At 73.3% G+C, this 115,343-nt stretch carries 64 protein-coding genes and 5 pseudogenes (2 of these 69 running past the window's edge); 24 read left to right on the forward strand and 45 right to left on the reverse strand.

Going from position 1 to position 115,343, the window contains the following annotated elements; all coding sequences use genetic code 11:
• The 3 genes and pseudogenes from Saso_RS37705 to Saso_RS37715 form a co-directional block, all read left to right on the forward strand.
• Positions 1-1,481 carry the 3' portion of a DHA2 family efflux MFS transporter permease subunit gene (locus tag Saso_RS37705; protein ID WP_189927280.1) on the forward strand. Its footprint begins 76 nt before the window's first position, so 1,481 of the gene's 1,557 nt are visible here — the last part of the coding sequence; the start codon falls outside the window, past its left edge; the stop codon is at positions 1,479-1,481.
• Between the two features lie 192 nt (positions 1,482-1,673).
• Positions 1,674-2,168: pseudogene (locus tag Saso_RS37710) on the forward strand (GNAT family N-acetyltransferase); the annotation flags it as partial.
• A gap of 15 nt (positions 2,169-2,183) precedes the next feature.
• Positions 2,184-2,915 carry a class I SAM-dependent methyltransferase gene (locus Saso_RS37715; protein ID WP_189927329.1) on the forward strand — a complete coding sequence of 244 codons (732 nt, stop codon included), beginning with the start codon at positions 2,184-2,186 and terminating at the stop codon, positions 2,913-2,915.
• Positions 2,916-2,981: 66 nt separating this feature from the next.
• Here Saso_RS37715 and Saso_RS37720 read toward each other — a convergent pair whose 3' ends face one another.
• From Saso_RS37720 to Saso_RS37745, 6 genes are all read right to left on the reverse strand, one after another.
• On the reverse strand, positions 2,982-4,310 hold the full coding sequence (locus Saso_RS37720; protein ID WP_268934809.1) for an AfsR/SARP family transcriptional regulator: 1,329 nt from the start codon (positions 4,308-4,310) through the stop codon (positions 2,982-2,984).
• Between the two features lie 303 nt (positions 4,311-4,613).
• Positions 4,614-6,203, reverse strand: a complete 1,590-nt coding sequence (locus tag Saso_RS37725) for a class I adenylate-forming enzyme family protein (RefSeq protein ID WP_189927282.1) — start codon at positions 6,201-6,203, stop codon at positions 4,614-4,616.
• A gap of 723 nt (positions 6,204-6,926) precedes the next feature.
• Positions 6,927-7,922 carry a class I SAM-dependent methyltransferase gene (locus Saso_RS37730; protein WP_189927283.1) on the reverse strand — a complete coding sequence of 332 codons (996 nt, stop codon included), beginning with the start codon at positions 7,920-7,922 and terminating at the stop codon, positions 6,927-6,929.
• Positions 7,919-9,076, reverse strand: a complete 1,158-nt coding sequence (locus Saso_RS37735) for a DegT/DnrJ/EryC1/StrS family aminotransferase (RefSeq protein ID WP_189927330.1) — start codon at positions 9,074-9,076, stop codon at positions 7,919-7,921. The genes Saso_RS37730 and Saso_RS37735 overlap by 4 nt, the downstream gene beginning before the upstream one ends.
• 15 nt (positions 9,077-9,091) lie before the next feature.
• On the reverse strand, positions 9,092-9,646 hold the full coding sequence (locus Saso_RS37740) for a cupin domain-containing protein (protein ID WP_189927284.1): 555 nt from the start codon (positions 9,644-9,646) through the stop codon (positions 9,092-9,094).
• Between the two features lie 70 nt (positions 9,647-9,716).
• Positions 9,717-10,784 (reverse strand): type III polyketide synthase, encoded by a 1,068-nt coding sequence (locus Saso_RS37745; RefSeq protein ID WP_189927285.1) that lies wholly within the window; start codon positions 10,782-10,784, stop codon positions 9,717-9,719.
• 449 nt (positions 10,785-11,233) lie between these two features.
• On the opposite strand from Saso_RS37745, the gene Saso_RS37750 reads away from it, so the two are divergent.
• Positions 11,234-12,553, forward strand: a complete 1,320-nt coding sequence (locus Saso_RS37750; RefSeq protein WP_189927286.1) for a multidrug effflux MFS transporter — start codon at positions 11,234-11,236, stop codon at positions 12,551-12,553.
• A gap of 723 nt (positions 12,554-13,276) precedes the next feature.
• Here the strand turns inward: Saso_RS37750 and Saso_RS37755 are convergent.
• The 4 genes from Saso_RS37755 to Saso_RS37770 form a co-directional block, all read right to left on the reverse strand.
• On the reverse strand, positions 13,277-13,636 hold the full coding sequence (locus tag Saso_RS37755; protein WP_189927287.1) for a DUF3099 domain-containing protein: 360 nt from the start codon (positions 13,634-13,636) through the stop codon (positions 13,277-13,279).
• 209 nt (positions 13,637-13,845) lie between these two features.
• Positions 13,846-15,657 carry a cytochrome bc1 complex cytochrome b subunit gene (gene qcrB / locus Saso_RS37760; protein ID WP_189927288.1) on the reverse strand — a complete coding sequence of 604 codons (1,812 nt, stop codon included), beginning with the start codon at positions 15,655-15,657 and terminating at the stop codon, positions 13,846-13,848.
• A 432-nt stretch (positions 15,658-16,089) separates the two neighbouring features.
• Positions 16,090-17,628 carry an FAD-dependent oxidoreductase gene (locus Saso_RS38875; protein ID WP_189927289.1) on the reverse strand — a complete coding sequence of 513 codons (1,539 nt, stop codon included), beginning with the start codon at positions 17,626-17,628 and terminating at the stop codon, positions 16,090-16,092.
• A 562-nt stretch (positions 17,629-18,190) separates the two neighbouring features.
• Positions 18,191-19,609 (reverse strand): nitrosuccinate lyase, encoded by a 1,419-nt coding sequence (locus tag Saso_RS37770; RefSeq protein ID WP_189927290.1) that lies wholly within the window; start codon positions 19,607-19,609, stop codon positions 18,191-18,193.
• A gap of 163 nt (positions 19,610-19,772) precedes the next feature.
• On the opposite strand from Saso_RS37770, the gene Saso_RS37775 reads away from it, so the two are divergent.
• Positions 19,773-21,047: an RNA-guided endonuclease InsQ/TnpB family protein gene (locus Saso_RS37775; protein ID WP_189927291.1), complete on the forward strand. Its 1,275-nt coding sequence runs from the start codon at positions 19,773-19,775 to the stop codon at positions 21,045-21,047.
• Here Saso_RS37775 and Saso_RS37780 read toward each other — a convergent pair.
• The gene (locus tag Saso_RS37780; protein WP_229901530.1) at positions 20,995-22,968 is read right to left on the reverse strand and encodes an FAD/NAD(P)-binding protein; all 1,974 of its coding nucleotides are present in this window, start codon (positions 22,966-22,968) and stop codon (positions 20,995-20,997) included. The two genes, Saso_RS37775 and Saso_RS37780, sit on opposite strands and share 53 nt — an antisense overlap.
• Positions 22,969-23,408: 440 nt before the next feature.
• Here Saso_RS37780 and Saso_RS37785 point away from each other — a divergent pair, with 440 nt between their 5' ends.
• The 9 genes from Saso_RS37785 (at position 23,409) to Saso_RS37825 (ending at position 32,017) form a co-directional block, all read left to right on the forward strand.
• Positions 23,409-24,089: a hypothetical protein gene (locus Saso_RS37785; protein WP_229901522.1), complete on the forward strand. Its 681-nt coding sequence runs from the start codon at positions 23,409-23,411 to the stop codon at positions 24,087-24,089.
• Complete coding sequence (locus Saso_RS37790; RefSeq protein WP_189927292.1) at positions 24,086-24,298, forward strand: hypothetical protein; 213 nt, start codon at positions 24,086-24,088, stop codon at positions 24,296-24,298. The genes Saso_RS37785 and Saso_RS37790 overlap by 4 nt, the downstream gene beginning before the upstream one ends.
• Positions 24,299-24,404: 106 nt before the next feature.
• Positions 24,405-25,412, forward strand: a complete 1,008-nt coding sequence (gene mvk, locus Saso_RS37795; RefSeq protein ID WP_229901523.1) for a mevalonate kinase — start codon at positions 24,405-24,407, stop codon at positions 25,410-25,412.
• Positions 25,402-26,457 carry a diphosphomevalonate decarboxylase gene (mvaD, locus tag Saso_RS37800; protein WP_189927294.1) on the forward strand — a complete coding sequence of 352 codons (1,056 nt, stop codon included), beginning with the start codon at positions 25,402-25,404 and terminating at the stop codon, positions 26,455-26,457. The genes mvk and mvaD overlap by 11 nt, the downstream gene beginning before the upstream one ends.
• On the forward strand, positions 26,454-27,551 hold the full coding sequence (locus Saso_RS37805; RefSeq protein WP_189927295.1) for a phosphomevalonate kinase: 1,098 nt from the start codon (positions 26,454-26,456) through the stop codon (positions 27,549-27,551). The genes mvaD and Saso_RS37805 overlap by 4 nt, the downstream gene beginning before the upstream one ends.
• Complete coding sequence (gene fni / locus Saso_RS37810) at positions 27,548-28,642, forward strand: type 2 isopentenyl-diphosphate Delta-isomerase (RefSeq protein ID WP_189927296.1); 1,095 nt, start codon at positions 27,548-27,550, stop codon at positions 28,640-28,642. The genes Saso_RS37805 and fni overlap by 4 nt, the downstream gene beginning before the upstream one ends.
• On the forward strand, positions 28,639-29,700 hold the full coding sequence (locus Saso_RS37815; RefSeq protein ID WP_189927297.1) for a hydroxymethylglutaryl-CoA reductase: 1,062 nt from the start codon (positions 28,639-28,641) through the stop codon (positions 29,698-29,700). The genes fni and Saso_RS37815 overlap by 4 nt, the downstream gene beginning before the upstream one ends.
• Before the next feature lie 3 nt (positions 29,701-29,703).
• On the forward strand, positions 29,704-30,873 hold the full coding sequence (locus Saso_RS37820; protein ID WP_189927298.1) for a hydroxymethylglutaryl-CoA synthase: 1,170 nt from the start codon (positions 29,704-29,706) through the stop codon (positions 30,871-30,873).
• A gap of 166 nt (positions 30,874-31,039) precedes the next feature.
• Entirely contained in the window at positions 31,040-32,017 is a 978-nt protein-coding gene (locus tag Saso_RS37825; RefSeq protein WP_189927333.1) for a 3-oxoacyl-ACP synthase III family protein, read from the forward strand.
• A 163-nt stretch (positions 32,018-32,180) separates the two neighbouring features.
• Here the strand turns inward: Saso_RS37825 and Saso_RS37830 are convergent, their stop codons facing one another.
• Positions 32,181-33,074, reverse strand: a complete 894-nt coding sequence (locus Saso_RS37830; RefSeq protein WP_189927299.1) for a helix-turn-helix transcriptional regulator — start codon at positions 33,072-33,074, stop codon at positions 32,181-32,183.
• Positions 33,075-33,284: 210 nt separating this feature from the next.
• Between Saso_RS37830 and Saso_RS37835 the strand changes: the two genes are divergently transcribed.
• Together Saso_RS37835 and Saso_RS37840 are read left to right on the forward strand one after the other, a co-directional pair.
• The gene (locus Saso_RS37835; RefSeq protein WP_189927300.1) at positions 33,285-34,301 is read left to right on the forward strand and encodes a zinc-dependent alcohol dehydrogenase family protein; all 1,017 of its coding nucleotides are present in this window, start codon (positions 33,285-33,287) and stop codon (positions 34,299-34,301) included.
• Between the two features lie 32 nt (positions 34,302-34,333).
• Positions 34,334-34,744, forward strand: coding sequence for a (R)-mandelonitrile lyase (locus tag Saso_RS37840; protein WP_189927301.1), 411 nt, complete (start codon positions 34,334-34,336; stop codon positions 34,742-34,744).
• Positions 34,745-34,803: 59 nt separating this feature from the next.
• On the opposite strand, the gene Saso_RS37845 is transcribed toward Saso_RS37840, so the two are convergent.
• From Saso_RS37845 to Saso_RS37900, 12 genes are all read right to left on the reverse strand, one after another.
• Positions 34,804-35,382 carry a suppressor of fused domain protein gene (locus tag Saso_RS37845; RefSeq protein ID WP_189927302.1) on the reverse strand — a complete coding sequence of 193 codons (579 nt, stop codon included), beginning with the start codon at positions 35,380-35,382 and terminating at the stop codon, positions 34,804-34,806.
• 56 nt (positions 35,383-35,438) lie between these two features.
• Complete coding sequence (locus Saso_RS37850; RefSeq protein ID WP_189927303.1) at positions 35,439-35,777, reverse strand: XRE family transcriptional regulator; 339 nt, start codon at positions 35,775-35,777, stop codon at positions 35,439-35,441.
• Positions 35,774-36,139, reverse strand: coding sequence for a type II toxin-antitoxin system RelE/ParE family toxin (locus tag Saso_RS37855; protein ID WP_189927334.1), 366 nt, complete (start codon positions 36,137-36,139; stop codon positions 35,774-35,776). Before Saso_RS37855 ends, Saso_RS37850 begins: the two co-directional genes overlap by 4 nt.
• A gap of 227 nt (positions 36,140-36,366) precedes the next feature.
• Positions 36,367-36,687: a DUF6059 family protein gene (locus Saso_RS37860; RefSeq protein WP_189927304.1), complete on the reverse strand. Its 321-nt coding sequence runs from the start codon at positions 36,685-36,687 to the stop codon at positions 36,367-36,369.
• A 251-nt stretch (positions 36,688-36,938) separates the two neighbouring features.
• Positions 36,939-38,375: an adenosylhomocysteinase gene (ahcY, locus tag Saso_RS37865; RefSeq protein WP_189927305.1), complete on the reverse strand. Its 1,437-nt coding sequence runs from the start codon at positions 38,373-38,375 to the stop codon at positions 36,939-36,941.
• The gene (metF, locus tag Saso_RS37870) at positions 38,353-39,258 is read right to left on the reverse strand and encodes a methylenetetrahydrofolate reductase [NAD(P)H] (RefSeq protein WP_189927306.1); all 906 of its coding nucleotides are present in this window, start codon (positions 39,256-39,258) and stop codon (positions 38,353-38,355) included. Before metF ends, ahcY begins: the two co-directional genes overlap by 23 nt.
• A complete protein-coding gene (gene metH / locus Saso_RS37875; protein ID WP_230426634.1) occupies positions 39,255-42,686 on the reverse strand; it encodes a methionine synthase in 3,432 nt (1,143 codons plus the stop codon). The genes metF and metH overlap by 4 nt, the downstream gene beginning before the upstream one ends.
• A gap of 74 nt (positions 42,687-42,760) precedes the next feature.
• Complete coding sequence (locus Saso_RS37880; protein WP_189928719.1) at positions 42,761-43,744, reverse strand: carbohydrate kinase family protein; 984 nt, start codon at positions 43,742-43,744, stop codon at positions 42,761-42,763.
• Between the two features lie 95 nt (positions 43,745-43,839).
• Positions 43,840-45,063 carry a methionine adenosyltransferase gene (gene metK, locus Saso_RS37885; protein ID WP_189928720.1) on the reverse strand — a complete coding sequence of 408 codons (1,224 nt, stop codon included), beginning with the start codon at positions 45,061-45,063 and terminating at the stop codon, positions 43,840-43,842.
• A gap of 452 nt (positions 45,064-45,515) precedes the next feature.
• Positions 45,516-49,616, reverse strand: a complete 4,101-nt coding sequence (locus tag Saso_RS37890) for a condensation domain-containing protein (RefSeq protein ID WP_189928721.1) — start codon at positions 49,614-49,616, stop codon at positions 45,516-45,518.
• 550 nt (positions 49,617-50,166) lie between these two features.
• Positions 50,167-51,120 carry an aromatase/cyclase gene (locus Saso_RS37895; protein ID WP_189928722.1) on the reverse strand — a complete coding sequence of 318 codons (954 nt, stop codon included), beginning with the start codon at positions 51,118-51,120 and terminating at the stop codon, positions 50,167-50,169.
• A 199-nt stretch (positions 51,121-51,319) separates the two neighbouring features.
• Complete coding sequence (locus Saso_RS37900) at positions 51,320-52,063, reverse strand: thioesterase II family protein (protein ID WP_189928723.1); 744 nt, start codon at positions 52,061-52,063, stop codon at positions 51,320-51,322.
• Positions 52,064-52,660: 597 nt separating this feature from the next.
• On the opposite strand from Saso_RS37900, the gene Saso_RS37905 reads away from it, so the two are divergent.
• Positions 52,661-54,952: a (Fe-S)-binding protein gene (locus tag Saso_RS37905; RefSeq protein WP_203833586.1), complete on the forward strand. Its 2,292-nt coding sequence runs from the start codon at positions 52,661-52,663 to the stop codon at positions 54,950-54,952.
• Positions 54,953-55,713: 761 nt separating this feature from the next.
• On the opposite strand, the gene Saso_RS37910 is transcribed toward Saso_RS37905, so the two are convergent.
• The 5 genes from Saso_RS37910 to Saso_RS37930 form a co-directional block, all read right to left on the reverse strand.
• Positions 55,714-56,535: an AfsR/SARP family transcriptional regulator gene (locus tag Saso_RS37910; protein WP_189928733.1), complete on the reverse strand. Its 822-nt coding sequence runs from the start codon at positions 56,533-56,535 to the stop codon at positions 55,714-55,716.
• A 1,395-nt stretch (positions 56,536-57,930) separates the two neighbouring features.
• Entirely contained in the window at positions 57,931-58,764 is an 834-nt protein-coding gene (locus Saso_RS37915) for an AfsR/SARP family transcriptional regulator (protein ID WP_189928734.1), read from the reverse strand.
• A gap of 277 nt (positions 58,765-59,041) precedes the next feature.
• Positions 59,042-59,755, reverse strand: a complete 714-nt coding sequence (locus Saso_RS37920) for a ScbR family autoregulator-binding transcription factor (RefSeq protein WP_189928735.1) — start codon at positions 59,753-59,755, stop codon at positions 59,042-59,044.
• Positions 59,756-59,829: 74 nt separating this feature from the next.
• On the reverse strand, positions 59,830-61,422 hold the full coding sequence (locus Saso_RS37925) for an acyl-CoA carboxylase subunit beta (protein ID WP_203833593.1): 1,593 nt from the start codon (positions 61,420-61,422) through the stop codon (positions 59,830-59,832).
• Positions 61,423-61,552: 130 nt separating this feature from the next.
• The gene (locus Saso_RS37930; RefSeq protein WP_189928741.1) at positions 61,553-61,744 is read right to left on the reverse strand and encodes an acyl-CoA carboxylase epsilon subunit; all 192 of its coding nucleotides are present in this window, start codon (positions 61,742-61,744) and stop codon (positions 61,553-61,555) included.
• A 2,717-nt stretch (positions 61,745-64,461) separates the two neighbouring features.
• On the opposite strand from Saso_RS37930, the gene Saso_RS38880 reads away from it, so the two are divergent.
• From Saso_RS38880 to Saso_RS37945, 3 genes are all read left to right on the forward strand, one after another.
• Positions 64,462-65,583 carry a ScbA/BarX family gamma-butyrolactone biosynthesis protein gene (locus Saso_RS38880; protein WP_203833587.1) on the forward strand — a complete coding sequence of 374 codons (1,122 nt, stop codon included), beginning with the start codon at positions 64,462-64,464 and terminating at the stop codon, positions 65,581-65,583.
• 813 nt (positions 65,584-66,396) lie between these two features.
• On the forward strand, positions 66,397-67,479 hold the full coding sequence (locus tag Saso_RS37940; RefSeq protein ID WP_229901608.1) for a ThiF family adenylyltransferase: 1,083 nt from the start codon (positions 66,397-66,399) through the stop codon (positions 67,477-67,479).
• Complete coding sequence (locus tag Saso_RS37945) at positions 67,476-68,090, forward strand: GNAT family N-acetyltransferase (RefSeq protein ID WP_189928469.1); 615 nt, start codon at positions 67,476-67,478, stop codon at positions 68,088-68,090. The genes Saso_RS37940 and Saso_RS37945 overlap by 4 nt, the downstream gene beginning before the upstream one ends.
• A gap of 207 nt (positions 68,091-68,297) precedes the next feature.
• On the opposite strand, the gene cdgB is transcribed toward Saso_RS37945, so the two are convergent.
• A complete protein-coding gene (cdgB, locus tag Saso_RS37950) occupies positions 68,298-69,830 on the reverse strand; it encodes a diguanylate cyclase CdgB (RefSeq protein ID WP_229901611.1) in 1,533 nt (510 codons plus the stop codon).
• A 1,739-nt stretch (positions 69,831-71,569) separates the two neighbouring features.
• Between cdgB and Saso_RS37955 the strand changes: the two genes are divergently transcribed.
• Complete coding sequence (locus Saso_RS37955; protein WP_189928467.1) at positions 71,570-71,770, forward strand: hypothetical protein; 201 nt, start codon at positions 71,570-71,572, stop codon at positions 71,768-71,770.
• Positions 71,771-72,074: 304 nt separating this feature from the next.
• Here Saso_RS37955 and Saso_RS39210 read toward each other — a convergent pair.
• The 3 genes and pseudogenes from Saso_RS39210 to Saso_RS37975 all read right to left on the reverse strand — a co-directional run bounded on the left by Saso_RS39210 (position 72,075) and on the right by Saso_RS37975 (position 75,402).
• A pseudogene (locus tag Saso_RS39210) lies at positions 72,075-72,616 on the reverse strand (DUF6368 family protein).
• Positions 72,617-72,843: 227 nt separating this feature from the next.
• Positions 72,844-73,521 (reverse strand): response regulator transcription factor, encoded by a 678-nt coding sequence (locus tag Saso_RS37970; RefSeq protein WP_189928461.1) that lies wholly within the window; start codon positions 73,519-73,521, stop codon positions 72,844-72,846.
• Between the two features lie 105 nt (positions 73,522-73,626).
• The gene (locus tag Saso_RS37975) at positions 73,627-75,402 is read right to left on the reverse strand and encodes a sensor histidine kinase (protein WP_229901607.1); all 1,776 of its coding nucleotides are present in this window, start codon (positions 75,400-75,402) and stop codon (positions 73,627-73,629) included.
• Between the two features lie 296 nt (positions 75,403-75,698).
• Between Saso_RS37975 and Saso_RS37980 the strand changes: the two genes are divergently transcribed.
• Entirely contained in the window at positions 75,699-76,403 is a 705-nt protein-coding gene (locus Saso_RS37980) for an LURP-one-related/scramblase family protein (RefSeq protein WP_189928457.1), read from the forward strand.
• A gap of 99 nt (positions 76,404-76,502) precedes the next feature.
• Positions 76,503-76,940 (forward strand): annotated as a pseudogene (locus Saso_RS38665) (transposase); the annotation flags it as partial.
• A gap of 304 nt (positions 76,941-77,244) precedes the next feature.
• Here Saso_RS38665 and Saso_RS37990 read toward each other — a convergent pair.
• Positions 77,245-77,535: an SCO0607 family lipoprotein gene (locus tag Saso_RS37990; protein ID WP_189928455.1), complete on the reverse strand. Its 291-nt coding sequence runs from the start codon at positions 77,533-77,535 to the stop codon at positions 77,245-77,247.
• Positions 77,536-77,837: 302 nt separating this feature from the next.
• Between Saso_RS37990 and Saso_RS37995 the strand changes: the two genes are divergently transcribed.
• On the forward strand, positions 77,838-78,662 hold the full coding sequence (locus Saso_RS37995) for a thioesterase II family protein (protein WP_189928453.1): 825 nt from the start codon (positions 77,838-77,840) through the stop codon (positions 78,660-78,662).
• A 104-nt stretch (positions 78,663-78,766) separates the two neighbouring features.
• Here Saso_RS37995 and ccrA read toward each other — a convergent pair whose 3' ends face one another.
• The 11 genes and pseudogenes from ccrA to Saso_RS38685 all read right to left on the reverse strand — a co-directional run.
• Complete coding sequence (ccrA, locus tag Saso_RS38000; protein WP_189928450.1) at positions 78,767-80,113, reverse strand: crotonyl-CoA carboxylase/reductase; 1,347 nt, start codon at positions 80,111-80,113, stop codon at positions 78,767-78,769.
• A 262-nt stretch (positions 80,114-80,375) separates the two neighbouring features.
• Positions 80,376-81,935: an MFS transporter gene (locus Saso_RS38005; protein ID WP_189928448.1), complete on the reverse strand. Its 1,560-nt coding sequence runs from the start codon at positions 81,933-81,935 to the stop codon at positions 80,376-80,378.
• Positions 81,932-82,468 carry a GbsR/MarR family transcriptional regulator gene (locus tag Saso_RS38010; protein ID WP_189928446.1) on the reverse strand — a complete coding sequence of 179 codons (537 nt, stop codon included), beginning with the start codon at positions 82,466-82,468 and terminating at the stop codon, positions 81,932-81,934. Before Saso_RS38010 ends, Saso_RS38005 begins: the two co-directional genes overlap by 4 nt.
• A 125-nt stretch (positions 82,469-82,593) precedes the next feature.
• Positions 82,594-84,012, reverse strand: a complete 1,419-nt coding sequence (locus tag Saso_RS38015; RefSeq protein WP_189928444.1) for an NAD(P)/FAD-dependent oxidoreductase — start codon at positions 84,010-84,012, stop codon at positions 82,594-82,596.
• Positions 84,013-84,062: 50 nt separating this feature from the next.
• Positions 84,063-84,845, reverse strand: a complete 783-nt coding sequence (locus Saso_RS38020; protein WP_189928442.1) for a thioesterase II family protein — start codon at positions 84,843-84,845, stop codon at positions 84,063-84,065.
• 150 nt (positions 84,846-84,995) lie between these two features.
• Positions 84,996-89,213 (reverse strand): annotated as a pseudogene (locus Saso_RS38670) (type I polyketide synthase); the annotation flags it as partial.
• 83 nt (positions 89,214-89,296) lie between these two features.
• Positions 89,297-95,908: a type I polyketide synthase gene (locus tag Saso_RS38030; RefSeq protein ID WP_189928438.1), complete on the reverse strand. Its 6,612-nt coding sequence runs from the start codon at positions 95,906-95,908 to the stop codon at positions 89,297-89,299.
• A gap of 61 nt (positions 95,909-95,969) precedes the next feature.
• Positions 95,970-101,591 (reverse strand): annotated as a pseudogene (locus Saso_RS38035) (type I polyketide synthase); the annotation flags it as partial.
• Positions 101,592-101,626: 35 nt separating this feature from the next.
• Positions 101,627-106,714: a type I polyketide synthase gene (locus Saso_RS38040; protein ID WP_372442556.1), complete on the reverse strand. Its 5,088-nt coding sequence runs from the start codon at positions 106,712-106,714 to the stop codon at positions 101,627-101,629.
• A 54-nt stretch (positions 106,715-106,768) separates the two neighbouring features.
• Entirely contained in the window at positions 106,769-112,357 is a 5,589-nt protein-coding gene (locus Saso_RS38045; RefSeq protein ID WP_189928432.1) for a type I polyketide synthase, read from the reverse strand.
• A gap of 53 nt (positions 112,358-112,410) precedes the next feature.
• On the reverse strand, positions 112,411-115,343 hold the 3' portion of the coding sequence (locus Saso_RS38685; protein ID WP_230426632.1) for a type I polyketide synthase. Its footprint extends 13,984 nt past the window's final position; the window shows 2,933 of its 16,917 coding nt (coding positions 13,985-16,917); its start codon lies off the right edge, out of view; its stop codon occupies positions 112,411-112,413.

Below are 115,343 nucleotides of genomic sequence, written 5' to 3' on the forward strand. Positions count from 1 at the left end.
CCGTACTCACCGCCGTGCAGTTCATGCTGATGCTGGACGTCACCGTGGTGAACATCGCGCTCCCCAACATCCAGTCCGACCTCGGGTTCTCCACCGAGGGCCTGGCCTGGGTGGTCAACGGCTACCTGCTGATGGCCGCCGGATTCCTGCTGCTGGGCGGACGCGTCGCCGACCTGCTCGGCCGCCGCAAGGTGTTCGTGGCGGGTGTCCTGCTCTTCGGCGTCTCCTCGATCATGTGCGGCGCCGCGAACACGCCCGGTCTGCTCGTGGCCGGACGGTTCCTCCAGGGCTTCGGTGAGGCGCTCGCGGCGCCGGCCGCGCTCGGCCTGATCGCCGTGCTGTTCACCGACGCCAAGGAGCGGGCCAAGGCCCTGGGGATCTGGGGCGGACTGGCCGCGCTCGGCGGGGCGGTCGGCTCGGTCGTCGGCGGTCTGGTGACCGACTTCATCGACTGGCGCTGGGTGTTCTACATCAACATCCCGATCGTGGTGCTGGCGCTGGTGGTCATTCCGCGTCTGATGCCGGAGAGCCGGATGGCCCGCCGCGAGGGCCAGCGTCTGGACCTGGTGGGGGCCCTGACCACCACCGCCGGTCTGGTGGGCGTCGTGTACGGCCTGCTCAAGGCGGCCGACCACTCGTGGGGCTCCTCGCAGGTGCTGCTGCCGCTGCTGGGCGGGGCCGCCGCACTGGTCTTCACGGCCGTGTGGGAGTCGCGGGTGCCCGAGCCGATGATCCCGCTGCGGTTCTTCAAGAACCGCACCCGGGTGACGAGCAACGCCGTGAGCATGATGTCGTTCGCGTCGTTCTACACCTACGCCTTCGTGGCCACCCTGTACCTCCAGCAGGTGCTGCACTACTCGCCGATGGAGACGGGCCTGGCCTACATCCCGCTCACCATCGCGACCGGTGTGGGCATGGGTGTGTCCACCGCGCTGATGCCCCGTATCGGCGTCAAGCCGATCGTGGTCATCGCCTTCTTCGGTTCCGCCCTGGGCCAGTTCATCGCCGCCAACGGCTTCTCCCCCGACGCCAGTTACGTCGGCGGGGTCATGCCCGGCCTGGTGGTGTTCGCGCTGTTCAACGGTATGGGCTTCCCCGTGCTGATCAACGGCGGCCTGCACGAGGTCACCGGGCAGGACGCGGGACTGGCCTCCGGTGTGCAGACGTCGATGCAGCAGATCGGCGCGGCCCTGGGCCTGGCCACCCTGGTGCCCATCGCCCTGCGCTACGTCAACGACCACGCGGGCGACGGCAACCCCGCCGCGGTCGCCTCCGACGGGTTCGCGCTGGCGCTGCACGTGGCCGCGGGCGTGCTGGCCGCCGCGGGTCTGATCGCCCTGTTCCTGCTCGGGAAGGTGAGCGCGGAGAAGCGTGACGCGCACGCCGAGGCCGCCGAGGTGCTGGCGGAGGCTCCCGCGCCCGTCCAGGCGCCCTCCCCCGCGCAGGCGCCCGCTCCGCAGGCCGCCGACGTCAAGGCATGACGGCCGGCGCCTGACCATACGTCACCGTGACGCAGCAACCCCCGCACTGGATGCTGGGGTTGCTGCGTCTTCGTCGTCGTTGCGCCGGCCGGGACGGCCCGCCCGCCCGGGGCGGTCGATCCCCGGGAGGGGGGGCCGGTGGCGGCGCGATATTCGGGTGGCCGCCGGGGGCCGTGCGGGTAGGGTCGGGCCATGCCCGAGCTGAAGCGGCTGGAGGCCGGCCACGCCCCGGCGGTCCTGGACTTCGAACTGGCCAACCGCGCCTGGTTCGCCGCCTCGGTCAGCGATCGCGGCGACGACTACTTCGACCGGTTCACCGACCGCTACGACGCCTTGCTGGCGGAGCAGGAGGCCGGCGTCTGCGCCTTCTACGTGCTGCTGGCCGAGGAGGACGGCTCGGTGCTCGGCCGGTTCAATCTGGTCGACCTCGTCGACGGCACCGCGCAACTCGGCTACCGGGTCGCGCAGCATGCCACCGGCCGCGGCGTGGCGACCGAGGCGGTCCGGCGGCTGTGCGCGCTGGCCGCCACCCGGCACGGGCTGCACACCCTGCGGGCGGCCGCCTCCCACGGCAACGCCGCCTCCGCGAGGGTGCTGGCCAAGGCCGGGTTCGTCCCGGCCGGCCCGGCCGACCCGGCCCACCTCGGCGGTAAGCAGGGCACCTGGTACCGGCGCGACCTCACCCTCCCGGGCTCGCCGAGCATCCCCGCCAACCGGCGGCTGTGGAACCGGATCAGCGGCGCCTACCAGCACGAGCACGACCCGCAGATCGGCGCCGCACCCCGGCTGTGGGGCATGTACTCCCTGCCCGACGCGCAGCTGCACGCCCTGGGCGACGTCACCGGCAAACGCGTCCTCGAACTCGGCTGCGGCGCCGGACAGTGGTCCCGGGCGCTCGCCGCCGAGGGCGCCAGGGTGGTCGGGCTCGACCTGTCCGAGGCCCAGCTCGCCGCGGCGGCCCGCGCGATGGGCACGGCCCGCTACCCGCTGGTGCAGGGCGCCGCCGAACAACTCCCCTTCGCCGCGGGCAGCTTCGATGTGGTGTTCTGCGACTTCGGCGGGCTCAGCTGGGCTCCCCCGCACCTGGCCGTCCCGCAGGCCGCACGCGTCCTGGTCCGCGGCGGGCGCCTGGTGTTCAACGTCGCCAGCCCCTGGTTCGAAGCCTGCTACGACGAAGCCGCCGCCCGCGTCACCCGGACGCTGCGGCAGGACTACTTCGGGCTCGACACCGTCGCCGAGGACGACGGCGCGAGCAGCTACCAGCTCACCTACGGCGGCTGGGTCAAGGTCCTGCGCGGCGCGGGTCTGGTCATCGACGACCTCATCGAGCCGCGGCCCGGCCCCACGGCACCCAACGGCTACAACGAGACCGACCCGCCCGACTGGGCACACCGCTGGCCGGCGGAACTGCTCTGGGTGACCCACAAACTCTGAGGCGGACGGAGCCGGGCCGAAGCCGGCCGGGAGCGGGCCCGGCCACGGAGGCGGGGGCGGGGGCGGCTACAGCTCGGCCGGCAGGGGGGCACGCAGCAGGTCGGTGCGCGGCAGGTCGGTGCGCGGCAGCAGGGTGTGGTGGGGCGGCTGGCGGCGGGCGGTGCGGTGCGGGGCGCGCTGGTCGGCCGCCGGCGCGGGCCGCCGGGCCGTCTTCAAGGACGCGGCCGGGTGCGCCCGCCAGTCCAGCGCCGGCGCGTGGTTGAGGATCTGTTCCTCCAGCCGCCGCAGCGCCGGGCGCGGATCGATGCCCAGCTCACGGGCCAGGTAACGCTGGTTGGCGCGCAGCACCGCGAGTGCGTCGGCCTGCCGGCCGGCCCGGTAGAGGGCCAGGCTCAGCAGCTCGCAGCCGTACTCACGCAGCGGGTGGTCCGGGACGAACGCCTCCAGCTCGGCGACCGCGATCTCGTGGGCGCCGGCCGCGAGCAGGGCGGCGCAGCGCCCCTCGGCCACCGACAGGCGCAGTTCCTCCAGCCGGGCCGCGTCCGGCCGTACCAGCGCGGTGTCGGCGACCTCGGCGTAGGCCGGTCCGCGCCACAGGGCCAGTGCCCCTTCGAACTCGCGCACCGCACCGGGCGCGTCGCCTCGGTCCAGTGCCTGCCAGCCGGCGACGGCATGTGCGCTGAAGCGGTGCACGTCGACCTCGACGGCCCGGCCGTCCAGGAGGTATCCGCGGGCGTGGGTGCGCAGCACCGTCGGCTGGGTGCGGGGCGCGCGGCCGGGTTCCAGCACGCGGCGCAGGTTGGCGACGTAGGCGTGGAGGGAGGAGACGGCCGCGGGCGGCGGGTGTCCGGTCCACAGTTCCTCGACGATGACGTCACAGGGCACCGGCCGGCCCGCGGTGCTGACCAGCAGGGCCAGCAGGGCGCGCTGTTTGGGCGCCCCCAGGTCGACGGGGCGGCCGCCGACGAGGGCCTCGATCGGGCCCAGTGCGCGGAAGGCGACGGCGGGGCGCGGGGCGGGCGTCTGCGGTGGCCGTCGGCGGGCGGGGCGGGTGTCGTGCGCCGGTGCGGGTGGCGGGGCCGGGTGGTCGCGCCCGGGGGGCTCGGCGGGCTCGGGGTGCTTGGGGTGCTTGGGGTGCTCGGCGCCGTCCGTGCCCCTGTCCGGGACGCCGTCCCCGATGCCGTCCCCGATGCCGTCCGGGAGGCCGGCTGCCGCGAGGTCGTGGCCGTCCGTCTCGGCGGCGTCGTCGTGGGAAAGCGTGCCGGTCACCCATCGGCGCAGTGCCCTGTTGGTGCGGCGAAGCTCTCGGACCTCGCGTTCCAGCTCCGCGATGCGCCACGCCTGCGCGGTCCTGGGACTCATCGCGGTATCGGTGTCCACCCTCTCGTCCCCCATCCGTGAACTCTCCGTTTCCACGGGCGCACTTGACCTGCCGGGAAGGCCGGACGGGCCCTTCCCCCGGTCAGTGTGCGCGACTCGGGGCGGTGACGGCCCGGGTGCCGAGCCGACGCCGAGCGGTCCTCCAGCCGCCCTCGAGGAGGGTGCGCCTGCACGGGTACGCGGCGCGGCAGGACGGGGCGGGGCGGCCATGCCTGGCCCGGCCCGCGTCCTGCCGGGCACACGCGGGGCCGGGCCGGCGCGTGGCGGCGCCGGCCCGGCAGGGGGACGAGGGCCCCCGGCATCAGCCGGGGGCCGGTGTCATGCCTGTTCCTGGAGCTGTTCCTCGAACCGGCGGGCCAGCGCGAGGCGTTGGACCTTGAGGGTGGCGGTCCTGGGCAGCTCGGCCTGCGGGATCTGTACGGGGTCGGCGAGCTGGGGGAACGCGGCGGCGACCGCCGCCCGCCAGCGGTTGAGGTCCAGGGGCTTGTCGTCGACGGTGCAGATCACCGGGACCGGCCGGGAGTCGGGTCCCTGCACCACGACGAGCTCGGTCAGTTCGTGCAGCCGGCCCAGCACGACGTCCTCGATCTCCAGGGAGCTCTTCACTCCGGGGATCATGTCGACCTCGCGGTCGAGCATGTGCAGGCAGCCGAACCGGGTGCGGTATCCGACGTCGCCGGTGCGCCACCACTGGCCGGTGCGGTTGGCGTCGTAGCGGTCCTGCTCGCCGAAGTAGGTCTTGGCGATGCCGTCCCAGGCGACCTCGATGTAGCCGGGGTTGGTCTCGGACGGGGTGTGGCCGTCGCGGCTGACCACGCGGATCCGGGCGGCGCCGCCCGGCATGGCCCAGCCGACGCAGCGGCCGTTGGCCTTGTGGGCGGAGTGGCGGAAGTAGGCGCGGCCGACGGCCGGGCCGACCTCGCTCTGGCCGTAGATCTGGAAGAACAGGGCGCCGCGCCGGTCGGAGGACTTCAGCAGTCTGCTCATCGTGGCGGGGTGGATGGCGTCGAAGGTGCTGCTGAAGACCTTCACCGACCCGAACGGCGAGCGCGGGTCCTGGGTGAGCTCCTCCCACTCCATCAGCGAGTTGGGCAGCGCCTCGACGAAGGCGGGCCGGTGCTTGACGAACTGCTCGGCGACCTCGGCGGGGCCGGTCTCGCGCATGAGCAGGACCGGGTACTCCTTCAGCAGGGCCAGGGACATCGCCGCGACCATCCGCGAGTGCACGAAGGGCACGTTGATCGCGACGGTCTCCTTCTTGCGCATCAGCGACAGCAGCCGCCACTGCGGGACGAGACGGATGCCCTGGGTGCGGGGGGTGTGCACGACGAGTTTGGGGATGCCGGTGGTGCCGGAGGTGTGGGTGATGACGGCGGCCTCGTCGATGGGCCGCACGACCGGCTTGACGCGGGGCGCGCCGGCGAGTCCGGTGAGCGCGACGGCGCCCGGCCGCTCGCCCGAGGAGGTGATGACCCGCCGGGTGAGGTCCTTGAGCGGCACGTCGGCCAGGACGTCGAGCTTGGCGCCGTCGCTGAGCAGGGTGGGCCGGCCGACCCGCTCCAGCAGGACGCCCACGGTGGTGGGGTCCAGGGCCGGTGAGAGGTTGACGACGATCCCGCCGATGCGGGACACGGCCGCGGCGAGCATCCAGTGGTCGGCGTTGGCCGTCTTGTAGATGACGACGTGCTCGTCGGGGCGGACACCGGCCGCCCACAGACGGGCCGCGAGGTCGTCGACGTGGTCGGCGTACTGGGCCACCGTCAGGCGCCGTCCCGCCTCGGGCAGGACGCCGAGGTCGTGGTCGAGGCTGATCGGGGTCGAGGGGTTGACGGCGGCCGCCATCTCCGGCAGCAGGCCGATGTGAAGACCGCGCTTCTGGATCGAACGGTAAGCCACGGAGCCCTTCATGGTGGCTTTCTCCTTTGTGGTGGGCGGTTGACATTTCGGGCGTCGACGACCCGGTGCGGGGCCGCCCGGCCCTGGGCGGGCCGGGCGGCGGGCGGCGGGTGTGGAGGGCGGGCGCGCCGGGGCGGCAGCCGCCCGACCGGCGCGGGCAGCCCGGCCTGCCCCCGCCCCCTCCCCCCTTTCCCCGGGCAAGGGGAGCGCCCCGGCCCGGCCCGGACCGGGGCGACGCTGCCCCTGACGTACACATCCCGCCCGACGGCACCGACCGGGCACGGATCGCCCGACCGGACCGCGGCCGGTTACCGGCGACCGAGGCCGCGGCCAGGACGCCGGTGCCCTGGCCACGGCCGGTGGCCACAGCTATCGAGGCCCGGTCGCGGTGTTCTGCGGCCGGTGCTGTCCCGCTGTCGTGCGGGAGACCGTCAGGTGGCCTCCCGCACGGTGCGGGCCCGCCAACGGGGGGCCTGTCGCGTGGTGCGGGGCCCGCCGGCAGGCCGTCTCACGTGCGGTTCGGGTCCTGCCGGCCGGTGGTCTGGCGTGTGGTGCGGGGCTGTGGGCGGGTGGGTCCGCGCGGCCCGGGCCCCTGGGGAGGGCGGGACGCGCGGGGTCCGTCCGGGCTCCGCACCGGCGGCACGCGGTCCGGCGGCACGGTTGCGGGGTGTGTCGTTGCGCCGCGGGCCGCCGTCGGGGGGCCGGAGCCCGGCCGACCGGCCTGCCGGGCGGCCGTCAGCGGGCGATGACCATCGTCGCCGGCGGTGCGTCGTGGAAGGTGACGTCCTCGAAGCCCGCCTTGATCAGCCAGTCGCGGTAGTCGGCGCGCCGCCAGGTGCCGCCCTCCTTGCTCTTGAGCAGCATCTCCAGGGCGAACAGCAGCGGGAACGCCGGGGCGCTGCGGTCGTCGTCGACGACGTAGTCGGCGACCACCAGGGCACCGCCGGGCTTGAGGGCCTTGCGCAGCCGGGTGAAGACCTCGATGTTGCTCTCGGCGTTCTCCTGGTGGGCGATGTGGGAATAGACGGCGATGTCGTACTCGCCGGTGCCGAAGTCGGTGGTGTGGAAGTCGCCGTTGAGGGTGGTGAACCGCTCCCCCACCCCTTGTTCGGCGACGAGGCGTCGGGCGATGGCGTTGATCGGCTCCCAGTCGAGCTGGACCGCGCGGGCGGCCGGGTTGGCCTTGAGCCAGATCGACGAGTAGATGCCCGAGCCGCCGCCGACGTCGAGGATGGTGATCTCGCCGGCGTCGGCGATGCCCAGTGCCTCGACCCCGGCGTCCGCGGCCGGGACCGACACCCCGGCGATGGCGGGGACGATGCCCTCCCAGTGCGGGTTGTCGGCCACCTCGGTCTCGCCGCCGGTGAGCGGCCCGCCGGTGCGTACGACCTCCGGCAGGTCGATGAGGCTGCCGGTGTGCTGGAGCTTGAGCTTGGCGAAGCCGGCCAGGGAGGCGGGCTTGCCCTCGACGAGGAAGGCGGAGGCCGCCGGGGTGTTGCGGTAGCGGCCGTCCTCCAGGGCGACCAGCTCCACGCTGACCAGGCCGTCCAGCAGGCTCTGGGCGCCCCGCTCGGAGATCTCGGCCAGGGCGGCTATCTCCTCGGCGGTGCCCGCCCCGTTCTCCAGATGGGTGAAGACGCGGTGGGTGGCCGCGGCGCCGATGACGCCGGTGTTCCAGTAGCCGTTGATCAGCCTCATCACACCGTCCGGCGCAGGCTGGTTGTTCGTCATGCCGCTCCCTTCAGGGTCCGGGTGGGCTGGGCGTGGGTGCGCAGCGCGCTGCGCAGGACCTCGCAGACCCGCTCGACCTGGCTCATGGTCAGCTCGGCGTGCATGGGTATGCCGAGGTTGCGCTGGAAGAGGTCCGCCGAGACCGGGCACACCTGCCGGGCGGCGAACGCGGGCTGCACGTGGCTGGCCCAGGTGCCGTGCAGGGTGCCGATGCCCTGGGCGCGCAGTTCGGTGGCGACCGCGCCGCGGTCGACGCTCGGGTCGAGGGTCACCAGGTAGGACTGCCAGGCGTGGGTACGGTCGGCGGGCACGTGCGGGACCGTCAGCAGGTCCTCGTCGGCGAGGAGTTCGGCGTAGCGGGCGGCGACGGCGCGCCGGCGCCCCATGAGTTCCTCGATGCGGCCGAGCTGGACCTGGAGGATCGCCGCGGCGATGTCGGAGAGTTTGAAGTTGTAGCCGATCTCGGTGAATTCGGGGATCGGCAGGCCGATGACCTGGCCCATGTCGAAGATGCTGCCGATGCCGAACGAGGACAGCTGGCGTGCCTTCGCGCCGATGGCGGGGTCGGTGGAGATGAGTGCGCCGCCCTCGCCGCTGGTGGCGCCCTTGCGTCCGTGGAAGGACAGGCAGGCCACCTCGGCCAGTGCGCCCGCCTCCCGGCCCTGGTAGGTCGCGCCGACCGCGCAGGCGGCGTCCTCGACGAGGAACAGCCCGTGGCGGTCGGCGATGGCCTGAAGGGGTGCGTAGTCCGCGGGCAGGCCGACGGTGTCGACGGCGATGATGCCGACGGTGCGGGAGGTGACGAGGTCCGCCACCGCGCGCGGGTCGATGGTGCCGGTGTCGGCGCGTACGTCGGCGAACACGGGTGTGGCGCCGACGTAGCGCACCGCGTGGGCGGGGGCGGGGAAGGTGTAGTCGGCGACGATGACCTCGTCGCCCGGCTGCACGCCGAACGCGAGCATCGCCAGGTGCAGGGCGGCGCCGCAGTTGCTCACCGCGACCGCGTCACCGGCCCCGTACCGTTGCTTCAGCTGGGCTTCGAGGGCCTTGCCCTTCGGTCCCTGGCCGGCCGGCCAGCCGGAGGCGAACACCTCGGCGACGGCCGCCAGTTCCTGCTCCCCCAGGCTGGCGAAGACGAGGGGGATCTTGTCGATGTCGCTCATCGTTGTTTACGCTCCGCGCGATTCGGAGGAGTGGGGATCGAGAAGGGCGGGCGGTTCGTAGCGCTGGGGCGTGATCTGGCTGACGTCGTAGCGCTTGCGCATCTCGTCGATGGCGACGGGATCGATCCCGCCGGCCGCCCAGATCTCCGCGATCTCCTCGAAGTACAGCTCGTGAACGGGTGACGGGTAGCACTGGAAGAGCATCCGCGCCGGTTTTTCGGAGGCGTTCCTGAAGGCGTGCGGAGTTCCGGGCGGCACGAACATGAAGGCACCCTCGGTGGCACGGACGGCCTTGTCCCCGTCGGGTGACTCCCATTCGTGCCAGTCCTGTGCGGTGCGCAGGGTCGGCTCGAAAGCCAGGAGCTGGAGCTCCCCTTCCAGTACGTAGAAGAACTCCTGCGCATCGCTGTGGACGTGCGCTCCGACATCGAATCCGGGGGGTACGACCACCTCGAATATCGATATGGAGGAGCCGTGGTCCTTGGTGGCCTTGAAGGTCACTTCCTGCGCTTTGCTGATCAGCTTTCGCCCCTGCCCGGGCGGGAGGATGAGGCCAGTCATGGAGTCAGCTTCCTTTGTCCGCACAGAGTTTCACTTGAGCGAGGGTGCGGTGCCGGGTGGGGTGGGGATGTCAGTCCAGTTCCCGGGGGCCGTCGGTGCTCCAGCGGCCGAGCGCCATCTCGGCGGTGATGCCGGGGCCGAAGCCGGCGATCAGGCCGGTGGCGTCCTGGAGGGGGGTGTCCTCCTCGAACAGCCGGCGGGCGGCGTCGAAGACGACGGCGCTGGCGATGTTGCCGTACTCGGTCAGCGTGGACCAGCTGTGGCGGAACACCGTGCGGTCGACCTCGAGGAACTTGGCGAGGTCGTCCAGGATGCGCGGGCCGCCGGCGTGGACGATGTAGAAGTCGAGGCTCCCGGCGTCCCAGCTGTGGTCCTTGGCGAACTCGCGCAGCACCGGCGCGAGCGGCTCCATCGTGCCGGGCACGCGGCGGTCCAGCTGGAAGTGGAAGCCGGTGTCCTTGACCGCGTAGGAGATCCAGTCCTCGGTGTGCGGGATGAGGTAGGAGGCGTTGCGCTCCAGCTCGATGCCGACCCCGCCGTTGCCGCGTACGACGGCGGCGGCGACGGCGTCGCCGAACAGTCCGTCGGAGAGCAGGGAGCCGATGTCGTCGGCCTCGGGCTGGTAGCACAGCGAGCACAGCTCGCAGGAGACGATCAGGACGTTGCTGCCGGGGTGGGCCAGGCAGAAGTCGTGGGCGCGGTTGACGGCCGCGCCGCCCGCCGCGCAGCCGAGCTGGGCGATGGGTATCTGGCGGGTGTCGAAGCGGAAGCCGAGCGTGTTGATCAGCCAGGCGGTCAGCGACGGCATGCTGAAGCCGGTGCACGACACGTAGATGATCGCGTCGATGTCACGGGCGGCGAGATCGGCGTTCTTGAGGGCCTCTTCGATGACCGGCGGCGTCAGCTTCCTCGACTCGGCCTCGTAGATGCGGTTGCGTTCGGTCAGGCCCGGGTGGCCCAGGGTCTGCTCGATGGGCTGGACGATGTGCCGCTTCAGCACTCCGGTGTTGCGGATGAGCCGGAGCGCCAGGGGAAGCTGCGGCTTTCCGGCGTGGGCTTTCGCGGCGAACTCGAGAGTCTCGTCGATCGTGATGACGTGTTCCGGCGCGCTCACCGCGGGCTTGCATAGCCTGGCCATATCTGGGCTCTACTTTCTCTAGAGTCTGCCTTCTGTACCTGACGAATCTGCGCACAGCTTCCGGAGAGGGCGCGGCACACGGAAAGAACACCGCGGCGCGCGGGGATTCGGAGCGAGAGGAAATCTGCGCCGCCCTGAGAAGGGCGCGGCCTCACCAGTACAGAACCGGTGTACACATGCTCAATCCCCTGCCTCAAAATGATTTCGGGCAGGGAAGGCGTGCGGAAATAGTGACACGGCCGAACTCTCCGCGCCAAGGCCGTTGTCGCGCGATCCGGGGCATCCCGAGGGAAACTCCAGCAGCGCACTGACGAGTCTCGACTCCGGCCGTCGGAGGGCAGGGCCGGCAGGCCCTCCCGCCTCGGGCGCCACCCGCGCGCTGCCCGTTCTGTAGCGGCCTGCTGCGAGCATCGGCCCTAGCCACACAACGACTTGGACGCGGAGGGCGCATGTCTCAGCAAGCCGAGGAAGCCACCGCCGGAGGCGAACGATTGCCAGGGGTGCGCTCCCCGGCGAAGGGCAGAGGGGACTCGGCCGGCACGGGTACGTCGGCGCGCCGGACCGGGCTCCTGGTCACCGTTCTGCTCGGCGCTCTGGCCGCGGTGCCGCCGATGTCGATGGACATGTACCTTCCGGCCCTGCCGGAGGTGACCCGCACCCTGGGCTCGACGGCCACGACCGTGCAGCTCACCCTCACCGCCTGCCTGGCGGGTATGGCGCTGGGGCAGCTGGTGGTGGGCCCGATGAGCGACCGGTGGGGGCGGCGCAGGCCGCTGCTGGCCGGGCTGCTCGCCTATGTCGTGGCGGCCGTGATGTGCGCCCTGGCCCCGAACGCCGAGGTGCTGATCGGCTTCCGCCTCCTTCAGGGGCTGGCGGGATCGGCCGGCATCGTCATCGCCCGGGCCGTGGTGCGCGACCTCTACGACGGCCTGGCCATGGCGCGGTTCTTCTCCACCCTGCTGCTGATCTCCAGCATCGCGCCGATCGTCGCGCCCGTCATCGGCGGCCAGGTCCTGCATGTCACCGACTGGCGGGGCATCTTCCTCATCCTCGCCGCGATCGGCGTCGCGCTCACCGTGCTGGTGTGGCGCCGGCTGCCGGAGACGCTGCCGCCCGAGCGGCGCCAGAGCGGCGGGGTGCGCGGCGCGCTGTGGGTCATGCGCGGGCTGTTCGCCGACCGGATCTTCACCGGCTACCTGATGACCAACGGCTTCACCTACGGGGCGCTGTTCTCCTACATCGCCGCCTCGCCGTTCGTGATCCAGGACATCTACGGGGCGTCCCCGCAGACGTTCTCGCTGCTGTTCGGCCTGAACTCGCTGGGGCTGATGGTCGTCGGCCAGATCAACGGCAAGGTCCTGGTCGGCCGGGTCCGCCTGGACAAGGCCCTCGGCTGCGGGCTGGCGGTGCTCGCCCTGGCCGGGGTGATGCTGGTGATGGTGACGGGGGGCGTCTTCGGCGAGGTCGGCACGGTGCCGCTCGCGGCCAGCCTGTTCGTCATGATCTCCGCGCTGGGTCTGATCCTGCCCAACACCAACGCCCTGACCCTGATGCGCACGCCGCACGCCGCGGGTTCCGCCTCCGCGCTGGTGGGCACCTCGTGCTTCGTCATGGGGGCGATCGCCTCCTCCCTCGTGAGCTTCGCGGGCAAGGAGACGGCGGTGCCGATGGCCATGATCCAGCTCGGCAGCGCGCTGGCCGCGATCGCCTCCTTCCTGGGAGTGTGCCGCCCGTGGCGGAACCCGGCGCCGGAGAAGACCGACCACTGAACACCCCTCTGTGCACGTCCCGCCCGCGCCCCACCCCCACCGGCGGTCACCCGGCTCGAACAGCCGGGTGACCGCCGTTCGTTGTGCGTGCGGCGCGCGCGGGCGCGCGGGCGCGCCTGTGGCGCGGTCAGGTGTACGTGGCCGGGGGCCGGTGCGTATGCGGCCGCGGGCCGGTCGGCCGGTCGGCTGGACGGTCGCGGCGAGGGCTGTCCGGGCCCCGCGGGGGTTCGGGCCGGGGTGCCCGTTCTCGGCGCGGTGCGGCGCGGGCCCATGTCCGGCGCCGCCGGTCCCGGTCGCTGGGGCCTCTGCCGGCGGGGCGGTCTCAGGTGATGAGCTCCGCCGCGTCGGCAACTCGCTTTTCTCGGCGACGAGTTCAGCGAGGCGGCCGCAGGAAGGGGCGTCACGCAGGCCGCGGCGTATGCGCGTGGGACCGCGGCACGTAGGCGCGGTACCGGCGGCGGGGCCGGGCCTGCCGGTGCGCACGGGGCGGCAACTCGCCCGACCGTCCGCCGAGTTCGGAGGGGGCGGAGACGGAGGAGCCCGTCGTGGCGGCGGGTTCCGGGGCGGCTCGCGCCGGGATGCCGTAGGCGCAGGTGTCCGTCCGGGCCGGTGTCCATGCGGGCCGGTGTCCGTCCGGGCCGGTGTCCGTCCGGGCCGGTGCGCGTGCGGCCGGTGTCCGCGCGGGAGTCGTGGCCGGGGCGTGCCGGGGGCGGCGGTGTCCGGTCAGGCGGCTGTGTTGCGCTCCGGCGGGAGGATCAGCGTGGGCTCCAGGGGCACGCGGGCGGCGGCGGGCTCCTCGTGGACCTCGACCAGGGCGATGCGGGGCCCGCGCTGCTGGCGCCAGCCCGCCTGGGCGGCGACCACGGCGACGTAGGGGATCACCACACCGCCGACGAGGGCGCAGACGGCGACGACGGGCCAGCGGCTCCAGGTGAGGGTCATCAGGACCACGCAGGCGCTGCGCACCAGCATGGCGGCGATGTAGCGGCGCTGGCGGCCGCGCAGGTCCTGGGACAGGCCGGTGCGCGCGCGGGTGATGGACTCGGTCCGGGGGCCGGCCCGGTGCCATGGGGTTCGGCTCACGGGGTCTCCTGAGCTCTTCCGGCGTCGGCGCCGGGAGGTGGGTCCCGGCCGGTCGGCCGGGCGGGTGTGCCGGGCTGTACGGCGCGGGGTGACCGGCCGCCTCGACGGCGGGTGCGACGACGGCGGGTGTGACGACGGCGGCGCGGGTGACCGTCCCCTGATCACCCGCGCCGCCGTGCCGGCCCTTCTACCGCGTCACGCCCGCGGGGTCAGTGCAGCTCCTGGTCCGGCTCCCGCTCCCCCACCGCGGCCGGCCGGCCGTTGTGCGGGTGCCCGTTGGAGGAGGCGTGCCCGTTGGAGGCGGCATGACCGTTGGACGAAGCGTGGCCGTTGGAGGAGGCGTGACCGTTGGAGGAGGCGTGGCCGTTGAGGGAGGCGGTCGCGCCGGGTGCGTGCGCGAGGTGCTCCAGGGCCTGCCGCAGCTCCTGCGGTGTCGGCTTGGCGACCTGCCCGCCGTACAGCCAGCGGCTGAGGCGGTGGCGCAGCATCTCCTTGCGGCTGCGCGGGTTGGGCACGCCGTCGTGCTGGGCCGCGGGGGCGGGCAGCACCTCGCGGATCTCCCGGTCCAGGAGGGTGAAGCCCTGCGCGGCGTCGAGGGGTGCGTGGACCTCGACGAACTCGCCGTGCGGCAGGCGCTTGATCTTGCCCGTCTCGCGGCCGTGCAGGAGCTTGTCCCTGTCGCGCAGTTGCAGGCCCAGGCAGATCCGCCGGGTGACGATGTACGTCACGGCCGGGACGAGGAAGATCCCGATCCGTACCGACCAGGTGATCTGGTTCAGGGACAGGTGGAAGCGTTCGGCCAGGACGTCGTTGGCGCCGCCGAAGAACAGCACGAGGTAGAGGGCCACGAAGGAGCAGGCGAACGCGGTGCGCGTGGGATGGTCGCGGGGCCGGTCCAGGAGGTGGTGTTCGCGTTTGTCGCCGGTGACCCAGGCTTCCAGGAACGGCCACAGGGCGATCACCATCATCATCACGGTGGGCAGGATGACCGCCGGGATGAGGACGCCGAGGTTGACGGTGTAGCCGCCCGGCACGGTGAACTCCCAGGCGGGCATGGCCCGCAGGGCGCCTTCGAGGAAGCCCATGTACCAGTCGGGCTGGGAGCCCTGGGAGATCTGGTCGGACCGGTAGGGGCCGTAGGTCCACACGGGGTTGATCTGGGCGATGCCGGCCAGCAGGGCGAGCAGGCCGAAGACGAGGAAGAAGAACCCGCCGGCCTTGGCCGTGTACACCGGCATCAGGGGCTGGCCCACGACGTTGTTCTCGGTGCGGCCGGGGCCTCTGAACTGGGTGTGCTTGTGGTAGAAGACGTAGATCAGGTGGATGCTGACCAGGGCCACCAGGATGCCCGGGATCAGCAGGATGTGGATGCTGTAGAACCGCGGGATGATCTGGTCGCTGGGGTACTCGCCGCCGAACAGGAACATCGTCAGGTAGGTGCCGACCACCGGGATGGCGAGGGTGACGCCCTCGGCGATGCGCAGGCCGGTGCCGGAGAGCAGGTCGTCGGGCAGTGAGTAGCCCACGAAGCCCTCGAGGGTGACCAGGACCAGCATCACGAAGCCGATGAGCCAGTTGACCTCGCGCGGCCTGCGGAACGATCCGGTGAGGAAGTGGCGCAGCGTGTGGATGCACAGCGCGCCGATCATGATCAGGGCCGACCAGTGGTGCAGCTGGCGGATGAGCAGGCCGCCGCGCACATCGAAGCTGATGTGGAGGGTGGAGGCGTAGGCCTGGGACATCGGGATGCCCTGGAGCGGTACGTGGGATCCCTGGTAGACGGTCTCGCTCATGCTCGGGTCGAAGAACATGGTGAGCCAGATGCCGGTGAGGATCAGCACGATGAAGCTGTAGAGCGCGATCTCGCCGAACATGAACGACCAGTGGTCGGGGAAGACCTTGCGGATCAGGAACCGGAAGTTGTAGATCCCCAGCCGCTCGTCCGCCCAGTCGGCGATGCGTTCGCCTTTGTGCACCGGGGTGCGCGCACTGTGCGACGCCCTCTCCTCGGTCGTGCTCATACCTGCGCGCCCTCCCCTCGCCGCTCGGCCGTCACAGGCACACCCGGTCCGGCCGGTGCGCGGTCGGTGAGGGGGGCGGCCTGCCGCGGCGCAAGCGGGCCCGTGCCCTTGAGCGGTTGAAACGCTATCCACGTGCCGCCGAACAGGACAACCGCGCTCAAGTCAGACTCAAGTCTGAACTCAAGTGTTTCTTGAGCGAGTTGATGGTCTGCGGGGGCCGCTGTCCGTCCGGTGGTGTGGTGCGGCCGGTGCCTGGTGTCGGTCAACTGGCCTTGTGGTACTGGGTGGTTGGTGTTGGGTGTCGGCCGTCTGTGGGTCAAGTGGGCTGTTCCGTTTGCTGGTTGCTCCACTCCCGTCATGCGGGGAGCGTAGGACAGCGTTTTTCGGCCCGCGACGGTGGACAACGCGCCAGGTGGCCCGAAAGCGTGGGGTTCACGGTCGGTTCCGGTCGCCGGCCGGGGCCGGGGCCGGCCAGTGCGCCGAGGAGCCGGCGGGCCGGGTGCGGCGCGAGACGGTGGCGACCCCGATGACGGGTGCGGCCGGTGCGGCGGGGCGGCGCCTGCGGGCGGCGTCCTGGCCGTGGGTGGCGCTGGGCGGCCATGCGGTGGGGGCCGGGTCGCGGCGGGGCCGCAGGGCGGCGCGCAGGGCGTGGGGCCGCAGGGCGGCGGCGGGCGGGGCGAGGGCCTGCTGCCATTGCAGCAGCAGGGTCGCCGCGTGCCGGTCGGTGGTCGCGGCCGCCGCGATCCGTGCCGCGTATCCGCCGGCCAGCCGGGCGCGCAGGGGGGCCGGCGTCTCGGGGGGCGCCGGTTGCGCGGTGGTGGCCGCGCGCCAGGCGGGTGCCAGGCGGTGGGCGAGGGCCCGGCGCAGGCGGTGGCTGATGCCGACGGCGGTGCCGTGGGCGGTGAGCAGGTGGTCCAGGACCAGGGCGCCGTGCACGGCGAGGGTCATGCCGTGGCCGTGCGCGGGGTCGAGGGCGACGAAGGCGTCGCCGACGACGAGGAACTGGTCGGGCCAGCGGCGCAGCTTCTCGTAGTGGCGCCAGCGGCTCGTCACCGGGCCGCAGCGGTAGACGGGGCCGAGCGGGGTGGCCGCGGCCAGCAGGTCGTGCAGCAGCGGGCTGCGCAGGGCGCCGGCGGCGCGCAGGAGTTCGGCGTGGTCGGCGGGCGGCGCTGTGCCGTCGGCGTTGCCGAGCGACACCGACCAGCGGCCGCCTTCGACGGGGTGGAGCAGGCCGGTGCGGGGGTCGCCGGGAGCGGCCATGAGCGTGAGGCTCTTCCAGTCGGCGACATGGCCGATGGGTGGCGCGTACAGGGCGGTGGCGTAGGCGGTGGGGGTGCCGGCGAGGGACTGGGCGGGTGGTTCGTAGCCGAGTTCGGTGAGCCACTGGGGTGCGCGTGAGGCGCGTCCGGAGGCGTCCACGACGAAGTCGGCGCGGATCAGGCGGCGGGGGGTGCGGCCGTCGGGTGCGGTGCGGTCGCGGCCGCGTGCCCACACGCCGGTGACGGTGTCCTGGGGGCCGGGTTCCAGGGCGACGACGTCGTGTTCGGTCAGGAAGGTCACCTTGGGGTCGGCGCGCAGCCGGTCGCGGATCGCCGCGTCGAGGAGGTCGCGGCCGGTGCTGAGCATCGACAGGTCGGTGTCGAAGCGGGGCAGCCAGCCGGCCGGGCCGAGGAGCAGGGTGTCCTGGGGGATGCGGACGTGGACCGCTCCGGCGCGCAGGAGTTCCTCGCCGATGCCGGGGAAGAGCTGTTCCAGGCCCTGCCGGGCGGCGGTCATGAGGCTGTGGGTGTGCCGGGCCTGGGGCAGGCCCCGGCGGCGGCCGGGCCCGCGGGGCAGCCGGTCGCGTTCGATGACGGTGACCCGGTCCATGAAGTGGGCCAGGGCGCGGGCCGCGGTGAGCCCGGCGATGCTCGAACCGATCACCACGGCGTGGCCGTGGCCCCCGCCGACAACACGTGCGTCCTGGTTCAACTCGGCCGCCTCCCCTGTGCGTTGTGGTTGCATCATGCGGTGCGGGGCGGTCGGCGCGGTCAGGCTCCAGTGCGTCTCCAGCGGCGTTCGAGGCGGACGCGAGGGGCGCTCGAGCGCCGGCGCGGGCCGGGCGGTCCGCCGCAGGCGGCCGGACCAGCACAGCCACCCCCGCCGGGCCCCCTCGCGAGCCCGCCGCCCCTCCCCCACCGCCGCCGGCCCTGCCCGGCGACGCCACGACGGCCCCGCTCCCCGCGCGGCGGCGGTCTCGCCCCGGCCCCGCGACGGCCTCGCCCGGGACGCCAAGTCGCGGCCTCGCCCGGCCCCGCCGACGCCTGCCGCCGCGTGCGGCCGACGGCGTGCCCCGGCCGCCGTGAACGGTCCGCCGCCGCACGGGAGACGGGCCCGGCTCGTCCGCTCCGGCCCCGTGCGGACGGCGTAGCCCGGCCGCCGCCGACAAGTGCGCCGCCGCGCGGGAGACGGGCCCCGGACGCGTCCGCCCCGGCGCCGGGGCCGCGTTTCTCCCCCGTACCCGGTGTGGCCCGGGGCGTTGTGTCTCGTGGGATCAGGGGGGCGGGGTGGCCAGGGCGCGGTCGGTGAGGGGGCCGGCGAGGCCGGTGTAGCCGGCCGGGTCGAGCAGGACGGCCGCTTCCTCCCGGCTCAGGACGCCCGCGAGCTGCGGGAGCTGGCCCAGGACGTCGGCCAGGGGCAGGCCGGTGCGGGAGGCGAGGAGCGAGGCCCGCGTCAGCAGTTCCTTGGCGGCCGTCTTGCCGATGCGTGGTGCCAGGACGGCCGAGACCCGCTCGGAGACGAGCTGTCCGCCGGTCGCCTGGAGGTTGGCGCGCATCCGTTCGGGGTGGACGGTGAGTCCCTGGGCGAGTTCGACGGCCGTGTGGGCCGCGCCGCCGGCGAGGCGCAGGCATTCGCGCAGTGGCTGCCATTCGGCGTGCCAGACGCCGGCCGAGCGTTCGTCCTCGGTGTGCAGGCCGTGCAGCAGCACGGTGGCCAGGGCGGGGACCTGGAGGGCGGCGGAGCGGATCAGGGTGGCGAGGACGGGGTTGCGTTTGTGGGGCATCGCCGAGGAGGCGCCCCGTCCGGCGGCCGCGGGCTCGGCCACCTCGCCGATCTCGGTGCGGGCCAGGACCAGGACGTCCGCGGCGATCTTGCCGAGGGCGCCGGTGGTGTGGGCGAGGGCGGCCGCCAGGTCGGCGACGGGGGTGCGCAGGGCGTGCCAGGGCAGTACCGGGGCCCTCAGGCCCGTCTCGTCGGCGAACGCGGTGCCCAGTTCGTGCAGGACGGTGGCGGGGTCGGCGTCCTGGCCGGCGTACTGGAGGTAGCCGGCCAGGGTGCCGGCCGCGCCGCCGAGCGCCACCGGCAGGCCGTCGGCGGCCCGTTCGAGGCGCTCGACGGCGTCCAGGACCAGGGCGCGCCAGCCGGCGGCCTTGAGGCCGAAGGTGGTGGGCACGGCGTGCAGGGCGAGGGTGCGGCCGGCCATGACGGTGTCGCGGTGGGCGGCGGCCAGGTGGGCCAGTGCCCCGGCGACGGTGCGCAGGTCGGCGGTGATCAGGTGCAGGGTGCGCCGGGCGACCAGCATGGCAGCGGTGTCGAAGACGTCCTGGCTGGTCGAGCCGCGGTGGACGTATTCGGCGGAGTGCGGGGAGCGTTCGGCGACGACCGCGGTGAGGGCCTTGACCAGGCCCACGACCGGGTTGGCGGTCTCGCGTGCGGCGAGCGCCAGTTCGCGCAGGTCGAGCAGGTCGGCGCGGGCGGCGGCGGTGATGTCGGCGGCCGCCCGGGCGGGCAGGGTGCCGCAGCGGGCCTGGGCGCGGGCCAGGGCCGCTTCGGCGTCGAGCATCGCCTGGAGCCAGGCGCCGTCGCCGACGGCGGCCTCGGCGGGGGTGCCCGCCCGGACCGGGGAGAGCAGTCCCGCATCCAGGTGGGCGGACAGGGTCTGCGCCGACGGGGATGTGTGCACAGAACTCATCGAGTTTTACCTTCGTGGATACCCTGGCCTACAGGCAGGGGAGGAATCGAAGCTCTCACGGAGCAGGGCAGAAGGACCTGGCTCGTCGTCAGGGCGGGATGGCGGGGGTGACCGTCCACCGGCCACCCCCAGGGCGCTCACGGAATCTGATCGACGGCGAGGCATGGCGCAGCAGGTCAAGCGGGCGTTCAAGTACCGCTTCTACCCCACGGACGAGCAGGCGCGTGAGCTGTTGCGCACGTTCGGCTGCGTCCGTCTCGTGTACAACAGGGCGCTCGAGGAACGCACTCGGGCCTGGCACGACGAGCAGCGTCATATTTCCTGTGCGCAGTCGTCGGCGGCGCTGACTCAGTGGAAGAAGACCGAGGAACTGTCCTACCTGGCGGAGGTGTCGTGCGTCCCGCTGCAGCAGGCGCTGCGCCATCTCCATTCGGCGTTCGGGAACTTCTTCGCCAAGCGCGCGAAATATCCTCGTCACAAGAGTCGGAAGAAGTCTCGTGCGTCGGCCGAGTACACCCGCAGCGCCTTCACTTGGCATGAGGGAAAACTGACTTTGGCCAAGACGGCCCAGCCTTTGGACATCCGCTGGTCGCGTCCGCTTCCCGAGCGCACGGAGCCGAGCACGGTGACCGTGTCCCGTGACGCGGCGGGACGCTGGTTCGTGTCCTTGCTGTGCGAAGACACGATCGAACCAGCCCTCGCCACCCCGGCGACGATCGGCCTGGACGCCGGGATCATCTCCCTGGTGACGCTGTCCACCGGGGAGAAGGTCACCAACCCCCGGTATGAGCGCCGTGACCGCGTCCGTCTGGTCCGCGCCCAGCGTGAGCTGTCGCGCAAAAAGAAAGGATCGGCGAACCGGGCGAAAGCCCGCCGCAAGGTCGCCCGCGTGCATGCGCGGATCGCCGACCGGCGCCGTGCCTTCCTGCACAAGCTGTCGACTCGGCTCGTCCGTGAGAACCAAACGGTCGTGATCGAGGACCTCACCGTCCGTAACCTGCTGAAGAACGGCAGGCTCGCCCGCGCCATCTCGGACGCGGCCTGGACGGATCTCCGCATGATGCTGGAGTACAAGTGCGCCTGGTACGGGCGCGAACTCGTCGTGGTCGACCGCTGGTTCCCCAGCAGCAAGCTGTGCGGAACCTGCAACACCGTCCGCGAGAAGCTGCCGCTGCATGTCCGTGAGTGGACGTGCGACTGCGGCACCGTGCATGACCGCGACCTGAGCGCGGCACGCAACATCCTGGCCGCTGGGCTGGCGGCGTCTGCCTGTGGAGATGGTGTAAGACCTCAACGGGAGTCCTCCCGGACGGGGCAGTCGTCGATGAAGCAGGAACCCCAGCGGGCAACCGCTGGAATCTCCCGTCTTCAGGTGGGAGAGGAAGTCAAGCGCTGGCCCTCTCGTTCACGGTGTGCGGTTGTGGTGCGGGGCGGGTGAGGGCGGGCAGGGCGAGGACGGCCGCGGCGATGGCGTCGGAGTCCTCCAGGGTGACCGAGCCGACGCCGGGTCGGATGCCGGCGGCGGTGACCCAGTGCACGGACTCGGTGGGCACCCCGTAGGCGAAGCGCCGCGGGTGGGGTACGCCGTGGGCGTCCAGGACGTGGTAGGGGCGTTCGGTCACGGCGAGGCCGCCGGTCTCGTGGTCCGCGGTGCGGGTGCCGTCGCGGCCGGGGATGCGGTAGGGGTGGCACTGGCCGGTGCGCAGCAGGTGGTTCATCAGGGGGTCCGCGGTGCGCCGCAGGTCGATCTCGGGCAGGCGGGCCTCGATGAGGACGGTGGCGCGTACCCGCACGTCGGGGATGGCGCCGGAGGTGGCGGTGAAGCAGGGGCCGTGGGGGTCGTGGGGGTCGGCGTCGACGTGCAGGGCGGGGCCGGTCACGTCGAGGATGCCGGCGTCGATGAGGGCGGCCATCTCCTCGATGCGTGAGGCGGGCGGTCCGATGGACAGGTAGGCGTTGAGCGGTGTGTACCAGCCGTCGAGGTGGTCGCGGTGGGACGCGGCGCTCAGGCCGGCGTGGTCGACGGCGAGCCGCAGTTCGTTGCGCAGGTCGCGCAGGACGTCCAGGGCGGCCTTGACGGGTCCGCTGACGTTGCCCTGGCGGGCCAGGCGGACGTCGTCGTCGAGGTGGGCGCGCAGCCAGCCGCGGAAGGCGGCCTGGTCGGGGAAGGTGCGGTTGCCGTAGGGGCGTGCGACGCGTTCCCAGTCCCAGCGTTCGGCGGCGGTGATGCGGCGGGCGTCGAGGAGGGCGTCCTCCTCGGGTCCGGGTTCGGCCTCCAGGTAGGCCTCCACGAACTCCTCGACGGTGTCGGGGTTTTCGTGGCGGGCGGTGAGCAGGGCCGCGTAGTAGACGCTGCACACCTCCTTGGACACCAGCGGCCACAGGTCGGCGGCGAAGTCGATGCCGGCGCTGTGGGGGGTGCGGGCGCGCAGGTCCGCGATGTAGCCGGTGGTGAGCAGGCGCGGGTGGTAGCGGCCGTGGGCGCCCTTCTCGTTCTCGCCGCGTGCCTGGTAGGGCACGCCGCGGCGGGAGCCGGCGTGCAGGCGCGGTTCGCGGCCGGAGGGCCGGTAGCGCAGCCGGCCGTCGGTGCGGGTGAAGACGCCGCCCCTGCCGTGGGTGAACAGGGCGAGGTAGTCGAAGAAGTTCAGTCCCAGGCCGCGCAGCAGGACGTGTTCGCCGGGGCGGATGCCCGACAGGTCGGCGTCGGCGGGGTTGGCGGGCGGCAGGTAGGTCAGCCCGTGCTGTGCGGCGTAGCGGGTGAGTTCCTGTTCGGGGCCGGAGAGCCGGGCGGGGACGTGTCCTTGGGCCAGGACGACCGCGGAAAGGCCGCTCAGGCGGGTGCCGTCGTCCAGGACGACGCTCTGGGTGCCGGGCAGGGTGTCGTCGTCGTGGACGGCGACGGCGCGCCGGGGGTGGGTGTGCACCGTGACGTGTGCGGCGGTGCGGGCCACGACCCGCTGGAACGCCCAGGTCAGGTAGCAGCCGTACAGGGCGCGGGTGGGGTAGGTGTCGGGGCCGAGGCGGCGTGCTTCGGCGAGGATCTCCTCGTCGTAGCCGGGGTCGGCTTCGAGGGTGTGGGAGTCCAGGGCCTTGGCCCACTGGTACAGGCTGGGTCCTTCGTCCAGCGGGCCGTCGATGCGGACGCTGGCGTCGGTGTAGACCGTGACCTGGCAGGACACGGTGTTCATCAGCAGGTGCCGGGACTGCGTGGGGCGCCATACCCGTCCCGAGCCCGGCGGGTCCGGGTCGACGACGTGCACGGTGACGGTGTCCCAGCGCGGTGACTTGCGTTCTTGTGCGCTGAGCCGTTCGAGTACGGACAGGCCGCGCGGTCCGGCGCCGACGAGGCAGACCTCCAGGTGTGCCGTCGTGTGGCCTGCGGTGGTGGGCGGGGCGGATCCGCGGGGGTGCGGATCGCCGAAGGGCAGGGGGTCGTACAGGTCGTGCTCGACGGCCGCCGTCACCAGCGGCCCTGCGGTGAGTGCGACGCTCACTGAGCGTTCGCCTCCATGGGTACCGTCCACAGCGCCTCCTTCCTGCGAGAACCGTCGGGGCAGGCGCTCAACCCCTGCTCGGTCCCGGATGGAAGCAGGCTCGAGAGGCGGAAGAAGGCGTGGTCCGGGCGGTGCGGCAGGTGCCGGCGGGTGTGCGGGCCGGTATCTCCGTCGGGGCGCGAACGGGACTGTATCGAGGCTCCAGCATCCGTCGGTACGTTCGTGGAAAAGCGTCACCGAGCAGTGGTTTGTGGCCCGTTGTGCACATTTCCTGACTCGGCTGCTGCGAGCGACGGGGAACGCGTATGGAATTCATGAAGGTCGCGGAGGGCGAGCCGCCTCATGAAGGAGACTCGATGAAGGCCGACTTGTGCGTCAGAAATCACTCCCCTGAAGTCATCTCCGCCACCGGGAACGTCCTTTGTGTTTCTTGCGTGCGGCAGGTGGAACGTCATCTGCGTACGCTTCCGGGTCTGCACCGGGAAAGCCTGCACCAGGTGTCGCCGACGGCGCGCGGGACCAATCCCACCCGCGTTTCGGGAAGTCGCAGGCGGGATCATCTGAACATCTCGGTGATCGACGCCCGTTCGCGTGTGCTGGCCGTGCTCGAATCGTGGTCGGACGTCGTCGCGGAGAAGGCGGGCGTGGCCGTGCCGGGGCGTTCCGTGCCGGAGCTGGCGCGGTTCCTGGCGCAGCATCTGCAGTGGTTCGCGTCGGTGCCCCCGGGCGCCGACTTCGCGGACGAGCTGGAGAGTCTGGTCGCCGAGGTGCGCGGCACGATCGACCCCGGTCCCGGCGGGGCGGGTGCTCTGGTGCGTGCGTGTGTGGTGGACGGCTGCGGCGGGACGATCAGCGTGTCGCCGGGCAGCGGCGGCGCGGTGGGGGCCAGCAGCATCGGATGTTCTTCGGGGCATTCCTGGGAGATGCCCGAATGGCTCGAACTGAGGCAGCTCATGGAGCGGCAGCGAAAGGGTGTCCGGGCATGACGAAGCCGCCACGTCACCGGCTGGTCCCCACGAATGTCGCGGCGCTCGCCGTGGGGGTGTCCGAGGCGACGATCCGCAAGTGGGTCAGCCGCGGGAAGATCACCCGTTACGGTGCGCCGAACTGCCGCTCGGAGTTCGACATCGACGAACTCACGCAGATCGCCGTGCAGCGCCGTTCCCGCCCCGTGCGGGAGGGGCCGGCGGCCTGAACCGGGACATGGGCCCGGGAATTCTGGCCGGGTGGCCCGTCATTTTTTCGAGAATTTTCCGGATGTTGCGATCTCGATGCAGAAAAGACAAGGGGAGCTGAGTGCGTTGACTCTACCGACCTCAGTGGAGGGGGTGGCGCAGGACCGGGGGGCCCACTCGGTCGGCATCGGCCGCGCCCATGCCAAGGCCATCCTGCTGGGAGAGCACGCGGTGGTGTACGGGGCGCCCGCGCTGGCCCTGCCGATCCCGCAGCTGACGGCGACGGCGAGTGCCGGATGGTCTTCGCGCGGCCGGGACGCGCAGGGCGAGTTGTCGTTCACCATGACCGGTTCCGCCTCCCGGACGGTGGTGACGCAGGCCTCCGAGGGTCTGCGCCGGCTGACCGCCGCGTTCAAGGCGCGGATGGGCATCACCGGCGGCCCGCATCTCGACGTGATCCTCGACGGGGCCGTCCCGCCCGGGCGGGGGCTGGGCTCCAGTGCCGCGAACTCGCGGGCGATCATCTTGGCGCTGGCCGATCTCTTCGGCCGTGAACTGAGCGAGAGCGCCGCCTTCGAGCTGGTGCAGACGGCCGAGAACGTCACCCACGGCCGGGCCAGCGGCGTCGACGCCATGACGGTCGGCGCGTCGGCGCCGCTGCTGTTCCGCCAGGGCAGGGCCCGGCCGCTGGGCATCGGCTGCGAGGCGCTGTTCATCATCGCCGACAGCGGCACGGCCGGCAGCACCAAGGAGGCCGTCGAACGCCTGCGCCACAGTTTCGAGCGGGAGGCCGGGGCGCGCGAGCGGTTCCTGGGCCGGGCCACGGAGCTGGTCGGACGCTCCCGCCTCGCGCTGGCCGACGGCGAGGCGGAAGAGGTCGGCTCGCAGCTGACGCACTATCACGAGCTGCTGCGCGCGGCCGGTCTGAGCACCGCCCGGATCGACGCGATGGTGGCGGCCGCGCTGGCGGCGGGCAGCCTCGGCGCCAAGATCACCGGCGGTGGTCTGGGCGGCTGTGTCCTGGCCCTGACCCGGCCCGAACAGGCACGCCAGGTCACCGCGCAGCTCCACGAGGCGGGCGCCGTGCAGACCTGGGTCGTCCCGCTGAGGAGGCAGAGCGGCCATGCGCACTGAACCCACCGCGCCGGCGCAAGAGCGCCGGGAGCAGCAGGCCCAGGCGGCCACCGCGCTCGCGCACCCGAACATCGCGCTGATCAAGTACTGGGGCAAGAGCGACGAGCGGCTGTTCCTGCCGCGCACCGACAGCCTGTCGATGACGCTGGACATCTTCCCCACCACCACCCGTGTGGCGCTGGCGCCCGGGGCGGGGCACGACAGCGTCACCTTCAACGGCGCCCCCGCCCCGGCGGAGGCCCACCGGCGGATCGTTGCGTTCCTGGAGCTGGTGCGGGAGAGGGCCGCGCGCGAGGTGCGGGCCGTCGTCGACACCGTCAACACCGTGCCCACCGGGGCGGGTCTGGCGTCCTCGGCCAGCGGGTTCGCCGCGCTGGCCGTCGCCGCGGCCGCCGCGTACGGGCTGGACCTGGACGCCACCGCGCTGTCGCGGCTGGCCCGGCGCGGTTCGGGGTCGGCCTCGCGGTCGGTGTTCGGCGGGTTCGCCGTCTGGCACGCCGGGCTGCGCGGCGGGACGCCCGCGCAGGCGGACCTGAGCTCGTACGCCGAGGCGGTGCACGCCTCGGCGCGGCTGGACCCGGCGCTGGTCGTCGCCGTCGTCGACGCGGGTGCCAAGACCGTCTCCAGCCGTGAGGCCATGCGCCGCACCGTGGCGACGTCACCGCTGTACGAGCCGTGGGCGCGCTCCAGCGCGGCCGACCTGGCCGACATGCGTACCGCCCTGGACGCCGGGGACCTGGACGCGGTCGGTGAGATCGCCGAACGCAACGCGCTCGGCATGCACGCCACCATGCTGGCGGCCCGCCCCGCGGTGCGGTACATGTCGCCGGCCTCGCTGCGGGTCCTGGACGCGGTGCTGCAACTGCGCCGCGACGGCACGGCCGCCTACGTCACCATGGACGCCGGGCCCAACGTCAAGGTGCTGTGCCGCAGCAAGGACGCCGACCGGGTGGCCGCCGCCGTGCGCGACGCCGCTCCTGGCCGGCCCGTGCACATCGCCCGGCCCGGCCCGGGTGCCCGTCTGCTGCCCGGGGAGCGGCCGTGACCTGGCCCCGCACGGCCGTGCGGCGCGCCCCGGGCAAGCTGTTCGTCGCGGGCGAGTACGCGGTGGTCGACCCCGGCAACACGGCCGTCCTGGTCGCCGTCGACCGCTACATCACCGTCACCGCCCGCGCCGCCTCCCCCGCGTCCGCCACCGGCGTCGTCGTCACCTCCGACCTCGCCGCGCCGCTGCGCCGCACCTGGCACGACGGGCGGCTGACCGAGGACGGCGAGACGCCCTCCCCCGTGCTGTCCGCGATCGAGACGGTGGGCGCGCTGCTGGCCGAACACGGTCTGCCGCTGCCCGCTCTGGACCTGTCGATCACCAGCACCCTGCACACCGGCGGCACCAAGTACGGGCTGGGCTCCAGCGGCGCGGTCACGGTGGCCACGGTGAACGCCGTGGCCACCGCCTGCGGCCTGGAGCTGAGCGAGCAGGACCTCTTCCGGCTGTCCCTGCTGGCCTCGGCCCGTATCGACGTCAAGGGCTCCGGCGGTGACCTGGCCGCCAGCACCTTCGGCGGCTGGATCGCCTACCGCTGTCCCGACCGTGCCGCCGCCCTGGACCTGGCCCGCACCCGAGGTGTCGAAGCGGCACTGCGCACCCCCTGGCCGCACCTCGCGGTGCGCCGGCTGCCCCCGCCCGCCGGCCTGCGCCTGGAGGTCGGCTGGACCGGCCGGCCGGCCTCCACCCCCGCCCTGGTCGCCGGTCTGCACCGGCGGTCCTGGCGGGGCAGCGCCTCGCACCGCGCGTTCGTGCGCACCAGCGCCCACATCGTGCAGGCCTGCATCGACGCCCTGGAGACCGGCGACGGCCCCGGCCTGCTGCACCAGATCCGCCGCGCCCGCACCGAACTGGAGCGCCTGGACGGCGAAGTGGGCCTGGGCATCTTCACCCCCGCGCTGCGGGCCCTGTGCGACGCCGCCGACGACCAGGGCGGCGCCGCCAAACCCTCGGGGGCCGGAGGCGGCGACTGCGGCATCGCGCTGCTGGACGCCCTCGCCCGGCACGACCTGGCACACGTACGGAAACGGTGGGCCGCGGCCGGGGTGCTTGCGCTGCCGGTCGCTCCCGCCCTGGAAGGGATTCCCACATGAGTAGCGCTCAGCGCAAGGACGACCACGTCCGGCTCGCCATGGAGCAGCAGCACGCGCACAGCGGACGCAACCAGTTCGACGAGGTGTCCTTCGTCCACCACGCCCTGGCCGGCATCGACCGGCCGCAGGTGTCGCTGGCCACCGCCTTCGCCGGCATCACCTGGCAGGCGCCGCTCTACATCAACGCGATGACCGGCGGCAGCGTCAAGACCGGCGCCATCAACCGTGATCTGGCCGTCGCCGCCCGCGAGACGGGGGTGGCCATCGCCTCGGGCTCCATGCACGCCTACTTCAAGGACCCCTCCTGCGCGGGCACCTTCCGGGTGCTGCGCGAGGAGAACCCCGGCGGGTTCGTCATGGCCAACGTCAACGCCACCGCCCGCGTCGAGGACGTACGGCGCGCCATCGACCTGATCGAGGCGGACGCCCTTCAGATCCACCTCAACACCGCGCAGGAGACGCCCATGCCGGAGGGCGACCGCTCCTTCGGCTCGTGGGCGGCGCAGATCGAGGCGATCGCGGCCGCCGTCGACGTCCCCGTCATCGTCAAGGAGGTCGGCAACGGGCTGAGCCGGCAGACGGTCCTGGCGCTGCCCGGCCTGGGCGTGCGGGCGGCCGACGTCAGCGGCCGCGGCGGCACGGACTTCGCCCGCATCGAGAACGGCCGCCGTGACCGGGCCGACTACGCCTACCTGCACGACTGGGGGCAGTCCACGGCCGCCTGTCTGCTGGACGCCCAGGACAGCGGCCTGCCGCTGCTGGCCTCCGGCGGCGTGCGCCACCCCCTGGACGTGGCCCGCGCGCTGGCCCTGGGCGCCCACGCGGTCGGCTCCTCCGGGGGGTTCCTGCGCACCCTCCTCGACGGCGGCGTGGATGCCCTGGTCGCCCAGCTGACGTCCTGGCTGGACCAGCTGGCGGCTCTTCAGACCATGCTCGGCGCACCCACCCCGGCCGACCTCACCCGCTGCGACGTGCTGATCCACGGCGCGCTGCGCGACTTCTGCGCCGACCGGGGCGTCGACACCCGCCGGCTCGCCCAGCGCTCCAGCTCCATCGACGCCCTCCACGAGATGACGGGAAGCACCCGATGACTGACACACACGCGATCGCCAGCGTCCCGATGCGGTGGGTGGGCCCCCTGCGTATCACGGGCAACGTCGCCGACACCGAGATCCATGTGCCGCTGGCCACCTACGAGTCACCGCTGTGGCCCTCGGTGGGCCGCGGCGCGAAGGTCTCCCGCCTCGCCGAGAAGGGCATCGTGGCCACCCTCGTCGACGAGCGGATGACCCGCTCGGTCCTCGTCGAGGCCACCGACGCGGCGACCGCGCTGGCCGCCGCCCGCACGGTCGAGGCCCGTATCGACGAACTGCGCGAGGTGGTGCGCGGTTGCAGCCGCTTCGCCCAGCTGATCGGCATCCGCCACGAGATCACCGCCAACCTGCTGTTCCTGCGCTTCGAGTTCTCCACCGGCGACGCCTCCGGGCACAACATGGCCACCCTCGCCTCCGACGCGCTGCTGGCGCACCTGCTCCAGACCGTGGAGGGCATCAGCTACGGATCGATCTCGGCGAACTACTGCACCGACAAGAAGGCCACCGCCATCAACGGCATCCTGGGCCGCGGCAAGAACGTCGTCACCGAACTGCTCGTGCCGCGCGAGGTGGTGGCCTCCGTCCTGCACACCACCGCCGCCAAGATCGTCGAGCTGAACATCCGCAAGAACCTCCTCGGCACGCTGCTGGCCGGCGGGATCCGCTCCGCCAACGCCCACTACGCCAACATGCTGCTCGCCTTCTACCTGGCCACCGGGCAGGACGCGGCCAACATCGTCGAAGGCTCCCAGGGCGTCGTCATGGCCGAGGACCGCGACGGCGACCTGTACTTCTCCTGCACCCTGCCGAACCTGATCGTGGGCAGCGTCGGCAACGGCAAGGGCCTGGCCTTCGTGGAGACGAACCTGACCCGGCTCGGCTGCCGCGAGGACCGCGCGCCCGGCGAGAACGCCCGCCGCCTGGCCGTCCTGGCCGCCGCCACCGTGCTGTGCGGGGAGCTGTCGCTGCTCGCGGCGCAGACCAACCCCGGTGAGCTCATGCGTGCGCACGTCCAACTCGAACGCGACAACACGACCGCAAAGGCTGGTGTATGAGACATGTCCCTCTCCATCGGGATCCACGATCTGTCCCTCGCGACGGGCGAGTTCGTCCTGGAGCACACGACGCTCGCCGCGCACAACGGCACCGAGATCGGCAAGTACCACGTGGGCATCGGCCAGGAGTCGATGAGTGTGCCCGCCGCCGACGAGGACATCGTCACCATGGGTGCGGCGGCCGCCGCGCCGATCATCGCCCGGCACGGCACGGACCGCATCCGCACGGTCGTCTTCGCCACCGAGTCCTCCATCGACCAGGCCAAGTCGGCGGGCGTGTACGTGCATTCGCTGCTGGGGCTGTCGTCGGCGACGCGGGTCGTCGAGCTCAAGCAGGCCTGCTACGGGGCGACGGCCGGCCTGCAGTTCGCCATCGGCCTGGTGCAGCGCGACCCCGCCCAGCAGGTCCTGGTCATCGCCAGCGACGTCTCCAAGTACGACCTGGACAGCCCCGGTGAGGCCACCCAGGGTGCGGCGGCGGTGGCCATGCTGGTCAGCGTCGACCCCGCGCTGGTGCGCATCGAGGACCCCTCGGGCCTGTTCACCGCCGACGTGATGGACTTCTGGCGGCCCAACTACCGCGACACCGCCCTGGTCGACGGGCAGGAGTCCATCGGCGCCTACCTCCAGGCCGCGGAAGGCACCTGGAAGGACTACAGCGAGCAGGGCGGCCGCCCGCTCGGGGAGTTCGCCGCGTTCTGCTATCACCAGCCGTTCACGAAGATGGCCTACAAGGCCCACCGGCACCTGCTGAACTACTGCGGCTACGACACCGACCCCGGCGACATCGCCCGCGCGCTCGGGCAGACCACCGCCTACAACACCGTCATCGGCAACAGCTACACCGCCTCGGTGTACCTGGGTCTGGCCGCGCTGCTGGACCAGGCCGACGACCTCAGCGGGCGGCCGGTGGCGTTCCTCAGCTACGGCTCGGGAAGCGTCGCGGAGTTCTTCGCCGGGACGGTCGTGGCCGGCTACCGCGAGCACCTGCGCACCGGCGCCAACCAGGAGGCGATCAGCCGGCGCACCCCGCTGGACTACGCCGGCTACCGCGAGCTGCACGAGTTCAAGTTCCCCGCCGACGGCGGCGACCACGCCACCCCGCAGCAGACCACCGGCCCGTTCCGGCTGGCCGGGATCAGCGGCCACAAGCGCCTCTACCAGCGGCGCTAGCAACCGCCCGGGCCCGCACCGGCAGGCGGGCACCCCCTGCTCCTTCGTTGCACGCGGGGGGGTGTCCGCCTGCCGGGCGGCCCTGTTCGAGACGAGCCATCCAAGACCAGGTGAAGAGGAGGGCAGCCGCATGGACGACGTGACGATCCTCGGTACGGGCAGCCCGATGAAAGACGTCAGGATCCTCGGTACGGGCGCCTGTGTGCCCGACCGGATCGTCTCCAACGACGAGGTGGGGGCGCCGGCCGGGGTCGACGACGCGTGGATCACCCGCAAGACCTCGATCCGTGAACGGCGCTGGGCCGCCCCGGAGCAGGCCACGTCCGACCTGGCCACGGCCGCGGCGCGGGCGGCGATGCAGGCGGCCGGCATCACCGCCGAGCAGCTGTCGGTGATCGCGGTCGCCACCTCCACCCCCGACCGGCCCCAGCCGCCGACGGCGGCCTACGTCCAGCGCAACCTCGGCGCGTCGGGCACCGCGGCCTTCGACGTCAACGCGGTGTGCTCGGGCACGGTGTTCGCGCTGTCCGCGGTCGGCAGCATCGTCCTGCGGCGCGGCGGCTACGCCCTGGTCATCGGCGCGGACGTGTACTCGCGGATCCTCGACCCGGCCGACCGCAAGACGGTCATCCTGTTCGGTGACGGCGCCGGCGCGATGGTGCTGGGCCCCACCGGCCGGGGCCCGCTGGTGCGCCATGTCGCCCTGCACTCCTTCGGCGCGCTGTCGGACCTGATCCAGGTGCCCGCGGGCGGCAGCCGGCTGCCGCTGGACCACGACGGGCTGGACGCCGGGTTGCAGTACTTCGCGATGGACGGGCGCGAGGTGCGCCGGTTCGTGGTGGAGGAACTGCCGCAGCTGGTCAAGGGGTTCCTGCACGAGGCCGGTGTCGAGTCCCAGGACATCAGCCACTTCGTCCCGCACCAGGCCAACGGCGTGATGCTCGACGAGGTGTTCGCGGACCTGTCGCTGCCGCGGGCCACCATGCACCGCACGGTCACGCACTACGGCAACACCGGCGCCGCCTCCATCCCCATCACCTTGGACGCGGCCGTGCGCCAGGGCGCCTTCCGCCCCGGCGAGCTGATCCTGCTGGCCGGCTTCGGCGGCGGCATGGCCGCGAGCTTCGCCCTCATCGAATGGTGAACCCCTGACACCCCCACGGCACCGAGCTCCTCCCCCGCCCGCACCGGCCGACACCGGCACCCGCACGCCCCGCCGCCCGCCACCGGTGAGCCCCTCAGCCCCGGCCGAGGGGCTCGGACCCGTTCCCGGACCCGCAGGGCGATCAGCGCGGCGACCAGGAGCGTCACTCACCCGACTGGGGGGCAGGGGCGGGGGCGGGGGTCCGGGGGGTGGCGGTCCAGGAGGCGAGCAGGCGCAGGCCCTCGTCGGAGGGCGAGGCGGGTTCGGCGGTGTAGACGGTGAGGGTGAGTCCGGGCTCGGCGGTCATCTCCAGGCCCTCGTAGGCGAGGGTGAGGTCGCCGACGGCCGCGTGGTGGAAGTTCTTGGTGCCGGTGCCGTGGCGGCGGACGTTGTGCGCGCCCCAGCGGGTGCGGAAGTCGTCGCTGCGGGTGGACAGTTCACCGACCAGGTCGTGCAGGTCCTTGTCGTGGGGGTTGCGGCCGGCCTCGGTGCGCAGGATGGCGACGGCCATGTCGGCGGCCAGGTCCCAGTCGGGGTAGAAGCGGCGCGAGGCGGGGTCGAGGAACTGGAAGCGGGCCAGGTTGGCCTGGTTGGCGGGCGTGGCGTAGACGTCGTCGTAGAAGGCGCGGGCGAGCCGGTTGGTGGCGAGGATGTCCATGCGGCCGTTGCGGACGAAGGCCGGGCCGGCGGTGACGGCGTCCAGCACCCATTGCAGGCTGCGGTGGGCACTCCAGGTGCGGGCGGTGCGCCGGCGGGGCCGGGTGAGGGCGTCGGAGCCGTCGGCGGCCTGCGCGAGGTTCATCAGGTGGGCGCGTTCGGCGTCGTCGAGCCGCAGGGCGCGGGCGACGGCTTCGAGGACGGCCGGGGAGGCCCCGGCGAGGTTTCCGCGCTCGAGCTTGGCGTAGTACTCCACGCTCATGTCGGCGAGCGCGGCGACCTCGCTGCGGCGCAGACCGGGCACCCGCCGGCGGGTGCCGGCCGGCAGCCCCGCCCGCTCGGGGCTGATCTTCGCGCGCCGCGAGGTCAGGAACTCGCGGACCTCTGCCTGGTTGTCCATGCCTTCGACGGTACGTCCTGCCCGCCGCCCCAGGGATGTACTGCCGGTACACCCCTTGACGGTGCCTCGCTGCGGGCGCCGGGTGGGGGTTGTCTGGAAGGCACGGTGCTCCTCGCCCGGCCGTCACGGCGGGCGCGCACCCGGCCCCCCGCACCCGGCGACGGCCCCGGACCCCCGGTGTCCCGCCCCGGCACGAGAAGGAACCCGACCATGCGCGGCGCAGTGATCCACGCCCCCGGCGACATCCGCTTCGAGACCCTGGACGACCCGAAGATCCTCCACCCCACCGACGCGGTCATCCGTACGGCCGTGACCTGTGTGTGCGGCTCGGACCTGTGGCCCTACCGCGGTGCCGAGCCGGTCGGCGGCCCGCACCCGATGGGCCACGAGTACGTCGGCTTCGTGGAGGAGGTGGGCTCCGCGGTCACCTCGCTCACGCCGGGCCAGTTCGTCGTCGGCTCCTTCGCCACCTCCGACAACACCTGTGCGAACTGCCGAAACGGCTTCCAGTCGAACTGCCTGCACCGCGAGTTCATGTCGACCTGCCAGGCCGAGTACGTGCGCATCCCGCACGCCCAGGGCACCCTGGTCGCCACCGAGGAGGTACCGGAGCGGGAGATGTGGCCGGCTCTGCTGGCCGTGTCCGACGTGATGGGCACCGGCTGGTGGGCCGCCGACGCCGCCGAGGTCGGGCCCGGCTCGACCGCCGTGGTCGTCGGAGACGGCGCGGTCGGCCTGTGCGCGGTGATCGCCGCGAAGGAGAAGGGCGCCGAGCGGATCATCGTCATGTCACGGCACGAATCCCGCCAGAGGCTCGCCCGCGCGTTCGGCGCCACGGACATCGTCGCCGAGCGCGGCGAGGAGGGCATCGAGCGGATCAAGGAACTGACCGGCGGGATCGGCGCGGGCTCCGTCCTCGAGTGCGTCGGCACCGCCGAGGCCATGCGGCAGGCGCTGCACTCGGCGCGGCCCGGCGGCAGCGTCGGCTTCGTCGGCGTCCCCCACGACGTCGCCGTCGACGGGCAGGAGCTGTTCTTCTCCCACGTCGGCCTGCGCGGCGGCCCCGCCCCCGTCCGCCGCTACCTGCCCGACCTGATCGACCGCGTCCTGACCCGCCGCATCGACCCCGGCCGGGTCTTCGACCTCACCTTGCCCCTGGAGCAGGTCGCCGAGGGCTACCGGGCGATGGACGAGCGCCGCGCCGTCAAGGCCCTCCTCACCCCCTGACCCGCCCGCCCCGCGTCCGAAGGAGCACAACCGTGCAGATCACCCGCAGTTCGATCGACACCGTCAAGGGCCCGGCCGACTGGTTCACCGGCGACGTCTACATCGACGCCGTCGCCGCGGCTCCCGCCCCCTCCCGGGTCACCGCCGCCCTGGTGCACTTCATGCCCGGCGCGCGCACCCACTGGCACCGCCACCCGCTGGGCCAGAGCGTCTTCGTCACCGAGGGCGTCGGGCTGTGCCAGCGCCGCGGCGGACCGGTGGAGGTCATCCGGCCCGGCGACCGCGTCCTGTTCGAGGCCGGCGAGGAGCACTGGCACGGCGCCGCCCCGAACCGGCTGATGGTCCACGTGGCCATCAACGAGGGCGACCACGACCACGCCGTCGTGCACTGGCTGGACCCCGTCACCGACGAGGAGTACCACGCCGCCCCGGCCACCGCCTGAACCGAGACCCCCGCCCGGGGGGCCGCGGGCGGCGTGCCGCGACGGCGCGGGACGCCAGCTCAGGCGGCCGACGCCCTGAACGGATCGAGGGGGTTGATCTCCGCCTCGTCGAAGAGCCGCTCCAACGCCTCGTGCCCGTGACGCCTGCGGAACTCGGTCTCGGCCGTCGTCACGGGCAGCGCCCACAGGATGCGGGCGTGGCCCCCGGCAACGGGGCAGTGTTCGAGGCCCGGTCCGTGGAGGTAGGGCAGGCTGATCAGCACGTGATCGCAGGCCGACCCCGGCACCCACGGTGCGCCGATCGGCATGCTGTGCTCCAGGCCGAGCCGATGTCCTGCGCAGTGGTAGGCGGCGAGCATCGCCATGAGCTCGATGAACCGCTGGTCGCGGACGTGAGCGGTCATGACGAACTCGAGTCCGTGACCGTCCTTCTCCCCCGCCGCCCAGCATCCGGCGCTCACATAGGCCCAGCCTTCGCTGCGGGGGCCGGGGCCCACGACAAGAACCCTCAGCGAGGGCATCACCGCGCGCCGCTGCGGCCCGAGGTCGTGCTCGACGCTCTCCACGCGGTGTCCGTGGAAGAACGCCCGGACGTGGGACTCGACAGCCTCCACGGCCGCCACCGTCGTATCGCTCACCACGCGATCGTCCCAGAGCACGGCCGGCGGGCCTTCACCGTTCGCGGGCGATCAGGTCAGCCGAGGACGTAGGTCTCGTCACCGAAGTCCGCGACGATCTTCAGCTTGCCGCCGAGCGCCTTGACGTAGGCGGCGAGGGTGTCGACCTCGCTGCGTTCCAGTTGGCCCTTCTCGATGCGGGAGACGCGGGCCTGGGTGACGCCCATGGCTTCGGCAACCTGGACCTGTGTGGTGTGCTGCCGTTTCCGCAGCTCGGCGAGGCGGTGCACACGGGAGGCCAGGATCATCGCCTGGGCTCCTTGCCGAATCTGATCCTTTTCGGCATCGGTGAAGGCGAAGTCCTCGGCCAGGTCCGCCCAGGAGACGGCCTGCGGGTCCTTGAGGTGATCTGTCATCGTGCCCCGTCCTCTCCACCGATTCGCTTCAGATGTTCCGCGTATGCCTGCTCCGCCTGAGGCACCGCGACCCGGTACCAGCCGGACCAGTTGCCCGCCTTGTCACCACCGACCAGGATCACGGCCTGGCGGTCCGGGTCGAACACGAAAAGCAACCGTACTTCCGTTGCACCTGCCGAACCGGGGCGGAGTTCCTTGAGGTTCGACAGCGCCGAGCCCTTGATCGTGTCGACCAGAGGCCGGCCCAGCGCGGGACCTTCCTCCTGAAGGGCGGTGACAGCCTGGCTGACCTGGATCAGGGTGTCGCGGTCAGTGCGGCGCAGGGCGTGAAGCCACGAAAGAGCCGGCTCAACGACGACGATCTTCCAGGCCGCGAACGCCCCTCATCTGCAATTATTACGTCAGCAGCATACACCACTGATGGCATACCGGGAGGGGCCACGGGCGCGCTGGTGACCTCGGCAATACGAGCCGGCCTCCCGCGCTGCCGCGATCTGGCACGCGAAATCCCTCCCTGGTGAGCAAACTCGTGTGGCCCCACCCGGGGGGGGCGAGCGGGGCCGGGCCCCTCCCCCGGGTGGGGCCGGGGTCAGCCGGCGTCGCGGGTGGGGGTGTAGGCCGGCCACAGTTCGCGGGCGAGGAGTTCTTCCTGGGGGGACAGCGGGGCATCGCCGCGCAGCCGCTCGGGGTGGGCGGGCGGCGGGCCTCCGACGCCCGGCGGCAGGACCCGGAAGCGGGCCTGGGTGTAGCGCACCAGGCGCCTGGTGGAGCGTGAGGGGGCCGGGGCGGTGTCGATGGCCTGGAGTGCCTGGGGGCCGACGTAGACGGCTCCCAGGGTCGCCAGGGCGCGCCCCGCACTTCGCAGCCAGCGCTCGATCAGCCGCAGGCCGCCACGCAGTACCCGAATCATGTCTGCACCTCCACAGCTCAGGTCGTCGTCGCTACAGAGACTGACAAGGTTCACTCGTGGACCGGTCGAGCAGGCATGGCGCACGCCCGTGCTGTTTTCGCCCCCGGCCGGCCGGCGGGCGGGCAGGCACGGCGCCCGTGCGGGGGGCAACATGGCGAGGCGCGCTGCAACAGGTGTGCAGCGCGCCGGAGGTGGTGCCGTTACGGCCGCAGGCCGCAGGCCCGGGGTCTTCGCGGGGGGGGCGGGCGGGGTCAGTAGCGGTAGTGGTCGGGCTTGTAGGGGCCGTCGGCGGCGACGCCGATGTAGGCGGCCTGCTCGGGGCGCAGGCGGGTGAGCTTGACGCCGAGGGCGTCCAGGTGGAGGCGGGCGACCTTCTCGTCGAGGTGCTTGGGCAGGGTGTAGACGCCCGTGGGGTATTCGGTGGGCTTGGTGAACAGCTCGATCTGGGCGAGGGTCTGGTCGGCGAAGGAGTTGGACATCACGAACGAGGGGTGGCCGGTGGCGTTGCCGAGGTTGAGCAGGCGGCCCTCGGAGAGCACGATGAGGACCTTGCCGTCGGGGAACGTCCAGGTGTGGACCTGCGGCTTGACCTCGTCCTTGACGATGCCGGGGGTGCGGGCCAGGCCGGCCATGTCGATCTCGTTGTCGAAGTGGCCGATGTTGCCGATGATGGCCTGGTGCTTCATCCGCGCCATGTCCGAGGCCAGGATGATGTCCTTGTTGCCGGTGGTGGTGATGAAGAGGTCGGCGGTCTCGACGACCTCGTCCAAGGTGGTGACCTGGTAGCCGTCCATCGCCGCCTGGAGCGCGCAGATCGGGTCGATCTCGGTGACGATGACGCGGGCGCCCTGGCCGCGCAGCGACTCCGCGCAGCCCTTGCCGACGTCGCCGTAGCCGAAGACGACGGCGGTCTTGCCGCCGATGAGGACGTCGGTGGCGCGGTTGATGCCGTCGATGAGGGAGTGCCGGCAGCCGTACTTGTTGTCGAACTTCGACTTGGTCACCGCGTCGTTGACGTTGATCGCGGGGAACAGCAGGACGCCGTCGCGCTGCATCTCGTAGAGGCGGTGCACGCCGGTGGTGGTCTCCTCGGTGACGCCGCGGATCTCGGCGGCGAGCCGGGTCCAGTCCAGGGGGCTGTTCTCCAGCAGGGCCCGCACCACGGCCAGTTCCTCGTTGTCGGCGGCCGGGAGCTGCCCGCTCTTGGCGTATTCGACGCCCTTGTGGACCAGGAGGGTGGCGTCGCCGCCGTCGTCGAGGATCATGTTCGGGCCGCTGTGGCCGGGCCAGGTCAGGGCCTGCTCGGTGCACCACCAGTATTCCTCGAGGGTCTCGCCCTTCCAGGCGAAGACGGGGATGCCGCTGGGGTGTTCGGGGGTGCCGTTCGGGCCGACGGCGACGGCGGCGGCCGCGTGGTCCTGGGTGGAGAAGATGTTGCAGGACACCCAGCGGACCTCGGCGCCCAGGGCGGTGAGGGTCTCGATGAGGACGGCCGTCTGGACGGTCATGTGCAGGGAGCCGGTGATGCGGGCGCCGGCCAGGGGCCGGGCCTGGGCGTACTCCTCGCGGATCGACATGAGGCCGGGCATCTCGTGCTCGGCGAGGGTGATCTCCTTGCGGCCGAAGGCGGCCAGGGAGAGGTCGGCGACCTTGAAGTCCGTGAAGTCAGCGCTGGGCTGCGAGGGCATGCTGGGCACTCCTTGAGTTCGTCACGTTGCGGTGGATTTCGAGCGTCGCCGTGGAGCGGTTGAGCGTGATGTAGTGCAGTCCGGGGGCGCCTTCGGCGAGGAGCCGGCACGCCATGGCGGTGGCGTGCTCGACACCGATGCGGTGCCCGTCGGCGGGGTTGTCGCGTGCGGCGTCGAGGCGGTGGGCGAGGTCCTCGGGGAAGGCGGCGCCGCTGAGCTGGGCGAACCGGGCGATCTGGCGGACGTCGGTGGCGGGCATGATCTCCGGGATGATCGGGGTGTCGCAGCCCGCGGCGGTGACCCGGTCGCGCAGCCGCAGGTAGTCCTCGACGCGGAAGAACATCTGGGTGACGGCGTAGTCGGCGCCGGCGCGGCACTTGGCGACGAAGTGGCGGATCTCGCTGTCCCAGTCGGCGGAGCGCGGGTGGCGTTCGGGGAAGGCGGCCACCCCGACGCCGAACTGGCCCGACTCCTTGACCAGGCGCACCAGTTCGTCGGCGTGGGTGAGGCCGTCGGGGTGGGGGATCCAGGGGGCGTTGGGGTCGCCGGGCGGGTCGCCGCGCAGGGCGAGGACGTCGCGGACGCCGGCGTCGGCGTACTGGCCGATGATGTGGCGCAGTTCGGCGACCGAGTGGCCGACGGCGGTGAGGTGGGCGACGGGCCGCAGGGTGGTCTCGGTGGCGATCCGCTTGGTGACCTCGACGGTGCGCTCGCGGGAGGAGCCGCCGGCCCCGTAGGTGACGGAGACGAAGGAGGGGGCCAGCGCTTCGATGCGGCGGATCGCCTCCCACAGGGTCCGTGCCCCCTGGGGGGTCCTGGGCGGGAAGAACTCGAAGGAGAACGTGGGCGTGCCCTGGTCGAGGAGGTCGCGCACGGTGGTCATGGCCGGCCTCCGGCGTTGAAGTAGCCCGCTTCGGGGTGGTGCAGGACGATCGCGTCGGTCGACTGCTCGGGGTGCAGCTGGAACTCCTCGGACAGGTGGACGCCGATGCGTTCGGGCCGCAGCAGGGCGGCGATCTTGGCGCGGTCCTCCAGGTCGGGGCAGGCGGGGTAGCCGAGCGAGTAGCGGCAGCCCTGGTACTCGGTGCGCAGCATCGCCTGAAGGGCCTCGGGGTCGCCGCCGGCGATGCCGAGTTCGGCGCGCACGCGGGCGTGCCAGTACTCGGCGAGCGCTTCGGCGAGCTGCACGGACAGGCCGTGCAGTTCGAGGTAGTCGCGGTAGGAGTCGGCGGCGAAGAGCTTGGCTGTCTCCTCGCCGATGCGGGAGCCGACGGTGACGACCTGGAGGCCGACGACGTCGGTCTGCCCGGACTCCTCGGGGCGGAAGAAGTCGGCCAGGCACAGCCGGCGGCCGCGCTGCTGGCGGGGGAAGGTGAAGCGGGTCAGTTCGCTGCCGTTGTCGTCCAGCAGGATCAGGTCCTCGTCCTTGGAGACGCAGCGGAAGTAGCCGTGGACGACGGCGGCTTCGAGGAGGTTGTCGGTCTGGAGCCGGTCCAGCAGCCCGCGCAGCCGGGGCCGGCCCTCGGTCTCGACGAGGTCGGCGTAGGTGGGGCCGTCGCCGCTGCGGGTCTGTTTCAGTCCCCACTGGCCCTTGAAGAGGGCGTCCTCGTCGAGCCAGGAGGCGTATTCCTTGAGCGGGATGCCCTTGACGATGCGGGTGCCCCAGAACGGCGGGGCCGGGACCGGGTTGTCGGTGGCGACGTCGGAGCGGCCGCGCTCGGTGCTCCCGGCGGGGGCGGGGGTGGGGGTGGGGGTGGGGGTGGTTCTGACGCGGCGCTGCTTGAGTTCGGGCAGCTTCGCGCCGGGCACGCCGCGTTTGACGGCGATGAGGGCGTCCATGAGGCGCAGGCCCTCGAAGGCGTCGCGGGCGTAGCGGACCTCGCCGTCGTAGATCTCGTGCAGGTCCTGTTCGACGTAGGCGCGGGTGAGAGCGGCGCCGCCGAGGATGACGGGGTAACGGGCGGCGAGGTCGCGGGAGTTGAGCTCCTGGAGGTTCTCTTTCATGATCACGGTGGATTTGACGAGGAGTCCGGACATGCCGATGACGTCGGCCCGGTGTTCCTCGGCGGCTTCCAGGATCGCGGAGACCGGCTGCTTGATGCCGAGGTTGACGACGTTGTAGCCGTTGTTGGACAGGATGATGTCGACGAGGTTCTTGCCGATGTCGTGGACGTCGCCGCGCACGGTGGCCAGCACGATGGTGCCCTTGCCCTCGGCGTCCGACTTCTCCATGTGCGGTTCGAGGTAGGCGACCGCGCTCTTCATGACCTCGGCGGACTGGAGGACGAACGGCAGCTGCATCTGCCCGGAGCCGAACAGCTCGCCGACGACCTTCATGCCGTCCAGGAGGGTGTCGTTGACGATGTCCAGGGCCGGGCGGCTCCGGAGGGCCTGCGCGAGGTCCTGTTCGAGGCCGTTCTTCTCGCCGTCGATGATGCGCCGCTTGAGCCGCTCCTCCAGCGGCAGCGCGGCCAGTTCCTCGGCCTTGCCCGCCTTCAGGGACTTCGTGGTCGCGCCCTCGAAGAGCGCCATCAGCTTCTGGAGCGGGTCGTAGCCCTCGCGGCGGCGGTCGTAAACGAGGTCCAGGGCGGTGGCGACCTCCTCCTCGCTGAAACGGGCGATCGGCAGGATCTTCGAGGCGTGCACGATCGCCGAGTCCAGGCCGGCCTTGACGCACTCGTCCAGGAACACCGAGTTCAGCAGGATCCGCGCGGCCGGGTTCAGACCGAAGGAGATGTTCGACAGGCCCAGGGTGGTCTGCACGTCGGGCCGGCGGCGCTTGAGCTCGCGGATCGCCTCGATCGTGGCGATGCCGTCCCCCCGGGACTCCTCCTGGCCGGTGCAGATCGTGAACGTCAGACAGTCGATGAGGATGTCGGACTCGAGGATGCCCCAGTTGCCCGTCAGGTCGTCGATGAGGCGCTCGGCGATGGCCACCTTCGCCTCGACCGTGCGCGCCTGGCCCTCCTCGTCGATCGTCAGCGCGATCAGTGCGGCGCCGTGCTCCCGGGCGAGGCGGGTCACCTGCGCGAAGCGGGAGTCGGGGCCGTCGCCGTCCTCGTAGTTGACGGAGTTGATGACGGCGCGCCCGCCGAGCTTTTCCAGGCCCGCGCGCAGTACGTCGACCTCGGTGGAGTCCAGCACGATCGGCAAGGTGGAGGCGGTCGCGAAGCGTGCGGCCAGTTCCTGCATGTCGGCGACGCCGTCGCGGCCCACGTAGTCGACGCACAGGTCGAGCATGTGGGCGCCTTCGCGGATCTGGTCGCGGGCCATCTCCACGCAGTCGTCCCAGCGGCCCTCCAGCATGGCCTCGCGGAACTTCTTCGACCCGTTGGCGTTGGTGCGCTCACCGATCGCCATGTAGGCGGTGTCCTGGCGGAACGCCACGCTCTGGTAGAGCGAGGCGGCTGCGGGTTCGGGGTGCGGCCGGCGGGCGGGCGGGGTCAGGCCGCGTACCCGGTCGGCGACCTGGCGCAGGTGTTCGGGGGTCGTCCCGCAGCAGCCGCCGACCAGGGACAGGCCGTAGTCGCGGACGAAGTTCTCCTGGGCGTCGGCCAGTTCCGGTGCGCCCAGCGGGTAGTGGGCGCCGTCCTTGCCCAGGACCGGCAGGCCGGCGTTGGGCATGCAGGACAGCTGGATCCGGGCGTGGCGGGCGAGGTAGCGCAGGTGCTCGCTCATCTCGGCGGGGCCGGTGGCGCAGTTCAGGCCGATCATGTCGATGCCGAGGGGTTCCAGGGCGGTCAGCGCGGCGCCGATCTCGGAGCCGAGCAGCATGGTGCCGGTCGTCTCGACGGTGACCGACACGATGAGCGGCAGGTCGTGGCCGAGTGCGTCCAGGGCGCGGCGGGCGCCCAGTACGGAGGCCTTGGTCTGGAGCAGGTCCTGGGTGGTCTCCACGATCAGGGCGTCGGCGCCGCCGGCGATGAGGCCTTCGGCGTTTTGCTGGTAGGCGTCGCGCAGGACGGTGAAGGGGGCGTGGCCCAGGGTGGGCAGTTTGGTGCCGGGGCCGATCGAGCCGAGGACCCAGCGGGTGCGGCCGTCGCGGGCGGCGAAGGCGTCGGCGCTCTCGCGGGCGATGCGGGCGCCGGCCTCGGACAGTTCGTGGACGCGGTGGGCGATGTCGTACTCGCCCAGGGCGGCGTGGTTGGCGCCGAAGGTGTTGGTCTCGACGCAGTCGACGCCCGCGGCGAAGTACTCCTCGTGCACCGAGCGCACGATGTCGGGGCGGGTGACGTTGAGGATCTCGTTGCAGCCCTCCAGCTGCTCGAAGTCCTCGAGTGTGGGCTCCTGGGCCTGGAGCATGGTGCCCATCGCGCCGTCGGCGACCACCACACGGGTGGCGAAGGCCTCGCGCAGGGCGGCGGTGCGGGCCCGGGCATCGGCGCTCACGGCCGGCCTCCCAGGAGGGGGGCGAGCGGTGCGAGGGCCGCGGCGCCGTAGGTCTGCTCGACGAGGGCGGCCAGCGCGGCCGGGTCGGTGTCGTAGGACTGCGAGCCCACCGCGGCCAGGGCCGTCGCGGCCAGCGCGTTGCCCAGCCGGGCCGCGGCTTGCAGGGGTGCCCCGTGGCTGACGGCGGCCAGGAATCCGGCGCGGAAGGCGTCACCGGCGCCGGTCGGGTCGGCGGGCGCGGCGGCGGTCACGGCGGGCACGACGAGCGGGCGCTGCCCGTGCCGTTCGAGCCGTACGCCGCGGGCGCCCAGGGTGGTGATCCAGGTGCCGGTGGAGGCGAGGACCTCCTCGTGGCTGCGGCCGGTGCGCTCCTCGAGCAGCGCGGCCTCGTACTCGTTGGTGAACAGCCAGGTGGCGCCCCGGGTCAGCGCGCGGGCCTGCTCGCCGTCCAGGCGGGCCAGCTGCTGGGAGGGGTCGGCGGCGAAGGCGGTGCCGGCGGCGCGGCAGGCGGCGGTGTGGCGCAGCATCGCCGGCGGGTCGTCGGGTGAGACCAGGACCAGGCCGGGGGGTTCGGGGCCGGTGAGCAGGGGGGCCAGGTCGATGTCGCGGGCCCGGGCCATCGCGCCGGCGTAGAACGCGGCGATCTGGTTGGCGTCCTGGTCGCTGACGCACAGGAACCGGGCCGTCTGCAGCTCGGGGCACACGCGCACGCCCGCGGTGTCCACGCCGTGTTCCTTCAGCCACACCTCGTACTCGGCGAAGTCCGCGCCGACCGCGCCCACCAGGAGCGGGGAGAGGCCGAAGCCGCCGAGTCCGTAGGCGACGTTGGCGGCGACGCCGCCGCGGCGTATCTCGAGACGGTCGACGAGGAAGGAGAGCGAGAGGTGGGCGAGCTGTCCGGGCAGCAGCTGGTCGGCGAACCGTCCGGGGAAGACCATCAGATGGTCGGTGGCTATGGATCCTGTCACCGCGATGCGCACGGGAACTCCTTGGGTGGCTTCGGTCGCTGGTCACCGGTGGTGCGGCGCCGGCCGCGACCGCCGCGGGCCCGGCCGTGGGAGGAAGGGGGGCGAGGTCACAGACCCGCGGCTGCCCTGAGCTGCTGGGCGCGGTCGGTGCGCTCCCAGGTGAAGTCGGGCAGCTCGCGGCCGAAGTGGCCGTAGGCGGCCGTCTGGGCGTAGATGGGGCGCAGCAGGGCCAGGTCGCGGATGATGGCGGCCGGGCGCAGGTCGAAGACCTCGGTGACGGCCCTTTGGATGGTGCGGACGTCGACGGTGTGGGTGTTGAAGGTCTCCACGAACAGTCCGACCGGTTCGGCCTTGCCGATCGCGTAGGCGACCTGGACCTCGCACCGGGAGGCCAGGCCGGCCGCGACGACGTTCTTGGCCACCCAGCGCATCGCGTAGGCGGCCGAACGGTCCACCTTGGAGGGGTCCTTGCCGGAGAAGGCGCCGCCGCCGTGGCGGGCCATGCCTCCGTAGGTGTCGATGATGATCTTGCGTCCGGTCAGGCCGGCGTCGCCCATCGGGCCGCCGATCTCGAAGCGTCCGGTGGGGTTGACCAGCAGGCGGTAGCCGGCCGTCTCCAGTTTGATGCCCTCCTCGGCGAGGCGGCCCAGGACGTGTTCGACGACCTCTTCGCGGATGTCGGGCGTGAGGAGGTTGTCCAGGTCGATGTCGGCGGCGTGCTGGGTGGAGACGACCACGGTGTCCAGACGGACCGCGGTCTCGCCGTCGTACTCGATGGTGACCTGGGTCTTGCCGTCGGGGCGCAGGTAGGGGACGGTGCCGTCCTTGCGGACCTGGGTCAGGCGGCGGGAGAGCCGGTGGGCCAGCTCGATCGGCAGCGGCATCAGGTTGGGTGTCTCGTCGGTGGCGTAGCCGAACATCAGGCCCTGGTCGCCGGCGCCCTGGCGCTCCAGTGCGTCTTCCTGCTCCCCCGGGGTGCTCTTGTGGACGCGGGATTCGTAGGCGGTGTCCACGCCCTGGGCGATGTCGGGCGACTGCGCGCCGATGGACACCGACACCCCGCAGGAGGCCCCGTCGAAGCCCTTGGCCGAGGAGTCGTAGCCGATGTCGAGGATGGCGTCGCGCACCAGCTGGGCGATCGGGGCGTAGGCGGAGGTGGTGACCTCGCCGGCGATGTGCACCTGGCCGGTGGTGATCAGGGTCTCCACCGCGACACGGGAGGCGGGGTCCTGCTCCAGCAGGGCGTCCAGGATGGTGTCGCTGATGCGGTCCGCGATCTTGTCGGGGTGTCCTTCGGTCACGGACTCCGAGGTGAACAGGCGACGGGACATGACTCTCCAGAAAGGTTGCGGCCCCCGCAGGAGGGCGTCCGGGACCGGGCGGGGGTCACCCGGGCCACAGCCACGATGGACGACGCCGGACGAGGAGCACTCGAAGGCCGACGGACCCCCGCAGGAGGCACTCCCTGCGGGGGCAGGACGGGTACGGCGCGGGGCGGGACGGTGCCGTACGGCGGGGGCAGTTGGACGGTGCCGTTCGGGTGGGCAGTTGGACGGAAGCCGGCGGAGTGGGGCAGGACAGGGCGGCGCGGGACCGGGGTTCGGGCGCGGGACCGGACGGGGCGGGGCGTCGGGCGGGTCTGGGGCGGGGCTGAGCGTCGGGACTGGACGGGTCGGGTCGGGGCGGGGCGTCGGGGCAGGGCCGGGCGCAGGGCTGGGTGTCGGGGCAGGGCGTCGGGCGCAGGGCGCGGTGGCGGGGTGGCGGGCCGCGGTGGGGCGGGGGGTCAGCCGTCCGGGCGGGTGGCGTCGGTGAGGGCGCGGGCCAGGGAGCGTTCGCGCTCGCCGGTGGACGCGCCGGCGAGCACCACGCGGGGCGGGCGGCCGCCGCCGGCCGCGATACGCCCGGCGATGTCGCAGGCCAGGACGCCCGCGCCGGAGAACCCGCCGAGCAGCAGGGGCCGGCCCGCGGTGTGGGCGCTCAGGGCGGGCCCGGCGTCCTCGGCGCCGGTGCCGGTGGTGAGGACCAGCAGTTCCTGGGGGCCGGGGTAGGTGTGCGGCAGCAGGTCGTAGCAGGCGGCGCTCGCGCCGGGCGGCGGGATCAGGCAGATGGTGCCGGCCTGTTCCTGCCGGGCCGGGCGCAAGGTGGTCAGGGCCCGGCCCCCGCCGCCCGCCCCGGCGGCGGTGTCGGTGTCGGTGTCGGTGTCGGTCATGCGCGGGACGGCTCTGCCCTGCAAGAGCTTGAGGACCTCGGCGATCGTGGTGGACTCGTCCGCCCACACGGGCAGTTCGCGCAGCAGCAGGGCGCTCTGCACCAGCAGTTCGCCGGCCGCCTCGTCGTCGAGGACGTCACGGTCGTGGACCCCGGTGAGGACCAGGCCGCCCGTGCTGTCGTGGTGGGCGAGCAGTCCGATGGGCAGGACCGAGCGGGCGGGCACGGTGCCGGAGAACTCCGCCCGGACGCCCTGGGCGGCGAGTTCGTCCTCCAGGCCCTCCACCGGGTGCGGGGCGTCCTCGAAGACGATGACGGTGTCGGCGGGGCCGGTGCGTGTCGTGCGCCGGTGCGGCAGGGTGCTCCAGCGGGCGGGCACCCATTCGTAGGCGGCCATGTCCAGGGCGTGGTCGCGCAGCCGGCGCATCAGGTCCGTCAGGGTTCGCGCCGGGTCCACCTCGACGGACACCGGCAGCGCGTTGCGCAGCGGTCCCAGCATGCGGGCCGCGCCGTCCAGCGCTATCCCCCGCCCCGAGACGCTCACCGCGAACCGCACCGGTGCCGCGGTGTCGGTGTCGGCGGCACGGTGGACGAGGATCGCCCAGACGGCCTGGAGCGCGCTGCTCTCGGCGATGCCCCAGCGGCCGGCCCAGCGGGCGAGGTGCAGGGTCTCGGCGGGGTCCAGGCGCAGCCGGGTGCGGCCCACACCCGCCGGCGCGGCGGTGGTGCGGGCGGGGCGGGCCGGGTCGGCGGCGGCACTGTCGGGGGGCATCGCGCGGGCCCAGAACTCCCGTACCGGCTCGAGGTCCTGGGCGGCGATCCAGGCGGTGTAGTCGCGCAGGTCGGGGCGGCGCTCGCCGCCGGGCAGCGTGCCGCCGGCGAGGTAGGCGCGGTAGAACTCGCGCAGCAGGATGTGCGCGCTCCAGGTGTCGAGCAGTGCCCGGTGGTAGGTCAGGACGATCCGGGTGGGCGGGGCGGGGGCGGGCGCGGCGCGTTCGCTCTCCAGCAGGGTCAGGCGCAGCGCTCCGGGGCAGCGCAGGTCGAAGCCGCGCAGCCGGTCGCGTTCCAGCAGCGGTGACCAGTCGTCGCCGCGGTGGATCCGGCGGGTGATGTCGGGGGTGACGCGGGCGTGCACCATCAGCTGGGGGTGGGGGCCGCCGGTGAAGGAGGTGCGCAGAACCGTTTCGCAGTCGAAGACCGACTGCCAGGCCGCGGTGAAGCGGTCGAGGTCGAGCGGGCCGTGCCACACCCAGACGAGCTGTTCGACGTGGTGGCCGGTGCCGGGGCGTGCGTCGCCGCCGGTGAACAGGGCCGCCTGCTGGGGGGTGGCGCCGAAGACGGACGGGATCGGCACGGTGAGGGCGGCGGCCAGCTCCGTCAGCAGGTCGTGCAGCAGCTCCGCGAGGGCGGCCGGTGAGGCGGCACCGGTGTCCTCGCCCTGCACATCGGCCTGTTCCAGGCCGATGTGCAGGGCGGTGCCGGTGAGCTGGATCCGCGCGGTGAGCTGGTGCGCCGGGCGGGCGGGGGCGCCGGCGGGGAGCCGGTGGACGCAGTCAGGCAGTGTCTCGTGGGGGCCGTGCAGGTCGAGTCGGGCCCGGGCGGGCGGCAGGGCGCGCAGGGTGTCGCGCAGCAGCGGGTCGGGGCTCCACTCGCGGCAGGCCCCGAATCCGGCGCCGCCCGCGGCCTGTCCCTCGGAGGCGGCCAGGGCGCCCGCGGCGGCGGCCAGCCGGCTGAGCGGGTCGAGGCCGGGCTGGAGGGTGAGGTGGACGGGGTGGACGTCGGTGAGCCGTCCGACGTGACGGCGCAGGCCCCGGTGGCCGGGGCGCGGATCGCTGCGGATGTCGAGGCTGACCTCGTCGGTGTCCTGCCAGGAGGCCAGGGCCAGGGCGAACACGCCGGTCAGGACCTGGTCCGCGGTCAGCGCGAGACGCTCGGCCAGGCCTTCGGTGATCCGCTCGGTGGTGTCCTGGTCCAGGGTGAACCCCACGACGGCCCCCCGCCCGGCACCGGTCGCGGCACCGGTCGCGGCACCGGTCGCGGGCACGGCACTGCTCCCGGGCTCGGCACTGCCGCCGGGCACGGGCTCGGCACTGGTTCCGGGCCCGGTCGCGGCCTTGTGCACGGCCCCGGTCTCTGCCTCGTGTCCGGCGCTGGTCGCGGCACCGGCACCAGCACCGGTTGCGGCCTCGTGCACGGCACCGGTCCCGGCCGAGGGCACGGTTCCGTCTCCGGCACCGGCACCGGCACCGGCACCGGCACCGGCCTCAGCTTCGTGCACGGCGCTGGATCCGGCCGCGGTACCGGTTCCCGCCGTGTGCACGGCACCGGTCCCGGCCGAGGGCAACGTTCCGTCTGCGGCACCGGCACTGGTCGCGGACCCGGCCTCGTGCACGGTGCCGTTGCCGGTCGCGGTGACGGTTTCGTCCGTGTCGCCGGTTCCTGCCGGGGTCACGGTTGCGGCCGCGGCTTCGGCCCTGCCCGGGGCAACAGGCCTGCCGCCGGCTCCGGTCGGGTCTGTCTCGGTCCTGGCCGCGGCTTCGGTCGCGGTCCTGTCCGGGTCAGGGGCGGCCGTCGTGTCCGCGGGCCCGGTCCCGTCCGCGGTCTCGGTCGCGGCCGGTGCGGTGTCGCCCGTGCGTGCCGGGGCGGCGGCCAGGTGGCCGGGCCGGGCGGCGGCGGCCCTGGAGCGGCGTTCGGCGACGGCGCTCCAGTGGCGTGCCTCGGCGGCATCGCCCGCCAGCTCCCGCAGGGCGGTGACCCAGTCGGCCAGGCCGTCCGGGGTGTGCTGCGGGGGCGCCGCGTCCGGGCGGGCCACCGCGCCCAGAGCGGCGGCCAGGTCGTCGAGCAGGATCGGCCAGGACGCGGCGTCCACGGCGAGTTCATGGGCGACCAGGGCGAGACGGTCGGCCCGCGGCCCCGTGCGGTCTGCGGGACGGCGGTCACGGGCGAGCAGGGCGCGCAGCTGGACGCCCCGGTGGGCATCGACCGTGCGGCCGAGGGAGGCGACCGCTGCGGCGAAGCCCGCCTCGTCGCTGAACTCCCCCTCCACCAACGGCTCCAGCCCGCCCCCGCTCCCGGCCTCTCCCCCGGCTCCGGCTCCGGCTGCGGGCGCGGCGGCGGTGCCTGCGGGTACGGCGGTGTCCGCCGTTGCGGTGGCCGCGACCGTGCCGGGGGTCGTGCCGGTGCCGGGGGTCGTGCCGGTGCCGGTGAGGCGGTCGCCGGCGGTGTCCGGGCGGGCGCGCAGCTGGGGGTGGGCGGCCAGCACCGCGCGCAGGGCCTGGCGCACGTCGGCGCTCTCCAGCGCGGCCGCCGTCTCGATGAACACCGCCTCGTAGCGGGCTGCCCCGGCCGGTGCGAGGGCGGCGCACTGGGCGGGGGTGAGCGCGCGGTCGGCGGCGGGCGGTTCGGTGAGCAGGTCGGCGATGCGGCCCGCCCACGCGGCGGCCGTGCCCTGTGCCGCGGCGAAGCGGACCGTGTGGTGGTCGGGTCCGTGCCGCAGCAGCCGGTGCCTCGGCCTGGCCCCGTCCGGCTCGCCGGCGGTGAGTTCGTCAAGGGCGTGGTCCAGGGCGGCGGGGTCGAGCGGCCCGCGCAGCTCGAGGTCCCAGGCAGCCGCGTACGGGGCGGGCCCGGGGTCGACGACCACGGAGATCGCCTCGCGCGAGGAGCGGGAAACAGTCATGCGTGTCCGGGGACGTGCGGTCCGCTGGGGCCGGCGTGTTCCCCTCTCCTTCCTCTGGGCGCTGGACGGGCTGAGTGTCGGCGCGGGCCCGTTCCCCGGCGGGGGGGGCGGGCGCCGTACCGGACGGGCGGGCGGCTTGCCGGGCCCTTGCGCTACGGGGCGGGCGGCGCCGCCCGCCCGGCGCGGTGCCGGCGGGCGGCGGGGCCGCCGGCCGGGCGCGGACGCGCGCGGCGTGCGGGACGCGAGGGGCGCGAAGGGCGGGCGGGGGCCCTGTCGCAGCGGTTGTCGTGCATGACGCCTCCTGGTCCGCCGGTGTCCACAACGCTCGGGTTGGCCACGCTAGATGCACTGTGCACCCGGCGTCCGATTTCCCGAGCGGGTGTGCAGCGGTGCCCGAGCGGTGCCCGAGTCCACGCGGTCCGGCCCCCGCCCGCCGCGGGCCGGAACCTGCTGCGCAGGGGGCCGGTGCCAAGGCGAGGGGCTGCCGGGGCGTGCGGCGGGTACGGGGCCGCCCGCCGGGGCGGTGCGGGGGCGGGGGCCCGGGGGGGGGTCAGAGCATGCGTACGGCGCTTTCGGCGTGCCGTTTGGCGTGGGCGAGCAGGGCCCGGCTGTCGCGGCCGAGTTCCTCGCGCACATACCGGCGGGCCTGTGCGAGGTCGGCGTGCTCGCCCAGCACGGCGGCGATGTTCTCCTCGCGCAGCACGACGCTGTGCTGGGCGGTGACGGTCGTGCCGGAGGCGTCGGAGACGACGGACCATTCGCCGGTGTGGGCCTCCAGCAGGGTGTGCGGGGCGGTCTGCTTGTGGACGATGCGTCCGGCGTGGGGGAAGCAGATGCGTACCGCGTCGGTGGTGTGCGCGCCGTACTCGGTCAGGGTGCGGGTGGTCAGGCGCTGCACGCCCGGGGTGTCCTCGGTGAGGTCGACGCCGGTGACGTGCGGGACCAGGTCGGGCCAGTCCGCGGCCCGGTAGAGGAAGTCGTAGACCAGTTCGGCCGGGCCGTTGACGCGCAGGGTGTCCTCGAAGGACATCACCAGGTCGTCCAGGCGTGTCCAGCGTTCGGCGAAGCTCTTCAGTTCGGCGAGCTGGACGCGGCTGTTGGCGTCGGTGGCGCGCTGTGCCCAGGCCCGGTCCTCGGGCAGGTCGCCGGTGACGCTGAAGTCGTAGGCCAGCTCCAGGCGGCTGCTGTGCGCGCCCGTGGAGCGGACGTCGAGGATGCCGCCCATGGAGGTCAGCGGGGCGGCGGGCAGTTCCTGGCGGAACTCGATGCGGCGCTCCACCGGGTCCAGGTGGCGCCATGAGGTCCATGCCTTGAGCTGGCCGTCCATGAGGAACCACATCCGCAGCCGCTCGCGTTCGCCGTCGAACTCCAGGCGTTCCACGTGGACGCTCGGGGAGAAATACAGCGGCAGTCTCGCCGCGTCGGCGAACACGGCGTAGACCACGCCGGCGGGCGCGGCCACGTGCATCGTGCGCGTCTGCCTGTCGACACGCTCACCAGACATCGGAACACCTCTCCTCACATTGCGCCGGCGGGGCGCGGACAAAACGCATGCGGTGCGGACGGCTCTCAACGGCGGCCACCCGGGCCCGGGGCGGCTCGTCCCGGGGCGGCTCGTCCCGGGGTGGCGGGGTCCGGGGCGGGCGCCGCGTCCGTACCGGGCGGGGGCGGTTCCGTACCGGGCGGGGGCGGGTCCTGGCGGATCAGCCGACGGGTGCGGGTTGTCTCACCAGGCGGGCGGCGACCCGGCAGGCCCGGCCCAGCAGCCGGGGCAGTTCCCGGCCGCCGCGTACGTGGAAGGGGCGGCCGGGAAGCGTGCGTGTGCGCACGGGCCCCTGGGTCCACTGCCGCCGGCCGTCGGCGAGGGCGGGCGGCTCGGGCGGGCTGCCGGCGGCGGTGACGACGAGCAGCGCGGTGGCGGGCGCTCCTGCGGGAGCGGGCCTGCGGGCCGCCTCCTGGAGGGACTGGGCGAGTTCGAGGTCGGCGCGCAGCAGCGGCAGCACGGCCCGCAGGAGGATCCCCTCGTCGCTGGCGGGCGGCACGGCGCCTTCGGCGCTCAGGACGTGCAGCAGTTCGGCGTCCGTGGCGGCGGCCACGTCGGGCAGTTCACGGGGTACGCGCGGGGGCGGGCAGGCGCCGACGGCCAGGAGCGCGGGGCCGGGCAGGGCGGCCTCGTGCAGGGCGCGGGTGACGGCGAGGGCGGCCAGGGCGCCCAGGCCGTGCCCGTACAGGACGTAGGGGCCGGGCTGCGGGCCGGTGAACAGGGGCAGCACGTCGGCGAGGAGGGCCTCGTGGGCGCTCGTGCCCGGGCGCCGGCCGGCGCCGGGCAGGGCGACCGGCACCACCTCCACCCCTGGTCCGGTGTGCGCCGTCCAGTGTCCGAAGGCCGGCACGCTCCCCGCGGAGTGCGCGAAACAGTGCAGGCGCACTGGCTGTTCGTCCGACATGGCACCCTCCTCTCCCTGCGCCCCTCGTCGCACGGGGTGGGATCACAGCGTGGCCGTACCGCCTCAAGTTCCGCTGGAGAGCCGCCTGATACCCGCCGGGCCCGGGGAATACGGTCCCGGCACCGAGGTGTGCGCGCACGGGATGCGGGCACGACGCCGAGACGAGACGAGACGAGACGAGACGAGACGAGACGGGGCGAGGCGGGGCGAGGCGGGGCGGGGCGGGGCAACCGGCGCGGGTGCCCCGGCCTTTCGGGACGGGACTGCGCGGGGGCCGTGTCGGGGCGGGGGCGTGCGGGACGAGGGCCGTGCGGGGGCCGGGACTTGAGGACCGGTGGAGTCCGGGTGGAGCCTGCCGGTGCGGGCGACCGCCCGCACCGGCAGGCCTCATACGGCCGCCTGTACCCAACTGGGCTTGCTGTACAGGCCGTTCGGGCGGGAGGCTGGGACCGGTGCGGGCCGCCGCGGCGGCGGGCGCGGTCGCGCAGGTCACCTGCCGCGCCGCTTCTTCGGGGAGCGGGAAGTGGGTAGTCTTCGGACCGACCCCGCATGTTACCGCCGAGTAGATTCACTCTCGCAGGTCCGAGGAGCCCGTTCATGCAACTCGCCGCGATCATCGTCTCGCTGGCTCTCATCACCGTCGGCAGTGCGCTGTTCGCCCGCGCCGTCGGCGGGCTCGTCCGCTACTTCAGGCTCGGCCAGCCGGTGCCGGCCGGAGTCCGGACGGACAACCCCTACGCGCGCAGTGTGACGGTGGCGAAGGAGTTCCTGGGCCACACGCGGATGAACCGGTGGGGCGTCGTCGGGGCGGCGCACTGGTTCGTGGCCATGGGCTTCTACACGCTGCTGGTGACGCTGGTCAACGCGACCGGCCAGCTGTTCGAGGCGGACTGGGTGCTGCCGGTGGTGGGGCACTGGCTGCCCTACGAGCTGTTCGTCGAGGTGATCGCCACGCTGACCGCGGCGGGGATCGCCGTCCTCATCGTGATCCGGCAGCTGAACCTGCCCTCGCGCGCGGGCCGCAAGTCGCGCTTCGCCGGCTCCAAGAGCGGCCAGGCGTACTTCATCGAGTCCGTCATCCTCACCATCGGCCTGGCCATCATGACGCTGCGGGCGCTGGAGGGCGCCCTCGCGGGGGTCGGGCACTGGGAGCCGGCGTACTTCTTCTCCTATCCCCTGCTCGCCGCCTTCTCCCGGCTCGACACCGCCACGCTGGAGAACCTGGTCTACCTCGTCGCGATGATCAAGATCAGCGTCTCGTTCATCTGGATGATCGTGATCTCGCTGAACACGAACATGGGCGTGGCCTGGCACCGATTCCTGGCGTTCCCGAACATCTGGTTCAAGCGCAACGCCGACGGTGCGACCGCGCTGGGCGCGCTGGCGCCGATGACGTCGGGCGGCAGGCCGATCGATTTCACCGATCCCGGTGACGACGACGTCTTCGGTGTCTCGCAGGTCGAGCAGTTCTCCTGGAAGGGCCTGCTGGACTTCTCCACCTGCACCGAGTGCGGACGCTGCCAGTCGCAGTGCCCCGCCTGGAACACCGGCAAGCCGCTCTCGCCGAAGCTGCTGATCATGTCGCTGCGCGACCACGCCCACGCCAAGGCCCCCTACCTCCTGGCCGGCGGCGGCAAGACCATGGAGGGCGAGGAGAAGGCCTCCGCCGAACAGCTCGCCTCCGTGCCCGCCGCCGCACTCACCGAGGCCGCACGCCCCCTGATCGGCACCGCCGAAGAACACGGGGTCATCGACCCGGACGTGCTGTGGTCGTGCACCACCTGCGGCGCCTGCGTCGAGCAGTGCCCCGTCGACATCGAGCACGTCGACCACATCGTCGACATGCGCCGCTACCAGGTCATGATCGAGTCGGCGTTCCCCTCCGAGGCCGGCACGATGCTCAAGAACCTGGAGAAGAAGGGCAACCCCTGGGGCCTGGCCAAGAAGCAGCGCCTGGAATGGCTCAAGGAGGTCGACTTCGACATCCCCGTCGTCGGCCGTGACATCGAGGACCTCACCGAGGTCGAGTACCTGTACTGGGTGGGCTGCGCCGGCTCCCTGGAGGACCGCGCCAAGAAGACCACCAAGGCCTTCGCCGAACTCCTGCACATCGCGGGCGTCCCGTTCGCGATCATGGGCGGCGACGAGAAGTGCACCGGCGACTCCGCCCGCCGCCTGGGCAACGAGCCCCTCTTCCAGGAACTCGGCATGGACAACGTCACCGCACTGAACACGGCCTTCGGCGAGGAACTCGACGAGGACGGCAAGGTGACCCCCGAGTCCGCCAGGCCGAAGTCGGCGAAGAAGATCGTCGCGACCTGCCCGCACTGCCTCAACACCCTCGCCAACGAATACCCCCAGCTCGGCGGCGACTACGAGGTCATCCACCACACCCAGCTGCTCCAGCACCTCATCGACGAAGGCAAACTCCTGCCCGTCACCCCGGTCGAGGGCCTCATCACCTACCACGACCCCTGCTACCTCGGCCGCCACAACAAGGTCTACACCCCGCCGCGCGAGATCATCGCCAGCGTCCCCGGCCTGCGCAACGAGGAGATGCACCGCCACAAGGAACGCGGCTTCTGCTGCGGCGCCGGCGGCGCCCGCATGTGGATGGAAGAACGCATCGGCAAGCGCATCAACAACGAACGCGTCGACGAAGCCCTCTCCCTCAACCCCGACATCGTCTCCACCGCCTGCCCGTTCTGCCTGGTCATGCTCACCGACTCCGTCAACGGCAAGAAGAACGACGGCACAGCCAAGGAATCCATCCAGGTCGTCGACGTCTCCCAGCTCCTGCTGGAATCCGTCAAGACACCCGCCGACGACGAACCCCCCGCCGGCACCACCCAGACCGAGAACGAGCCCGAACCCCAGCCCGTGAAGTAACCCGCCAGGGGTGTCTGCCGGCCGGCCCGCAGCCGGCAGACACCCCTCCCCCCACACACACGCCCGCCCCTCCCCCGCACCCGGTCCCGTGACAGCGCGCGCCGCCGCCGGGACACCGCACCGCTGCGGCGGCCCGGTGTCCCGGCGGCGGCGGCACATCCGCGCAGGCATACAGGCAGGCGTGGGCGGGCGGGAAGCGGAATCCGTGTGACACCTGCATACGCCGAGTTCAGGCCGAATTCCTTCACGGCAGCGATGAATTCTGGAATGCGGGATTCCCCGGCGCGGCGGCGGGGAAATCATTCAGGGGACGGACGGAACACGGTGTCCGTGCCGGGCGGGACGCACCGCCCGGATATCGCCCGCGGCCCGTGACAGGGGCGGCGAAATCACCGAAAGGCCCACAGGAACCGGATGGCATACGGAATTTTTTTCCGGGCCGGGCGCGGCGCGCCCCGGAACGCGGGCCCGGGCTCGGGCGGGTGCGGGCGGGCCCGTTGCGGGGCGGGGCGCCGGCCGGGGGCCGACGCGGCCGCGTCCCGCAGGCCGTGGGCCTGCGGGACGCGGTCGCGGTGGCACAAAAGGGGCGGCTCCTGTTTCACCGCGGGGATGGCGCGGCGGGGCCGGCCCGCTCGCGGGCACACCCCGGTGACGCCGCCGTCCGGCGCACCCGGACACCCGGCCGCGGCGCTGACGCGCCCGCGGGCCGGCGTTCTCGGCACAGCTCTTGAGTACGGATCGGGCCCCCGCTCCGGCCGGTCTCAGGCGGCATAGAGGTCGAAGGTGGAGGTGCGCCGCAGTCCGGCGGCGACGTCCAGCTGCGGGTCGACGGCCAGCATGGCCTGGTGCATGCGCTGCACCTGCGGTGAGGGTTCGACTCCCAGCTCCTCGATCAGGCGGATGCGCAGCTTGCGGAAGACGGCGAGGGCGGACGCCTGCCGTCCCGACCGGTACAGCGCGAGCATGGCCTGCGAGTGCAGTCCTTCGTGCTGGGGGTAGCGGGCCGTCAGCTCGGCCAGTTCCGCGATGAGTTCGGAGTGCCGGCCCAGCCGCAGGTCGGCGTCGATACGCCGCTCGACGGTGCCCAGTCTGCTCTCCTCCAGGCGCATGACCTCGATCCCCAGGACCGGGCCGAGCCGTACGTCGACCAGGGCGGGGCCGCGCCACAGGTCCAGCGCCTGGCGGAAACGGTCCGCCGAGGTCTCGTCGTCGCCGGCCTCGAAGGCCGCCCGCCCTTCGGTGACCATGCGCTCGTACTCGTGGACGTCGACGCTCTCGGGCGGTATCTGCAGCAGATAGCCGCCGTGCCGGGTGGCGAGCACCTCCTTGGCCGCGCCGGGCGCGTCGGGGCCCATCGCGGTGCCCAGCCGCCGGCGCAGCTGGAGGATGTAGGTCTGCAACGTGGTCAGTGCGCTCTGCGGCAGCTCGGTTCCCCAGATCTCCTCCATGAGCGTGGGGATCGGCATCACCCGTCCGGGATAGAGGGCGAGCAGGGAAAGAATCTGCCGCGGCTTACCGGCCGTCGGGACAATCGACCCCCCGTTGACCTCGGCACTCAACGGTCCCAGAACCTGAATCTTCACTGCTTTCCTCCGTACTCGTCGAGTTCCTCTCGTGGCTGAATTTCGTCGCCGTGTGCACACTAGCGGGATTCACGCCATACCCGGATTTCCTCGACCGGAGTTTGAGGCTGTTTCAACTGCCGCACGGCCCGTAAACCGATGTACTCGAGAACGGGTAAGAAGCGGCTGGAAAAGGCGGCGCCCGCACCGCGGAGCCCTTTTGCACGGCCCGCATTCCCCTCCCCGGGGAGCGCCGGCCGCCGAGTCACGGTGGGCTTTCCCGGGAACGGGGACCGGGGCGGTGCGGGCACCGGTGCGGCCGGGCCCTCCCGGGGGCGCGCCGGGCGGGGCGGCGCGGGCGCCGGTGCGGCCGGGCCCTCCCGGGGGCGCGCCGGGCGGGGTGGCGCGGGCGCCGGTGGCGGCACCCCCTTCCGGGAGAGCGCCGGGCAAGTGGTCCGGGAGCGGCACCGCGCCCCTCTCCCCCACGCCGCCGGGCCGGGCCGGGGTGGGATGGGTCGGGTCGGGGTGCGGGAGCCGGTGCGGCGGTGCGGCGGTGCCTTTCCCAGGGAGGGCACCGGGGGCCTGTCCGAGCGGGCGGCGGGGCGGACGGGGCGAGACCCTGCCCGGCAGCGGTACAGGGGCGGCGCGGAGCCGAAGGGCGGTGCGGAGCGGGGGCGTTGCAGAGCGGGGGCGTTGCGGAATGCCGGGGGCTGTGCGGGGCCGAAGGGCGGTGCGGAGCGGGGGCGTTGCAGAGCGGGGGCGTTGCGGAATGCCGGGGGCTGTGCGTCGCCGGGCTGGGTGATGCGGGGCCGGGGTTGCGGTGGGGGGGGCGGGCCGGGTGGTGGGGGCCGGGGTGTGGTGCGGGGGCGCTCGCGGGCTGCGGGTCCCGCACCGGCCCTCCGCTCCCCCGCCGCGCGGTGCCCGCGGGCCCGGGATCCGCTCGGCATCATGGCCGGGGTGTCTGCGGGGCTGGCGGTCCGCAGCCGTCCGCCCCGCACGCAGGGGGTCGGCGGGCAGGCGGCTGCGGACCGAGCTTGCCGACCGGGCCGAGGAGCCGGCCTCCGGCCTCTCACCCGACTTCCGGGCCACCGGGCCACCGGGCCAGCGTGGCCTCCCCCGTTCCTCCGGCCCCCGGCCCCCGGGCCCCCGGTCTCCGGTCCCTCTCCCGCGGGTCTCCGTGGCCTCGGGGTCTCCCCGGTTGTCCTGGTCGCGGTCTCGGCCGGCTCCCGGGCCCTCCCGGTGCCGCCCGGGCCCGGGGAGGCCGGAGGCCGGGGAGGCTCCTCCCGGGGATCCGGGGGGGGGCGGGAGGGCCGGGAGGCCGGGACCGGGGGCCGGAGCCCGGGGGTTCTCCGGGGACGGCCCGTGGTTCTCCGGGGGTGGGGTGGGGTGGCCGGGACCGGGGGTGGCCGGGGTGGGTCAACTGGTGGGTACGAGGCGGTCCTTGGCGGCGGCGGGGGGTGCCGCGACGGTCTCGGGGCCGGCGGTGAGGATGGAGCGCTGCATGCGCTGCAGCCCCGAGGACGGCTCGAGTCCCAGGTCGCGTACGAGGGTGGCGCGCAGCCGCTGATAGACCTCCAGTGCCTCGCCGCGCCGTCCCGAGCGGTACAGGGCGAGCATGAACTGACCGTGCAGGCTTTCGTGGGTGCGGTAGCGGTTGACCAGGACGGTGAGTTCGGCGAGGAGTTCGCGGTGGCGGCCCAGCCGCAGGTCGGCCTCGATGCGCTGGTCCAGGGCGCACAGCCGGTTCTCTTCCAGGCGCTTGATCTCCATCTCGAGCTGTTCGCCGCACTGCACGTCGGCGAAGGCGTTGCCGGTCCACAGGGCGAGTGCCTCGCGCAGCTGGCGTGCGGCGCCGGGGAAGTCGCCGGCGTCCATGGCCCGGTAGCCCGTGCCGGACAGCCGCTCGAAGGCGGCGACGTCGCTCTCGGTGCCGCCGCTGGCCAGGAGGTAGCCGCTGGGCATCGTGACCAGGACGTCCTTGGCGGTGCGGGGGGTGCCGCCTCGGGGCTCGTCCTTGTCCAGGGCGGCGGCGATGAGTTCGCGCAGCTGAAGGACGTAGGTCTGCAAGGTGGTGCGGGCGCTGCGCGGCGGGGTGGTGCCCCACAGTTCCTCGATGAGGGCGGAGGCGGACACCACCCGGTCGGCGTGCAGGGCCAGCAGTGCCAGCACCTGGCGGGGCTTGGGAGCCGTCGGTGTGATGGAGACCCCGTTCTCCTGTACGGCCAATGCGCCGAGTATCTCGATGTCCACTGGATCTCCCCTGTCCTTTGCCCGAGTGCTCCGGTCAATGCGTGGCCAACAGATGCCTGTCCGGCGCCCCACCAAGGCTAAGAACAGCACGGGCGGTCTGTCAATATCAAACCGCACATCCTGTATCTTTCCTGAGCGGGATTCCGGCACGTAAGGCTCTGAGCAGGCGCGATGCCCGGACCCGTACAGAAATCCCCCGGGACGCCCGGGCCGGGCTGGGCGTCCGGGCGACCACGGGGCGGGCAGGACGGACCCAGTTAACAGACCTATTGGTCGGTTACTGTGCGGGGCGGGTCTGCACGGGGGGCTCCTGGGCGGGGTGCGCGCGGGAGGGGTGCTCAAGGGCGGGGTGTTCGCGGGCGGGCGGGCCGGGCGGGGGCGGGGAGCCGGCGCACACCAGGGCCTCCAGGCCGGCCCGGCCGGCCAGGCGGGGCAGCAGCACCTCCCACAAGCGGGTGACGCTGGGCCGCGAGAGCCAGGAGACGTCGCCGCCGCCGAGGACCTCGAAGCCGGCGGTGGCGGCGACGACGACGCGGGCGCCGTCCGCCCAGGACACCCCGTGGGCCAGGGATCCGCTGTGCTCGGCGCGGCGGAAGCTGTCCTCGACCCAGTGCTGCCACTGGGTGCGCAGGGAGGACTCGCGGCGCCGGGCGGGCAGGGCGGCCAGTTCGAAGCCGGCGCGCAGCACGATGTCGTCGGCCAGGCGGCTCATCAGTTCGTGGGTGGCGTCCACCACGCACTGCAGGGAGTGGGCCTGGCCTTCCTGCGCGCGGTCGGTGATGCAGCGCACGGTGCGGGCGGCCTCGGCGGTGACGGCTTCGGCGAGGGCGTGCTTGCTGGCGAAGTGGAAGTGCAGTGCGCCGTTGCTGACGCCGGCGCGCCGGCTGATGGTGCTCAGTGACGCGGGGGTGAAGCCGTCCTCGGCGAACACCGCGGCAGCGGCCTGGATCAGCGCGTGCCGCGTGCGGGCTGCTCGCTCCTGTTTGACCATGTGCTCTTCTCCTGACCGCGGGAGCCCGCGGGGCCGGCACCGCACCGGCCCCGCGGGTCCCGCGCGACGTAGTGCTATTGCGGGGGGTTGCCGTGCTTGCGGGAGGGCAGGTCGGCGTGCTTGCTGCGGAGCATGGCCAGCGACTTGACGAGGACCTCGCGGGTCTGCGCGGGGTCGATGACGTCGTCGACCAGACCGCGTTCGGCCGCGTAGTAGGGGTGCATCAGCTCGGACTTGTACTCCTTGACCATCTTGTGCCGCATGGCCTCGGGGTCCTCGGCGGCGGCGATCTGGCGGCGGAAGATGACGTTGGCCGCGCCCTCGGCGCCCATCACGGCGATCTCGTTGGTGGGCCAGGCCAGCGTGAGGTCGGCGCCGATGGACTGGCTGTCCATGACGATGTAGGCGCCGCCGTAGGCCTTGCGCAGGATCAGCGAGATCCGCGGGACGGTGGCGTTGCAGTAGGCGTAGAGCAGTTTGGCGCCGTGGCGGATGATGCCGCCGTGCTCCTGGTCGACGCCGGGCAGGAAGCCGGGCACGTCCAGCAGGGTGAGGATCGGGATGTTGAAGGCGTCGCACATCTGCACGAAGCGGGCGGCCTTCTCCGAGGCGGCGATGTCCAGGACCCCGGCGAGGACCTGGGGCTGGTTGGCGACGACGGCGACGACCCGGCCGTCCAGGCGGGCCAGGGCGCAGATGATGTTGCGGGCCCAGCGCTCGTGGACCTCGAGGAACTCGCCGTCGTCGACGATCTCCTCGATGACCCTCCTCATGTCGTAGGGGCGGTTGCCGTCGGCGGGGACCAGGTCGAGCAGGACCTCGCCGCGCCGGCCGGCCGGGTCCGCGGTGGGCTGGGCGGGCGGTGCCTCGCGGTTGTTCTGCGGCAGCAGCGTCAGCAGGTAGCGCACCTCGGCCAGGCAGGTCTCCTCGTCGTCGTAGGCGAAGTGCGCCACGCCGGAGGTCTCGGCGTGCACGTCCGCGCCGCCCAGGCCGTTCTGGCTGATCTCCTCGCCGGTGACGGCCCTGACCACGTCGGGGCCGGTGATGAACATCTGCGAGGTGTCACGGACCATGAAGACGAAGTCGCTCAGGGCGGGACTGTAGGCGGCGCCGCCCGCGCACGGGCCGAGCATCACCGAGATCTGCGGGATGACGCCGGAGGCGCGGGTGTTGCGCTGGAAGATGCCGCCGTAGCCGGCGAGCGCGGAGACGCCCTCCTGGATACGGGCGCCGGCGCCGTCGTTGAGGGAGACCAGCGGAGCACCGGTGGCCAGGGCCATGTCCATGATCTTGTGGATCTTGGTGGCGTGGGCCTCGCCGAGCGCGCCGCCGAAGATGCGGAAGTCGTGGGCGTAGACGAAGACCGTGCGGCCCTCGACCGTGCCCCAGCCGGTGACGACCCCGTCGGTGTAGGGCTTCTTGACCTCCATGCCGAACCCGGTCGCGCGGTGCCGGCGCAGCTGCTCGACCTCCTGGAAGGAGCCGGGATCCAGGAGCAGTTCGATGCGCTCGCGGGCGGTCAGCTTGCCCTTGGCGTGCTGCGCGGCGGTGGCCCTCCCGCCGGGGCCGGCCAGTGCCTGCTCGCGGATGCTGTGCAGTTCCGCCACACGGCCGCGGATGTCGGTGGGCTCCAGTGCGCGTCCGGCCGGGGCCGGGGCAGTCGTCATCGCCATGTCAGGTGCCTTCCTGGGACAAGGCCGAGGAGGTCTGGCCCCGGGTCTGTAAGAAGCATCATAACAAACCGTCAATGCGGTTTTGGTTTCGGTCGGGCGGGGACCAGCACGCATCCCCGCCGTGTCAGCGCCAGCCGTCGGGGGCCGCGTAGACCTGAGGCATACGCCACCAGCTCATTTCGGCCGCCGCCGGTTCCCCGGCACACTCGGGCTGCGCGCCCGCCCGCAGCGCGAGCAGCACCGCCACCACCGCGGCCAGCTCCCGCTCGTCGGGCCGCCCCCGCTCCACCCTGATCAGGGATTGCGTTCTCCCCATCGCACCGTCCCCCTCTTCTCGGACCATGCAAGACACCGTCGGCCAGGACACTCAAGAACCGCTTTGAGATCACTCGAGACCCACAAGACCCCCACCCCACCCACCCCGACGACCTGCCACTTCACGAGCCGCACCCCCGAAGAGCCGGGGACCGGGAGGCCCGCTTTCGGGGGCTGTACGGGCCCGCACCCCGGCTGCACGGGCCCGCACCCCGGAGGGCTGCACCCTGAGGGCTGTACGGGCCTGCACCCCGGCTGCACGGACCCGCACCCCGGGGGGCTGCCCGGCGCGGGCTGCCCGGCGCGGGCTGCCCTCCGGGGCCGGGGCAGGACCGCGGGGGGAGTGCGCAGGCGGGCTGCCCTCCGGGGCCGGGGCAGGACCGCCGGGGGCGGCAGGCGGGCGGTGCAGCGGGGGCCGGTGCCCGGGCGGGGGGGGTTACGGGACGGCGGGGCCGTGAACGGCCCTAAGGGGCGGCGGAACGCCGGGAGGGGGGGTACAGCGGCGGCCGGGAGGGGCGGGGCCCGGCAGAATGCCGGGGCCGTGAAACGCCCTGAGGCGGCGGACGCCCGGGGGTGCGGCAGCACGCGGGGACGTGGAGGCCCTGGGGCGGTGCGCCGGGGGCAGGGGGCAGGGGGACGCCGGGAGGGGCAAAGTCCGGCAGGACGCCGGGGCCGGAGCGTCAAGGTGCGGGGCGGTGAAGTACGCCGGGGGCGGCAGGCAGCGCACCCAGCGGGCGGGGAGTGCGTGCCCCGCCCAGGCCTCGGGCGGGGAGTGCCCACACAGGGCGAGGAGGGCTCAAGTCCGCGGCCGCGCCCGCCGGCTTCGGGGGATACGGATACGGGACACGACCGTCTCGTGCGCGGCGGGGAGGGCACCGGCTTGCAGCGGGCGGGTGCCGGCCGGGGCGGCCGGGCCGGCGATCCCGGCCCCCGGGACGGTCCTGACGGCCGCCGGGACCGCTGGGCACATCGTGACGGCACCCCCGGCGCCGGCGCTTCGAGGACGCCGAACGGCAGGCGGCCCGGCGGCAGCCGTGAGCAAGCAAGAAGAGGAGCGGCCAGGTTCCCCGACATCGGCAACCAGCAGGGCGGCACGGTCGGCAACGTCACCGGGAACCAGAGCGTTCACCGGCGGCCAGCCGGCCGTCTTCACGGCGGGCAGGAGGCGTGCGGCTGGTCCGGGACCTGAGGGACGTCGCTCGAGCGCACGGCACTGCCAGCGGCGATCAAACCCGAGGCGCGGGCCGAACCGGACTCGCTGGAGGAGGAAGTCGCCCGGCCCGAGCCGGACCGGCAGACCGTGGCGGGCCGGCAGGCCGCGGCGGGCCGGCTCGGCCCGATCACCCGGCTGCCGTCCTCCGCAGGTGCACTGGCCACCGCCGGCGCCCACCCGACCGGCCCGCTCGGAGCACTCGCCGGCCGGCCCGGCACACCCGGCCGGCTCGATCCCGCACGCCATCACAGGCTGAACCGATCACAGACGGACAGCCGACCCCAGACCGACGGCAGGAGACAGACGGCAAGGACTGACACAGAAAGCCGGCGAACACGGCCCGGCCCCCGGACACCGGACGGGCACGGGCCACGCGGGCCCCCATCACCCGCCCCCGCAGGGATCCCGACGCCCCGATGAAGTCCGCCGCCGCTTCAGCGAGTCGCCCCAGCCCTCTACCCCCCCCTTCCCCGTCCCGCGCGCGTGCAACTGCACCCGCGCGGGACGGACACGGCGCAGTACCCGTGGCGCAACCAGCCGCTGCCCCCGGCAACGAGCGGGCACAAGGCCCTGGCACGGCCCGGCCGCACCAACGACCCCCTCACGACCACCCACCAGCCCCCCGGCCTCACAGGTACCCCCACCCGGCACCCGCCCAAGAGACAGACCCCACGCCGAAAGACCCGAGGCCGGACCCCGCCACGGGCCGGCCTCGGCAACAGAACCCGAAAACAAGATCCGCAGACGGGCCAGACCCGGCGACAGGACCCGGGAGCGCCCCCGGGACCCCGACAACCGCAGACGCCCTCGGCCAGGACCCGGGACCGGACCGGGACCGACGGTGCTGCGCCGGGCCAGGAGCCAGGAGACCGCGAGCGCCCGCCCGCCCCGGAGCGCCCCGGAGGCCCGGGAACACCCACCCGCCCCGCCGACCCGGAAGACCGCAAGCGCCCGCCCGCCCCGCGCCCTCCACAAAGGCCGAGCACGCCGACAGCCGGGCCGACCTGGGCCACGGCTGACGGACGGGCGAGCACCAGGCCGCCCACGAGCCGCCCCAGGCCCACCCCGGCCCGCCCCCGGCCCACACAACAGACCGCGCATGCGGTTCCCCCGGGACACGGGCCCTCCCCGCAGCGGCCCCGCCCGCACCCGCCGCAGGTCCGGGCCCCCGCAGCAGACACGCCACAGCCCGTTCCCTACGGGCATCCGATCACCCGCACCCCCACCACCCGCGCCCACATGGCTCAAAACATACGTTTCACCGGCGTGCGAGCACCTCTCGAGCAGCCCTCGTCCCGCGGTAAAGCCGGAGTTCAGCCCCTGTCCGGCGGGCCGGGAGGCGGACGGGGGCCGCGACGGGGAACAAGCCGTTCGCTCCACCGCGCGGCCGGAATGACGGGTACCGCTAGAAATTAAACCGGGTGGTATGTATCTTCGCAGGCCTGAGGGGCCCCACAGGGCCCGTTCCATCGACGTCACGCTTCATGCGGCTCAGGGGGAGAGACATGTCTGTGAGCACTTTCCACGTCGAACGACAGGCCACCGCCACCCGCACTCCGGGCAAGGACACCACGGCCCCGGCCTACCTCACCGTCCCGCACTTCCCGTCCCTGACCAGCACCGTCCCCAGAGAACTCGTCCACCGCGCCAGCATCGCCGAGGTGATGCTGACCGGCTGGCAACGCCAGGACGACACCCACTTCACCGTCAGCGCCCAACTCCCCCGCCGGCACGGCTTCTTCGAAACCGTCCAGGGCTGCCACGACCCCCTGCTCATCGCGGAAACCGTCCGCCAGACCGGACTCCTGCTCGCCCACACCGAGTTCGGCGTACCCTTCGGCCACCAGTTCCTCATGTGGAACCTCGCCGTCGACCTCCGACACGAACACCTCCTCGTCGGCGCCACCCCCGCCTCCCTGGACATCCACGTCACCTGCACCGACATCAAACGCCGCGGCACCCAGCTGTCCGGACTGCACCTCACCGCCGCCATCCACCGCGACGGCACCCCCGCCGCGACCGGCACCGCCGCCTTCACCTGCACCTCCCCAGCCGTCTACCGACGCCTGCGCGCCCACCGCCTCAACAACACCACCCCCGCACCCCTGCCCCTGACCAGCCCCACCGCACCCCAGACCGTCGGCCGCCACTCCCCCACCGACGTCGTCCTGTCCCCCCACAACCAGCCCGACACCTGGCAACTACGCATCGACACCCGCCACCCCGTCCTCTTCGACCACCCCCTCGACCACGTCCCCGGCATGGCCCTCATCGAAGCCGCCCGACAGGCCGCCACCGCCTACCTCGGCCACCCCTGCCTCCCCACCACCCTGCACAGCGAATTCACCCACTACGCCGAACTCCACACCCCCACCATCATCAAAACCCACCCCCAACCCCCCCACCCCCACGGCCACACCCGCCTGCTCATCACCGGCCACCAAAACAACACCCCCATCTTCACCACCACCATCACCACCCCCACCCACACACCCACCCACACACAGACACCAGCACCCGCCCCAGCACCCGCCCCGGCACACGCACCAGCCCCAGCACAGGCACAGGCACCCGCCCCGGCACAGGCACAGGCACAGGCACAGGCACACGCACCCATCCCAGCCTGACCACACCCCCACACACCACAACACCAACCCCCACACCCCAACCACCCGACCCCACCACACCACCCGCAGACCACCCCGGGGAAACCCGTCAAGCCAGTTCAGATGTCACCCGAGATGTCACCCGATTGTGCGGCAGACCCGCCCAAGTCCTGCTCGGTCAGGTCACCGACGCACATCACCATCCTCTCCAGCAGGCTCCCTGCTATAGCGCGCGCCGCATCCGCTCCGCCGTCCGCCGTCCAAGCCGTCGCCCACATCCACAATCTGGCACTCACATCATGACCAGAAGACTATGACCACGGGCCCTGACCTGCCCAAACACAGACCTGTGCAACACCCTCTAGCGGACGGTGACGGTCGCGGTGTAGGCGCTGGTTGTGCTGGCCGCGCTGGGGCCGCGCTTTCGACAGCCGGCTGAGCCGTCGGTTGCCTATTCTCGTGCCTCGCCGTGTGTGCGGGAAAAAGCGTGTTGCGAACTGGAGCTGACCTTCACCGGGCTCGCCCGGCAGTGGGAGGCCGAGGGCCGGGCTGTCCCGGCCGGGCGGATGAGGAGTGGACGATCCTCGCCAGCCGCTACCCCTGGCCTACGCGCTGATCGCGCGGTGCGCCACAGCCCCGCCAGAGGCCCTGTACTTTCAGGGGGGCGCATTCAGCTAGAAGATCAATTCGAGTGCGCCCCGGCGGGTGATCCCCCGAATTCGGTGATCTTGGATTGTTAGCGTCGCCGTTGTGTCTCAGTCGCTGTCCGCCGGCCCGGAGCCGGCCTCCTTCGTCCTTCCTTCGCCTCGCCAGGCCAGTGAATCGTTTCGTCCAGTGCTGCTGGACCCCTCCCGGCCTGCCGGTGCCCAGGCCCTGTCCATGCTGCGTGGCTCGCCCCTGGTACGCGAGGTCCACGACCGTATCGAGGACCAGGTCGCCGAACTCGTGGGGTGTCAGGCGCCCGGCGAGTCCTTCGGCCCGCAGGCCCTTGACCGGGCGGTCGCCAAGGTCGTGTCGGGCCGGCCCGACAGGTACGGCAGGTGGGCCTGGTACCCGTGGTCGGGGCGCCTGGTCCATGTGCTGCCCGAGGCCGAGTTCCGCCTGGTCCGCACCGACCGCAACCGCAACAAGATCACCCGCGGGCAGCAGCAGCGCCTGCTGCTGCGCCGCATCGGCGTCATCGGCCTGTCGGTGGGCAGCAGCGCCGCACTGACCTGCGCCATGGAAGGCGTCGGCGGTGCCTTCCGGCTGGCCGACTTCGACCACCTCGGCCTGTCGAACCTCAACAGGCTGCGCGCAGGCGTCCACGAACTGGGCCTGGAGAAGAGCGTGCTGTGCGCCCGGCGAATGTATGAGCTCGACCCCTACCTGGACATCGAGGTTCACCGGGGTGGGGTGAACGAGGAGAACGTCGGGGACTTCTTCGGTGACCAGGACAACGGCCTGGACCTGCTCGTTGAGGAGTGCGACACCCTGTGGGTGAAGGTCGCCGCCCGTGAGCACGCGCGCCGCCGGCGGGTCCCGGTCCTGATGGACACCAACGACCGGGGCGTGCTCGACATCGAGCGTTTCGACCTCGACGGGAACCGTCCGCTTTTCCACGGCCGCATCGGGACCACGACCGCCGCCGACGTGGTGGGCCTGAGCCGGGAAGAGACCATCCGCTTCCTGCTCACAATCGTCGACGGGCAGCGGCTGAGCCCCGCCATGAGCGACGCCCTCACCCGGGTGGGCCGCACCCTGTCCAGCTGGCCGCAGCTGGCCAGTGGCGTGATGCTCGGCGCGGCTCTCATCACCGACACTGCCCGCCGCATCCTGCTCGGCGAGCCGGTACCCTCGGGCCGCCACTGGGCCGACCTTGAGGCCCTCATCCCCACCGTGTCCACCCTGCCCACGCCGCACGGAGCCGCCTTGTGAACCGCATCCCCGACCTGCGCGGCGAGCATCTGCGGTTGCGGGAACTGCACGCGGGCGACCACGACACCTTCGCGCGGATCCTCACCCACCGCGCCCTCACCCGTTACCTGGGCAACGACCGCATGGACGCCGCCCAGGCCCACGACGCCTTCGCCCAATGCCTCGCCCAGCCCCACACCCACCCGCGGCGCAAGTACACCCTCGCCATCTGCGCCCCCGACGACGACACCATGGTCGGCACCATGGGACTGCTCGTCGAGGACTACGGCAGCAACGCCATGCTCACCGCCCTGGTCATGCTGCCCGGCGCCCCGGTCCGCGGCCACGGCCACGAGGCCGGACGCCTGCTGATGGCCTACGCCTTCGGGCACCTGGGCCTGCACCGAATCTGGGCCGGCCACCGCAGCGACCACCACCACATGGCCCAGATCATGCACGCCGCCGGCCTGCGCCCCGAGGCCACACTTCGCCAGCTGTTCCGCACCCGGGGCTGCTGGCACGATGTCACCACCTACGCCACCGTCGCCCCCGAGTGGAAACGCCAAGCCACCGAGACCGAACTGGCCATCCTCGACAGCACGCCCCGGCCCGTCGAACCGGTCCCCCGGTAACTGCCCACCCGCCACCGGACCCGATCCTCGGCGAGATCGCCGCCCCGAGGAAGTCCGCCGGCCGGGCTGTGCCGAGGCCGAACGATCGCCGAGAAGCCCGGCCCAGGGTCATGATCAATCTCAGCGCCAATCGCGCACGCTTGTCAGTAGTGTTTGAATTCCTTGCAGGTGGCGCCGTTCTGCGCATCGGCCCTTGAAAGCCTTCGCTCACGACGCGAACCCGCGGGCCGCCCGCAGGGTGTCACTAGGGGACGTCCCGCACTGGGCCCATGCGATACCGACACCCGCGTGCATGCGGACCACCTGGCCGCCCAGAGAGATCGGCAGGTGGATCTGGGACTGCATCCACACCGCGGCGGTGTGTGCGTCGGCGGGGCCGAAGTCGTCGGCGAGGACGACGAACTCGTCTCCGCCGTACCGGGCGACCGTGTCGTTGTCGCGTATGGCTTGACGGAGCCGCCGTGCGACCTCGACGAGGACGCTGTCCCCCGCGTCGTGCCCGAACTGGGTGTTGATCGCCTTGAAGTCGCGCAAGGCGAAGAAAATCAGGGCCAGGCCATGGGTGTCGTCCTCGCGTACGGGGGCCCATACGTGAGTGTGAGGGGGCGCGGCCTGGTCGTCGTATCCAAGGTAGGAGTTGTCATGTGGCTCCCCGGCGGCGTCGGCCCCGTGCTCCGGGAGTGCGCAGAGACGGGCGTCGATGCGGGCGTGCAGCTCGGCGGAGTTCGGCAGGCCTGTGAGGTCGTCATGCGAGGCACGGTGGGCGAGTTCGAACTCGCGGTGCTTGCGCTCCTCGATGTCCTCGACGTGAGTGAGCAGGAAGCGGGGGCCGTCGTCGGCGTCCGCGACGACGCTGTTGCGCAGCGAGGTCCACAGGTACGTGCCGTCGCGGCGCCCGAGGCGCAGTTCCGCGTGCCCGCCCTCAGAGCTGGTGCGGAGCAAAGTGCCTATGTCTTCGGGGTGGACAAGGTCGGAGAACGAGTAACGGCGCATGGCGGAGGCCGGGCGGCCCAGCATGCGGCACAGCGCGTCGTTCGTCTGGAGGATGCGGCCGTGGTGGTCGCCGCCCATCTCGGCGATGGCCATACCGTTGGGTGCGTACTCGAAGGCTTGGCGGAAGGATTCCTCGCTGGCCCGCAGCGCCTGCTGCTCTCTTTCTTGTCTGACCAGTGCGCGTTGCATGTTCGCACGTAACCGCGCGTTGCTGATCGCGATGGCGGCCTGGAAGGCGTACTCCTCCAGATCCCGGCGCTCGTCCGGCGTGGGACGCCGGCGTGTGAGGGGCCGGTCGACGGAGATCACACCGAGCAGCTCACCGCGGGAGGCACCGGAAGCGCTTCGGGTGTAGAGCGGCGCGAAGAGGCGGTCGGAGGGGTGCCACTCGTCCTCGGAACTGGGGGCGGGGCCGTCGGTGTACCACTGCGGTACGTCGTCATCGTCGAGGACCCAGCCTTCGGTGTGCGGTATGAACCGCAGGTCGCCCCAGGCCTCGCCCATGCTCAGCCGACGTTCCCAGGACTCGCGGGAACCGACGCGGCCGGTGATCAGCTCCTCGGCGGCAGGATTGCCCGCGAAAGAGGCGACGACGAGATTGCCGTCCGTGCGGACGAGGTTGACGCACGCCAGTTCGTAGCCGAGACCAGTCACCAGACCGTCGGCGACGATCTGCAGGGTGTCCGCGAGGCTGCGGGCGAGATGGAGACCCTGGACCGCGGCCTGAAGACTGTGGCTCTTGTCGATGGCGAGGGCGCTGCGGTTGGCGAACTCGGCGGCGACGGACAGGTCGGCGTCCTGGAAGGCGTGCCCCTTGGGGTGGCGCAGGAGGACCGCTATGCCGATGATCCGCCTGCGGCCGTGCAGGGGCACGAGGACGGTGTGGCCTCCGCGTGGTACCTCATGCCTCATACCGATCAGTTCCGGCAGCGCGGCGCCAGCGCCGGGCGAGTCGGTGGCGACCGGCAGTGCCCCGTTGAGCACTTCGAAGAGCGCGCTGCCGGGGCGTACCTCGCACCGTGCGGAACCCATGCCGGCGTGGGGCGGGTGCACCTGTTGCAGCCGCAGTACCAGCGGGCCCTCGTGTCCTTCATCGCCCACCGGGATCGGGTCCCGCAGATAGACCATGACCGCGTCGGCGACGGTGGGGACGACGGCCCGGCACAGTCGCGTCACGATGTCTTCCGGGTCTCTTCCCCGGGTGATCCGGCGAGCCGCCTCGAAGATGTCGTCCTGAGAGTCGGCGGCCGCAGGCTGCGGGGATTCGAGTGCAGGGAAGGTTGTCTCCTGGCTGGTCGGCGGGTTGTCCTGGGTTGTTCCGGACAACCCGGCGGGTTGTCCGCCCAGGTGCTGGCGAACCTGTTCGGGCACGGAGACGCCGGCTTCCGCCGGGGAAGGCGAGGCAATCGAGGGCGACCAGTAACCCACCTCGTCGGCGGCTTGCTGAACGGCTTCGTGTTCCTCGTCGAGGACGGCGCGCGCCTTCTCCAGTGCACGGTCCACGTCGTTGAGCGCGGCATCGTCGGAGCTGAGCGCGTGCATGTCGAGCTGGGACAGCAGCGGTGCCGGCTCCTGCGTTCGGGAGGTCTCGTCGTCGCCCATGCGGAGCCGTAGCTCGGCGAGTTCGGCCTCCAGTTCATGGATGCGGCGTGCGGCGTGGTCGGCGACCTGCTGAGCGATGCCCCGCTCCCGCTCTGCGCGCACCAGCTGTTCACACAGTTGTGACTCCTGCCGTTGCGCCCGGGAGAGGAGCTCCACTACTCCTTGGCCGTCGGGGAGTTCTACGGTCACCGACTCCAGCGCGTCGAGGCGACGCCTCAGTTCGGTGACCTTCGCCTGGGCCTGTCCGAGCATGACGAACAGCAATGTGGCGATCGACAGAGCCTGCTGCCGCCCGTGCTCGCCGGCCTCGTAGGCCTGCCGGGCGCGCTGCATCTCCTGAAGGACCTCGATGGTGCGGTCCTTGGCGGCCAGCAGTTCCCGGGCGGGCACCAGCTCCTGTGGCTCCGTGATCGGCGTGGGGTTCGCGCCCGCCCGGTCCCACAGTGTCTTCGCCTGACCGAGGCGTTGCCGGGAGAGGTCGGCCTGCTCGTGGGGAAAGCACACGTCGGCCACGGCCTCGACGAGATCCCACTCCAGCGACTTGCCGGACAGCCGGTCACGTAACTGGCGTAACTCTGGCACGACTGCGGCCACGAAGTGCTCGGGAGTGAGCCGTGCGTGCAACTCCCTTACGGACAGCTCCGATTCGTCGAGCCAGGTCCGCACCACCGCGACCAGCTGGTTGATCTCGACGCACGAGCCCTGGGCCGGTCCCCACGGCCGTCCCGCCCGCTTCCTCTCGCCGGCCACTCGTCTCCCCCGTGGTTTGTTCGCCGGACAACCCCCTGTTGTCGCCGGAGAAACATCCAACCGCCCCACCTGCGGTTCCGTCCGGGGATCGTCGTAATTCGTCATCGACACCACACGATCCAGGCGGTGCTCTCATGAACCACACCTTCCCGGCGTTGCTGCTCCTTGCGCTGGCGGTGGCCGTCCTCTTCTCCGTCATCGCCGCGGCGATCGCCTTCGCCCTCGCCCGCTGGGAGGGGGCCGCGGTGCCGGCGGCCCTGTCCCGCTGCGGCATCGCGTTCGCCGCGAGCCTCACCCTGTGCCTGGCCGTCTTCGCGGCGTTGGACCGGACGTAGCAAAGGGGGTAGGGACAAGAGGCCGGCCGGCGGCGGGACTTCCCCTTACGCCCCGGCAGGTACCGTCTGGCCGGATCATATGGTCTTGGCCGAAAAGCCAGGACAGCTCAGGGCTGGCCAGCGCCATCACGCGTTCGCGGTGCCGGAACCGTTTGCGGCGACTCTGCGGGTCCGAGTCCGGGCCGGCAGAGGGCTGCGGTCGGTCATTCCCTCTGTTGTTCCGGGCCGCCAAAGTCGGGGCTGCTGTAGTCCGGGCTGGAGAAGCTCGGTCGCGAACCTCCCAGGTTGTCGGGCTGGTCTGCGGCTACTTCAGGAGCCGGAAGCCGGGCTGCCGAGCCCACGCTCTGAGGAATTCCGCCGAACCGTAGGCGGCAGGCCACGGATCCGTCATCGTCGCGATGATGCCAGGAAGGTCGGTCACGATCGGGACTTGGCCCTCAAGAAGTTCGGCATTGGCGACGCCGCCGATCACGTCCATGACAGCAGCGGTCAGCAGGGCCGTGATGACGTGGTCGACCGGCCTGTTACAGAACGCTATGACGTCGACGGCTGTGTCGGGGTAAAGCCGATGAGGGGTTCCTGATCGACTTCGTCGGCGTGCTCGGCCTCGAAGACGGCCTCGTCGCCGATGCCGGGTCCCATGAGAGAGACCATGACAGGCCGGCCTCCGTCGATGCCCCCGGTGTAGGCGACGCCGAGGCTCTCCGCGTGAATGTTGAGCTCGTACTCGCCGACCCGCTTCTCCTCAAAGTGCGACGAGGAACGGACAAGGAGCTCCCGGAGCCGCTGGATGGATATGAGTGGGACGGGCTCCGCCAACTCGATCACCAACACCGGACCACTCATGACGAGAGCCTAGCCAGCCTGGGCTCCCATCCCCAACCGGTTACTCAGCATGCCCTCACCACACAAGCCGAATCAGATGTGATCTTCCCCGAAGGAGGCACCTGATGAGTACGACGACCTGTAGGTCTGCAGGGTCGGCCACCGCTCATTGACGGGTCCGTGGCTGCTTCCGGGTGTCCACCGTACGGCGTTCACTGCTGGTCAACAGGCTGGGTAGCTCCGTCCGGTCAGTGCCTGCCCGGCTGAAGTCCCCCCGGCTGGAGCCCTGCGTCGCGAGCGAGGAGGGCGGCCTGGACTCGGTTGTCGCAGTCGAGCTTGGTGAGGATGCGGCTGACGTACGTCTTCACCGTGGCCTCGCTCATATGCAGCCGCCGCCCCGCGTCCGCGTTGGAGAGCCCCTCCCCGAGCAGCGCCAGCACCTCGCGCTCCCGGGTGGTGAGCCCGTCGAGCCGGCGGCGCGCGGCCTCCCCGCGCGTGGTGGCCCCGGTGGCGGAGAGCGCGTCCGCCACATGCCGGGTGGCTGCGGGTGAGAGGTACGCGTTACCTGCCGCCGCGGCCCGCACCGCCTGGATCAGCTCGTCGGGCGCGGAGTCCTTCAGCAGGAACCCCGCACCGCCGTGGCCGAGCGTGCGCAGTACGTTGTCCCGCTCTCCGAAGGTGGTGAGGATCAGGACCCGTACCTTCGGCGCGGCGCGGCCGAGTTCGACCAGCGCCGTCAGCCCGTCCATCACCGGCATCTGGATGTCCAGCAGCGCCACGTCGACCCCGCCGCCCCGGGCCGTCTCCACCGCCTCGCGGCCGTCCCCGGCCTCGGCGATCACGTCGATGTCGTCGGCCGAGGTGAGGATCATTCTGATGCCGGCCCTGATGAGCGGCTCGTCGTCGGCGACGAGGACCCGGATCACACAGCCTCCTGCGCGGTGTCGATCATGACGTGGTGATGGAGAAGCGGATGGAGTGGCCCCGCCATCATGCCCTGTAGCGGCCGACCCTCCGCACGGGGCCCGGCATCACTTCGCCTTGTACGTCTCCTTGGAGACCAACTTCCCGTCCTGGAAGCAGAACCGGAAGACGGTGAGGGCGTCGGCCCCCTGGTCGTCCTTGGAGGTGAAGTGCCGGCACGTCGCTCCCTCGGGCAGCTTGGGCCCTTGGTCCGCCAGGTCCGAGGTGAGCCACGAGTCCTCTTCGGGGAGCCTGGCCTGGATGTCGGCCTCGGCGTCCCCGACCTTCGCCTCCTCGTAGACGCTCGGCGAGATGTCCGCCTTCTTCACCTCTTCCGTCATGACGCCGATCCCCCAGACGCCCAGGCCGATGACGCCCGCGACGAGGACGACGGCGGTGACGGCACAGCCGATGGCGACGTTCTTCCTGGTACTCATAGTGGTGGTGAACTCCCTTTGTGGATCGGCCCCGTTGATGACCGTTCCACCGTCGCCCACCGCCCCGGGACGCCGCTGCCCCCGAAAGTCGCGAGCCGATACGACCGAGGTCGCGCCATTCGGTCCCGCGCCGCCCCGCGCACCGCTCCCCGCCCCGTGTCCCCCGAGGTTCCCCACCCGGCCCTCCGCGCCGCTTCCCGCCTTGCTCTCCTCCCCGTACGGCAGCATCCCCGCGATCCGGAAGCCGCCGTCCTCGGTGGGCCCGGTGTGCACCATGCCGCCGACCCGGCCGACCCGCTCGCACAGCCCCTTCAGCCCCTGGCCGCCGCTGATCTCCGGCGGCACCTCGGGCGCTCCGCCCGACACGGGCCCGTTGGTGACCTCCACGACCAGGCTGTCCGGTTCGTACCGCAGGGCAAGGCGTATCGGGGCGCCCGGCGCGTGCTTGTGGGCGTTGGTCAGCCCCTCCTGGACGATGCGGTACGCCTCGTGGTCGGCGGCGGGCGCCAACGGCCGCCGGACACCGCTTCGGTCCAGCGACACGGCCGTGCCCGCGCCCCGGGACGACTCGACCAGGCCGTCGATGGCGGCGATGGTACGGGGCGCGTACGACACCGAGGCGGCGTCGCCCACCGACTGCGGCTGGTGCCCCTGGTGTTCCCGGTACTCCCCGTACTCCGCCTCGTCGTGGAGCACCCCCACCGCCGCCCGCAGCTCCGCCATCGCGGTGACGGAGGCACCCCGGAGGATCCGTACGGCCTCCCGCTGGTTCGCGGTCAGCTCCGGGTCGACCTGGAGGGCGCCCGCGTGCACGGAGATCAGGGCGAGCTGGTGGCCGAGGCTGTCGTGCATGTCATGGGCGATGCGGTTGCGCTCCAGCAGCCGCGCCTCGCGGGCCACCATCGCCTGCTCGCGCCTGAGTTGCTCGTTGTTCAGCCACAACGCATCGAGCAGCCGCCGCCGTTGGTCCCGGTAGCGGCCGACGAGGGCAGGCACCACGGCAAGGGTGAGGAATGTCGCGACGTTCCACCCGAGGGTGACGAGCAGCACAGGCGCGACCCCTGAGGCGATGTCCTGGTACAGGTCCGGGACAGTGTGGAGCACACACGCGGCCCCGAACGCGGCGGCCACCCGCCAGGGTTCCGTGATCCGCCGCCCCGCCGACCAGGCGGCGCACACCAGCAGCACGGAGGCCATGACATTCCACCCCCCGGCCAGCGGGGCGGAGAGGATCAGGGCGGTCGCGGGCAGCGCGTGGCGCGCGGGCGCCAGCAGGGCCATCGCCCCGGCGAGGAGGACGGTCTGCGCGCCGATAGTGTCCATCCACGCGCCGATGCCCGTGGCGAGCCCGGCGAGGGTGACGGCGAGCACCGCCTCCCCGACGATACGGGCGGGGCTCCAGATCACACCGCCGGTCAACCGCCGCCGCAGACCCCGAACGGCGAGCCCGGCGGAAGGTACCCGTCGATCTCCCACATCCGTACCCACCCGCACATCCACATCCATTTCCCTGTCCGCATACACCGGACCGACGGTAGGCCCCCGGAAGAGCGCCTGCATCGGCCGAGCGTCGTGCCACCGTACGACGAAAGTTGACATCTTTCGTCGTACGGGATCACGACTTCCGGAGACTGCGCCGGGCCGGTCGTGCGGCCGACGATGGACGGACCGAAACGGGGACACGGGGACAACGGGAGATCCACATGGACAGCACCGGCGCGGAGTCGAGTACAGGAACGGGCGCGGAGCAGGACGAGGCCGCCGTCGGTCTCACCAAGGCCGCCCCCGCCCCAGCCCCGGCCCCAACCCCCGCGGAAGCACCGGACATCCAGTCCCACGACACCTTCGTCATCAAGAAGTCACTGAGCCTCACGACCGGCGAGTACGTGGTGAGCGTGGCACGGCCGGACGGCTCCGAGGGCGAGCCCGTCGCATACGCACGCCAGAAGCGGCTGTCGCTCAGGGGGCAGGTGACCGTCTATACGGACGCGTCCAGGAAGTCCGTTCTCGCCGCTTTCAAGGGCCGCGACCACGAAGTGGGCTACATGTACGACGTGCGGGACGCTTCGGGCCGGTCCTTCGGGTCGTTCCACGAGGACGCGGGCGCGTCTTTCCTCCGCAGGACATGGCAGGTGCGGCAGCCGGGGACGACGAAGCTGACCTGCCGCGAGCGCAGCAGGGTGGTGGCCTTCGTCCGGTTCGTCTGGGAGTTCGTGCCGTATCTCGAATACGTGCCGTTCATCTGGCCGTACCGCTTCGAGTACACCGAGAGCGGCAAGCCGCTGATGACCGTCACCAAGAAGCTGGGGCTGCACACCCGGTACGTACTTGAGATCCTCGCGCCCGACATCGACCGCCGCCTCGCCATCGCCCACACGCTGGCCCTGGACGCCCTCGAAGTGGACTGACACGTACATCACGACCGTTACGGCGAAGTAGGCCAGGTACGCCACGGATCGCCGTTGCGCGTCGCGTCGCCGACAGGCCGCCGAGCCACAGTCACAAGCCTGCCGGACCGGCAGGCGTTGTGCGGGATCCAGTGCGTGCTGCATACCGGCATCCAGTGGGAGCACCTGCCACAGGAACTGGGCTTCGGCTCGGGGATGCCTGTTGGCGACCGCCGACCGCGTGGAAACGGGCCGGCGCGTGGGACGAGCTGCATCTGGTGCTGCTGAAGAAGCTGCGGCGGCGAAGAAGCTGGACTGGTCGCGGGCGGTGATCGACTCCTCCCACGTGCGGGCGGCCCTGCGCGGCCGACAAGCGGGCCCAGCCCGGTCGACCGCGCACGGCCGGGCAGCAAGCACCATGTCCTCACCGACGGACAGGGCATCCCGCTCGCGGTGTCGCTGACCGGCGGAAACCGCAACGACGTCGCGCAGTTGCTGCCGCTGCTGGACACGGTCCCACCCGTGGCCGGCGCGGTCGGTCGGCCACGACGCCGACCTGACGGCTGAACGGCATCCGCCGCCGCGAATCCGCTGGGAGAGCCGCGACGACATCCACGAAACCTTCCTCTGCCTCGACACCTGCCTGATCACCCACCGACACGTCCAACGCCGTTGTCGGGAACCCTTATCGCTGACGGCCACTCCGGTGTCTCGCCGACCTGCTGGGCCTTCAGCAGCTCCAGAACCGGCACGTCGGATCGTCGCGGGCCGACCGAACACGGTAAGCAGGAACCGGCAAGTCGACTGGCTGCGGCCCTGCGGCGCCATGCACTGGGATGCCCGCCGGATGCGGGCGTCGGGGTCAGCCCTCCGCCGGGGCGTCGATGACGTTGCCCTCCTTGTCCAGGGTGTGGGTGTCCCAGTACGTGTCCCACTTGTCGCCGACCTCCTGCGGCACCTTGCCCTGCGGATACCGCGCGAATCCCGACGGAGGTTCCTGTCCGTCCGAAACGCAGGCACTGCCGGTTCCGCCCACGGACAGGACGGGGTACTCGCCACTCGCGCAGACGTCTTCGCGGTACTCCCAGCCGGAGCAACCGGTGAGCGCCACCACCGCGGCCACGCTCGCGAAAGCGGCGGCCGCGATGCGCATGCGTCCAGGACGGACTCTGGTGGTGAAGCCCGCTCTGCGGGACGTGTTCATGACTTTCTCCAGTCGTTCGGTGTGCCACCACTCTCGCCGCCGGAGGGCTGCCGAGCCCTGAGTACGCGTACTCACACGCGCTCGTGCGGATGCTCAACATGCCTGGCTTCAGGGGCGGTTCACGAGTTCTCAGGGGTGGCCGTGTCGGGGCCCGGGGTGGGATTAGGGGTTCGGGTGGGGCCCGGGGCCACCTAGGCTGGCGCCGTCATGTGGACACGCCCCGCGGGGCCGCCCGGTGAGGAGTCACGTGGATGAGCACGGACAGGAGCACGGGAACGGGCGCGCCGGGCGGCGCTGCCGACGCCGGGGACACCCTGTGGGTGCGGCGGTTCCATCCGGTGGCGGACGCAAGGGTGCGGGTGGTGTTCCTGCCGCACGCGGGTGGTTCGGCGTCGTTCTTCTTCCCCTTCTCGGCGGCACTGGCCGCCACCGGTCGCGTCGAGGCGCTCAGCGTGCAGTACCCGGGGCGCCAGGACCGGCGTGACGAGGCGCCGTTGCGGTCCCTGGCGGAACTGGCGGACGGCGTCCACCGGGCGCTGCGCGGCTGGACGGACCGGCCGCTGGTGCTGATGGGGCACAGCATGGGCGCGGTCATCGCCTACGAGGTGGCCCGGCTGGGGGAACGCGAGGGGAACGGTGTGCCGCTCGGCGTCATCGCCTCCGGCCGCAGGGCCCCGTCGGTACACCGGGTGGAGGACGCGCACCGGCTCGGCGACAAGGAGTTCCTGGCCGAGGTCCGCTCCCTGAGCGGCACCGCTTCGGCGCTCCTGGACGACGAGGAGATCGTACGGATGATCCTGCCGGGGCTGCGGGCCGACTACCAGGCGGTGGAGACGCACGAGCCGGCGCCCGAGCCGCTGTTGCGCTGCCCCGTCGGGGTGGTCACGGGCGACGCGGACCCGCGGGTGACGCCGGAGGAGGCGCAGGCGTGGCGTCGGCACACCACGGGCGGCTTCCGCTTCCGCGTCTTCCCGGGCGGGCACTTCTACCTCAACGACCACCAGGCGTCGGTGGCGGACACGATCGACGAGTACGTGGCGGCGTTCGCGAAGGAGGCGGCGGCCGACGCCGGTTGACGCCGGTGGAGCGGGACGCGGACGGCGCGGCACCACCGTGAGGAGCGGTGGTGCCGCGCCGTCGTCCGCGGGCTGCCCTGCGGCGCTCGTGCGGTCGGCGGGCGTCAGTCGGTCGGAGCGCGGAAGCGGTTGATGGCGGGCAGGTGCCGCTCGCGCAGTTCACCGTTGCGTACTCCGAGGCCGGGCTCCGGCGCCAGGCACAGCACGCCGACCTTTCCGGAGTGGCGGTTGCGGTGCACGTCCTGGGTGGCGGTGCCCACCGCGGAGAGCGGGTACACGGTGGAGAGCGTGGGGTGGATCATGCCCTTGGCGATGAGACGGTTGGCCTCCCACGCCTCACGGTAGTTGGCGAAGTGGCTGCCGATGATGCGCTTGAGGGACATCCACAGGTAGCGGTTGTCGTACTCGTGCCGGTATCCGGAGGTGGAGGCGCACGTCACGACGGAGCCGCCGCGCCTGGTCACGTACACGCTGGCGCCGAACGTCTCCCGGCCGGGGTGCTCCACGACGACGTCCGGGTCCTCACCGCCCGTCAGTTTCCTGATCCTGGCGCCGAAACGCTTCCACTCCCGGGGGTCCGGTGTGGACTCGTCCTTCCAGAACCGGTACCCCTCCTGCGCCCGGTCGATGACCAGTTCGGCGCCCATGGAGCGCACCAGCTCGGCCTTGCGCTGCCCGGAGACCACACACACGGGAACGGCACCGCCGTTGAGCGCGATCTGGGTGGCGTAGGAGCCGAGCCCGCCGGCGGCGCCCCAGATGAGGACCGTGTCGCCCTGCTTCATCCGGGCGCCATTGCGCGAGACCAGCTGCCGGTAGGCGGTGGAGTTCACCAGTCCGGACGCCGCGGCCTCCTCCCAGGTGAGGTGGCCCGGCATGGGCATGAGCTGGTTGACCTTCACCAGGGACAGCTCGGCCAGGCCGCCGAAGTTGGTCTCGAAGCCCCAGATGCGCTGCTCGGGGTCGAGCATGGTGTCGTCGTGGCCGTCCGGCGCCTGGAGCTCGATGGACAGGCAGTGGGCCACCACCCGGTCCCCCGGCTTCCAGCCGCGCACGCCGGGGCCGGTGCGCAGCACCACGCCCGCGAGGTCCGAGCCGAGCACGTGGTACGGCTGGTCGTGCCGGACGGCGTCGGGGTCGCCGGAGCGGGCGTAGCGCTCGAGGAACGTGAACGTGGGGAGCGGCTCGAAGATGGCGCTCCACACGGTGTTGTAGTTGATCGCGCTGGCCATGACCGCGATCAGCGCCTCTCCGGGACCCGGCTGCGGGGTCGGCACCTCCTCCACGCGCAGGGCCTTGGCCGGGTCCTTGTCCCGGGTGGCGAGCCCCTCGAACATCGTGGCGTCCTCCTTGCGGATCACCGCCCCGCGGTACGACTCGGGCAGCGGGAGGGCCGCGATGTCCTCGGGCCGGGCATCGTCGGAGAGTACGGCGCTGACTATGGCTTCCACGAGGTCCCCGATTCTGGCGTGAGGAGTGACTGACCGCCGTCTGCGACTGTAGGGACCGTCGACGAGGGGCCAGAACCCCTAATCTGCCGGGACGCCCCGTACCCGCCGGGGCCCCGCCGCGGGCCGGGGTTAGGGGTCGGGGGCGGTGGTTAGGGGTGCGGCCGGGAACGGGCGGTGCGGCGGGTATGGGGCGGCCGCGGCACCCTCGGCGTGAGCCGGTGGTGCCGCGGCCTTTTCACGGTCGCCTGGGACGGGGGATTCCTCAGGCGACCGAGCCGGTGATCCGCTTCCCTTCCGCGCTCTCCTGCTCGGTGTCCTTGGCCGGGACGGCGGCCTGCTTGGGCATGAAGGCGAGGGCGAGCAGCGCGGCGACCAGGGCGATGCCGGAGCAGACGTACAGCAGGGTGTGCATGGCGCCCATGAACGCGTCCCGGACCTCCTCGAGCATCGCCGGGTCACGGAGCTTGGCGGCGACGGCCACGCCGGTGGAGACGCTGCGCCCGGCGGCGTCCGCGATCTCGTCCGGGGTGCCGGGGAGGTCGAGGTTGCCGCGGTAGGCGGAGTTGGCGACGGCGCCGAGCACCGCGACACCGATCGCGCCGCCGACCTGACGGAGCGCCTGCACCACGGCCGAGCCGACGCCGCTGCGCTCCTTGGACAGGGAGTTGAGGGCCGCCGCCATGGAGCGGGTCATCGCCAGGCCGAGGCCGGCGCCGATGACGACCAGCCAGATCGCGACGTAGCCGTAGCCGGAGTCGGTCTCGGTGGCGGTGCCCATGAACAGGCCCACGCTCACCAGCAGGAAGCCCAGGGCGGGGACGGCGCGCGGGCCCAGCTGCGCCGGCATCTTGTTGATGACGCTGGCCCCGACGAGCAGGCCGCCGATGAGCGGCAGCAGCCGCAGGCCGGTGCCGAGGGCGTCGGATCCCAGCACCGCCTGGAAGTACTGCGGCAGGGCGAACATCAGGCCGAACATCGCGAAGCTGACGATGGTGCTCAGGACGGAGCCCCACACGAAGCCCCTGCCGCGGAAGAGGCCGAGGTCGACCAGCGGGTCCTTGCCGGCCGCGGTGACGCGCAGCTCCCACAGGACGAACAGGCCGGTCAGCACGGCGCCGGCGAGCAGCGCGACGGCCGTCTCGGTGCTGTCCCAGCCCTTCTCGCCCGCCTCGATGGCGCCGTAGGTGAGCGCGGTGAGACCGGCGCTGGAGAGCACCACGCCGCCCAGGTCGATGGTCACGCGCTCGGCGCTGCGGGACTCGGGCACGAGCTTCGCGACGGCGAGGACGCCGAGCAGCACCAGGGGCACGTTGATGAGGAAGACCGAGCCCCACCAGAAGTGGTTGAGCAGGGCGCCGCCGATGATGGGGCCGAGCGGCAGGCCGAGCATCTGGGAGACGGCGATGACGGCGATGGCCTTCGTACGCTCCGCCTCGGTCTCGAAGATGTTCAGCAGGACGGAGGTGGACAGCGGCACGATGAAGGCCGCGGCCAGGCCGAGCACGGCCCGGGCGGCGATGAGCTGCCCTGAGCTGGTGCAGTAGGCGCACAGCAGGGAGGCGACGCCGAACAGCAGGAGCGCGGCGACCAGGAACTTCTTGCGGCCGAACTTGTCACCCAGCAGGCCGGCGGGCAGCAGCACGGCCGCCAGGACCAGGGTGAAGGCGTCGACGATCCACTGGAGCTGGCTGGTGGACGCGTCGAGGTCGGCGCTCACCGTGGGGAGCGCCACGTTGAGGATGGTCGCGTCGACACCGATCGCCAGCAGGCTTAAGCCGATGGCCCCGAGGGCCCACCATTTGCGGCTCTGCACATCACTCATAACGGCATCCCGTCCTCGTCGTTCGGATCGTCCGCCCGGTCACCGCGGTTGACGGCGTCCCAGCGCTTCCACATGGGTTCGGCCTCGGAGTTCAGCCAGGTGAACATGCGGTGGGCCTCGCGCATCCTGGCCGCGCGCACCTCACCCTCCGGGAACAGCCGCAGGCCCTCTGCCGTGATGTCCGCGAAGGACGTCATGCTCTCCAGGCGCCGCTTGAGGACGCCCGACCAGGCGTCCTCCGTGATCCGGTAGTACGTGGCCCGCTCACCGGCGCGGGTGACGGCCTGCACCATGCGGGCCTCGGTGAGCAGCCGGAGGGTGGTGGTCAGGGACGCGCGGCTGGCCTGCACGGCTTCGGCGATCTGCGCGGCCGTCTGCTCCGGCGGCTCGCTGATCATCAGCCACGCCATGGTCCTGCCCATGATCGGCGGCCAGCCGGCCTGCAGCATGAACCATGCCGTCACCCGCTCCATCCAGGCGCGGAGCCGCTCCGCGTCGGGATCCTGCTGTCTCCCGGCGTCGTCCGACGACATGCTGCAGCACCTCCTGTAGCTCATAGTGAGCTATAGCCGTTTCAGTCATCACTGTAATGACTGAACGAGGAAACGGGAAGCTCGCGACAGCGGTGGCGCGCTGCCGGAGCCCGGATCCGCCCGTTTCAGTGGCCCGCGGGCACCGCCGTCCGCGCCGCCGCGTACTCGTCGTCGCTCAGCGTCGGCCCGTCGGGCAGGTCGAGCGCGGCCGCCCCGGCCAGTGCCGCGCGCACCTCCGGTGCCTGGAAGGCGTCGTCGGCGACGCCCGACAGGGTGTTGACGCGCATCGCGGCCGCGCACACCGCGGCGTCCGCGAGGGCCGCCGTGCCGATCAGGTCGGCCTGGGCGCGCCGCTGCGCCGCGTGCCTGGTCAGGCGCGGGTCGTCCGTGCGGGCGAGCACGTCCGGGTAGCAGATGTCCTGGGAGGTGCCCAGCGACCACGGGGTGTCCACCACCGCACCGACGGCCCGCTGCACGGCCCGGGCGGTGCCCGGCCGCAGTCCGCGTTCGGCCAGGGTGGCGCCGAGGGCCGCCGCGCTGAGCGCCGCGGCGCTCATCCCGTGCCCGTAGACGGGGTTGAACGCGGCGACCGCGTCGCCCAGGACCACCAGTCCGTCGGGCCATTCCACGAGCCGGTCGTAGTACAGGCGCCGGTTCGCGGTCGAACGGGACGCCTGGACACCCGTCAGCGGCTCCGCGCGCTCGACGAGGTCGGCGATCAGGGGGTGGCGCAGGGTGCGCAGGTAGGCGGTGAAGCCCTCCTCGGTGGTCGGCGGCTCGCCGCCGCGGGTGCCGGAGAGCGTGACCATCCAGCGGCCGTCCTCGATGGGCAGCAGGATGCCGTTGCGCCCCGGCACCCCGGCGCGGTGATCGGCGTACACGCTGACCAGCGGGAACTTCTTCCGCGCGCCCGGGGGCGCCCGGAAGATCCGGGTGGCGTACGCCATGCCGGAGTCGATGACGTCCTCCTGCACCGGGGGCAGGCCGAGCGCGGCGAGCCAGCGCTTCACCGGGGAGCCCCGGCCCGTGGCGTCCACCACGACGTCGGCGTCGAGCACCGACACGGTGCCCTCCCGGCGCGGCTTGTAGGTGACGCCGGTGACCGCCGACGCGTCGCCCCGCAGCCCGATGATGTCGGTGTCGCCGGTCACGGTGATCCGTGGGTCGGCCCCGGCACGGTCGCGCACGGTCCAGTCCAGCAGCGAGCGGCTGGCGGCGATCATGAACTGGGTCTCGGGGAAGCGCCGTTGCCAGCCGTACGCGGTCAGCGACACCAGGTCCTCGGGGAGCCCGATGCGGTGCGCTCCCGCGTCGAGGAGCCGGTCCGTGGTGCCGGGCAGCAGTGACTCGATGACCCGCGCGCCGCCCGACCACAGCACGTGGGTGTGCCGGGCCTGCGGCACGCCGCGGCGGGGGTCGGCGTCGCCGGGCAGCCGGTCGCGGTCGAGCACGGTCACCGCGTCGACGTGCCGCGCCAGCGTGGTGGCGGCCAGCATGCCCGCCATGCCCGCGCCCAGGACCACCGCCCGTGTCGTCTCGGACATCGTTCCTCTCACGTTCCTTTCGGGGAAGACGATCGTCTGCGTGCGCGCCGTCAGCCGGCCGTGACGCCGGCCAGGGACTCCGCGACCGCGAGGGCCACCGCGTCCCACCGCGCGGTGAGGTAGAAGTGGTCGCCGGGGAAGGTGCGGAACGTCACCGGTCCGGTGGTCTCCTCCTGCCAGCCGCGCGCCTCCCGCTGCCTGGCCCACGGGTCGCGGTCGCCGAGAAAGACGGCGACGGGGCAGCTCAGCGGGGACCCGGGCTCGTAGCGGTAACCGTCGACGGCCTTGTAGTCGCCGCGCAGCACGGGCAGGACCATGCCGAGGACATCCGGGTCGGTCAGCAGGTCGGACGCGGTGCCGCTGAGGTAGCGCAGGTCCGCGACCAGTTCGGCGTCGGTGCGCAGGTGCAGCCGCACGTCGCGGTGGAGGGAGGGCGCGCCGCGGCCGGAGACGACCAGCCCCGCCGGGGGTGTGTCCCCGGGCCGGCACAGCCTGCGTGCGGCCTCCCAGGCCACGAGCGCTCCCATGCTGTGCCCGAACAGCACGAGCGGGGCGTCCCCGGCGTGCCGCAGGGCCTCGGCCACCCGGTCCGCCAGGGCCGCCAGGTCGTCGAGGAGCGGTTCCGCGCGCCGTTCCTGACGGCCCGGGTACTGGACCGCGAGCACCTCGAAGGGGGCGTCTGGCAGCGCCTCGAACGCCCTGGCGAGCGGCTGGAAGAAGGTGGCCGAGCCGCCGGCGTGCGGCAGGCAGACGAGCTGGATGCGGCCACCAGCGGGCCGGGGCGGGGTGTAGCGCGTCAGCCATGGTCCGGCTGCACGGTCCCAGGGGGTCATGCCGTGTGTCCGTTTCTGCTCCGTGGTGCGGGGAAGGGGGCCGGCCCGGTTGCGTCCCGGCCCGGGGTCGGACGCCGTCGGGCCGAAGAGGATCCGGGGCGTCCGGGGGCGCCGCCGGGCTCACCGGGGGCCGCGCAGCCAGTCGTCGACGGCCTGTGCCGTCTTGGCCGCGTGGTCGGCCTCCAGCATCGAGAAGTGGTCGCCGGGCGCGTCGGCCACGGTGTGCGGCAGCGCCCAGGCCACCCGCCAGCCGTCGTCGGCGGGGTCCGGGCCGCCCTGCGCCGGGAGGGGTTCGGTGGCGCGCACGAGCAGCGTGGGGGTGCCGAGGTGGGGGACTGCGTAGTCGAACCCGGCGTACCGGGCCCGTGCGGTGATCCACGCCTCCGCGGCGCCGTCCGCGGCCCGCGCCACCAGGGCGGCCCGCTCGACGAGGGCGCGCTGCACGGCGTCGCCCCACCGCTCGCCGCCGAGGCCGTGCCCGCCGCCCCATGCCGGGGTGTCGAGCAGCACCAGCGCCCCGGGCGGGGTGCCGCGCCGCTCCAGCCGGGCGGCGACCACCGCGGCGACGTTGCCGCCGCCGGAGTGCCCGAGCAGGGCGAACGTCCGGCCCGCGGCCGCCCGCCGGGCCGCGTCGGCCAGCGCCTCGGCGAGGGCGTCCACGGAGGCCGGCAGGGGCTCGCCCTCCTCGAAGCCCGGCAGCCCGATCGTGGCGACGGCGCGACCGCTGCGGAAGCCGGAGGCCAGCTTGGCGTAGGTGTAGAAGTTCTGCTGCCAGACGAACGAGGGGAAGCACAGCAGCACCGGCTCGTCCGGGCCGTCGCACAGCCAGGCGGTGCGCGGCGCCCGGTCGAGCCCGGCGGAGTCGGTGAACGAGGACCGGAACGCCGCGAGGCCGGCGGTCAGCTCGTGGGCCTCGCGCGCCCGGCCCTCGCGGCAGGCCCGCAGGAACAGCCCGGCGAGCCCGTCCGGGCGGGCGGGGGGCGCGGCGACAGGGACGCCGTCGGCGAGACGGTCGGCGAGATGCGCCGCGAGGCGTTCGCAGCTGGGGTGGTCGAGGACTGCGGTGGCCGGCAGGTCGAGCCCGGTGGCCGCCTGGAGCCGCGTCAGCAGGTCGGCGGCCGGCATGGAGTCGAGACCCAGCTCGCCGAAGTCGCGGGCGACGAGGACCTCCTCCGGGGAGGTGTGGCCGAGCACCGCGGCGACGTGCCGGCGGACCAGTCCCGTCAGCAGGGCGGTCCTGGCCTCCTCGTCCAGGGCGGGCAGCCGGTCGGCCCACCGCTCCCCCACGTCCGCGGGCGGCGGCGTACCGTCCCCGGCGGCGGCCGGGTCCCGGTCCCGGGACGGGGCCTGGGCCAGCAGGGTCGGCACGACGTCACCGGCGTGGGCGTCGGGTGCGCTGGTCAGCCAGTAGCGCCTGCCCTGGAACGCGTACGTGGGCAGGTCGGTGCGGCGCGCCCCGCGCCCGGAGAACACCGCCTCCCAGTCGAGCGGCACCCCGTGGGCGTGCACGGCGGCGACCGCGGTGAGGGCGGTGCGCGTCTCCGGCCGGTCACGGCGCAGGGTGGGGGCCAGGACGCGGGCCGCGGCGCGGCCGCCCAGGCACTCGCGCGCCATGGCGGTGAGGACGGCGTCGGGCCCCAGCTCGACGTAGGCGGTGACGTGCTCGTCGGCGAGCGCGCGCATCCCGTCGAGGAAGCGGACGGTGCCGCGCACGTGCCGCACCCAGTAGCCCGGGTCGGCCAGTTCACCGGGGGCGGCGGCCCGGCCGGTGACGTTGGAGATCACGGGCACGGTGGGCTGCCGGTAGGAGAGGGCGGCCGCGACCTCGCGGAAGGCGTCGAGCATGGGTTCCATACGGGCCGAGTGGAAGGCGTGGCCGACGCGCAGCCTCTTGGTCCTGCGACCGCGCTCCGCCCAGTGCGCGGCGACCCCGGCCACGGCCTCGGCGTCGCCGGACAGCACGGCGGAGCGGGGCCCGTTGACGGCCGCGAGGGACACCTCGGCCTCGCGGCCCGCCAGGTGGGGCGCGAGTTCGTCCGGCGTGGCCTGCACGGCGTACATGGCGCCGCCGGGCGGCAGGGCCTGCATCAGGGCGCCGCGCGCGGTGACCAGGGCGGCCGCGTCGTCCAGGGAGAGGACACCGGAGACGTGCGCGGCGGATATCTCCCCGACGGAGTGGCCGATGAGGAAGCGCGGGGCGGCGCCCCAGGACTCCCACAGCCGGTGGAGGGCGACCTGGAGGGCGAAGGTGGCGGGCTGGGTGTAGGCGGTGGTGTCGAGCAGGGCGGCTCCTCGGGTGCCCGGCGCGGCGAGGACGACCTCGCGCAGCGAGTGCTCCAGGTGCCGGTCCAGGGACCCGCAGGTCTCGTCGAACGCCGCGGCGAACACCGGGAACGCGGCGTACAGGCCCGCGCCCATGCCGGGGCGCTGGGCGCCTTGGCCGGTGAACAGGAACGCGGGCCGGTTCTCGGTCTCCGCCTCGCCTTCCGTGACGGCCGGGTCGGGCTCACCGGCGGCGAGGGCGCGCAGGGCCCGCAGGGCCTCCTCCCGGCCGTCCGCGACCACGACGGCGCGCCGGGGCAGCCGCGCGCGGGTGGTGGCGAGCGAGAGGCCGACGTCGGCGAGGGGGACGCCGGTCCTGCGGGCGATGTGGTCGGCGAGCCGGGCGGCCTGGGCGCGCAGCGCGGCCCCGGTCCGCCCGGCGAGGGGCAAGGGGGTCTCGGCGGGGGTGGAGCCGGAGCCGGACGTGTGCCTGTCGGCCGCGGCGGCCGCCTCCGGGCGGCCCGTGCCCTCGCCGGGGGCCGAAGCCGCCTCGGGGACCGGGGCCCGGCCCGCGCCGGGAACCGCGCCCGTGCCGCGGGCCGATCCCGGTCCTTCCGTGACGGCCGCCGTCCCGTCGCCCGCCGTGGCCGCGCCCACCGCGCCCTCAGGTTCCGTGAGCCCTCGGGCCTGCGGGGTGCCCGGGGCCGGGAAGTCCGGGGCTTGCGGGGCCTCCTCCACGATCACGTGGGCGTTGGTGCCGCTGATGCCGAACGAGGAGATCCCGGCGCGGCGCGGGTGGCCGGCGCGGGTCCAGGCGACGTCCTCGGTGAGCAACCGCACCGTGCCGGACGACCAGTCGACGGCCCGGGTGGGCTCGTCCACGTGCAGGGTCCTCGGCAGCCGCCCCGCGCGCATCGCCAACACCGTCTTGACGAGCCCGGCGAGGCCCGCCGCGGTCCCGGCGTGGCCGAAGTTGGACTTGACGGCGCCCAGCCACAGCGGGTGCGCCGGGTCCCGGTCCCTGCCGTAGGTGTCGAACAGGGCGCGGGCCTCGATGGGGTCGCCCAGGCGGGTCCCGGTGCCGTGCGCCTCGACGGCGTCCACCTCCTGGGGCGTGAGGCCGGCGCTGTCCAGCGCGGCGCGGATCACCCGGCGCTGTGCGGCGCCGTTGGGGGCGGTGAGGCCGTTGCTGGCGCCGTCCTGGTTGACGGCCGAGCCGCGCACCAGCGCGAGGACCCGGTGGCCGTGGCGTCGCGCGTCGGACAGCCGTTCCACGACGACGGCCGCGGCGCCCTCGGCCCAGGCGGTGCCGTCGGCGGCGGCCGCGAACGCCTTGGCGCGGCCGTCGCCCGCCATGCCGCGCTGCCGGGTGAACTCCACGAGCAGCGCCGGCGTGGGCATGACCGACACCCCGCCGACGAGCGCGAGCGAGCACTCGCCGGCCCGCAGCGCGTGCGCCGCCTGGTGCAGGGCGACCAGGGAGGACGAGCAGGCGGTGTCGACGGACACGGCCGGGCCCTCCAGGCCGAGCGTGTAGGCGATGCGACCGGAGGCGACGCTGGTGACGTTGCCGGTCATGGAGTAGCCCTGGACCTCGGCGGGGACGTGGGTGACGTCGGAGCCGTAGGCGGCGTAGGACACGCCGAGGAAGACCCCGGTGGGGCTGCCCTTGAGGGACAGCGGGTCCAGGCCGGAGTGTTCGAACGCCTCCCAGGCGACCTCCAGCATGACCCGCTGCTGCGGGTCCATGGCCAGGGCTTCACGGGGCGAGATGCCGAACAGCTCGGCGTCGAAGCGGGAGACGTCGGCCAGGAACCCGCCCTCCCGCGCGGCGGACGCGGCGGGGCCGCCGTCGGCGGTGCCGAGCAGGGCGTCGAGGTCCCACCCCCGGTCGCGGGGCAGCGGGGACATCATGTCCCTGCCGTCGGCCAGGCGCTCCCACAGCAGGTCCGGGGAGTCGGCCCCGCCCGGGAAGCGGCAGGCCATGCCGACGACGGCGAGCGGTTCCGAGGCTGCGGCGACCAGCCGCCGGTTCTGCTCGCGCAGTCGTTCGTTGTCGGTGAGGGCCGCGCGCAGGGCCTCGATGATCTGTTCGGTGGAGGTCATCGGTCACTCCCTCTCTGTCGGGCGCTCACCGCGCCGTTCCTGGTCCCCGGGGGTGCGGCGGTGGCCCGCCGCGGGCGGCCGGTTCACGACCCGGTGCCGCCGAGGGCGGCGCGCACCAGGTCCTCGAGGTCCATGTCGGCGATCGCCCCGGCGTTCCGGTCCGGCGCGGGTCCGGTGGTGCCGGGCGCCGGCTCCTCGGCGAGCCCGAGCAGGGTGTCGAGCAGTCCGCCGGCGCGCAGGCGGGCCAGCGGGACGGTGGCGAGCAGGGCCCGCACCCGGGCCTCCTGCGGGTCGGGGCCGTCCGCGGCCGCCGCGGCCCCGTCCGGGGCGAGCTCCTGGTGCAGGTGCCCGGCGAGCTCCCGGGGCGAGGGGAAGTCGAAGACGAGGGTGCTGGGCAGGGTGAGGCCGGTGGCCGCGCCGAGGCGGTTGCGCAGTTCCACGGCGGTGAGCGAGTCCAGGCCCATGTCCTTGAAGGCCCTCCCGGCGCCGACGGCCTCGGGCCCGGAGGCGCCCAGGACCGCGGCGACGTGGCCGCGCACCAGGTCCTCCAGCAGGAGCCGCTGCTCGTCGGCGGGCAGGGCCGCGAGCCTGGCCTCCAGCGAGCGGGCCTCGACGGCTGCGGTCCCGGCCCGGGCGGCCTGGCGGGGTGCCTGCCGCCGGCCGCCGAGCAGGCCGCGCAGCATCGCCGGGCCGACGTCCGTGGAGGCGCCCGTCCTCAGCGCCGACACGTCGAGCCGCGTGGGCACGAGGAGGGCCTCGCCCGCCGCCCGGGCGGCGTCGAACAGGCGCATGCCGTGCCCGGCGTCGATGGGCAGGACTCCGGAGCGGGTCATCCGCTCCACGTGGGAGTCGTCCATGCGGCCGGTCAGTTCGCTGGTCTCGGCCCAGTACCCCCAGGCCAGGGAGACGGCGGGGAGACCGGCGGCACGGCGTTGGTGTGCGAGGGCGTCCAGGAAGGTGTTGGCGGCGGCGTAGTTGGCCTGGCCGGGGTTGCCGAGGACGCCGGCACCCGCGGAGTACAGGACGAACGCGGCCAGGTCCGACTCCCGGGTGAGCTCGTGCAGGTGGAACGCCGCGTCCGCCTTGGGCCGCAGCACATCGTCGAGCCGCTGCGGGGTGAGGGAGGACAGGACGCCGTCGGCGGTGGTGCCCGCGGCGTGCACGACGGCGGTCAGCGGGCGGTCCGCGGGCACGGAGGCCAGCAGGTCGGAGAGCGCCTCGCGGTCCGCGGTGTCGCAGGCGGCGACGGTGACCGTGTGCGCGCCGCGTGCGAGCAGGTCCTCGCGCAGGCCGTCGGCGCCGGGTGCCTGCGGGCCGCGGCGTCCGGCCAGCAGGAGGTGCCGCGCGCCGTGGGCGGTGACCAGGTGCCGGGCGAGGATGCCGCCGAGGGTTCCGGTGCCGCCGGTGACGAGCACGGTGCCGTCGGGGTCCGGGGGACGGGGGACGGTGAGGACGAGCTTGCCGGTGTGCCGGGCCTGGGCCATGAACCGGAACGCCTCGGGGGCGCGGCGCACGTCCCAGGTGCGGACGGGCAGCGGCCGCAGCACGCGGCGTTCGAAGAGCCGGACGAGGGTGTCGAGGATTTCACCGATGCGGTCGGCGCCGGCGTCGATGAGGTCGTAGGGGCGGTAGACGACGCCGGGGTGGCGCTCGGCGACCTCGTGGGGGTCGCGGATGTCGGTCTTGCCCATCTCCAGGAACCGGCCGCCGCGCGGCAGCAGCCGTAAGGAGGCGTCGGTGAACTCGTTCGCGAGGGAGTTGAGGACGACGTCGACGCCGCGTCCGCCGGTGGCGGCGTGGAACTTCTTCTCGAAGTCCAGGGTCCTGGAGGAGGCGATGTGGCCGGTGTCGAAGCCCATCCGGCGCAGGGTGTCCCACTTTCCCTCACCGGCGGTCGCGAACACTTCCGCACCCCGGTAGCGGGCCAGCTGCACGGCGGCCATGCCGACGCCGCCGGTCGCGGCGTGGACGAGCACGGTCTCGTCCTCGCGGAGCCCGCCGAGGTCGGCGAGGCCGAACCAGGCGGTGAGGAACGCCGCGGGCACACCGGCGGCCTGCTCGAAGGTCCAGCCGCGCGGGATGCGGGTGACCAGTCGCCGGTCGACGACGGAGACGGGGCCGAACGGGTCGGGCAGCAGGCCCATCACCCGGTCGCCGACGGCGACGCCGGTGACGCCGGGGCCGACCTCGGTGACCACCCCGGCGCCCTCGCTGCCCAGACGTTCCTGGGAGGGCACCATGCCGAGGCCGACCAGCACGTCGCGGAAGTTCACGCCGGCGGCGCGTACGGAGACCCGGACCTGGTTGTCCGTGAGGCGCGCCAGTGCCTGCGGGTGGGGCAGCAGCGCGAGCCGGTCGAGGTCGCCGGGGCCGGTGGTGTCCAGGCGCCAGGCGGCCTCGCCGGGCGGGGGGACGAGGAAGGCGCCGGCCGGGGTCCTGGCCAGGCGGGGGACGCGGGCGGCGCCGAGGCGCAGGGCGAGCTGGGGCTCGTCGGCGGTGAGGGCGGCCCTGACGGCGGCCGCGGCGCGGGCCCTGGACTCGTCGCGCCCGTCGAGGTCGACGAGGAGGAACCGGCCGGGGTTCTCCATCTGCGCGGAGCGCAGCAGGCCCCACACGCCGGCGTGCGCCAGGTCCTCGACGTCCTCGCCGGGCCCCGCGGCCACGGCACGGCGGGTGACCACGGCGAGGACGACCCCGCGCAACCGGTCGTCGGCCAGCCACTCCTGTACGACGCGCAGCACGCCCTCGGTGGCACGGCGGACGGCGGCGGGCAGGCCGTCGGCGGCGACGGTGGCCGGGTCGGACGGGCAGGACAGCAGCGCCACGTCGGGGGCGGGCGCGCCGGACGCGACGGCGGCGGCGAGCTCGGCCGGGCCGCGGTGGGCGCCGGCGAACACGCCGGCGCCGCGCAGGGCCGGCACCAGACCGTGGCCGTCACCGCCGAGCACGGCCCAGCCCGCGCCGGACGGGGCGGCGGCGTCGACGGGCAGCGGCGCCCAGTCGACGTGGAACAGCGAGTCGCGCAGGCCGTCGCCCGTGTCGTCGCCGCCGGCCGGGAGGGGCCGGAACACCAGGCGCCCGACCGTGGCCACGGGGGCGCCCTCGGCGTCGGCGAGGGTGACGGTGACCGCGTCGTTCCCGGCGGCGCGCACCCGCACCCGCACCGCGGCGGGACCGACGGCGCGCAGGGTGACGTCGTGCCAGGAGAACGGCAGGTGGGTGCCCTCGCCGAGGAAGCCGCCGAAGCCGATGGCGTGCAGGGCGGCGTCCAGGAGGGCCGGGTGGACGCCGAACCGGGCGGCGTCCTGGTGCAGTTCGGGCGGGAGCGCGGCCTCCGCGTAGACGGTGTCGCCGAGCCGCCACGCGGAGCGCAGCCCCTGGAAGGCGGGGCCGAACCGGTAGGCGCCGCCCGGGACCGGCTCGTACATCCCCGCGGTGTCCAGGCGCGCCGCGCCGGGCGGGGGCCACGCGGTGAGCGCCTCGCCGTCGGTGACGGGCCCGGGCGGGGCGAGGAAGGCGGTGGCGTGCCGGGTCCAGGGATCGCCGTCGGCGGCGTCGCCGGGACGGGCGTGCACGGTGAGGGCGCGCCGGCCGGCGTCGTCGGGGCCGTCGACCTCCACCTGGACGTGGACGGCGCCGCGTGCGGGGACGGTGAGGGGGCTGTGCAGGGTCATCTCGGCGACGCCCGCGCAGCCGGTGCGCGCGGCGGCCTCCAAGGCGAGTTCCGCGAACGCGGTGCCGGGCACGAGGGCGGTCCCGCCCACGGCGTGGTCGGCGAGCCAGGGGTGGGTCTTGAGCGACAGCCGCCCGGTCAGCAGCAGCCGGTCCCCTTCGGCGAGCCGCACCGCGGCCCCGAGCAGGGGGTGTCCCGCGGAGGTGAGACCGAGGTCGCCCGCGTCGCCCGCATTGCGGTACTCGGCCTCCAGCCAGTAGTGCCGTCGCTGGAACGGGTAGGTCGGCAGGTCGGGAACGCGGCGGGCGCCGGTGCCCGCGAACACGGCGTCCCAGTCCACGGGCAGTCCGCGTGCGTGCCCCTCGGCGAGCGAGGTGAGGAAGCGCTCCGGGCCGCCCTCGTCGCGGCGCAGGGAGCCGAGCGCGACGGCGTCGGCCCCGGCGTCGTCGAAGATCTCCTGGAGGCCGACGGCCAGCACCGGGTGGGCGCTGCATTCGACGAAGAAGCGGATGCCGCCCGCCAGGAGGCCGCGCACGGTCTCCTCGAAGCGCACGGTACGCCGGAGGTTGGTGTACCAGTACCCGGCGTCGAGCCCGGCCGTGTCGAGGGGGCCGGCGGTGACGGTGGAGTGGAAGGGGACGGCGCCGCCGCGCGGCCGGATGTCGTCCAGGGCGGTGAGGACCTCGTCGCGGATCGTCTCGACGTGGGCCGAGTGGGAGGCGTAGTCCACGGCGATGCGGCGGGCCCGCACCCCGTCCGCCTCGCAGTCGGCCAGCAGCTCGTCGAGGGCTTCGGGGTCGCCCGAGACCACGGTGGAGGACGGCCCGTTGGCGGAGGCGATCCCGACGCGGCCCTCCCAGCGGGCGAGGCGCGCGGCGACGCGTCCCGCGGGCAGCGGCACGGACACCATGCCGCCGCGCCCGGACAGGCCCCCGGCGATGGCGCGGGCGCGCAGCGCCACGACCCTGGCCCCGTCCTCCAGGGACAGCGCCCCGGCGACCACGGCGGCGGCGATCTCGCCCTGGCTGTGCCCGATGACGGCGGCGGGCTCCACTCCGGCGGAGCGCCACAGCGCGGCCAGCGACACCATGACGGCCCACAGCGCCGACTGGACGACCACCACGTCGTCCAGCGACGCCGCGCCCTCGCCGCCGCGGACGGCGTCGATCACCGAGCAGCCGGTCCACGGGCGCAGGGCGGCGTCGCAGGCGGTGAGCCGCTGCGCGAACACCGGGGACGACTCCAGCAGCCCGGCCGCCATGCCCTGCCACTGGGACCCCTGGCCGGGGAAGACGAACGCCACGCGGGCCGCACCGGGCCGCGCGGTGCCGGTGACCACCCCGGCGGTGGGCTCGCCGCGGCGCACGGCTTCCAGGCCGGCGAGGGCGCGGGCGCGGTCGCCCGCGAGGACCACGGCGCGGTGTTCCAGGGCGGCGCGTCCGGTGGCCAGGGACCGGCCGATGTCGGTGTCGGGCACCTCGCCGCGGCGTTCCGCGAAGGCGGCGAGGCGCTCGGCCTGCGCGGCGAGGGCGGCCGGCGTCCTGGCGGACAGCACCCAGGGCACGACGGGCAGCGCGAGCGGGGGGCGGGCCGAAGCGCCGCTCCCGCCACCGCCGTCCGGGGGCGCGGCGCCGTCCTCGGGCTGCGGGGCCTCCTCCACGATCACGTGGGCGTTGGTGCCGCTGATGCCGAACGCGGACACGCCGGCGCGGCGCGGGCGGCCGTTGCGCTTCCAGGCCACGGGTTCGGTGAGCAGCGCGACCGCGCCGGAGGTCCAGTCGACGTGCGTGGAGGGGCGGTCCACGTGGAGGGTGCGCGGCAGCAGTTCGTTGCGCAGCGCCAGGACCATCTTCATGACCCCGGCCGCGCCCGCGGCGTGCGCGGTGTGCCCGAAGTTGGACTTGACCGAGCCGAGCCACAGGGGGCGTGCCGGGTCCCGGTCCCTGCCGTACGTGGTGAGCAGGGCGCGGGCCTCGATGGGGTCGCCGAGGGTGGTCCCGGTGCCGTGCGCCTCGACGGCGTCCACCTCGGCGGGCGTCAGCCGGGCGTCGGCGAGGGCGTCGCGCACGACCCGCTCCTGGGAGGGGCCGTTGGGGGCGGTGAGGCCGTTGCTGGCGCCGTCCTGGTTGACGGCGGTGCCGCGGATCAGGGCGAGCACCGGGTGGCCGTTGCGCCGCGCGTCCGACAGGCGTTCCAGCAGCAGCATCCCGGCGCCCTCGGACGGCCCGAAGCCGTCGGCGGCGTCGGCGAAGGCCTTGCAGCGGCCGTCGGGCGCCAGGGCGCGCTGCCTGCTGAAGGCGATGAACCCCTGCGGCGTCGGCATCAGTGCGACGCCCCCGGCGAGCGCCATGGCGCACTCGCCCTGCCGCAGCGACCTGACGGCCAGGTGCAGGGCGACCAGGGAGGAGGAGCAGGCCGTGTCGACGGTGAGCGCGGGTCCCTCCATGCCGAAGGAGTAGGCGACCCGGCCGGAGATGACGCTGGCGAACGAGCCGACGCCGGTGTAGCCCTCCAGGCCTTCCGGCACGTACTGGTGGCCCGTCACGTAGTCGACGGTGGCGGCGCCCACGAAGACGCCCGTGCGGCTGCCCCGGACGGACCGCGGGTCGATGCCCGCCCGTTCGAACAGCTCCCACGACGTCTCCAGCAGCAGCCGCTGCTGCGGGTCCATGATCAGCGCCTCGCGGGCGTTGATGCCGAAGAAGTCGGCGTCGAACTCGCCCGCGTCGTGCAGGAACCCGCTCTCCCGCACGTAGTTGCGGCCCTCCGCGTCCGGGTCCGGGTCGTACAGGGCCTCCAGGTCCCAGCCCCGGTCGACGGGGAACGGGGAGATGGCGTCGACGCCGGAGGCCAGCAGCTCCCACAGGGCCTCCGGGGTGTCGGCGGAGCCGGGGTAGCGGCAGGCCATGCTCACCACGGCGACCGGTTCGGGCTCCTCCAGCTCCTGGATGCGGCGGCGCGCCCTGCGCAGGTCGGCGGTGGCCCGCTTCAGGTAGTCCCGCAGCTTGTCTTCGCTGTTCATCGGCTGTCACACCCATCCATGGCCGAGGTCCTCGGGTCGCTGTGTGGAAGGCAGGCCGTGGTCACGGCGTGTCCAGCTCGTCGTCGAGCAGTGCGAACAGCTCGCTGTCGGTGGCGTCGTCCAGTTCCTCGTCGCCACCGTCGGACGGCCGGGGCGCGCCGTTCCACCCGGCCAGCAGGGCCTGGAGCCTTTCCCGCACCCGGGCGCGGGTCGCGGTGTCGTCGTCGGGGACGGCGGCCAGTGCCTCCTCCAGCCGGTCCAGTTCGGCCAGGGCGGGTGGCGGCGCGGTCGTGGCGGCGGGCGCGAGCAGGTCGAGGAGGAGGGCGGCGGTGGCATTCAGCGTCGGGTGGTCGAAGACGAGGGTGGCGGGCAAGGTGAGGCCGGTGGCCGCACCGAGGCGGTTGCGCAGCTCCAGCGCGGTCAGCGAGTCGAAGCCGATCTCCTTGAACGGACGGTCGGGCTCGATGGCCTCCGGGGTCCCGTGGCCGAGGACCGACGCCACGTGGGCGCGGGTCAGCTCCACCAGCCGGTGCAGCTGCTCGTCCCGGGTGAGGCCGGCGAGCCGTGCCGCCCAGTCCGGCTCCTGCGGCCCGGTGCCGGGTGCGGACGCGGCCCGCTTGCCTGGCGCCGCCTTCACCAAGCCGCGCAGCATCCCGGACAGGGTGCCGTCGGCGGCACGGGAGCGCAGCGCGGCCGTGTCCAGGAGCACGGGCACCAGCAGCGCCTCGTCGGTGGCCGACGCGGCGTCGAACAGGGCGGTGCCCTCGTCCGGGGACAGCGCCAGGATGCCCGCGCGGGCGAACCGGTCCGTGTCCGCGCCTCCCGCCATCTCGCTCGCCCCGGCCCACAGCCCCCAGGCCAGGGACAGACCGGCCAGGCCCGCCGCCCTGCGGTGCGCGGCGAGGGCGTCGAGGAAGGCGTTCGCGGCGGCGTAGTTCGGCTGGGCGAGGCTGCCGAGCACACCGGACGCGGAGGAGAACAGCACGAACGCGGCCAGGTCGGACTCCCGGGTGAGTTCGTGCAGGTTCGCCGCCGCCGTCACCTTGGGCGTGAAGACGTGCTCCACGTCCTGTGCTGTCAGGGCCTCCAGGGGCCGGTCGGCGAGCGCCCCGGCGGCGTGCAGGACGGCCGTCAGGGGCCGGTCGGCGGGAACGGCGGCCAGCACCCGCGCCAGCGCCTCGCGGTCCGCGGCGTCGCACGCCTCCACGGACACCGTCGCCCCGAGCGAGGACAGTTCGCGTTCCAGGGCCTCGGCGCCGTCCGCGTCGCGGCCGCGGCGGCTCACCAGCAGCAGGTGGCGCACACCGTGCTGCTTGACCAGGTGGCGGGCGAGGACCCGGCCGAGCGCGCCGGTACCGCCGGTGATCAGCACGGTGCCGTCGGGGTCCCAGACGGCCCGTGCCGCGGCGGGCGCGGTGGCCGCCGGGCGGATCCTGGGCACCAGGACCACACCCGCGCGCAGGGCCGTCTCGGGCTCGCCCGAGGCGACGACGGCGGGCACGGCGTCCGGCAGGACCGCCAGCGAACCGTCGTCCCCGTCCAGATCCAGCAGCCCGAACCGGCCCGGGTGGGCGGCCGTCGCGGAGCGGAGCAGGCCCCACGCGGCGGCGTGCGCCAGGTCCACCGCGCCGTCCCCGGGGCCGGCCGCGACCGCGCCCCTGGTCACCACCAGCAGCCGCGCTCCGGCGAACCGCTCGTCGGCGAGCCAGCGCTGCACGACCGCCAGCAGGCCCGTGACCGCCTCCAGGGCGTGCCGCGCCACGGCACCGTCCTTCGCGGGCGCCACGCCACCGTGGGACACCACGGTCAGCTCCGGCAGCGGCAGTCCCGCGTCCACGGCACCGGCCAGCGCGTCCAGGTCGTCGTACGTCTGCGGGTACGCGCCCGCCTCCTCCAGCACGTCGGTCACCCCGAGCGGGTCGTCGCCCAGCACCACCCAGTCGGCGGTCTGCCCGGGCGCCGGCACCGGCGTCCATTCCACCCGGTACAGCGCGTCCCGGACGCCGTCCGCGCCACGGCGCAGTTCCTCGGGGGCCACCGCGCGCGCGGCCACCGCCTCCACGGTGCCGACCGGGCGGCCTGACGCGTCGCCGAGGGTCACGGTGACGGCGCCGTCGTCCGAAGGCCTTACGTGCACCCGCAGCTCGGTCGCTCCCATCGCGCGCAGCGACACGCCCGACCAGTCGGTCCACAGCACTCCGGAGCGCTCCTCCAGCCGGGCCGGCTGCAACGCCGCGTCGAGCAGCGCCGGGTGGATCCCGTACCCGGCGGCCTGTCGCTCCTGATCGCCCGGCAGGGCCACCTCGGCGTACATCTCACGGCCCTGCCGCCACACCGCGCGCAGCCCGCGGAACGCCGGGCCGTAGCCCTGTCCGGCGTCGGCCGCGCGCTGGTGGAAGTTGGCGACGCTGACCGGCTGGGCCCCCGGGGGCGGCCACTGCGCGAGCCTCTCGACGGTCCCGGCATCGTCGGCAGCCCCGGTCCGTCGGGCGCCGTCGGGAACCAGCCGGGCGGTGGCGTACCGCACCCACGGCGTCCCGTCCTCCTGCGTCCCCGGCCGTGCGTGGACGCCCAGTTCACGCGCGCCGTCCTCGTCCGGCGCGCCCACGGACAGCTGGACCTGCACCCCGCCGCTCTCCGGCACCACCAGCGGCGCCTCCACGGTCAGGCTCTCGACGACCTCGGCCCCGGCCCGCTCACCGGCGTGCAGGGCGAGCTCCGCGAACGCGGCACCGGTCAGCACCGGTGTGCCCTGCACGGCGTGGTCGGCCAGCCAGGGGTGGGCGTGGAGCGACAGCCGCCCGGTCAGCAGCAGTTGGTCGCCGCCCGCCACCTCGACGGCCGCGCCCAGCAGCGGATGTCCCGCGTCCGCGAGCCCGAGCCCGGCCGGGTCACCGGCCCCGGCGGGGCCGGACTCCAGCCAGTACCGCTGCCGCTGGAAGGCGTACGAGGGAAGGTCGAGCCGGCGGTCGGCGCCGGTGCCGGCGAAGAGGGTGTGCCAGTCGACGGCCAGGCCGCGGACGTAGCCCTCGGCGAGGGAGGTCAAGAAGCGCTCCGGGCCGCCTTCGTCGCGGCGGAGGGTGCCGAGCGCGACAGCCTGGGCGTCCGCGACGTCGTCGAACGTCTCCTGCATGCCGACGGTCAGAACGGGGTGAGGACTGCATTCCACGAAATAGCCGAAGCCGTCCGCCAGCAACTCACGGACCGTGGCGTCGAACCGCACCTCCTGACGCAGGTTCGTCACCCAATAACCGGCGTCCAGATCGCCGGTGTCGATCACCGAGCCCAAGACAGTGGAGTAGAAGGGCACTTCAGCGGCACGGGGTTCAATGTCCGCGAGGGCCTCGATGACCTGCTCCCGGATCAACTCCACCTGCGCGGAGTGGGAGGCGTAATCCACCGCGATACGACGCGCCCGTATCCCTTCGCCGTCACAGGCGGCCATCAAATCGTCCAAAGCCACCGGCTCACCCGAAACCACCGTCGAAGAAGGGCCGTTGACCGAGGCGATCGAGATCCGCTCACCCCAGCCCGCGATCAACTCCCGTACCCGGTCCGCACCCGCGGCCACCGACACCATGCCACCATGACCGGACAGGCTCCGCGCGATCGCCCTCGCCCGCAACACGACCACCCGGGCACCGTCCTGCACCGACAGAGCGCCCGCCACCACAGCAGCAGCGATCTCCCCCTGCGAATGCCCGATCACCGCCCCCGGCTCGATGCCCACCGAACGCCACACCGCCGCCAGCGACACCATCACCGCCCACAACGACGCCTGAACAACCACCACATCGTCAAGAGAGGCAGCCGTCGGCAGACCCCGGACGACCTCGGTCACCGACCAGTCCACCAACGAAGACAGCGCCGCGTCACACTCCTGAAGCCGCTCCCGGAACACCGGAGAGGACTCCCACAACCCCGCCCCCATCCCGAGCCACTGGGACCCCTGCCCCGGGAACACGAACACCACCCGCGGCGCCCCGGACAGCACCGTGCCGGGCACTACGTCGGCCGTGGGAACGCCTTCGCCCAGAGCGGTCAGCGCGGTGTGGATGCTTCCCGCGTCGGTCGCCAGCAGGACCGCACGGTGGTCGAGAGCGCCCCGGGAGAGGGCCAGGGTGGCTCCCACGTCGAGCGGGGACGTGCCGGGGTGGTCGTCCAGGTAGGCGGAGAGGCGGGCGGCCTGGGCGTGCAGGGCTGCCGTCGTCCGACCGGACAGGGGCCAGGGGACGACGTCGCCGACCAGGCCGACCGGGTGCTCCCCGGTCGTGGTGGCGCCGACGCCCGTCGCGCCGGTCCCGTCGGTGCCGGGAGTCCCCGTGTCCTCCGGTGCCTCCTCCAGGATGACGTGGGCGTTGGTGCCGCTGATGCCGAACGCGGAGACGGCGGCGCGGCGCGCGCGGCCCCCCGGAGTGTCCCACGGACGGGCCTCGGTCAGCAGGCGCACCGTTCCCGGGGACCAGTCGACCTGTGGGGTCGGGGCGTCCACGTGCAGGGTGCGGGGCAGCGAGCGGTGGCGCAGAGCCTCGACGGTCTTGATCACGCCGGCGATGCCCGCGGCGGCCTGGGTGTGGCCGATGTTGGACTTCACCGAGCCCAGCCACAGCGGGTGTTCGGCCGGACGCTCCTTGCCGTAGACGGCGAGCAGGGCCTGGGCCTCGATGGGGTCGCCCAGGGTGGTGCCGGTGCCGTGCGCCTCCACGGCGTCCACGTCCGCCGGAGCGAGCCGGGCGTTGGCGAGGGCGGCCTCGATGACGCGTCGCTGGGAAGGGCCGTTGGGGGCGGTGAGGCCGTTGCTCGCACCGTCCTGGTTGACGGCCGAGCCCCGGACGACAGCGAGGACCCGGTGGCCGTGGCGCCGGGCGTCGCTCAGCCGTTCCAGCAGGACGAGACCGGCGCCCTCGGAGAAGCCGGTGCCGTCCGCGGCCTCGGCGAACGCCTTGCAGCGGGCGTCCGCGGCCAGGATCCGCTGCCTGCTGAACTCCACGAACTCCATCGGGCTCGGCATCACCATGGCCCCGCCCGCCAGCGCCAGGGAGGTCTCCCCCGCCCGCAGCGACTGCACCGCCCAGTGCAGCGCCACCAAGGAGGAGGAACACGCCGTGTCGATGGTCACCGCGGGCCCTTCCAGGCCGAAGGTGTAGGCGACCCGCCCGGACACGACGCTGTTCGCGGACCCGGTCATGGTGTAGCCCTCGAGACCGTCCGGGATGCGCTCCACGTCGGCGCCGTAACCGGTGTAGGAGGCACCGACGAAGACGCCGGTGTCGCTGCCCTTCAGCGAGAACGGGTCGATGCCCGCACGCTCGAACGCCTCGTAGGAGCACTCCAGGACCAGTCGCTGCTGCGGGTCCATCGCCAGGGCCTCGCGCGGCGAGATGCCGAACAGTCCGGCGTCGAAGGCGGCCGCCCCGGCCACGAAGCCGCCCTCGGGCGCCAGCTCCCTGCCCTCCGGGTCCGTGAGCCGCAGGCTCGCCAGGTCCCAACCACGGTCCGTGGGGAAACCGGAGATGGCGTCACCGCCGCCCTCGACGAGCCGCCACAGGTCCTCGGGGGACTCCGTGCCGCCGGGGTAGCGGCAGGCCATGCCGACGACGGCGACCGGCTCGTGGTCCCGTTCCTCGACCGAGCGCAGGCGGCGCTGCGTGCGGCGCAGGTCGGTCATGACCTTGTTGAGGTATTCCCGGAGTTTCTGCTCGTCGGTGGTCATGTCGGCTAGGCCCCCAGTTCGCGGTCGATGAGGTCGAACATCTCGTCGTTGCTGACGGTGGAGAACTCGCGGTCCCCGGAGCCCTCTCCGGGCGTCGTCGCGAGGTCGTCCCCGCTCACCGTCCACAGCAGCCGTTCCAGGCGTTTGGCCAGGCGGGCCCGGGCCTCGTCGTCGGCAGGCGCGGCGGCGAGCGCGGCCTCGAGGCGTTCCAGCTCGGGGAAGCCGGGCGGAATGCCGTCGGCGTCTCCCAGACCCATCTCCTGCCGCAGATGACGGGCCACCGCCTCCGGGGTCGGGTGGTCGAAGACCAGCGTGGCCGGCAGGGCGACACCGGTGGCGGCGCCGACCCGGTTGCGCAGCTCCACGGCCATCAGGGAGTCGAACCCCAGGTCGCGGAAGGGACGGTCGGGTGCGACGGCGTCGCGCGCGTTCCCGGTGAGGGTGACGTGGCCCATGACCACTCCCGCGTGGGAGCGGACCAGTTCCAGCAGTTCGCGCTCCTGCTCGGCCCGCGGGACACCGGCGAGTCTGGCCCGCAGTCCGTCGGCCGCCTCGTCGGCCGTGGCCGGGTCCGCGTCCCCGTCCCCGGCGCCCCGGGCCAGTGCCCTGACGGCCTCGGGGATCTCGGAGAACAGGGCGGTGGGCCGCTTGGCGTGGAAGACGGGGGCGAAGCGCTCCCAGCGCAGGTCGATGAGGACCGCCGTGGTCTCGTCACGGTCGAGGATCCGTCCCAGGGCGGCGGAGGCCGGTTCCGGATCCATCTCGTGGATGCCCTCCAGACGGCCACGGGCGCCGACGTCCCCGGCCGCCATCCCGGTCCCCGCCCAGGTGCCCCAGGCCACGGAGGTCGCGGGCAGCCCCTGCGCCCGGCGCCTCTCGGCGAGGGCGTCGAGGAAGGCGTTGCCGGGCGCGTAGTTGCCGAGCGCCGGGAGACCGAAGGTGGCACCGAACGACGAGCAGAGCACGAACGCCGACAGATCCGCGTCCCGGGTCAGCTCGTCCAGGTGGAGCGCACCCTGCGCCTTCACCCGCAGCACGCGTTCCATCCGCTCGGGGTCCAGCGATTCGATCACTCCGTCGTCCAGCACGGCGGCGGCGTGGACGACGGCCGTCAGCGGCTGGTCGGCGGGGACGGACGCGAGTACGGCGGCCAGCGCGTCCCGGTCGGCGACGTCGCACGCCACCAGGGACACCTTCGCGCCGGCCGCGGTCAGCTCCTCCGCCAGTTCCGTGGCGCCGGGCGCCTCGGGGCCGCTCCGGCTGACCAGCACCAGGTGCTCGGCGCCCGTCTGTGCCAGACGACGTGCCAGGTGCCCGCCGATGCCTCCGGTCCCGCCGGTGACCAGGACGCTGCCGCGCGGCCGCCACTCGCGCACCGCGGGAACCGCCTCGGCCGGCGCCCGCACCAGACGGCGGACGTGCACGCCGTCGCCGCGCACGGCCAGGTGGTCCTCCTCGGCGGGCGCGCGGAGCACGGCCGCCAGCCGGGCCACCTCGGTGTCACCGGCGTCCGCGGGCAGGTCGACGAGACCGCCCCACAGCAGCGGGTGCTCCAGCGCCGCGACGCGGCCCAGACCCCAGGCGTGGGCCTGCGCCGGACTGGCCAGCGGGTCGGACGCGCCGGTGGACACGGCCCCCCGCGTGGCGCACCACAGCCGGGGCGGTGCGGGCATCCCCTCACCCGCCTGGACCATCGCCTGCACGAGCGTCACGGTCGCGGCGAGTCCCGAGGGGACGGCCGGGTACGCGGGATGCGGGGCGTCGTCCAGGGCGAGCAGGGACAGCACCCCGCCCGGCGGCGTCTCACCGGAGCCTGCGCCGGAGCCCTCGGTGAACGCCTCACGCAGCACATGCGCGAGGCGGTCGCGATCGGCGCCCACCGCGTCCACGACCAGCCGCGTCACTCCGGCGCCCGCCCGTTCCAGGGCGCGCACGGAACCGGCGGCCCACGGATCGTCCGCGCGGCCCTCGGGTACGACGACGAGCCAATGCCCCCGCGGTTGCCGGTCGGCAGGGAACCGGGCGGGGCGCCACACCACCCGGTAGCGCCACCCGTCGGCCCGCGACTCCTCCCGACGCCGGCCCCGCCACGACGACAGGGCCGGCAGCAGCGCACTGAACGGCTCGTCGGCGGGAACGCCCAGCTCGGTGGTCAGCGTCTCCAGGGCTCCAGCGTCCACCGCGGCCCAGAACCCGGCGTCCACCTCGTCAAGTTCCCCGGCGTCCTGCTTCGGCGCCGCCCCGGCAGGCTCCTCCAGCCAGTAGCGCCGGCGCCGGAAGGCGTAGGTGGGCAGCTCGATCCGTTGGGCGCCGGTGCCGGCGAAGAGGGTGTGCCAGTCGACGGCCAGGCCGCGCACGTAGCCCTCGGCGAGGGAGGTCAGTAAGCGCTCCGGACCGCCTTCGTCGCGGCGGAGGGTGCCGAGCGCGACAGCCTGGGAGTCGGCGTGGTCCTCGAAGGTCTCCTGCATGCCGACGGTCAGGACCGGATGGGGACTGCACTCCACGAAGTAACCGAAGCCGTCCGCCAGCAGCTCACGGACCGTGGCGTCGAACCGCACCTCCTGGCGCAGGTTCGTCACCCAATAACCGGCGTCCAGATCGCCGGTGTCGATCACCGAGCCCAAGACAGTTGAGTAGAAGGGCACTTCAGCGGCACGGGGTTCGATGTCCTCGAGGGCCTCGGTGACCTGCTCCCGGATCGACTCCACCTGTGCGGAGTGGGAGGCGTAGTCCACCGCGATACGACGGGCCCGTATGCCTTCGCCGTCACAGGCGGCCATCAAATCGTCCAGCGCATCCGGCTCACCCGAAACCACCGTCGAGGAGGGGCCGTTGACCGAGGCGATCGAGATCCGCTCACCCCACGCCGCGATCAACTCCCGTACCCGGTCCGCGCCCGCGGCCAGCGACACCATGCCACCGTGGCCCGACAGGCTCTGCCCGATCGCCCTCGCCCGCAGCACGACCACCCGGGCACCGTCCTCGACGGACAACCCGCCCGCCACCACAGCAGCGGCAATCTCCCCCTGCGAATGACCGATCACCGCACCCGGCTCGACGCCCACCGAACGCCACATCGCAGCCAGCGACACCATCACCGCCCACAACGACGCCTGAACAACCACCACATCGTCCAGCGAAGCCGCATCCGGCACACCCCGCACCACATCGGTCACCGACCAGTCCACCAGCGCAGACAGGGCCGCGTCACACTCCTGGAGCCGCTCCCGGAACACCGGCGACGACTCCCACAACCCCGCACCCATGCCGAGCCACTGCGAGCCCTGGCCCGGGAACACGAACACCACCCGGCCCTGCTCCCCGGACACCACACCGGCCACGACACCCGGTACCGGCACACCTTCCGCCACCGACCGCAACGCCCCGACCGCCGCGTCCCGATCACCGGCCAGAACCACGGCACGGTGCTCCAGAGCCGACCGCGTCTCCACCAGGGAACGCGCCACATCGCCGACGGTCAGCTCGGAGCGCTGCTCGACGAACCCGGCGAGCCGCCCCGCCTGCGCCCGCAACGCCGCGTCCGAACGACCCGACACCACCCACGGCAGCACGTCCGCCACGAGGTGCGGTTCGCCGGACGGCCTCCGCTCCCCCGGCCCCGCCTCCGGCGCCTCCTCCAGGATGACGTGGGCGTTGGTGCCGCTGATTCCGAAGGCGGACACGCCCGCCCTGCGGGGGCGATCGTCGTGACCGGTCCACGGGACGGGTTCGGTGAGCAGCCGGACGGCACCGGACGACCAGTCCACGTGCGGGGTGGGCGCGTCCACGTGCAGGGTCCTGGGCAGGACGCCGTGCCGCATCGCCTCCACCATCTTGATCACCCCGGCCACGCCGGCGGCGGGGCCTGAGTGGCCGAGGTTGGACTTGATGGAACCGAGCCACAGGGGCCGGTCCTGCGGGCGTTCCCTGCCATAGGCGGCCAGCAGGGCCTGGGCCTCGATCGGGTCGCCCAGCGTCGTCCCGGTGCCGTGCGCCTCGACGGCGTCCACGTCGGCCGGGGTGAGCCGTGCGTTGGCGAGCGCGGCGCGGATCACCCGTTCCTGGGCGAGGTCGTTGGGGGCGGACAGGCCGTTGCTCGCGCCGTCCTGGTTGATGGCGGAGCCCCGGACCACGGCGAGCACGGGGTGGCCGTTGCGGCGGGCGTCGGCGAGCCGTTCCACGAGCAGCACGCCGGCGCCCTCGGACCAGGTGGTGCCGTCGGCGGCGGCGGCGAAGGCCTTGATGCGCCCGTCCGGGGCCATGCCACGCTGGCGGCTGAACTCCACGAAGGCGTCCGGCACCGGCATCACCGCGACCCCGCCCGCCAGGGCCATGGAGCACTCGCCGTCCCGCAGGGCCTGCACGGCCAGGTGCAGGGCGACCAGGGAGGACGAGCAGGCGGTCTCGATGCTGACGGCCGGTCCTTCCAGGCCGAGGGTGTAGGCGATGCGGCCCGATGCGACGCTCGCCATGGTGCCGGTGACGACGTAGCCCTCGACGGACTCGGGGGTCTCCCGCAGCCGGGAGACGTAGCCGGAGTTGACGATGCCGGTGTAGACGCCGACCTGCGCGCCCTTGAGGGTGAGGGGGTCGATGCCCGCCCGTTCACACGCCTCCCAGGAGGTCTCCAGCAGCAGGCGCTGCTGGGGGTCCATGCCGAGCGCCTCGCGTGGGGTGATGCCGAAGAACGCGGCGTCGAAGTCGGCGGCGTCGTGCAGGAACCCGCCCTCCCTGACGTAGCTGGTGCCGCGGTGGTCCGGGTCCGGGTGGTAGAGCGCGTCGAGGTCCCAGCCGCGGTCGGCGGGGAAGGGCGTGATGGCGTCCCGTCCCGAGTCGACCAACTCCCACAGCCGCTCGGGGGAATCGCAGCCGCCCGGGTAGCGGCAGGCCATGCCGATGATCGCGATCGGCTGCCCGGCGGCGGCCTCGGCCTCCCGCAGACGGTGCCGGGCCTGGCCCAGCTCGGCGGTGACCCGCTTGAGGTAGTCGCGGAGCTTCGCCTCGGTACCGCCGTCGCCGCTGCCGCCCCTGCTGCCGTCCTTGCTGCCGTTGGACATCTTCCCCAGAACTCCTTCGCAAGCCGTACGAGCGATGTGCGGCGCGGGTGCGCCCGCGGCGGGTTCTCCGCGTGGTGGGTGGCGGGGACCTCAGCCGGCTCCGCCGAGCTCCTGGTCGATGAGCGCGAACATCTCGTCGTCCGAAGCGGCGTCGAGGTCTCCCCGGTCGAGGACGCCCTCCTCGCCGTCCGGTTCACCGCTCCACTTCCACAGCAGCGCTTCCAGGCGCCGCGTGATCCTGTCGCGGGTGACGGCGTCCGCGGCGAGGCCGGACAAGCTCGCGTCGAGCCGCTCCAGGTCGGCGAGGACGGGGGTTGCGGAATCCTCCCCGGTCCCCGGTGCGATCTCGTCGAGCAGGAAACGCACCAGGGCCGCGGGGGTCGGGTAGGTGAAGACCAGCGTGGGCGGCAGCCGCAGGCCGGTCGCGGCGCCGAGCCGGTTGCGCAGCTCCACGGCGGTCAGGGAGTCGAAGCCCAGCTCCTTGAACGCCCGGTCGGCCTCCACGTCGTCCACGGTCGCGTGCCGCAGGACCGCCGCGACCTCGGTGCGCACCAGGTCGAGCAGGATCCTGCGCCGCTCGGCCTCGGGCACCACGGCCAGCCCGCGGGCGAGACCGGTGCCCGCCGCCGTGCCCGGTCCCGCGGCCGCCGCGCGACGGGCGGGGACGCGCACCAGGCGGCGCAGCGGTGCGGGGAGCGTCCCCGAGGCCGCGGCGGCCTCGAGCGCCGGGAGGTCGAGCCGTACCGGCACGGTGAGGGCGGCGCCGTCCGCCAGGGCCGCGTCCAGCAGCCCCAGCCCTTCCTCCGGGGAGAAGGGCCGCACTCCCCCGCCCGCCGCCCTGCCGTCGTCCTCCCCCAGGGCCCAGGGGCCCCAGGCCAGGGAGACGGCCGGCAGGCCGAGGGCGCGCCGGCGTGCGGCGAGGGCGTCGAGGAAGGCGTTGGCGGCGGCGAGGTTGGCCTGTCCGGCGTTGCCGAGCGTGCCGGCGGCCGACGAGAACAGGACGAACGCCGACAGTTCGCGGTCGCGGGTCAGTTCGTGCAGGACGAGCGCGGCGTCGGCCTTCGGCCGCAGCACCCGTCCCATCTGCGGGGCGGTCAGGGACGCGGTGAGGGCGTCGTCCAGCACCCCGGCCGCGTGCACCACTGCGGTCAGCGGACGGTTCCCCGGCACGGAGTCGACGACGTCCGCCAGGGCGTCCCGGTCGGCCGCGTCGCAGGCCACGACGTCCACGGTGTCGGCACCCAGCCCGCGCAGCTCCTCCGCGAGGGCCCCGGCACCGGGGGCGTCCGGGCCTCGGCGGGACACCAGCAGCAGGTGCCGCGCCCCGTGGGCGGCCACGAGGTGCCGGGCGACGAGGGCGCCGGAGGTTCCGGTGCCGCCGGTGATCAGCACGGTGCCGGATTCGGGGAACGGCGCCGCGGCGCCCTCCACCGTCCCCGCGCGCACCAGGCGTGGCACCAGCACGGTGCCGTTCCGCACGGCCAGTTGCGGCTCGCCCGCCTCCAGCGCGGCGGCTGCCGCTGCCGCGAGCGCCGTGCGGGACCCCTCGTGGTCGTCCACGTCCACCAGGAGGAACCTGCCGGGCGGGTACTCGGCCTGCGCGGACCGGACCAGGCCCCACAGTGGGGCGTGGACGAGGTCGGTGATCCGGTCGCCGGGTGCGGCGGCCACCGCCTCGCTGGTCACCAGCACCAGAGGGACGGATTCGGAGCGCTGGTCGACGAGCCATTTCTGCACCAGGCCGAGGGCCTCCGCGGCCGCCTCGTGCACCCGTGGGGCGAGCGCGGCAGCGGGGTCGGCCGCCGGAAACGCCGCGAACGAGGCGAGGGCGAGACCCGGTTCGGCGTCCCGCTCCGCGTCCGAGCCGATCCCGAGCTCGTCCGGGCCGACCACGGTCCACCCGCCGACGGGGGCGGCCGCGGAGAGCGGCCGGTCGAACGGGGCCCACTCGAGTCGGAACAGCGCGTCCCGGAGCGCCCCCGGGGCACCGGCCAGCTCCTCGGGGCTGTGCCCGCGCAGTCGCACCTCGGCGACCGAGGCCACCGGGGCACCGGCCGCGTCGGCGAGGAACAGCGACACGGCGCCGGGTCCGGCGGGCCGGATCCGGACCCGCAGCAAGGTGGCGCCCACCGCGTGCAGGGCGAGGCCGTGCCACTCGGCCGGCAGCAGCACCGCCGGGTCGGCGCCGTCCAGGTGATCGAGCAGCACGGGGTGCAGGGCGGCGTCCAGCAGGGCCGGGTGCAGACCGAACGCGCCCGCGCCCCGCGCCTGTTCCTCCGTCAGCGCGACCTCGGCGAAGAGGTCCCCGCCCCGTCGCCACAGGGCCCGCAGCCCCTGGAACGCGGGACCGTACCCGTACCCGGCGGAAGCCAGCCGCTCGTACACCTCACCGGTCCCCACGGGCACGGCGTCCTCGGGCGGCCACACACCGGCCGGCTCCCCGGCAGGGGCCGTGGACGGGGACGCCGCCACGGTGCCCCGGGCGTGCCGGGTCCACGGGGTGTCGGGCAACGCGTCGCCGGGGCGCGCGTAGAGCGCCAGGTCGCGCCGCCCCTCGCCGTCCGGTGCGCCGACGGACAACTGGACCTGCACGCCGCCTCCCTCGGGCAGCGGCAGCCCCGCCTCCACGACCAGCGTCTCCACGCGGTCGGCACCGGCCTGCACCGCAGCGGCGAGCGCCAGTTCGGCGACGGTGGCGCCGCCGACCAGCGCCCTGCCATGGACGGCGTGGTCGGCCAGCCAGGGCTGGGCCCGGCGGGAGAGCAGCCCGGTGAGCAGCAGCCGCTCGTCGTCCGCCACCCCGACCGTTGCTCCCAGCAGCGGATGACCGCTGTCACCGAGCCCGAGACCGGCCGGGTCGGTGACGGACGCGGCACCCCCGTCGAGCCAGTAACGCCTGCGCTGGAACGCGTAGGTCGGCAGGTCGAGCAGCGGCTCGTCGTCACCTGTCCCGGCGAAGACGGCGTTCCAGTCGACGGACAGGCCGCGCACGTAGCCCTCGGCGAGGGAGGTCAAGAAGCGCTCCGGACCGCCTTCGTCGCGGCGGAGGGTGCCGAGCGCCACGGCCTGGACGTCCGCGACGTCGTCGAAGGTCTCCTGCATGCCGACGGTCAGGACCGGGTGAGGGCTGCATTCCACGAAGTAACCGAAGCCGTCCGCCAGCAACTCACGGACCGTGACGTCGAACCGCACCTCCTGACGCAGATTGGTCACCCAATAACCGGCATCCAGGCCGCTCGTGTCGATCACCGAACCGGTCACCGTCGAGTAGAACGGGACGTGCGCGGTACGGGGTTCAACGTCCGCGAGGGCGTCGGTGACCTGCTCCCGGATCGACTCCACCTGCGGCGAGTGCGAGGCGTAATCCACCGCGATACGACGCGCCCGTATCCCTTCGCTCTCGCAGGCAGCCATCAGCTCGTCCAAAGCCACCGGCTCACCCGAAACCACCGTCGACGAGGGGCCGTTGACCGAGGCGATCGAGATACGTTCACCCCAGCCCGCGATCAACTCCCTTACCCGGTCCGCACCCGTGGCCACCGACACCATCCCGCCGTGGCCCGACAGGCTCCGCGCGATCGCCCTCGCCCGCAGCACGACCACCCGGGCACCGTCCTCGACGGACAACCCACCCGCCACCACAGCAGCAGCGATCTCGCCCTGCGAATGCCCGATCACCGCACCCGGCTCCACACCCACCGAACGCCACACCGCCGCCAGCGACACCATCACCGCCCACAACGACGCCTGAACAACCACCACATCGTCCAGCGAAGCCGCATCCGGCACACCCCGCACCACATCGGTCACCGACCAGTCCACCAGCACAGACAGCGCCGCGTCACACTCCTGAAGCCGCTCCCGGAACACCGGCGACGACTCCCACAACCCCGCACCCATCCCGAGCCACTGCGAGCCCTGACCCGGGAACACGAACACCACCCGGCCGGCCAGTTCCTGTTCGGTCCCGTCCGTCAGAGTGACGCCGTGCACCACACGTGCGTCCGGGTGCCCGCCGGACACGGCGGCCAGGGCGGCGAGGGCCTCGTCGCGGTCGGCTGCCAGGAGTACGGCGCGGTGTTCCAGCGCGGCACGGGCGGTGGCCAGGGTGCGGCCGACGCCGTCGAGGGGGGTTCCGGGGTTCTCGCTCAGGTGGGCGCTCAGGAGTTCCGCCTGGTCGCGCAGTGCGGGTGCGGAGCGTGCCGAGAGCGGCCACGGCACGGTCGCCGCGGTGAGCCCGGACAGTGGGCGTGGGGCGGGCGCGGGCTCGGTGGCGGTGGGGTTCGCGGCCGGGGCCTGTTCGAGGACGACGTGGGTGTTGGTGCCGCTGATGCCGAACGCGGACACGCCGGCCCGGCGCGGGCGGTCACCGGTGTCGGGCCACGGCCGGGGTTCGCTGAGCAGGCGCACGGTGCCGGGGGACCAGTCGACGTGGGGTGTGGGCTCGTCGGCGTGCAGCGTCTTGGGCAGGACGCCGTGCCGCATGGCCTGCACCATCTTGATGACGCCCGCGACCCCGGCCGCGGCCGAGGTGTGGCCGATGTTGGACTTGACGGAGCCCAGCCACAACGGGCGCTCCTTGGGGCGGCGTTCGCCGTAGGTGGACAGGAGGGCGTGGGCTTCGATGGGGTCGCCGAGCGGGGTGCCGGTGCCGTGCGCCTCGACCGCGTCCACCTCGTCGGGGGACACGCGGGCGTTGCGCAGGGCGGCGCGGATCACGCGCTCCTGGGCGGGGCCGTTGGGTGCGGTGAGGCCGTTGCTGGCGCCGTCCTGGTTGACGGCCGAGCCCCGGACCACGGCGAGGACCTGGTGACCGTTGCGACGGGCGTCGCGGAGCCGCTCCACGAGCAGCAGGCCCAGCCCTTCGGCCGGGCCGAAGCCGTCGGCGGAGGCGGAGAACGCGCGGCACCTTCCGTCGGGGGACAGTGCGCGCTGCCGGCTGAACTCGGCGTACCCGACCGCGGTGGACATCACGGTGACGCCACCGGCGACGGCCAGGGAGCACTCGCCCGAGCGCAGCGCCTGGGCGGCCAGGTGCAAGGCGACCAGAGAGGAGGAGCAGGCCGCGTCCACGGTGACCGCGAGTCCTTCGAGGCCGAAGGTGTAGGCGATCCGCCCGGACATGACGCTGGCGAAGTTGCCGGTGGCGTAGTAGCCCTCGACGGACTCGGGGATCCTGGGCAGCTCCCAGCCGTAGTCCGCCGAGCTGAAGCCGATGAAGGTGCCGGTGGGGCTGCCCTTGAGCGATGTGGGGTCGATGCCGGAGCGTTCGAACAGCTCCCACGCGCCTTCCAGCAGCAGCCGCTGCTGGGGGTCCATGGCCAGGGCCTCCCGGGGGGAGATGCCGAAGAACCCGGCGTCGAAGTCGGTGACGCCGTGCAGGAAGCCGCCGGCGCGGACGTAGTTCTTCCCGCTGCGGGCGGGGTCGGGGTCGTACTGGCCCTCGACGTCCCACCCCCGGTCGGTGGGGAAACCGGTGACGGCGTCGCCGCCGCGGGCGACGAGCTCCCACAGGTCCTCCGGGGAGTCGACCCCGCCCGGGTAGCGGCAGGCCATCCCGACGATGGCGACAGGTTCGCTGTGCGCCGCCTCGGCCTCGCGCAGGCGGCGCTGCGTCTGGCGGAGGTCGCCCGTCACCCGCTTCAGATACTCGAGCAGTTTCTCTTCGTTCTCTGCCATTGCCTCTGGTCCCCCAGTCGCGCGTCGAGTCCGTGCCGTGTCCGGGCGGCGGGTCAGGCGGTGCCGAGTTCGCGGTCGAGCAGGTCGAACATGTCCTCGGCCGTGGCCGCCGCGAGGTCGTCGGTGTCCGGTGCGGGGTCCGCGTCGTCGCCCGGACCCGACCCGGCCTCCGCGCCGTTGTCGCGGAGCTTCCACAGCAGCGCCTCGAGGCGTTCGACGATCCTGGCCTTGCCGTCCGCGTCGCGGTCGCCGGCGAGTGCGGCGGCGGAGTCCTCGAGGGCCTTGAGCCCGTCCATCGCGGCGCCGGTTTCCTTCTGGGCGCCGTCCGCGACCAGCAGGCCGCGCAGGTGGGCGGCGAGCGCGGCCGGGGTCGGGTGGTCGAAGACGACGGCCGCGGACAACCGCAGGCCGGTGGCGGCCTTGAGGCGGTTGCGCAGTTCTACGGCGGTCAGCGAGTCGAAGCCCAGCTCCTTGAACGCCCGACCGCCCTGGATGCCGTCGGTGCCGTCGTGCCGCAGGACGGCCGCGGCCTCCTCGCGGACCAGCTCCATGAGCGTCCTGAGCTGTTCGTGCCCCGTCATGCCGGCCAGGCGGGCGGTGAGCGCGGCCCGGGCGGTGTCCTGCCCGGCGTCCTGCTCGTCCGCGTCCTCGCGCAGGGCTGCCCGGACCTCGGGGATCTCGGCGAGCAGCGGGCTGGGGCGGCGGGCGGTGAAGCCGAGGACGAAACGCTCCCACTCGACGTCCGCCACCGCGACGGTGGTCTCGTCGTGTTCCACGGCCTGCACCATGGCGGCCGTGGCCGGCTCGGGCGCCATCTCCAGCACGCCGCGGCGGCCCATGTATTCGGCGGCCCCCTCGGCGGCCATCATGCCGCCCCCGCCCCAGGCGCCCCAGGCGAGGGAGGTGGCGGTCCTGCCGAGGGCGCGGCGCCGCGCGGCGAGCGCGTCGAGGTACGCGTTGCCCGCCGCGTAGGCGGCCTGGCCGCCGCTGCCCCATACGGCCGCGTTGGACGAGAACAGCACGAAGGCGTCCAGGGGCGTGTCCGCGAGCACGTCGTCCAGGTGGGCGGCGCCCGCGACCTTGCCCGCGGTGACCTCCGCGAGGTCACCGGCCGTGGTGTCGGTGAACGGGGTGTAGCCCTGCGGCACGCCGGCCGCGTGGACGACCGCGGTGAGCGGGTGCTCCTGCGGTACGGCCGCCACCAGGGCGGCGACCGCGTCCCGGTCGGCCATGTCGCAGGCGGTGATGGTCACCTGGGCGCCCAGTTGCTCCAGTTCCGCGCGGAGTTCCGCGGCGCCGGGTGCGCCGGGCCCGCGGCGGCCGGTGAGCAGCAGGTGCCGCGCTCCGTTGCCCGCGAACCAGCGCGCGACCTTGGAGCCGATCCCTCCGGTGCCGCCGGTGATCAGCACGGTGCCGCCGGGCTGCCAGGCGCGTCGCGCCGGCTCGTCGCCGAGCGGGGCACGGACGAGGCGGGCCGCGTGGACGCCGTCCGGGCGGATGGCGAGCTGGTCCTCCTGCCCGTGTCCGTCGGGGGCGGGGAGGCCGCCGAGGACCGCGGCCAGCCGGGCGGCGGCCGCGTCGTCGGCGGTGTCGGGCAGGTCGACGAGGCCGCCCCACAGCGCGGGTTCCTCCAGGGCGACGACCCGCCCGAGGCCCCAGGTCTGGGCCTGGCCCGGGCTCGTCCGGGGGTCGCTGCGGCCGGTGAGCACACCGCCTCGGGTGGCGGCCCACAGCCGTGCCGTGGTCCCGGAGCCGGCCATGGCCTGAGCGAGCGCCAGATGGGCGGCGAGGCTCGCGGGAACGGCGGGGTGGCCGGGGTGCGGGGCGTCGTCCAGGGCGAGGAGGGACAGGACGCCGGCGGTGCCGTCGCGCAGCAGTCCGGCGAACCGGTCGCGCCCGCCGTCCGAAGCGTCCGCGGCGTTCACGGTGTCAGCGGTGTCGATGGTCACGCGTTCCACCTCCGCGCCGTGGCCCGTCAGGGTCCTCTCGGCGGCGTCGGCCCACGGGTCCGTGGCGAGGTCCGCCGGGATGAGCAGCAGCCAGCGCCCTGTGAGGACGGGGGTGGTGGCGAGGGCACCGTCGTTGGAGGAGCGCGTCGCGCTCCCGGCCTCGAGGGGCCGCCAGACGGTGCGGTAGCGCCAGCGGTCGACCTGGGAGCGTTCGCGGCGGCGCCTGCGCCAGGCGGACAGGGCGGGCAGGACCGCCCCGAGCGGATCGGTGCCGACCTCCAGTTCCGCGGCGACGCCGTCGAGGTCACCGCGTTCCACCGCGTCCCAGAACTCCGCCTCGGCCGGGTCGGCCGCGCTCCCGTCCTCATCGGTCACGGACGCGGCGAGGTCGTCCAGCCAGTAGCGCGTGCGCTGGAAGGGGTAGGTGGGCAGGTCCACCCGTGCGGCGCCGGTCCCGGCGAAGACGGCCCGCCAGTCGACGCCGGGCAGGCCGCGCACATGGCCCTCGGCCACCGAGGTGAGGAAGCGGGCGGCGCCACCCTCGTCACGCCGCAGTGAGCCCACGGCGACCGCGTCGGTCCCGGCGTCCTCGCTGGTGGCGTCGATACCCATCACCAAAACCGGATGAGCACTGCACTCCACGAAGAACCGGTACCCGTCCGCCAGCAACGCCCGCACCGCACCCTCGAAATCCACCGGCCGACGCGCATTCTCGAACCAATACCCCGCAGTCAACTCCGTCGTCTCACACACCCCACCCGAAACCGTCGAATAAAACGGCACCCTCCCCCGCACCGGCCTCACATCCGCGAACAACCCCAAAATCCGCCCACGCAACGGATCCACCTGCCCACAATGCGACGCCACCGTCGAACCCACCACCCGCGCCCGCACACCCTCCCCCTTGCACGACGCCACGAACTCCTCCAACGCCGCAACCTCCCCCGCCACCGTCACCGCACCCGGACCATTACGCCCAGCAACCACCAACCCCCCACCCCACCGCCCAAGACGCCCCTCCACCTCACCCACCGACA

The organism is Streptomyces asoensis (assembly GCF_016860545.1).
GTDB classification, from domain to species: domain Bacteria; phylum Actinomycetota; class Actinomycetes; order Streptomycetales; family Streptomycetaceae; genus Streptomyces; species Streptomyces asoensis.

Excerpts from the sequence above, each read along its gene's own strand:
- Saso_RS37890 (WP_189928721.1), bottom strand. The coding sequence starts at position 49,616 with ATGACTGTTTCCCGCTCCTCGCGCGAGGCGATCTCCGTGGTCGTCGAC.
- mvaD (WP_189927294.1), top strand. The coding sequence starts at position 25,402 with ATGCGCACTGAACCCACCGCGCCGGCGCAAGAGCGCCGGGAGCAGCAG.
- Saso_RS37860 (WP_189927304.1), bottom strand. The coding sequence starts at position 36,687 with ATGATTCGGGTACTGCGTGGCGGCCTGCGGCTGATCGAGCGCTGGCTG.
- Saso_RS37990 (WP_189928455.1), bottom strand. The coding sequence starts at position 77,535 with ATGCGCATCGCGGCCGCCGCTTTCGCGAGCGTGGCCGCGGTGGTGGCG.
- Saso_RS37725 (WP_189927282.1), bottom strand. The coding sequence starts at position 6,203 with ATGAAGGGCTCCGTGGCTTACCGTTCGATCCAGAAGCGCGGTCTTCAC.
- metH (WP_230426634.1), bottom strand. The coding sequence starts at position 42,686 with ATGGGCACCATGCTCCAGGCCCAGGAGCCCACACTCGAGGACTTCGAG.
- Saso_RS37925 (WP_203833593.1), bottom strand. The coding sequence starts at position 61,422 with ATGACGACTGCCCCGGCCCCGGCCGGACGCGCACTGGAGCCCACCGAC.
- Saso_RS37905 (WP_203833586.1), top strand. The coding sequence starts at position 52,661 with ATGCAACTCGCCGCGATCATCGTCTCGCTGGCTCTCATCACCGTCGGC.
- Saso_RS37850 (WP_189927303.1), bottom strand. The coding sequence starts at position 35,777 with ATGACAGATCACCTCAAGGACCCGCAGGCCGTCTCCTGGGCGGACCTG.
- ahcY (WP_189927305.1), bottom strand. The coding sequence starts at position 38,375 with ATGCCCTCGCAGCCCAGCGCTGACTTCACGGACTTCAAGGTCGCCGAC.
- fni (WP_189927296.1), top strand. The coding sequence starts at position 27,548 with ATGAGTAGCGCTCAGCGCAAGGACGACCACGTCCGGCTCGCCATGGAG.
- Saso_RS38010 (WP_189928446.1), bottom strand. The coding sequence starts at position 82,468 with ATGTCGTCGGACGACGCCGGGAGACAGCAGGATCCCGACGCGGAGCGG.
- metF (WP_189927306.1), bottom strand. The coding sequence starts at position 39,258 with ATGACCACCGTGCGCGACCTCCTCGACCAGGGCACGCCCACGTTCTCC.
- Saso_RS37815 (WP_189927297.1), top strand. The coding sequence starts at position 28,639 with ATGACTGACACACACGCGATCGCCAGCGTCCCGATGCGGTGGGTGGGC.
- Saso_RS37740 (WP_189927284.1), bottom strand. The coding sequence starts at position 9,646 with ATGACTGGCCTCATCCTCCCGCCCGGGCAGGGGCGAAAGCTGATCAGC.
- Saso_RS37955 (WP_189928467.1), top strand. The coding sequence starts at position 71,570 with ATGAACCACACCTTCCCGGCGTTGCTGCTCCTTGCGCTGGCGGTGGCC.
- Saso_RS37750 (WP_189927286.1), top strand. The coding sequence starts at position 11,234 with ATGTCTCAGCAAGCCGAGGAAGCCACCGCCGGAGGCGAACGATTGCCA.
- Saso_RS37775 (WP_189927291.1), top strand. The coding sequence starts at position 19,773 with ATGGCGCAGCAGGTCAAGCGGGCGTTCAAGTACCGCTTCTACCCCACG.
- Saso_RS37980 (WP_189928457.1), top strand. The coding sequence starts at position 75,699 with ATGGACAGCACCGGCGCGGAGTCGAGTACAGGAACGGGCGCGGAGCAG.
- Saso_RS37830 (WP_189927299.1), bottom strand. The coding sequence starts at position 33,074 with ATGGACAACCAGGCAGAGGTCCGCGAGTTCCTGACCTCGCGGCGCGCG.
- Saso_RS38015 (WP_189928444.1), bottom strand. The coding sequence starts at position 84,012 with ATGTCCGAGACGACACGGGCGGTGGTCCTGGGCGCGGGCATGGCGGGC.
- Saso_RS37920 (WP_189928735.1), bottom strand. The coding sequence starts at position 59,755 with ATGGTCAAACAGGAGCGAGCAGCCCGCACGCGGCACGCGCTGATCCAG.
- Saso_RS38030 (WP_189928438.1), bottom strand. The coding sequence starts at position 95,908 with ATGAACAGCGAAGACAAGCTGCGGGACTACCTGAAGCGGGCCACCGCC.
- Saso_RS37995 (WP_189928453.1), top strand. The coding sequence starts at position 77,838 with ATGAGCACGGACAGGAGCACGGGAACGGGCGCGCCGGGCGGCGCTGCC.
- Saso_RS37720 (WP_268934809.1), bottom strand. The coding sequence starts at position 4,310 with ATGGGGGACGAGAGGGTGGACACCGATACCGCGATGAGTCCCAGGACC.
- qcrB (WP_189927288.1), bottom strand. The coding sequence starts at position 15,657 with ATGAGCACGACCGAGGAGAGGGCGTCGCACAGTGCGCGCACCCCGGTG.
- Saso_RS37820 (WP_189927298.1), top strand. The coding sequence starts at position 29,704 with ATGTCCCTCTCCATCGGGATCCACGATCTGTCCCTCGCGACGGGCGAG.
- Saso_RS37825 (WP_189927333.1), top strand. The coding sequence starts at position 31,040 with ATGAAAGACGTCAGGATCCTCGGTACGGGCGCCTGTGTGCCCGACCGG.
- Saso_RS37745 (WP_189927285.1), bottom strand. The coding sequence starts at position 10,784 with ATGGCCAGGCTATGCAAGCCCGCGGTGAGCGCGCCGGAACACGTCATC.
- Saso_RS37730 (WP_189927283.1), bottom strand. The coding sequence starts at position 7,922 with ATGACGAACAACCAGCCTGCGCCGGACGGTGTGATGAGGCTGATCAAC.
- Saso_RS37930 (WP_189928741.1), bottom strand. The coding sequence starts at position 61,744 with ATGGGGAGAACGCAATCCCTGATCAGGGTGGAGCGGGGGCGGCCCGAC.
- Saso_RS38880 (WP_203833587.1), top strand. The coding sequence starts at position 64,462 with ATGTCTGTGAGCACTTTCCACGTCGAACGACAGGCCACCGCCACCCGC.
- Saso_RS37900 (WP_189928723.1), bottom strand. The coding sequence starts at position 52,063 with ATGTCGGACGAACAGCCAGTGCGCCTGCACTGTTTCGCGCACTCCGCG.
- Saso_RS37895 (WP_189928722.1), bottom strand. The coding sequence starts at position 51,120 with ATGTCTGGTGAGCGTGTCGACAGGCAGACGCGCACGATGCACGTGGCC.
- Saso_RS38020 (WP_189928442.1), bottom strand. The coding sequence starts at position 84,845 with ATGACCCCCTGGGACCGTGCAGCCGGACCATGGCTGACGCGCTACACC.
- Saso_RS37770 (WP_189927290.1), bottom strand. The coding sequence starts at position 19,609 with ATGAGTTCTGTGCACACATCCCCGTCGGCGCAGACCCTGTCCGCCCAC.
- Saso_RS38045 (WP_189928432.1), bottom strand. The coding sequence starts at position 112,357 with ATGGCAGAGAACGAAGAGAAACTGCTCGAGTATCTGAAGCGGGTGACG.
- Saso_RS37790 (WP_189927292.1), top strand. The coding sequence starts at position 24,086 with ATGACGAAGCCGCCACGTCACCGGCTGGTCCCCACGAATGTCGCGGCG.
- Saso_RS37835 (WP_189927300.1), top strand. The coding sequence starts at position 33,285 with ATGCGCGGCGCAGTGATCCACGCCCCCGGCGACATCCGCTTCGAGACC.
- Saso_RS38005 (WP_189928448.1), bottom strand. The coding sequence starts at position 81,935 with ATGAGTGATGTGCAGAGCCGCAAATGGTGGGCCCTCGGGGCCATCGGC.
- Saso_RS37785 (WP_229901522.1), top strand. The coding sequence starts at position 23,409 with ATGGAATTCATGAAGGTCGCGGAGGGCGAGCCGCCTCATGAAGGAGAC.
- metK (WP_189928720.1), bottom strand. The coding sequence starts at position 45,063 with ATGTCCCGTCGCCTGTTCACCTCGGAGTCCGTGACCGAAGGACACCCC.